This is a genomic window from Clostridium sp. OM05-9, assembly GCF_003481465.1.
Taxonomy (GTDB): domain Bacteria; phylum Bacillota; class Clostridia; order Lachnospirales; family Lachnospiraceae; genus Coprococcus; species Coprococcus ammoniilyticus.
This window is the reverse complement of sequence record NZ_QULF01000004.1, coordinates 230,687-346,029: the sequence shown is the minus strand read 5'-3', so window position 1 is coordinate 346,029 and position 115,343 is coordinate 230,687. Positions and strand designations below refer to the sequence as shown.

Annotated in this window: 81 protein-coding genes, 8 tRNA genes and 1 riboswitch (2 of these 90 running past the window's edge); of the genes, 68 read left to right on the top strand and 21 right to left on the bottom strand. The window is 42.5% G+C overall.

The genetic code is table 11. The features are described 5' to 3' along the window. Positions 1 to 628, top strand: the end of a protein-coding gene (locus DXB77_RS08740) for a cell wall hydrolase (protein ID WP_118484640.1). Its footprint begins 737 nt before the window's first position; the window shows 628 of its 1,365 coding nt (coding positions 738-1,365); the start codon falls outside the window, past its left edge; it ends in the stop codon at positions 626 to 628. A gap of 22 nt (positions 629 to 650) precedes the next feature. Continuing rightward, positions 651 to 3,290, top strand: a complete 2,640-nt coding sequence (locus DXB77_RS08735) for a YfhO family protein (protein WP_182439463.1) — start codon at positions 651 to 653, stop codon at positions 3,288 to 3,290. 45 nt (positions 3,291 to 3,335) lie between these two features. Here DXB77_RS08735 and DXB77_RS08730 read toward each other — a convergent pair whose 3' ends face one another. Together DXB77_RS08730 and DXB77_RS08725 are read right to left on the bottom strand one after the other, a co-directional pair. Next, positions 3,336 to 3,959: a response regulator transcription factor gene (locus DXB77_RS08730; RefSeq protein ID WP_117808759.1), complete on the bottom strand. Its 624-nt coding sequence runs from the start codon at positions 3,957 to 3,959 to the stop codon at positions 3,336 to 3,338. After that, positions 3,956 to 5,053 (bottom strand): histidine kinase, encoded by a 1,098-nt coding sequence (locus DXB77_RS08725; RefSeq protein WP_118663045.1) that lies wholly within the window; start codon positions 5,051 to 5,053, stop codon positions 3,956 to 3,958. The genes DXB77_RS08730 and DXB77_RS08725 overlap by 4 nt, the downstream gene beginning before the upstream one ends. Positions 5,054 to 5,357: 304 nt before the next feature. Here DXB77_RS08725 and DXB77_RS08720 point away from each other — a divergent pair, with 304 nt between their 5' ends. From DXB77_RS08720 to DXB77_RS08710, 3 genes are read left to right on the top strand one after another with little or no spacing between them, the layout of a single operon-like run. Further along, positions 5,358 to 6,296, top strand: a complete 939-nt coding sequence (locus DXB77_RS08720; RefSeq protein WP_243100164.1) for an ABC transporter ATP-binding protein — start codon at positions 5,358 to 5,360, stop codon at positions 6,294 to 6,296. Between the two features lie 11 nt (positions 6,297 to 6,307). Then, positions 6,308 to 7,441, top strand: a complete 1,134-nt coding sequence (locus DXB77_RS08715; protein ID WP_182439462.1) for an ABC transporter permease — start codon at positions 6,308 to 6,310, stop codon at positions 7,439 to 7,441. Beyond that, the gene (locus DXB77_RS08710) at positions 7,428 to 8,582 is read left to right on the top strand and encodes an ABC transporter permease (protein ID WP_117808755.1); all 1,155 of its coding nucleotides are present in this window, start codon (positions 7,428 to 7,430) and stop codon (positions 8,580 to 8,582) included. Before DXB77_RS08715 ends, DXB77_RS08710 begins: the two co-directional genes overlap by 14 nt. 278 nt (positions 8,583 to 8,860) lie before the next feature. On the opposite strand, the gene DXB77_RS08705 is transcribed toward DXB77_RS08710, so the two are convergent. Further along, on the bottom strand, positions 8,861 to 10,087 hold the full coding sequence (locus tag DXB77_RS08705) for an argininosuccinate synthase (protein ID WP_021944730.1): 1,227 nt from the start codon (positions 10,085 to 10,087) through the stop codon (positions 8,861 to 8,863). A 201-nt stretch (positions 10,088 to 10,288) separates the two neighbouring features. Between DXB77_RS08705 and DXB77_RS08695 the strand changes: the two genes are divergently transcribed. The 5 genes from DXB77_RS08695 (at position 10,289) to DXB77_RS08675 (ending at position 24,393) form a co-directional block, all read left to right on the top strand. Continuing rightward, complete coding sequence (locus tag DXB77_RS08695) at positions 10,289 to 12,115, top strand: LCP family protein (protein WP_182439461.1); 1,827 nt, start codon at positions 10,289 to 10,291, stop codon at positions 12,113 to 12,115. Positions 12,116 to 12,222: 107 nt separating this feature from the next. Then, on the top strand, positions 12,223 to 13,518 hold the full coding sequence (locus DXB77_RS08690; protein WP_182439460.1) for a glycoside hydrolase family 3 protein: 1,296 nt from the start codon (positions 12,223 to 12,225) through the stop codon (positions 13,516 to 13,518). A gap of 323 nt (positions 13,519 to 13,841) precedes the next feature. Next, complete coding sequence (gene gltB, locus DXB77_RS08685; protein WP_117785160.1) at positions 13,842 to 18,389, top strand: glutamate synthase large subunit; 4,548 nt, start codon at positions 13,842 to 13,844, stop codon at positions 18,387 to 18,389. Positions 18,390 to 18,391: 2 nt separating this feature from the next. Further along, the gene (locus DXB77_RS08680; protein ID WP_118663039.1) at positions 18,392 to 19,960 is read left to right on the top strand and encodes a glutamate synthase subunit beta; all 1,569 of its coding nucleotides are present in this window, start codon (positions 18,392 to 18,394) and stop codon (positions 19,958 to 19,960) included. Positions 19,961 to 20,190: 230 nt separating this feature from the next. Continuing rightward, positions 20,191 to 24,393 (top strand): Ig-like domain-containing protein, encoded by a 4,203-nt coding sequence (locus DXB77_RS08675; protein ID WP_118663038.1) that lies wholly within the window; start codon positions 20,191 to 20,193, stop codon positions 24,391 to 24,393. 486 nt (positions 24,394 to 24,879) lie between these two features. Here the strand turns inward: DXB77_RS08675 and DXB77_RS08670 are convergent, their stop codons facing one another. From DXB77_RS08670 to DXB77_RS08660, 3 genes are read right to left on the bottom strand one after another with little or no spacing between them, the layout of a single operon-like run. Then, positions 24,880 to 26,115: a 6-phosphofructokinase gene (locus tag DXB77_RS08670; RefSeq protein WP_021944724.1), complete on the bottom strand. Its 1,236-nt coding sequence runs from the start codon at positions 26,113 to 26,115 to the stop codon at positions 24,880 to 24,882. Positions 26,116 to 26,161: 46 nt separating this feature from the next. Then, positions 26,162 to 27,109: a phosphatidylglycerol lysyltransferase domain-containing protein gene (locus tag DXB77_RS08665; RefSeq protein WP_117808751.1), complete on the bottom strand. Its 948-nt coding sequence runs from the start codon at positions 27,107 to 27,109 to the stop codon at positions 26,162 to 26,164. 39 nt (positions 27,110 to 27,148) lie between these two features. Continuing rightward, positions 27,149 to 27,754 carry a hypothetical protein gene (locus DXB77_RS08660; protein WP_118663037.1) on the bottom strand — a complete coding sequence of 202 codons (606 nt, stop codon included), beginning with the start codon at positions 27,752 to 27,754 and terminating at the stop codon, positions 27,149 to 27,151. Between the two features lie 461 nt (positions 27,755 to 28,215). On the opposite strand from DXB77_RS08660, the gene DXB77_RS08655 reads away from it, so the two are divergent. The 6 genes from DXB77_RS08655 to DXB77_RS08625 all read left to right on the top strand — a co-directional run bounded on the left by DXB77_RS08655 (position 28,216) and on the right by DXB77_RS08625 (position 35,682). Then, positions 28,216 to 29,772 (top strand): SpoIID/LytB domain-containing protein, encoded by a 1,557-nt coding sequence (locus tag DXB77_RS08655; protein WP_118663036.1) that lies wholly within the window; start codon positions 28,216 to 28,218, stop codon positions 29,770 to 29,772. Beyond that, positions 29,762 to 30,679, top strand: coding sequence for a YihY/virulence factor BrkB family protein (locus tag DXB77_RS08650; protein ID WP_117808749.1), 918 nt, complete (start codon positions 29,762 to 29,764; stop codon positions 30,677 to 30,679). The genes DXB77_RS08655 and DXB77_RS08650 overlap by 11 nt, the downstream gene beginning before the upstream one ends. A gap of 98 nt (positions 30,680 to 30,777) precedes the next feature. Then, positions 30,778 to 31,329, top strand: a complete 552-nt coding sequence (locus DXB77_RS13320) for a type II secretion system protein (RefSeq protein ID WP_242996199.1) — start codon at positions 30,778 to 30,780, stop codon at positions 31,327 to 31,329. A gap of 429 nt (positions 31,330 to 31,758) precedes the next feature. Next, positions 31,759 to 32,778, top strand: coding sequence for a phenylalanine--tRNA ligase subunit alpha (pheS, locus tag DXB77_RS08635; protein WP_117808748.1), 1,020 nt, complete (start codon positions 31,759 to 31,761; stop codon positions 32,776 to 32,778). Positions 32,779 to 32,802: 24 nt separating this feature from the next. Continuing rightward, the gene (gene pheT, locus DXB77_RS08630) at positions 32,803 to 35,232 is read left to right on the top strand and encodes a phenylalanine--tRNA ligase subunit beta (RefSeq protein ID WP_118663034.1); all 2,430 of its coding nucleotides are present in this window, start codon (positions 32,803 to 32,805) and stop codon (positions 35,230 to 35,232) included. A 120-nt stretch (positions 35,233 to 35,352) separates the two neighbouring features. Then, the gene (locus tag DXB77_RS08625; protein WP_118663033.1) at positions 35,353 to 35,682 is read left to right on the top strand and encodes a hypothetical protein; all 330 of its coding nucleotides are present in this window, start codon (positions 35,353 to 35,355) and stop codon (positions 35,680 to 35,682) included. Between the two features lie 12 nt (positions 35,683 to 35,694). Here DXB77_RS08625 and DXB77_RS08620 read toward each other — a convergent pair whose 3' ends face one another. Next, a complete protein-coding gene (locus tag DXB77_RS08620; RefSeq protein ID WP_118663032.1) occupies positions 35,695 to 36,747 on the bottom strand; it encodes a PD-(D/E)XK nuclease family transposase in 1,053 nt (350 codons plus the stop codon). Positions 36,748 to 37,095: 348 nt separating this feature from the next. On the opposite strand from DXB77_RS08620, the gene DXB77_RS08615 reads away from it, so the two are divergent. The 3 genes from DXB77_RS08615 to queA all read left to right on the top strand — a co-directional run bounded on the left by DXB77_RS08615 (position 37,096) and on the right by queA (position 40,456). Beyond that, the gene (locus tag DXB77_RS08615) at positions 37,096 to 38,112 is read left to right on the top strand and encodes a leucine-rich repeat domain-containing protein (protein WP_118663031.1); all 1,017 of its coding nucleotides are present in this window, start codon (positions 37,096 to 37,098) and stop codon (positions 38,110 to 38,112) included. A 115-nt stretch (positions 38,113 to 38,227) separates the two neighbouring features. Beyond that, complete coding sequence (locus tag DXB77_RS08610; RefSeq protein WP_117823324.1) at positions 38,228 to 39,220, top strand: hypothetical protein; 993 nt, start codon at positions 38,228 to 38,230, stop codon at positions 39,218 to 39,220. 210 nt (positions 39,221 to 39,430) lie between these two features. Continuing rightward, the gene (queA, locus tag DXB77_RS08605; protein ID WP_117808785.1) at positions 39,431 to 40,456 is read left to right on the top strand and encodes a tRNA preQ1(34) S-adenosylmethionine ribosyltransferase-isomerase QueA; all 1,026 of its coding nucleotides are present in this window, start codon (positions 39,431 to 39,433) and stop codon (positions 40,454 to 40,456) included. Between the two features lie 623 nt (positions 40,457 to 41,079). Here the strand turns inward: queA and aroA are convergent. After that, positions 41,080 to 42,351 carry a 3-phosphoshikimate 1-carboxyvinyltransferase gene (gene aroA, locus DXB77_RS08600; protein ID WP_118663030.1) on the bottom strand — a complete coding sequence of 424 codons (1,272 nt, stop codon included), beginning with the start codon at positions 42,349 to 42,351 and terminating at the stop codon, positions 41,080 to 41,082. Between the two features lie 51 nt (positions 42,352 to 42,402). Further along, on the bottom strand, positions 42,403 to 43,497 hold the full coding sequence (locus DXB77_RS08595; RefSeq protein ID WP_118663029.1) for a prephenate dehydrogenase: 1,095 nt from the start codon (positions 43,495 to 43,497) through the stop codon (positions 42,403 to 42,405). Positions 43,498 to 43,631: 134 nt separating this feature from the next. Between DXB77_RS08595 and DXB77_RS08590 the strand changes: the two genes are divergently transcribed. The 14 genes from DXB77_RS08590 (at position 43,632) to DXB77_RS08525 (ending at position 61,154) form a co-directional block, all read left to right on the top strand. Beyond that, positions 43,632 to 45,011 carry a M18 family aminopeptidase gene (locus DXB77_RS08590; protein WP_118663028.1) on the top strand — a complete coding sequence of 460 codons (1,380 nt, stop codon included), beginning with the start codon at positions 43,632 to 43,634 and terminating at the stop codon, positions 45,009 to 45,011. A gap of 58 nt (positions 45,012 to 45,069) precedes the next feature. Then, a complete protein-coding gene (locus DXB77_RS08585; protein ID WP_118663027.1) occupies positions 45,070 to 46,155 on the top strand; it encodes an N-acetylmuramoyl-L-alanine amidase in 1,086 nt (361 codons plus the stop codon). A gap of 107 nt (positions 46,156 to 46,262) precedes the next feature. Continuing rightward, on the top strand, positions 46,263 to 46,805 hold the full coding sequence (locus DXB77_RS08580; RefSeq protein ID WP_008401292.1) for a nitroreductase family protein: 543 nt from the start codon (positions 46,263 to 46,265) through the stop codon (positions 46,803 to 46,805). A gap of 179 nt (positions 46,806 to 46,984) precedes the next feature. Further along, a complete protein-coding gene (locus tag DXB77_RS08575; protein ID WP_118663026.1) occupies positions 46,985 to 49,393 on the top strand; it encodes a PEP-utilizing enzyme in 2,409 nt (802 codons plus the stop codon). A gap of 4 nt (positions 49,394 to 49,397) precedes the next feature. Continuing rightward, complete coding sequence (locus tag DXB77_RS08570; RefSeq protein WP_117808791.1) at positions 49,398 to 50,078, top strand: gamma-glutamyl-gamma-aminobutyrate hydrolase family protein; 681 nt, start codon at positions 49,398 to 49,400, stop codon at positions 50,076 to 50,078. Positions 50,079 to 50,118: 40 nt separating this feature from the next. Next, entirely contained in the window at positions 50,119 to 51,081 is a 963-nt protein-coding gene (locus tag DXB77_RS08565; RefSeq protein WP_118484797.1) for a hypothetical protein, read from the top strand. 146 nt (positions 51,082 to 51,227) lie between these two features. Further along, positions 51,228 to 51,908, top strand: a complete 681-nt coding sequence (locus DXB77_RS08560) for a PspA/IM30 family protein (protein WP_118615760.1) — start codon at positions 51,228 to 51,230, stop codon at positions 51,906 to 51,908. Between the two features lie 10 nt (positions 51,909 to 51,918). Further along, positions 51,919 to 52,905, top strand: coding sequence for an SPFH domain-containing protein (locus DXB77_RS08555; protein WP_118663025.1), 987 nt, complete (start codon positions 51,919 to 51,921; stop codon positions 52,903 to 52,905). Between the two features lie 15 nt (positions 52,906 to 52,920). Further along, positions 52,921 to 55,266 carry a UvrD-helicase domain-containing protein gene (locus DXB77_RS08550; protein WP_118663024.1) on the top strand — a complete coding sequence of 782 codons (2,346 nt, stop codon included), beginning with the start codon at positions 52,921 to 52,923 and terminating at the stop codon, positions 55,264 to 55,266. A 96-nt stretch (positions 55,267 to 55,362) separates the two neighbouring features. Then, entirely contained in the window at positions 55,363 to 55,659 is a 297-nt protein-coding gene (locus tag DXB77_RS08545) for a hypothetical protein (RefSeq protein WP_118663023.1), read from the top strand. A gap of 529 nt (positions 55,660 to 56,188) precedes the next feature. Further along, positions 56,189 to 57,490: an L-aspartate oxidase gene (locus tag DXB77_RS08540; protein WP_118663022.1), complete on the top strand. Its 1,302-nt coding sequence runs from the start codon at positions 56,189 to 56,191 to the stop codon at positions 57,488 to 57,490. A gap of 22 nt (positions 57,491 to 57,512) precedes the next feature. Continuing rightward, positions 57,513 to 58,367 carry a carboxylating nicotinate-nucleotide diphosphorylase gene (gene nadC / locus DXB77_RS08535; RefSeq protein ID WP_021943998.1) on the top strand — a complete coding sequence of 285 codons (855 nt, stop codon included), beginning with the start codon at positions 57,513 to 57,515 and terminating at the stop codon, positions 58,365 to 58,367. 98 nt (positions 58,368 to 58,465) lie between these two features. Then, complete coding sequence (locus DXB77_RS08530; RefSeq protein ID WP_044945249.1) at positions 58,466 to 59,014, top strand: transcription repressor NadR; 549 nt, start codon at positions 58,466 to 58,468, stop codon at positions 59,012 to 59,014. Between the two features lie 151 nt (positions 59,015 to 59,165). Next, the gene (locus tag DXB77_RS08525; protein WP_118663021.1) at positions 59,166 to 61,154 is read left to right on the top strand and encodes a TIM-barrel domain-containing protein; all 1,989 of its coding nucleotides are present in this window, start codon (positions 59,166 to 59,168) and stop codon (positions 61,152 to 61,154) included. 54 nt (positions 61,155 to 61,208) lie between these two features. Here DXB77_RS08525 and DXB77_RS08520 read toward each other — a convergent pair. From DXB77_RS08520 to DXB77_RS08490, 7 genes are all read right to left on the bottom strand, one after another. Further along, a tRNA-Leu gene (locus DXB77_RS08520) sits at positions 61,209 to 61,290 on the bottom strand. An 85-nt stretch (positions 61,291 to 61,375) separates the two neighbouring features. Then, positions 61,376 to 61,448 (bottom strand) — tRNA-Lys (locus DXB77_RS08515). Between the two features lie 19 nt (positions 61,449 to 61,467). Then, a tRNA-Gln gene (locus DXB77_RS08510) sits at positions 61,468 to 61,539 on the bottom strand. Positions 61,540 to 61,570: 31 nt separating this feature from the next. Then, positions 61,571 to 61,644 (bottom strand) — tRNA-His (locus DXB77_RS08505). 58 nt (positions 61,645 to 61,702) lie between these two features. After that, positions 61,703 to 61,776, bottom strand: a tRNA-Arg gene (locus DXB77_RS08500). A 38-nt stretch (positions 61,777 to 61,814) separates the two neighbouring features. After that, positions 61,815 to 61,885, bottom strand: a tRNA-Gly gene (locus tag DXB77_RS08495). Between the two features lie 39 nt (positions 61,886 to 61,924). Then, a tRNA-Pro gene (locus tag DXB77_RS08490) sits at positions 61,925 to 61,999 on the bottom strand. Between the two features lie 351 nt (positions 62,000 to 62,350). Here DXB77_RS08490 and DXB77_RS08485 point away from each other — a divergent pair. From DXB77_RS08485 to DXB77_RS08425, 13 genes are all read left to right on the top strand, one after another. Then, positions 62,351 to 63,295, top strand: coding sequence for an AEC family transporter (locus DXB77_RS08485; RefSeq protein ID WP_118484791.1), 945 nt, complete (start codon positions 62,351 to 62,353; stop codon positions 63,293 to 63,295). A gap of 126 nt (positions 63,296 to 63,421) precedes the next feature. Beyond that, positions 63,422 to 63,934: a shikimate kinase gene (locus tag DXB77_RS08480; protein ID WP_021943667.1), complete on the top strand. Its 513-nt coding sequence runs from the start codon at positions 63,422 to 63,424 to the stop codon at positions 63,932 to 63,934. Positions 63,935 to 64,309: 375 nt separating this feature from the next. Beyond that, on the top strand, positions 64,310 to 65,851 hold the full coding sequence (locus tag DXB77_RS08475; RefSeq protein ID WP_118484789.1) for a sodium:solute symporter family protein: 1,542 nt from the start codon (positions 64,310 to 64,312) through the stop codon (positions 65,849 to 65,851). Between the two features lie 398 nt (positions 65,852 to 66,249). Beyond that, entirely contained in the window at positions 66,250 to 67,290 is a 1,041-nt protein-coding gene (gene argC, locus DXB77_RS08470) for an N-acetyl-gamma-glutamyl-phosphate reductase (protein WP_008401314.1), read from the top strand. A gap of 55 nt (positions 67,291 to 67,345) precedes the next feature. Further along, entirely contained in the window at positions 67,346 to 68,572 is a 1,227-nt protein-coding gene (gene argJ / locus DXB77_RS08465) for a bifunctional glutamate N-acetyltransferase/amino-acid acetyltransferase ArgJ (protein WP_118663020.1), read from the top strand. A 13-nt stretch (positions 68,573 to 68,585) separates the two neighbouring features. Further along, a complete protein-coding gene (argB, locus tag DXB77_RS08460; protein WP_117808801.1) occupies positions 68,586 to 69,476 on the top strand; it encodes an acetylglutamate kinase in 891 nt (296 codons plus the stop codon). Between the two features lie 182 nt (positions 69,477 to 69,658). After that, positions 69,659 to 70,321, top strand: a complete 663-nt coding sequence (locus DXB77_RS08455; protein ID WP_118663019.1) for a helix-hairpin-helix domain-containing protein — start codon at positions 69,659 to 69,661, stop codon at positions 70,319 to 70,321. Positions 70,322 to 70,355: 34 nt separating this feature from the next. Then, positions 70,356 to 71,042 carry a response regulator transcription factor gene (locus tag DXB77_RS08450; RefSeq protein WP_117808803.1) on the top strand — a complete coding sequence of 229 codons (687 nt, stop codon included), beginning with the start codon at positions 70,356 to 70,358 and terminating at the stop codon, positions 71,040 to 71,042. A gap of 49 nt (positions 71,043 to 71,091) precedes the next feature. Continuing rightward, positions 71,092 to 72,552, top strand: coding sequence for an ATP-binding protein (locus DXB77_RS08445; RefSeq protein ID WP_117823348.1), 1,461 nt, complete (start codon positions 71,092 to 71,094; stop codon positions 72,550 to 72,552). 11 nt (positions 72,553 to 72,563) lie between these two features. Further along, on the top strand, positions 72,564 to 73,505 hold the full coding sequence (locus tag DXB77_RS08440; RefSeq protein WP_117808805.1) for a GerMN domain-containing protein: 942 nt from the start codon (positions 72,564 to 72,566) through the stop codon (positions 73,503 to 73,505). 122 nt (positions 73,506 to 73,627) lie between these two features. Then, positions 73,628 to 76,174, top strand: a complete 2,547-nt coding sequence (locus DXB77_RS08435) for a DNA internalization-related competence protein ComEC/Rec2 (RefSeq protein ID WP_243100169.1) — start codon at positions 73,628 to 73,630, stop codon at positions 76,172 to 76,174. A gap of 529 nt (positions 76,175 to 76,703) precedes the next feature. Continuing rightward, positions 76,704 to 77,480, top strand: a complete 777-nt coding sequence (locus tag DXB77_RS08430) for an ATPase (protein WP_118663017.1) — start codon at positions 76,704 to 76,706, stop codon at positions 77,478 to 77,480. Positions 77,481 to 77,700: 220 nt separating this feature from the next. Then, positions 77,701 to 78,330, top strand: coding sequence for a helix-turn-helix domain-containing protein (locus tag DXB77_RS08425; RefSeq protein WP_242997358.1), 630 nt, complete (start codon positions 77,701 to 77,703; stop codon positions 78,328 to 78,330). Positions 78,331 to 78,445: 115 nt separating this feature from the next. Here the strand turns inward: DXB77_RS08425 and mgtE are convergent, their stop codons facing one another. Beyond that, positions 78,446 to 79,837 carry a magnesium transporter gene (mgtE, locus tag DXB77_RS08420; RefSeq protein ID WP_118663016.1) on the bottom strand — a complete coding sequence of 464 codons (1,392 nt, stop codon included), beginning with the start codon at positions 79,835 to 79,837 and terminating at the stop codon, positions 78,446 to 78,448. A 386-nt stretch (positions 79,838 to 80,223) separates the two neighbouring features. Here mgtE and DXB77_RS08415 point away from each other — a divergent pair, with 386 nt between their 5' ends. The 3 genes from DXB77_RS08415 (at position 80,224) to holA (ending at position 82,512) form a co-directional block, all read left to right on the top strand. Next, complete coding sequence (locus tag DXB77_RS08415) at positions 80,224 to 80,607, top strand: VOC family protein (RefSeq protein WP_118484777.1); 384 nt, start codon at positions 80,224 to 80,226, stop codon at positions 80,605 to 80,607. Positions 80,608 to 80,767: 160 nt separating this feature from the next. Then, on the top strand, positions 80,768 to 81,430 hold the full coding sequence (locus DXB77_RS08410) for a DUF6198 family protein (protein WP_117808810.1): 663 nt from the start codon (positions 80,768 to 80,770) through the stop codon (positions 81,428 to 81,430). A gap of 68 nt (positions 81,431 to 81,498) precedes the next feature. Continuing rightward, positions 81,499 to 82,512: a DNA polymerase III subunit delta gene (holA, locus tag DXB77_RS08405; protein WP_117823362.1), complete on the top strand. Its 1,014-nt coding sequence runs from the start codon at positions 81,499 to 81,501 to the stop codon at positions 82,510 to 82,512. 179 nt (positions 82,513 to 82,691) lie between these two features. Here holA and rpsT read toward each other — a convergent pair whose 3' ends face one another. After that, positions 82,692 to 82,955 (bottom strand): 30S ribosomal protein S20, encoded by a 264-nt coding sequence (gene rpsT / locus DXB77_RS08400; protein WP_021944824.1) that lies wholly within the window; start codon positions 82,953 to 82,955, stop codon positions 82,692 to 82,694. 287 nt (positions 82,956 to 83,242) lie between these two features. Here rpsT and glyA point away from each other — a divergent pair, with 287 nt between their 5' ends. The 3 genes from glyA to DXB77_RS08385 all read left to right on the top strand — a co-directional run bounded on the left by glyA (position 83,243) and on the right by DXB77_RS08385 (position 91,764). Then, the gene (gene glyA, locus DXB77_RS08395; protein WP_021944825.1) at positions 83,243 to 84,478 is read left to right on the top strand and encodes a serine hydroxymethyltransferase; all 1,236 of its coding nucleotides are present in this window, start codon (positions 83,243 to 83,245) and stop codon (positions 84,476 to 84,478) included. A 9-nt stretch (positions 84,479 to 84,487) separates the two neighbouring features. Then, the gene (locus DXB77_RS08390) at positions 84,488 to 86,053 is read left to right on the top strand and encodes an LCP family protein (RefSeq protein ID WP_118663015.1); all 1,566 of its coding nucleotides are present in this window, start codon (positions 84,488 to 84,490) and stop codon (positions 86,051 to 86,053) included. Positions 86,054 to 86,298: 245 nt separating this feature from the next. Continuing rightward, positions 86,299 to 91,764, top strand: coding sequence for a fibronectin type III domain-containing protein (locus DXB77_RS08385; RefSeq protein WP_118663014.1), 5,466 nt, complete (start codon positions 86,299 to 86,301; stop codon positions 91,762 to 91,764). 133 nt (positions 91,765 to 91,897) lie between these two features. Here DXB77_RS08385 and DXB77_RS08380 read toward each other — a convergent pair whose 3' ends face one another. Further along, complete coding sequence (locus DXB77_RS08380; protein WP_117808484.1) at positions 91,898 to 92,626, bottom strand: hypothetical protein; 729 nt, start codon at positions 92,624 to 92,626, stop codon at positions 91,898 to 91,900. Positions 92,627 to 92,778: 152 nt separating this feature from the next. On the opposite strand from DXB77_RS08380, the gene DXB77_RS08375 reads away from it, so the two are divergent. Both DXB77_RS08375 and ftsH read left to right on the top strand, forming a co-directional pair. After that, complete coding sequence (locus DXB77_RS08375) at positions 92,779 to 93,918, top strand: hypothetical protein (RefSeq protein WP_117808483.1); 1,140 nt, start codon at positions 92,779 to 92,781, stop codon at positions 93,916 to 93,918. Positions 93,919 to 94,055: 137 nt separating this feature from the next. Then, positions 94,056 to 95,930 (top strand): ATP-dependent zinc metalloprotease FtsH, encoded by a 1,875-nt coding sequence (ftsH, locus tag DXB77_RS08370; RefSeq protein WP_182439458.1) that lies wholly within the window; start codon positions 94,056 to 94,058, stop codon positions 95,928 to 95,930. Positions 95,931 to 96,341: 411 nt separating this feature from the next. On the opposite strand, the gene yfbR is transcribed toward ftsH, so the two are convergent. Both yfbR and uvrC read right to left on the bottom strand, forming a co-directional pair. Beyond that, complete coding sequence (gene yfbR / locus DXB77_RS08365; RefSeq protein ID WP_118663013.1) at positions 96,342 to 96,932, bottom strand: 5'-deoxynucleotidase; 591 nt, start codon at positions 96,930 to 96,932, stop codon at positions 96,342 to 96,344. Between the two features lie 358 nt (positions 96,933 to 97,290). Then, entirely contained in the window at positions 97,291 to 99,105 is a 1,815-nt protein-coding gene (gene uvrC / locus DXB77_RS08360; protein WP_117823370.1) for an excinuclease ABC subunit UvrC, read from the bottom strand. A gap of 188 nt (positions 99,106 to 99,293) precedes the next feature. Here uvrC and hprK point away from each other — a divergent pair, with 188 nt between their 5' ends. From hprK to dapA, 14 genes are all read left to right on the top strand, one after another. Then, positions 99,294 to 100,244, top strand: a complete 951-nt coding sequence (hprK, locus tag DXB77_RS08355; RefSeq protein ID WP_008401344.1) for an HPr(Ser) kinase/phosphatase — start codon at positions 99,294 to 99,296, stop codon at positions 100,242 to 100,244. Positions 100,245 to 100,248: 4 nt separating this feature from the next. Beyond that, positions 100,249 to 101,190 (top strand): ROK family glucokinase, encoded by a 942-nt coding sequence (locus tag DXB77_RS08350; RefSeq protein WP_021944834.1) that lies wholly within the window; start codon positions 100,249 to 100,251, stop codon positions 101,188 to 101,190. A gap of 243 nt (positions 101,191 to 101,433) precedes the next feature. Continuing rightward, complete coding sequence (gene murB, locus DXB77_RS08345) at positions 101,434 to 102,342, top strand: UDP-N-acetylmuramate dehydrogenase (protein ID WP_117808480.1); 909 nt, start codon at positions 101,434 to 101,436, stop codon at positions 102,340 to 102,342. Between the two features lies 1 nt (position 102,343). Beyond that, positions 102,344 to 103,222: an RNase adapter RapZ gene (gene rapZ / locus DXB77_RS08340; RefSeq protein ID WP_117808479.1), complete on the top strand. Its 879-nt coding sequence runs from the start codon at positions 102,344 to 102,346 to the stop codon at positions 103,220 to 103,222. Positions 103,223 to 103,238: 16 nt separating this feature from the next. Continuing rightward, complete coding sequence (gene whiA, locus DXB77_RS08335; RefSeq protein ID WP_021944837.1) at positions 103,239 to 104,210, top strand: DNA-binding protein WhiA; 972 nt, start codon at positions 103,239 to 103,241, stop codon at positions 104,208 to 104,210. Positions 104,211 to 104,219: 9 nt separating this feature from the next. Further along, positions 104,220 to 104,477, top strand: a complete 258-nt coding sequence (locus DXB77_RS08330; protein WP_021944838.1) for an HPr family phosphocarrier protein — start codon at positions 104,220 to 104,222, stop codon at positions 104,475 to 104,477. Between the two features lie 97 nt (positions 104,478 to 104,574). After that, a complete protein-coding gene (locus tag DXB77_RS08325; RefSeq protein WP_118663012.1) occupies positions 104,575 to 107,295 on the top strand; it encodes an SEL1-like repeat protein in 2,721 nt (906 codons plus the stop codon). Positions 107,296 to 107,415: 120 nt separating this feature from the next. After that, positions 107,416 to 108,696: a DUF4143 domain-containing protein gene (locus DXB77_RS08320; RefSeq protein ID WP_226801065.1), complete on the top strand. Its 1,281-nt coding sequence runs from the start codon at positions 107,416 to 107,418 to the stop codon at positions 108,694 to 108,696. Positions 108,697 to 108,701: 5 nt separating this feature from the next. Continuing rightward, positions 108,702 to 108,774, top strand: a tRNA-Thr gene (locus tag DXB77_RS08315). Positions 108,775 to 109,044: 270 nt separating this feature from the next. Next, on the top strand, positions 109,045 to 109,599 hold the full coding sequence (locus DXB77_RS08310) for a DUF5662 family protein (RefSeq protein WP_117785204.1): 555 nt from the start codon (positions 109,045 to 109,047) through the stop codon (positions 109,597 to 109,599). Between the two features lie 82 nt (positions 109,600 to 109,681). Continuing rightward, positions 109,682 to 113,233, top strand: a complete 3,552-nt coding sequence (locus tag DXB77_RS08305) for a DNA polymerase III subunit alpha (RefSeq protein WP_118663011.1) — start codon at positions 109,682 to 109,684, stop codon at positions 113,231 to 113,233. A 77-nt stretch (positions 113,234 to 113,310) separates the two neighbouring features. Next, positions 113,311 to 114,117: a 23S rRNA (guanosine(2251)-2'-O)-methyltransferase RlmB gene (rlmB, locus tag DXB77_RS08300; RefSeq protein WP_182427537.1), complete on the top strand. Its 807-nt coding sequence runs from the start codon at positions 113,311 to 113,313 to the stop codon at positions 114,115 to 114,117. A 107-nt stretch (positions 114,118 to 114,224) separates the two neighbouring features. Beyond that, on the top strand, positions 114,225 to 114,854 hold the full coding sequence (locus tag DXB77_RS08295; protein ID WP_226801066.1) for a single-stranded DNA-binding protein: 630 nt from the start codon (positions 114,225 to 114,227) through the stop codon (positions 114,852 to 114,854). Between the two features lie 107 nt (positions 114,855 to 114,961). Continuing rightward, a riboswitch (Lysine riboswitch) is annotated at positions 114,962 to 115,136 on the top strand. A 117-nt stretch (positions 115,137 to 115,253) separates the two neighbouring features. Next, a protein-coding gene (gene dapA / locus DXB77_RS08290) for a 4-hydroxy-tetrahydrodipicolinate synthase (RefSeq protein ID WP_021944845.1) crosses the window boundary here: on the top strand, positions 115,254 to 115,343 show its 5' portion. 795 nt of this gene lie beyond the right edge of the window; only the first 90 of its 885 coding nucleotides appear in the window; the start codon lies at positions 115,254 to 115,256; its stop codon lies beyond the right edge, outside the window.

The following is a 115,343-nucleotide window of genomic DNA, read 5'->3' as shown; positions in this document are numbered from 1 at the left end:
TTATGAGTACGCAATGACAATCGATGATTATACAGCAATGGTTGATGCAGAGACACAGAAAACAATAGAAGTTGCATCTGCAGAAGAAGAGGTTGCATCTGAAGAAGCATCAGAACCTGAGGTTATGTCAGTAGATGAGCCGACAACGGACGATACGACAGAAACACCGACGACAGAAGAGGTGACCACAGAGGCTCCGACAACGGAAGAACCTGTTACAGAAGCACCAACAACAGAGGAAGCGACGACAGAAGCATCTTCTGTAGATCCATCTCAGTATGATGATGCTTATCTGCTTGCCTGTCTGGTCAGCATGGAAGCTGGATATGAGCCATACGAAGGTCAGCTTGCAGTTGCAAATGTGGTTCTGAATCGTGTAAAGAGTGGTAGCTGGGGCAATTCAATCTCATCTGTAATTTATGCACCAAATCAGTTTCCGATGGCAACCGGAAGTGTGATGCAGGGATATCTGCAGAACGGACCGCTGTCTACTGCACAGCAGGCTGCAGATGATGCATTAGCAGGAAATAATAATATTGGATCTTTTATGAGTTTCTTGAATGTGAATTATATTGATACGGATTCCTTATCCGATTATACGGTTATTGGAAATCATTGTTTTTATTAATAAGTGAATGGATGTAAGAGATATGTTGAGGCAGATGAATGTAAAAGATAATTATAACGATGCTCAGACAACTCAGAAGAACAGAAGGTACATGCATGGTATGATGTACCTTCTGTTGTTTCTGTTTTGTCTGGGCTTTTATATTGTAAATATGATAATAAACGGACAGTATCCATTTGGAAGCCACAGCTTTCTGTATCAGGATGCATATGATCAGTATACAGGAATGCTGCAGACCTTTCTGGAATGGCTGCATTCCGGAGATAAAAGTACCTTTTTGTGGGATCATGGTCTGGGAATGGACATGCTTTTAAATATGTTTTATTACTGTATGAGCCCGTTTAATATCATAGCAGTAATATGCGGATCCGGACATGTGGAGCTGGCAATGGTTATTATGATCGTTGTCAAAGCTTCTCTGCTTGCTCCTTCGGGACTGTATTTTTTCAGACGTACAGAGTTGAAACGGTATGCAGATGAAGAAACTGGTCGTGGCTGGCAGACAGCAGTTGAAATTGTTTTGTCTCTGTCGTATGCACTGTGCGGATTTGTGCTGGTATATGAGCACAATGTAATCTGGCTGGATGGTCTGATCCTTGTACCGTTTCTTGCGATCGCAGTAGAACGGATGGCTGCCGGTAAGGGAAAGATTGCTTATACAGTGCTGCTTGCGGTTGGATTTATCGTGAATTTTTATTTTGCCTTTTATCTGTGCCTGTTTATCGTGCTGTATTTCCTGTTACAGGACTGGAAAACTCTTCGTGAATTTGGCAGGGGGATTCTACGGTTTCTGATCTGGTCCGTTATCGCAGGGATGATCGCAGGTGTGGTACTGGTTCCTGCTTTTTATGCAGTGTTGCATTTGTCCGGGGCAGGAAGTATGGATGATAAGCTGCCGTGGTATCAGCTTGGTAATATCGGTAATTTTATCAATTCATTTTACCCGTTGAATAAGGTGACGACAGGCAATCTGTTTAATCATAATAATTATTGTGGCACACTGATTGTATTGCTGGTGATCCTGTTGTTCTTTATGAAGAAGATAGAATGGACCTGGAAGCTCCGGTATCTGACAGTTCTGATATTTCTTGCATTTGCAATGAATCAGGCAGGACTGAATTATGTGCTTCATGGATTCGCAGTTACACACGGTATGGGAAATCGTTTTGCATTTATCTGGACGTTTTTGCTGCTTGGGGCAGCCTATGTATGTCTGTTGAATATAAAGAAGATCCGGATGTGGCAGGCAGGAGCAGCATTTGGAAGCTGCCTTGTATTGTTTCTGCTGGAGCTGTTCTTCAATCGCGATGAAACAAATCCAAATTCCTATGTAGCGGTACTCATATTTATCGTTGCTTATTTTGGTTTGTTTGTCTTTGTACTCCGGAAAAGCATCAAATGGAAGACCTTTTATATATGGGTGGTCAGCCTTTGGATCATAGAGCTGGTGTTAAATGGCAGCTATGTACTGAGTGCAAAGGGAAATAACAGAAGTCTTACAGATGATATAAAACAGACATCCAGGGAAACAGCATATGCAGAATGTGATCTGGAAGCCGGAGAACGTAAGACGGCATTGTATTCCTATGATAATCTGCAGTTATCAAATACAAACTGCTATTCCTCCATGGCAAATGGTTCTGCCATTGATTCCTTTGCTAGTCTTGGATTATCACATTATCAGAATATAGAGTATACCTACAGAAGAACGACTCCGGTTACAGCACTGATGTATAATGTCCGGTATATTATGACAAATGAATTAGGAGCAGCAGGTGGATATCATATGGTGGCAGCACCGGATGGAACATATGGATATCTGTATGAGGCGGATGCTCTTGCAGGGATGGGCTTCCTTCTGGATGAGGACATTCTGAACTGGAGTGGAGAGAAGAGTGCAGCCGAAAATCAGAATGAACTGGTAATGCTTGGAATGGATCAGCCGGAACTGGAAGATCTGTTTGAGAAGAAGACTCTTACAGATGATATGATCTCATTTACCGGCCTGGATGCAGCAAAGCAGGGCGATGGTGTCTATGCTTATACAGCTCAGGCGGATATTGCAACCTCCATGATAGTTTCCTATAAAGCAGAACAGGCAGAGGATCTGTATGTAGAGTGTTCGGACACAAGACTGCAGGGTGTTGATGTTTATGTGAATGATCAGCAGGTTGTGAGTTCGGTTTATCCGGAATCAGCAGGCATGATACATATTGGAAATGTAAATGCCGGAGATGAGGTTAAGCTGCGGTTTGCTACGGCTGCTGTTAGGAATGAGTCGGGCATAAAGACAGTTGCCTTGTATGCGATAAATGAGGAAACGGTTCAGGCATTTAAAGAGTATGTGTTAAAGAATACAATGGAATTTGATGGGTATGATGGCAATTGCTTAAATGGGCATATAACAGCGGACAAGGCTGGAATCCTGTATTTGGCGGTTCCGTACAATGAAGGCTTTACGGCTGCTGTAGATGGGAAAAAGGTAGCTCCTGTAAAGATTGGAACCGGCTTGATGGGCGTTTCGGTAGAAGCAGGGGAACATGTGATTACACTGACCTATCATACACCATATCTGATGGCGGGCATATGTCTGTCTGCGATTGGAATATTAATATTGGCAGGATATTTGATTATCCGTCGAAAAAAATCATCCGATAAATAATGGACATAAATTATTTGCTTATAAAATGCAGATTTTGAAAACAGATTATAATAAATTCTTATAATAAAAACAGGCAACCTGAGTGCGGTCGCGCAGGTCAAGCTTCATAAGGATATTACTGAGATAATTGCGGACGGTTCCTTCCGAGAGGAAGAGCTGCTCTGCAATTTCTTTGTTATTCAGACCATCGGCAATCAGCCGGATCAGTTCAAATTCCTTTTCCGTAAGATTGTAGGACGGATAATCAAAACGATCTTCAGCCTGTAACAGGGTAGGGATCTTGTTCATGATCTCATTTCCAAAAACAGTTTGTCCGTTGTGTACGGCGGTGATCGCAGATGCAACGGTCTCAAAATCCTGTTTTAAGATGTAACCCTTTGCGCCGGTCCGGATGGCTTTGATGATATAGTCATCATCGGCGAAGGTAGTAAGTAACAGAATCTTTGCGTCAGGGTGTCCGGTGATGATCTCTTTCGATGCGGTCAGACCATCCATGCCCTCCATACGGATATCCATTAACAGAACATCGGGGATGTAAGTATCGTACAGGGAGATGGCGTCGTGACCATTTGCTCCGGTCGCAAGTACGGTAATATCTGAGTAGGATTCTAAGATGATCTTTAATGATGCGCTGACAAATGCATCATCATCAACAATTATAATATTCATGCAGTTCTATCTCCTTTTTGTGTATGCTTTGGAATACTGACAAACAGGCGGAATCCGGAATTGGTTGTGATCTGTAAAGTACCGGATAAGGATTGGACTCGTTCCCGGATGTTGGTAAGTCCGATACCAGGGGTGTCTGTAAGGTGAATGTCTGTTCCGTTGTCATGAATCGTCAACTGATAGAACCCCGGATGTTCCCGGATCAGAATCGAGAGCTGATCGCCGTTACTGTGCTTTACTGCATTTGTGATCGCTTCTTTGGCAATACTGATAAGACAGTACTTGATATCCTTTGGAACAATGTTGCTCATATCATATTCAAATGAAGTATGAAAGCCTGTTATATCATTTAACATATCCTGAATGGCAGCTTTCGTATCAATGGATTCATCGTGAAGATCGTGGACACTTGATCGTATACTGTTCATGGCAGTATCCAGCGTAGTGCGGAGATCAGAAAGCGGATTTGTAAGGATTGGTTCTTTGTTGATCGTCTGGATTGCACCAACCTGGAGAATGGATCTGGTGAGCATGTGACCGACATTATCATGGATTTCTCTGGCGATACGATTTCTCTCTTTCAGGGTTGCAGTATAGATCCTGTTATCCTGTTCCTTCCGGATCATACGGATTCGTTCTTTTGCCAGAAGTTCATTTGTCTCCGATGTATCTGTAAGGTGCTTCATCTGTTGATGAAGGGTGGCAAGCTCTGTGGTCAGATATCCGTATAACATGCTGCACAGACAGAGAACACATATTAAAAGAAGTGTTTCTACAGAAAATTTTGTTGTAGCCAGAATGATAGCAAGGATCCCGATGGGAGCAGTATAACAGACCGGCCGTCTGCTCAGATAGAAGCAGAAAAGCGGAAGAAATACAACAAGTTCAGGAATCATACAGCACAGAATAAATATGCCTGCATGGATAAGAGTCAGAGCTGCAGGTGAGAGTCTGTCGGCAATCAGTATTGTGCCAAAGGCAAGGATGATCGCAAGCAGGATATATATTACGCTGTGCGTGGATATCGAAAAAGTGTGAATACACATAATACAGCATATTACAAATATAAGCAGTCGTGTCAGGATTTGCTTCATAACTTCCCCTTGTATATAGACAGGTCACGCGGATGTCAGGTAATTGCGTGAACCGGATCGGATTCATAAGTGACGATATTAGTATACCTGTTGAAAAATACAGCGTCAATTGACTAAAGATGAAAAACTCCGGATTTTAAAAGAATGTGACAAATGTCATATTACGGATGTGAAGATTGGCACTGAACAGAATTATCCTGGTATGATAGAATGACAGCATAACATGGAACATATGCGATGGGTTTCAGACGCGATGCCGGAAGAAACAATAGCATCCGAATAGAAAATGAATGAGGAGACAGTTATGGAATATGCGATTGAAGTAAAAGATCTGGTGAAACGATATAAAGATTTTGTAGCATTATCACACTTTGATCTGGAGGTGAAAGAGGGCGAGATCTTCGGCCTGCTTGGACCGAATGGGTCGGGCAAGACGACGACGATCAACTGTATCTTGTCGTTGCTTACATACGATCAGGGCGATGTCCGGGTATTTGGTAAGAAGATGACATCGACAAGCTACGATCTGAAACGGGAGATCGGTGTTGTAATGCAGAATGTGGCTGTATTTGATGAAATGACGGTATATGAGAATATCGATTATTTCTGTGGGCTGTATATCAGGGATAAAGAGACAAGAAAACAGTATGTAGAGGATGCCATTGCATTTGTCGAGCTTCAGGACTATAAGAAGTTCCTGCCGAAAAAGCTGTCAGGAGGACTTCTCAGACGATTAAATATTGCATGTGGAATTGCACACAAACCAAAGCTGATCTTTTTTGATGAACCGACGGTGGCGGTAGATCCGCAGAGCAGGAACAAGATCTTAGAGGGAATTGTCGAGCTTAATAAGAAAGGCGCAACGATCATTTACACTTCTCATTACATGGAAGAGGTAGAACAGATCTGTAGCCGTATATTGATCATGGATAAAGGCCAAAAGGTCGCTCTTGGCACGAAGGAAGAACTGAAAAAAATGATAAAGAAGACGGAGAGTATCTTCATAGAAGCTCCGGCACTGACAGATGAACAACTGCTGGAGCTGAAACAGCTTCCGCATGTGTATGACAGTTCATACCAGGATGGAATGTTGAAACTGATCTACTCCGGTGGAGATCACAATCTGATCCGGGTTATGGAATATATGAAGGAGCATGCGGTATTGTTTGGAAAAGTATATACTGAGCTTCCGAGTCTGAACGATGTGTTCCTTGAGATCACCGGAAAGACACTTCGGGATTAGGAGGGATGGATATGTTTTGGCATAATTTTAAATATGCAGGTAAGATGCTGATAAAAGGCAAAGATACACTGTTTTGGACGATACTGTTTCCGATCGCATTATTCACATTCATGTACATGGCATTTGGAAATATCATGGAAAAGGATGAAATGTTTAAAGATATCCCGGTCGCGGTTGTGAGGGATGGCGAGAACGATACGGCCCTTATGATGGTACTGTCTACGCTCTCCATGGACGGCGAAAATAAACGGATCGACATGGAGGTGCTTAGCGAGAAAGAAGCACTTCAGAAGTTAAAGGATGAAGAAGTGACCGGTGTGATCTATACATCGGATGCAAGCCTGACTGTGAGACAGAGTGACACCAAGGAGTCGATCCTGGAATCCATTCTGAATCAGTATAAGCAGATGGAACAGATGTATCTGAATCTGATGCAGAAGAATCCGGAGGCTGCACCGGAGATCATTCAGAAGGCAGTGCAGAGTGATGCGGTATATTATGAAGAGATTTCTACATCGGACGGATGCCAGAATGAGTATTATAATTATTTCTATGCAGTGCTTGCTATGAGCTGTCTGTTTTCTTCTTTTGCCGGAATCACAAGAATGCACAAGCTGCAGGCAAATGAAAGTGCGCTTGGAATGCGTCGTTGTCTGTCACCGAATCCTAAACTTGTGACTGTTCTGGCGGAGTATCTAGCATTACTGCTGGTTCAGTTTACCGCAGAGGTTATTACTGTGATCTATATGCGGCTGTTCGGTGTACAGTTTGGTACGAAATATCCGGCTATTTTACTGGTGCTTTTTATTGCATGTAATATCGGTATTGCCGGGGGAATGCTGCTTGGTTCCTGGTCAAAATGCTCATATGGAGGAAAGATTGGAATTGCGGTAGCGGCCAGCCTGACGTTCTCTTTTATGGCGGATCTGATGGTTCATGGAATTAAAAACAGTATTGAAGATAAACTTCCGATTCTGAACCGGATCAATCCGGCAGTGTTGGTAACGGACTGCCTTTATGCACTCAATGTATACGATAATTACGATCGTTATTTCAGAAATATCCTGATCTTAACCGGTATGGCTGTCTGTTTGCTTGGAGCGAGTATTCTGGTCTTAAGGAGGAACAAATATGCAAGTGTTTAAATCCTATTTTAAAATCTTAAATAAGAAAAAAGGCTCAATGCTGATGTATATTGGGATCTTTGCAGGCATTATATTTGGATTTATATTGCCAAATTCCGGTAAAACAGAAGATGAATATAAAAGCATGAAGTGTAAATTCGCCTGGTTTGATTATGACCAGACGGCAGAAAGTGAAGAACTGTTTTCGTATCTGGATCATGCACATAAACATGCTGAATTAAAAACAGATACAACGGAAGCGATGCAGGACAGTCTGTTTAACCGGAATACAGACTGTATCGTCCGCATTAAAAAGGGTTATGCGGATCATCTGGATAAGGAAGATCTGTCCGATTATATCGAGATCGTTGCAATTCCGAACCGGAGCAAGGTGGAACTGTTTGAATCGGACGTGAATAAATACATCTCTTATCTGAATGCATATTTTGCAGCCGGATATGACCGGGCGGAGGCAGCAGCTCAGGTAAATGAACTGTTTCAGATCAGAACGAATGTAACAATGACAACCGAAGACCATGGCGGAAAACATAGTACGAGATATACATTTTTCAGTTATCTGGGCTGGATATTTGTGGTCATGATGATCGAAGGTGTAAGTCCGGTATTGATCGTATATGACAAAAAAGAATTAAGAGAACGGATCGCAAGCTCGGCATATAAATATTCCAATATGACAAAAGAAATCCTTCTCGGTACGATTGTAACAGGATTTCTTGGATGTGCTGTATTTGCGGTTGGAGGATGCTTTGTATTCAGAAAAGAAATGTTTACGGCAGCAGGACTTGGGAATCTGCTCAATATGGTCTGCTACATGTTTGTAGCCATGGCGCTTGCCTTTCTTGCAAGTAAGATTGCTCGAAACGAGGAAGGTTTCAGTATGATCGGCAATATAGTGTCCCTTGGTATGGCGTTCCTGTCTGGCATCTTTGTTCCGGTGGAATTCCTTGGAGCAGGGGTCATTAAGCTGGCACATTTTCTTCCGGCTTACTGGTATGTCAAAGTCGTTGATCTTCTGGACTATGAGGCAAAGATACCATCGGAAGCATTCGTATATATGGGGATCGAGGTGCTCTTTGCAGCCGCCATCATCACAATCGCAATCGTGATCGACCGTGCCAGAAACCACCGCCTGGTGGCGTGAAAATATCTAAAAAAATGGAAGCGGTATTCCTGTTGTGAAGGAAACATATCTGGAAATCGATATATAAAACAAAATGGGAAATAGCATTACTATTATGAAGCAAGCCTTTTTTAACGCCGGTTCTTAGCGAGTCGCCATGGGCGAGGAGCTTAGTACCGTTGCGTTAAAATAGAGTGCGAACGACTTGCGGAATAATATGTAATGTATTTCCCATTTTATTTCAAAGATTTACGGAAGAAATTTCCTTTATAACAGGAATGCCGCTTCTATTTCAACTATTATTTGTCGTTGTTCTTGTTCTTCTCGTTCATCATTGCGCGGACTTTCATGGACAGGCCGAACAGGTTGATGAATCCGGTTGCATCCTTATGGTCATACAGCTCACCGGTAGTGAAGCTTGCAAGACTCTCAGAATACAGAGAATATGGAGAAGTTGTTCCGGCTTTGATGATATTTCCCTTGTACAGTCTCATCTTAACCTGACCGGTAACTGTCTCCTGTGTCTTTTCAACAAATGCCTGAAGTGATTCACGAAGAGGGCAGAACCACTTTCCTTCGTATACAAGATCGGCAAACTTGGTTGCTACGAGCTTCTTGTATGCAAGTGTTTCACGATCCAGAGTCAGCTCCTCTAACTGCTTGTGAGCTTCCATCAGAATTGTTCCGCCGGGAGTCTCATAAACACCACGGGACTTCATGCCGACAACACGGTTCTCAACGATATCGATAATACCGATACCATGCTTTCCGCCTAAACGATTTAATTCACGAATGATATCAGAAACTTTCATCTTTGTACCGTTAATAGCAGTTGGGATACCCTTTTCAAAATCAAGTGTCAGATATTCATCCTCATCCGGTGCCTTTTCAGGGGTAACACCGAGAACCAGAAGATCATCGTAGTTTGGTTCGTTTGCAGGATTCTCCAGTTCCAGACCTTCATGGCTGATGTGCCAGATATTACGGTCACGGCTGTAAGAATGAGCAGCATCAAATGGAAGATTAATACCATGTGCCTGACAGTATGCGATCTCCGCATCCCGGGAATCCAGCTTCCATTCCGGCTGTCTCCATACAGCGATAACCTTGATGTCAGGAGCAAGAGCCTTAATTGAAAGCTCAAATCTTAACTGATCATTTCCTTTTCCTGTTGCACCATGACAGATCGCAACAGCACCTTCCTTACGTGCAACCTCAACTAATTTCTTAGCGATCAGAGGTCTTGCAAAAGAAGTACCAAGTAAATATTTATTCTCATATACAGCATCTGCCTGAACGGTTGGCATGATGTATTCATCACACAATTCATCAACAACATCCAGAATGTATAACTTGGAAGCTCCTGAATATTTTGCTCTTTCGTCCAGCCCTTCCAGTTCACTTTCCTGTCCTACATCGATGCAGGCGCAGATAACATCGTAATCATAAGTTTCTTTTAACCAAGGGATGATAGCTGTTGTATCAAGACCACCTGAGTATGCAAGAACAACTTTGTCTTTTGCCATTTCTAAATCCTCCTTAAATTCATAAAGTTTTACCTGCAAATAAATATATAACGGTAATGAATATTATGCAAGTATTTTTGGAAAATGCTGGTCTGAAAATCGGACTTTGAAAGGAATATTGGTTGTAAATTGCACTTTTTTATTGTATCATGTAAATAATAATGTCGTAAAATAAGTTGCAGAGAGGATGTCTTTATTTATATGGATAAGAAGACTACACAATTCGATCAACGTCTATCCGAATATCGGGACAGACTGTTACAACGGAATAAGGAAATGACGACTGACGATGATGACCGGATCGATGCGATCATCAATGGAAGTGCAGATACAGAGGAAATGGAGGCTCCTGCGGGTATGAATGAGATACAGGAGCAGTCGGAGGCATCGGAGAAGGAAGATACACAGAGAGCGCCGGAACCGGTGTCGGAATCGTATAAAGAGTATGCGGACAAGCTGGAATCTGTATTACAGGAAGTCGGCGTATCAAAGAAACCGGAGAAAAAGGAAGAAAATAAAAAAGAAGAGAAGAAAATTGAAAAGAAAGCTGAAAAGAAAAATGATATTGAAGCTGCGGCAGAACGGGAACGGAAACGGCTGGCAAGAAAGAATGCAGGACTTGACCAAGAAGAGACTTTGGAACTGACAGAAGAGCCGGAACCGGAAGAACCTGATTATGATGATGACTCTTCGGATGATTTTATGGAAGAAGATGGCGGACGCACATCAGCAGCCAAGGAGAATCTTCAGAATATATTGTTTGGCGCCGGCCGGGCATTTCAGAATCTGAAAAAGGAACAGGAAGAGAAAGAGGATAAGGACAGGGAACGGAAACAATCTGGAACTGTATCTGTTGTTAATCGTTGGCTGATCGTCGGAGTTGTCCTTTTGATTGTCTTTATCGTGCTGACGATAAGTTATATTGGAGCAAACAAATCATACAAATATAACCAGATGGATATCCGTCCGATTGCAGAATCAGACCTGACAGTGAATGATGGCGTGGAAGATGCAACGAAAGGATATACAATGATCGCATTGTATGGTGTGGATTCCAGAGACGCCAATCTGAATACAGGAACCAACAGTGATACGATCCTTCTTGTCAGTATCAATAATGACACAAAGGAAGTAAAGTTGGTATCCGTGTACAGAGATACATTGTTTGAGATCCAGGGTGAGACACCGGTTACACAGAAGGTAAATTACGCATATCAGTTGGGCGGAGCATTAATGTCAATTAACACACTGAACACGAATCTGGATCTGAAGATCACAGATTATATAACGGTAGATTTTAATGCGATGTCAAGCATCATCAATGCACTTGGTGGTGTGGAGATAACGATCGAAGAGGAAGAAGTCAACAGCCTGAATAAGAATCTGGCAGAACAGATCGCAATATCAGGAGAATACTCCAATGGTGTTCATTCTGCGGGGAAACAGCTCCTGAATGGTCAGCAGGCAGTAGCCTATACCAGGATCCGGAGCAATGCAAAGGGTGATATTACCAGAACCGAACGACAGAGAATCGTTCTGTTAGGTCTGATCAGCAAGCTGGGAAATGCAGGAACCGATACGATCCGCAATCTGCTGGATGTATCCTTTAGCTGTATCTCTACCAGTCTTACAAAGACAGAGGCGGAGGAGCTTGCGAAGAATGTTGCTTCTTACAAGATCACAGGCAATACGGGCTTTCCATTTGCCTACAGCTTCGCATCCCTTGAGGATAAGGGCAGTGTGATCGTGCCTGCAGATATGGCGGCAAATGTAACAGCACTTCATGCATGGCTGTATGGAGACAGCGGATATTCGGTATCGACAACGGCGGCTGCGATCAGTAAAACGATTGCTGATGAAACCGGTGTGGCATCAGCAGGCAGCATTGATATCGAGCAGGCGGTCAGTGAAGTTACGACTGAGTCGACGGAGTCTGCTTCAGAAGCTGGAAACGGTACAGAAGAAGATGATTCATCGGATGTGAAGACGATCACAACACCTCCGGAGGGTATGATAGAAAATGAATAGTCGGCAGATGCCGGGTAAATAGATTCAGACAGAGAACCTGAGAACTGTATCCGATGCGGTTTTCAGGTTCTTTTTCACAAGAACAAAGAAAGGCAGGTGTCATGCATATGAGAAAACGATGGTGGATATCCGGTATCCTGACCGTTGTTCTGACAGCAGGATTTGGAGCCGGGAATGCCGGAAATGGTAATCAACAACTGAATAGGGTAGAGCAGGATGCAATCACCCATGTATGTGCGGAAGAGCTTCCGGATGAAGAAACAGAGATCGTTCCGTTTCGTGGAAGAGAAAGCTATATCCTGTCAGAGTGGGAGCTGGAAACAGAAGGTAAGCTGGAACAGGCAGCTATGGTAAAACAGTACATATCTACGATGACACTGCGGGAGAAGGTGTGCCAGATGATCATTGCCGATCCGGAGAATCTGGTCACAACACATGATGTCACAAAAGTGGATGTGGAAATGAAACAGGCACTTGCAGACTATCCGGTAGGCGGGATTATGCTGAAGTCCAGAAATATCGAAAGCAAAAAGCAATTAAAGAAGTTGATTAAAAATTTGCAGAAGCAATCGGAAATCGCATTATTCCTTGCGGTAGATGAAGAAGGTGGAAATGTCAGCCGGGTACTGTCGAACCTCGGAAACCGGGAAGGCGGGACGATCGATCCGATGTATGAATATAAGGATGATGGTACGGATACGGCATTTGAAAATGCGAGGGAGCTTGGGAGCAATCTGGCATATTATGGGTTTAATCTGGATTTCGCACCGGTGGCTGATGTGTGGTCGAATCCTAAGAATACCGTGATCGGAAAACGGGCATACAGTGATGATTATGAACAGGCGGCGGAGCTGATTCCGTATGCAGTGGAGGGCTTTCATGCCGGTGGCGTGATGTGTACCCTGAAGCATTTTCCGGGACACGGGGATACCGTTGAGGATTCCCATTATGGAACGGCGTATGTAAGGGCAACGCTGAAAGAACTGGAAACGCAGGAGTTTGTTCCGTTTCGGGCAGGAATCCGGGCAGGGGCCGATTGTGTTATGATCGGGCATCTGGTAGTACCTGACATATCAGATCAGCCGGCGGATCTTTCGGAAACACTGGTTACAGACTGTCTGCGAAACGAGCTGGCCTTTCATGGATTGATCATCACAGACTCCTTTCAGATGGAAGCGATCACGGATCATTATGAACCGGGAGAAGCTGCGGTGCGGGCAATCCAGGCAGGTGTGGATCTGATCCTTGAACCGGAAGACCTTGGGGAAACGGTTGAAGGGATTCTGACTGCATCAGACAAGGGAGAACTGACTGAGAAGCGGATCGATGAAAGCGTGGAACGGATACTGATGGCAAAACAGGTAAATGGAATCCAGATGGATCATAAAATTGAGAAACAATAGTAACACAATTCAAAAATATGATAGAAAACGATGAAAACATCAAAAAGAAAATTATGAGTAAAAATGCAATTCATGGGAATAAAACCACATGAATTGCATTTTTAAATATACAAATATAATAAATTGCAAATACAAAATACTTTATAAAATTAAGTTTGCAAACTATCTGACAATTTGACGAAAAAAGTTGTTTACAAACGGAAAAAAAGATAGTATGATTACAAATCATAAAAAGCACAGAGCTGTATTTGAGAAATACTATCAGATGATCGGGCAGTAGGATCTCAACAGGCACTGACAATAAGTTGGAAAGGAAAACGAGCATGGAAGATAACAGAAACGTAGCAAATCCAGGGTTATACCGTGAAGAATATGAACATGATAACTGTGGTATCGGTGCCGTTGTGAATATCAAGGGCATTAAGACACATGAGACCGTAAATAATGCGTTAAAGATTGTTGAAAATCTGGAACACAGAGCAGGAAAAGATGCAGAAGGAAAAACCGGTGACGGTGTAGGTATCCTTCTTCAGATCTCACACAAATTTTTCAGAAAAACCGTTGCAGAACTTGGATATGATCTGGGTAAGGAACGGGATTATGGTGTTGGTATGTTTTTCTTTCCACAGGATGAACTGTCAAGAAAACAGGCAATGAAGATGTTTGAGGTTATTGTTGAGAAAGAAGGACTGGAGTTCTTATGCTGGAGAATGGTTCCGACGACTCCGGGTATCCTCGGTAAGAAAGCTATTGATGTTATGCCATGTATCATGCAGGCGTTTATCAAGAGACCGGCAACCGTAAAAGCAGGACTTGATTTTGACCGGAAGCTGTATTTTGTCAGAAGAATATTTGAAGAAAGTAACGATGATACCTATGTGCCATCACTTTCCAGCAAGACGATCGTATATAAAGGTATGTTCTTAGTTGGAGAGCTTCGTAAGTTCTATAACGACCTTCAGGATCCGGATTATGAATCAGCAATCGGACTTGTACATTCAAGATTCTCAACGAATACAACGCCTAGCTGGCTTCGTGCACATCCATACCGTTATCTTTGTCACAATGGTGAGATCAATACGATCCGTGGAAATGAAGATAAGATGATCGCCAGAGAAGAGACAATGGAATCCACGATCATGCAGGATGAGATGTACAAGGTTATGCCTGTACTTGATCCAAATGGTTCCGATTCCGCCAGACTGGATAACTGTCTGGAGTTCCTGGTATTAAATGGCATTCCGCTTCCACTTGCCGTTATGATCACGATTCCGGAGCCTTGGGAGAATGACCGATTTATGAGTCAGGAGAAAAAGGACTTCTATCAGTATTATGCAACGATGATGGAACCTTGGGACGGACCTGCATCGATCCTGTTCACAGACGGAGATATCATGGGTGCAGTGCTCGACCGTAACGGACTCAGACCTTCCAGATATTATATAACAGATGATGATTACCTGATCCTTTCCTCAGAGGTTGGTGTATTAGAGGTCGATCCGTCAAAGATCGTAAAGAAGGATCGTTTAAGACCGGGACGTATGCTTTTAGTTGATACGGTAAACGGCCGTCTGATCTCTGATGATGAGATCAAAGAAAAATATGCAAAAGCAAAACCATATGGTGAATGGCTCGACAGTAATCTGGTCAAGTTAAATGACCTGAAGATCCCGAACATCCGTGTAGAGGAATATACCGATGAAGAACGGGCAAAGCTTCAGAAAGCATTTGGTTATACATTTGAGGACTTTAAGAATACGATCTATCCAATGGCTGAAAAAGGTGCAGAAGCGATCAGTGCAATGGGAACGGATACTCCGCTTGCTGTACTTTCAAACAGTGACAAGCCATTGTTTAACTATTTCAAACAGTTATTTGCTCAGGTAACGAATCCTCCGATTGATGCGATCCGTGAGGAGATCGTTACATCAACTTCCGTATATCTTGGAAAGGATGGCAACATTCTGGAAGAGAAGCCGGAAAACTGTCATGTATTAAAGATCCATAATCCAATCCTTACAAATACTGATATTTTAAAGATCAAGAACATGAAGGTAGAAGGATTGAAGGTCGGCGTTCTTCCAATCCTTTACTATAAGAATACATCACTGGAAAAAGCGTTAGACCGGTTGTTCGTAGAAGCAGACAAGCTGTACCGTGATGGTGTAAATATCCTGATCCTGTCAGACCGTGGTGTCGATGAAACACATGTTGCGATTCCTTCCTTATTAGCAGTTTCGGCTATGCAGAAGCATCTGGTAAGGACCAAGAAGAGAACTTCGGTTGCAATCATTCTGGAGAGTGCCGATCCTAGAAATGTGCATCATTTTGCAACCCTGCTTGGTTACGGTGCCTGTGCTGTCAACCCATATCTGGCAATTGAGACGATCAAACAGATGGTAGACAGTCATCTGTTAAATAAGGATTTCAATGCGGCTGTTGATGATTACAATGCAGCGATCATGCATGGCATCGTAAAGATCGCATCCAAGATGGGCGTATCAACGATCCAGTCTTACATGGGATCCCAGATCTTTGAATGTATCGGACTTTCCAAAGAGGTCGTTGATAAATATTTCACAAATACAGTAAGCTGCGTAGGCGGTTCCGGTATCAAGGAGATCGAGAAGACAGTGGATGCCCTTCATTCATCTGCATTTGATCCGCTTGGCCTGGATACTAATCTTGCACTGACAAGCATCGGTGCACATAAGTTCAGAAGCGGTAAGGAAGAGCATCTGTATAATCCACAGACGATCTACCTGCTGCAGCAGGCGACCAGAAGAGGAGATTACAGCCTGTTCAAGCAATATACCGCATGTCTGGAAGATGAGACAAAACCATTCCATTTGAGAGGACTGATGGAATTCAAATATGCTGAGAATCCAATTCCGCTGGAAGAGGTAGAACCGGTAGAATCCATTGTAAAACGTTTCAAGACCGGAGCAATGAGTTATGGTTCCATTTCACAGGAAGCACATGAATGTATGGCGATCGCAATGAATACGATCGGTGGTAAATCCAATTCCGGTGAAGGTGGAGAGTCGATCGACCGATTAACAATAGGAAAAGACGGTAAGAACCGTTGCTCCGCGATCAAGCAGGTAGCATCTGGACGATTCGGTGTTACATCCAGATATCTGGTCAGCGCAAAAGAGATCCAGATCAAGATGGCACAGGGCGCAAAGCCGGGTGAAGGTGGACATCTTCCTGGTGGAAAGGTATATCCATGGATCGCAAAGACTCGGTTATCTACTCCGGGTGTCAGCCTGATCTCACCACCACCACATCATGATATTTATTCGATCGAGGATCTGGCACAGTTGATCTACGATTGCAAGAATGCAAACCGTGATGCAAGAATCTCTGTAAAACTGGTATCAGAAGCCGGTGTTGGTACAGTTGCAGCCGGTGTTGCAAAGGCAGGAGCACAGGTTATCCTCATCTCCGGTTACGATGGTGGTACCGGTGCAGCACCAAATAACTCCATTCATTATGCAGGACTTCCTTGGGAGCTTGGTCTGGCAGAGACACACCAGACATTGATCAAGAATGATCTTCGTAACAAGGTTATCCTTGAAACCGATGGTAAGCTGATGACCGGACGTGATGTTGCAATCGCAGCCATGCTTGGTGCAGAGGAATTCGGATTTGCAACAGCTCCGCTGGTAACCATGGGCTGTGTAATGATGCGGGTATGTAATCTGGATACCTGTCCGGTTGGTATCGCTACACAGAATCCGGAGCTTCGTAAGAGATTCAAAGGCAAACCGGAATATGTCATCAACTTTATGAAATTTATTGCAGAGGAGCTTCGTGAATATATGTCGAAGCTTGGTGTCAGAACGGTGGATGAACTGGTAGGACGTTCCGATTTGTTATATGCAGGAAAGGGAGCAGAGGACAGAAATGTTGATCTGTCACTGATCATCAATAATCCATATATTGACGCACCTCAGAATAAGATCAAATATAACGAGAAGCATCCATATGACTTCCAGCTTGAAAAGACGATCGATATGCGTGTTCTGTTAAAGAAACTTGGACCTGCTCTTGAAAAGGGACAGAAGAAGAGTATCGAGATCGATGTTGTGAATACCGATCGTTCCGTTGGTACGATCTTCGGATCAGAGATCACAAAGCGCTATGGAGATACCTTGGAGGATGATTCTTACCTTGTAAAATGTAATGGTGCAGGTGGACAGAGCTTTGGTGCATTTGTACCAAAGGGACTTACCTTAGAGCTTGTCGGAGACAGCAATGACTACTTCGGAAAAGGACTTTCCGGTGGTAAGCTGATCGTATATCCGCCACGTTCCGCAAAATTTGTCCATGAAGACAATATTATTATCGGTAATGTAGCACTTTACGGAGCAACCAGTGGCAAGGCATATATCAACGGCGTTGCCGGTGAGCGATTTGCAGTTCGTAACTCCGGAGCAACCGCAGTTGTTGAAGGTGTCGGCGATCATGGTTGTGAATATATGACAGGTGGTAAGGTGGTAGTCCTTGGACGCACCGGAAAGAACTTTGCAGCCGGCATGAGTGGTGGTATCGCATATGTTCTTGATATGGAGAATGACCTGTATAAGCGTCTGAATAAGGAAATGATCCATGTGGAAGCAGTATCCGACAAATATGAGATCGGTGAACTGAAGCAGATGATCATGGATCATGTAAATTATACAAATTCAGAGATTGGAAAACGAATCCTGGATAAGTTTAATGAGTATCTTCCAAAATTCAAGAAGATCATTCCAAAGGATTATGAGAAGATGATGAACACCATTGTTGCGATGGAAGAAAAGGGTTTGACCAGTGAACAGGCAACGATCGAAGCATTCTACAAGATTAAAAATGGAGGTAAATAGATATGGGAAAGCCAACGGGATTTTTAGAATATGAAAGAGAAACCAGTATAGAGATCGCTCCGGAAGAAAGAATTAAGAATTTCAATGAATTCCATATACCATTAAGTCTTGAAGAACAGAAGATCCAGGCTGCCAGATGTATGGACTGTGGTGTTCCATTCTGTCAGGCAGGTATGATGATCGGCGGTATGGCATCCGGTTGTCCGTTAAATAATCTGATCCCTGAATGGAACGATATGATCTATAATGACAACTGGGAACATGCTTATGCCAGACTGAGCAAGACCAATAATTTTCCTGAATTTACCAGCCGTGTATGTCCGGCTCTCTGTGAGAAGGCGTGTACCTGTAATATTAACGGTGATCCGGTATCCGTAAGAGAAAATGAACGTGCGATCATTGAATATGCCTATGCAAATGGTCTGGTAAATGATCAGCCTCCAAAAGGAAAAACTGACAAAAAAGTTGCCGTGATTGGTTCCGGTCCATCTGGACTTGCTGTAGCGGATATGTTAAACAGCCGTGGACATGACGTCACTGTATATGAGAGAAGTGACAGACCGGGCGGACTTCTGATGTATGGTATTCCAAATATGAAACTGGAAAAAGAAGTCATCGACCGTAAGATCGCATATATGGAAAAGCGAGGCATCCGTTTTATATTAAATACAGAAGTGGCAACCGGAAAGTCCACAGCAAAGTCACCGTATCCAAAGGATGACCAGATCACAGGATATCTGAAGAATCCAAATCAGAAGTATGTAAAGGCAGAAGATCTGTTAAAGGAATATGATGCAGTTGTACTTGCCTGCGGCGCATCCAATCCAAGAGATATCAAGGCAGCAGGCAGAGATGCGAAGGGAATCTATTTTGCGGTTGATTTCTTAAAGACAACGACAAAGAGTCTTGTAAATTCAAAGTTTGCAGATAAGCAGTTCGTGAACTGCAAGGGTAAAAATGTTCTGGTTATCGGCGGCGGTGATACCGGTAATGACTGTGTGGGAACTGCCGTCAGAGAAGGAGCAAAGAGTGTTACCCAGCTTGAGATGATGCCGAAGCTTCCGGATCAGAGAGCAGAGAATAACCCATGGCCGGAGTGGCCGAGAGTCTGCAAGACCGATTATGGTCAGCAGGAAGCAATTGCAGTATACGGACACGATCCTCGTATCTATGAGACGACCGTTAAGGAGTTCTTAAAGGATAAGGATGGTAATGTGAAGGGGGCCAAGTGCGTAAAACTTGACTGGCAGAAGGATCCAAAGACCGGCCGTATGAATATGACAGAGGTACCGGACAGTGAGTATGTGATCGACTGTGAAGTCGTTCTGATCGCAGCCGGATTTCTTGGCAGCCAGAAGTATGTAGCAGACAGCTTTGGTATAGAATTGAATGAACGCACCAATGTAAAGACTGCATGCCCGAAGTCCTATGCAACGAATGTGCCAAAGGTATTTGTTGCAGGTGATATGCACAGAGGTCAGTCGCTGGTCGTATGGGCGATCCATGAAGGTAGAGAAGCTGCTGTTGCAGTAGATTCGATGTTGGTTGGATATACAAACCTGAACAGCTAAATATATTTATAGAAGAAACTGTTATGCAGATGTCCGGAGTAAGGATGTCTGCATGGCAGTTTTTTCTGTTAAATATGTGCAAATTTTCTAATTTTTTGGGTTTTCTTTTATACTTATTGACAGAAAAACCGGGGGCGTTTAAAATAGAAGTTATCTAGGTGAACTCTGCCCGGAACGATGTTTTAACAGAACAAAATCAGGCAGATGAGTAAAAAGAAGGAGAGTAAACTATGAGAAAAGGTAAGAAATTTATCTCAGCGGCACTAGGGTTTGCGCTGGTATTCCAGTCGTTTGCCGGAATTGGTCCGGTAGCTGTCGCTGCAACGGGAGATGTAGATATCAATTCGACATTTACCGACGCGAACTTTCGGTCATATGTATCATCGAATTTTGATACAAATAAAGATGGCACGTTGTCAGAAAAAGAAATTGATGCGGTAACATCACTGAATGTAAGTATCAGTACATATTCAAAGAAGATATCAAGTCTTGCAGGTGTGGATGTATTTACATCACTGGAATATCTGAACTGTTCTGGTCAGGCAATTGGAAGTCTGGATGTAGCGGATCTGGAGAATCTGAAATCTATTAATGCATCGAGCGACCAGTTGACGACATTTACATTACCAAAGAAAGCAGAACAGCTTGCTTCTGTTAATCTTTCCCATAATCAGATCACAGATATCACATTCCAGACGACTTATGCAGCTCTGAAAGAATTAAATGTATATGGAAACCAGTTGACTTCGATCGATCTGTCAAAGCTTCCGGCACTTGTGCGGCTGAATGTTGGTTACAACGTATTGTCGGCACTGGATCTGAGCAAGAACACGAATCTGGAATTCCTGCACTGTCAGAGTATGACAAAGCTTCATACGTTAGATATATCAAGCAACAGTGTGGATCATACAAAATTAGCCTATGTTGATTGTTCCTACATGCTGTCAGGTGGAGAAGGTGGAATCAATGAGCTGGATATTACAGGTGATACCGGTCTTAAGACACTGATCGCAGATGATAATGCCATATCTGTATTAAATATGGATGGAGCAACGTCACTCCAGATACTGAGTGTAGCAGGAAATAAGATCAAGTCGATCGATGTGTCCAAAGAATCCAGTCTGGAAACATTGAACCTGTCCAATAACAGTATCCAGTCTGTGGATGTCAGCAAGAATGCGGTTCTGAAATATCTGAATCTTGGAGCTATGCTGTTAAGCACGATCGATGTTACGAAGAATCCGTTACTGGAGAAGCTGGATCTGAATTCCAACCAGCTCATGGATATCGATGTGAGCAAAAACACAGCACTGACAGAGCTGGATCTTTCGAATAACCGGTTACAGAGAATTGACGTTAAGAATAATACAGGTTTAACTACATTGAAGCTGGATAATAATGCTTTGGTTGCAATCGATGTATCTTCCTGTCCTGGACTGTTGGAGGGTGAGTTCTCCTGTACAAATAACAGCAGACATATTTCTCTGTCAGAGCCAAACTACATCTTTAATATGGCGGATTTGGTAGCCGATGGATATCAGTCAGAGTATTCCGGTGTAGACCGTAAGGATGATACGATCGGATATGCATGTATCCGTACGACGGATCAGAATGGTAATAATCTGATCAAGAATGCAACACTTCAGGGATACACCTTATATACAGACGTTACCAATGAAAAGACACAGAATGTTGAATATAGTTACTATATCGGACTTGGAAAACAGACAGCAAAGTTTAAATTAATTGTTGATAATCCATTATCCTTAATTGTATGGTATACCTCAAATGGCAGCATTGTGAATAGCGGAAATGCAGAGTTAAGCCTTCGTGTCGGTGATACCACAACATTAGTTGCAAAGGATAAGAAGGAGAACGAATATTCCAAGGATATCATTTCCTGGAGCTCCAGTGATCCAAAGGTATTCAAGGTAGATAATGATGGCACGCTTACCTGTGTTGGCGCAGGAACAGCAACCCTTTATGTAAATATCAATAACAAAGCAAGAGCTTATATGACGATCAGCTGTCATAAGCCGGTAACAAAGGTTGTATTAAAAGACAAACAGAATGTTGAATATAATGATGGTGATACGATCGACCTGGTAGCAGGAAGCTGGGTTGGCGATGACCTGAAAACAAAAACACTTACAGCAACCTGCTATACAGATGAAGGCGTAGCAGACAAAGAGTATTCAGGCGTTACTTATAAGGTTACAACAACAGCAGATAAAGACAGCGCATCAAATTATAAAGTTGCAACTTGTACCAATGCAGGCGTGTTGACAGCAAAGGGAGCAGGTACAGTATACTTACATTGTATTTCAAAGGATTCAGGTGTAGATACAGTGTTAAAGGTAAATGTTTCCCAGATGGGCGAAGGTGTAACACTGTCAGAACAGAAGACAACGATGTTCACAGGTGTATCTAAGACATTCACAGCAACAGTAACACCGGATACCGCAACAAACAAAGAACTTGTATGGTCATCCAGTGATGAAACCGTAGCGCAGGTTGACCAGAATGGTAAGGTAACAGCAATTTCTGAAGGAACTGCTACTATATTCTGTAAGCTGAAGGCAAATCAGGGAATATATGCAAGAGCAGAGATCACAGTATATACAAGTGCAAATGGTGTAACCTTAAATCACACAGAATATACCCTGATCAAGGGAGCAACTGCAGAGGAAAGAAGAGTAACACTTGTTGCAAAGATCCAGGCAGAAGATACATCTTTATTTAAACCGAAATACAGCAGCAGTAATCCGGAGATAGCAACCGTAGGAACAACCACGGGTATTGTAAGTGCAGTAGCACCGGGAGAAGCCATTATTACCTGTACGATTGCAGATGGTATATCAACCGAGTGCAAGATCACAGTTATACAGAGAGTAACCGGAATCCAGATTGTAAGAGAAGGAACTGTTATGAATTCCGGAGAGAAGATGAAAGTAACAGCAAATGTTATGCCTGCAGATGCAAGTAATCCGGATGTAGAGTGGTCATCTTCGGATGAGAACATTGCAGCAATTGCTGCTGATGGAACGATCACTGCATTAAAGCAGGGTAAAGTAATCATTTACTGCAAGGCTCTTGATGGAAGCGGTAAACAGTCACAGTTTAATCTTACAATTAATGAACTTGCAAAAGATATTACCGTTGATCAGACAAATGTAGTCGCATATATTGATAAAGATACGGTTGTAAAAGCAAAGGTAACACCGGATACAGCAACCAAAAAGACACTGTCCTGGTCATCGGATGATACATCCATTGCAACCGTTTCGGGTGGAACAATGACAGTAGATGGAATCTCATATACGATCGGAAGAATCCGTGGTGTTGCACCGGGAACAACAACGATAAGATGTACAACACAGGATGGAAGTAATATTGAAAAAGAAATTAAAGTCACAGTTGTACAGCAGATCACAAATATCACACTGGATAAGACAGCAGTTGAGATCAATGCAGGCGAAAAAGCTTCGATCGCAGCATCTGTATTACCGGCAAATGCAGGTAATAAGAAGGTTGTATGGTCATCTTCCGATGAGAAGATCGCAAAAGTAGATCAGAAGGGTATGATCACAGCGGTTGGAAGAGGTACAGCCGTAATCACATGTAGTGCTGCAGACGGAATGGGTGCTAAGACAACCTGCCGTGTAACGGTTAAGCAGAGAGTTACATCAATCAAGTTAGATGCAACGACAATGAAATTATTTGTGGGCAATAAACAGTCCTTAACACAGACGGTATTACCGGAAAATGCGAATATGGCTACTGTAGAGTGGAGCTCCTCAAATGCAAAGGTTGCACAGGTAACATCTTATGGTCAGGTTACTGCAATGGCAGCAGGAAAGGCAGTTATTACATGTAAAGCAAAGGATGGAAGCGGCGTATTCGCAACCTGTAGTGTTACGGTTGTAAATCCGGTACAGTCCATCAAACTGAATCAGACGCAGAGAACAATCTTAAAGGGTAAGAAATATACCTTAAAAGCAAAGGTTGGACCAAAGAATGCAACCAGCAAGGCTGTAACCTGGAAGTCTTCAGACAAAAAGATTGCAACAGTAAGCTCAAAGGGTGTTGTAACTGCTAAGAAAGCAGGTCGTGTAACGATTACATGTACTGCGAAGGATGGAAGCAATGTTTACGCAACCTGTTCTGTAACCGTTGCAAATCCGGTTAAGACGATCAAACTGAATAAGAAAAAGGTTACGATCAAGAAGAAGGGAACATATCTGTTAAAGGCAACAGTAGGACCAAAGTCAGCAACCAATAAGGCTGTAACCTGGAAATCTTCAAACAACAAAGTTGCTACGGTATCTGCAAGTGGTTTTGTAACAGCTAAGAAGAAGGGCAAAGTAACAATTACTGTGAAGGCAAAGGATGGCAGCAAGAAAACTGCAAAATGTATTGTAACAGTAAAATAAATATAAGGATTTGGTGAACATGACCGGTATTTCCGGAGCATGGGAACAGTAAAAAGCAGGATATCCAATACCTCCGATAAGGAGTGAGGATATCCTGCTTTTGTTATCTTAGGCTTTTGAATCTATTGGGCATATTGTGCATGAGATCCTTGAGGCGAAATAAATATTCGTGAAAGAAAGGACAGAGCTATAGAAAATATGCGCAGTCCGTATAAATTAAATAAGCCCTTCTCAAAAGAAAAGGGCTTATCTAATATCTTCAACAACAAAGAAAAAAATTATGAATTAAGAACTGTCTATATAATAACGATAAATTATGAACAAATTATGACCATAAAAACAACGATTTGCAAATTAAAAGTAAGTTTTTTTTGACATATTTTCATACGTTGTGCGTTTTATACAAAAAAATCCATGCGCATTGTTTATCTTGATGAATTCACCGGACGCATGGATTTTTGATTGTATTTTTTGATGTACAGGCAATTAATGTAATAAGTGATCGACCGGAAGATATACAGGAAGTCCATCTTTATACTGTAATGAAACCTCACCGATGATCAGAGGACGAAGATAGTCGATCATTTCGTCTGTGACATCATTTCCTGCTTCATTGATCCATTCAACCGGAACGGATTTTGCTTCGTTTGCAATATCAGCAACATCGGCGGATTTGATCACCCACTGATACGGATCGTTTGAGATTCGTTCGATCGCAGCCATGATACCGGTCTTGCCTTCAGCAGCATATTTGACTGCTGCCTGGCCAAGAGAAAAAGATTCTGTAATATCGGTTCTGGATGCAATATGACCGGCACAACGCTGTAATACATTCAGCTCGATGGAACGTACTTTAACACCGATTTCATCACGAACCAGATATTCCAGAGCCTTGCCGGCACCGCTTAACTGTGCATGACCGAATTTGTCTGCAACAGCAGAATCTGAGCTGATGTAGTTGCCGTCAGCATCGTGAATACCCTCCGAAACAGCAACAATAACCGTTTTCTGTTTTGTAAGTTTATCTTTAACATCGGCTAAGAACTGTTCTTTTGAAAATGCAACCTCCGGAAGATAGATCAGATCCGGAGCCTGACTGTAGGTTGTTCTGGCCAGAGCGGAAGATGCAGTCAGCCAGCCGGCATCCCGACCCATAATTTCGATGATGATAACTGCCGGAATCTTATAGATATAAGCATCATGTGCAATCTCTAATACGGTGGAAGCCACATATTTGGCAGCAGAGCCAAAGCCCGGTGTATGGTCGGTTGCAAACAGATCGTTGTCGATCGTCTTTGGTACTCCGATGATCTTAACATCTGACTGGATGGATTTGGCATAGTTGCTGAGCTTTAAAACGGTATCCATGGAGTCATTTCCACCGATATAGAAGAATGCACTGATTCCGTATTCTTCAAAACGTTCAAATATCTGCTTATATGGAGCGGGATCCTCGGTATAATCCGGGAGCTTGTAACGACAGGAGCCAAGATACATGGCTGGTGTAAGCTCCAGTGTATTCAACATAGGAAAATGGGAGAGTGCCATCAGTGACATATCCATCATATTATTTTCCAGAACGCCGGTAATACCATGCAAAGAACCATAGATTCTTGTAAAACTACCGGATTTTCGAACTCCATCGATCACACCGGCTAAAGAAGCGTTGATTGCAGCGGTAGGACCGCCGGATTGAGCTACGATACAATTTTCTTTTTTCATTTTTGTCTCTCCATTCTTTTGTTCTATCAATTACTCAGTAGTGCTGTCAGATTTCAGCTAACTGAATGATTCCTTTTTTATAGAGGATATCCGGAACGTAGGACATCTTAGACTTACGAAGTCCGGGAAGTCCGAGATCCTCTTCGCGGTTTACATAGGTATAAGCCTGAAGCTCATGCGTGACAAATGACTGATTGATCATAGGATAGATGCCGTCAATACTGTCATCTGCTTTCTCAAAATGTACGTCAAAGGTATCTGCGGTCAGCGGTTCCCCTAAGGTAAATGCAGACGGGATGTGATTGACGTAGATGATTCCTCCGGTCATCTGAAGTTTTTTCCTGTTTGCAAGAGCTTTCCGGATGATATTATATTCATAAGCATGTTCTTCTGCAAGATCCGGCTGCAGGACATCGTGTTTTTCCACCCAGTATCTGGCGACTGCAAGACAGGCATCGATGTGCTCATCTGTGATTGTATAGTATTCATAATCCGGGTAATTACGCAGAAAGCTGTTGATATGATTCCGTTTGCCATGCAGCTTCTTTCCATGCAGACCGGTCAGCTTTTCTACTGTGTAGATATAGTCAAAATCACCTGGATCCAGAGTATAAGAGAAGTTTTTGCCGTACCAGCCGGAGATGATTTCATACATTTCCAGTGTCGCACAGTGGACACTGGGGGTTACACCCTTTGACTGAAACCAGGCACAGATTTCTTCAAATACGGCTTTTGCATTCTGAAGATAGACAGGATCCTGAAGATCTTTCACAAAATCTTTGCCTTTGCCGAGCGGAAACGTAAAAGAAGAAGGTTTTCCGCCTTCTTCTGATATAAATACAAGCATACCAGAGAGGATTGTATAGGATACATGGTATTCCTCTGCCCATAAGATGGCATTTCCAGGACAGAAACCACAGTCTCTGATACTGGTACCTCTCAGATACGGAGTTAAAATGTCAAGTTGCGATAAAGTTGGTTTTATAAGTTCCATGTATATGTCTTTCTAATTCTTAATTCTTCTACTATATTTTTATTCAGGACTATAGAGCAGGGTTAACAGATTCTTACGACCGTAGGTCATAAGGCCGTCAATGATCGCTTTTTTATTGTCCTCTGAAGTCCTGATCTCAACAAGCTGCAGCAATGCATTTACATAGCTGGTCCAGCGTTCATAGATCTTGCGCTGTGCATCTGTCGATACCGGAGGAAGCGAGGTGACTGGAGCATCGTCATCATCCGAGGATATGCCTGTTATATGGAATACAGGAGAGTCCGGTGTCAGGGCTTCAATTCCGTATGCGATCATATAGAGCTCTTCGGTTCGCACCAGACCGCAGTCATACATTTCCACAACCAGATCATTGATACATTCTTCCAGTTTGTTGAAATGATGTTCGCAGCGGAGACGGGTGATCGCATCGCCATCTTCCATATCCTCTTTGTTATACCAGTAACCCATATCGGCCTCTGTGTCACCTTCCAGTGCCTCTTCATATTTCTTTTTCACAGCAGTTGTCCGGCGGCTTCGTTTGTTTGCCATTTTTTCCTTTGATACCTGGATAGACCAGACGATCAGAGCGATAAATGCAAGAAGAAGTAATATGCCAAAAACAACTGTCAGAATCGATTTGATCATAGTTCATTACCTGCCATATTATTGATTGGATCTGCATAAAATGCAATAAAAAAAAATCATACCTACAACATATTATACTACAGAGTGCCATTCCTTTTCAATTCTTCTATTTGAAAAAATGAAGGCAATAACCAAATTTTAGGGCTTGCATGAGTAGTATGCCTATAGTATAATTACGTTAAAGCTGAGATGTACTAAGCTTCTTGCGATTTTGAACCTACATTTGAATAAAAGGGATTCCTATATTGCTGTTTGCGATGTCAGGCCTCTTCAAACGTGGAAGGCAGAGATTCAGTTGCGGTTGCCCACCTAGCATTGGCTAGGACTCAAAATGCAGGAACGCATTTCAGTTTTCAACAAATGATAAAGAGAGCAGCATCTATGATGCTGCTTTTTCTTTCGATATACATGTGCAGCAGAGCACATGTATAAATAAATTATGTCACAGGAACTGGAATTTTATGAAAAATTTTTTAAAATTTTTAACCTTTTGTGTGATGATCTTGTTGGTCGTTTTGATCATTTATGCAGGAAAATATGCTGTAAAAGAAAAAGAAGAAATACCGGAAGAATATAAGCAGACCGATATTTCCATATTATCAAATCTTCGGGATTCAGCAGGCGCCGGTGTTGTAAAAGAGTCGGACAGTCAGGCAGATAAACAGGCACGGGAAGCCATGCAGACCGATCATACAGCGGAGCTTCCTGTTTTGTCGGAGCAGAACATGCCAGATACGATCCGCGTTCTGTTGTCCGATGACGGAAGCTACTGGCAGTCAGAAGTCCGGGTGAGCAGTGATTCGGACCTTCGTGTTATCTGCGGGCAAACAGAAACAAGCTATAAGAAAGGAACGGAGATTGATCTGGCAGAGCTTACCGGGGACGCAGATCCGGTTTCCTTAACGATCATTCCGGAGCAATATGGAAAACTGACAATAGAGAGCTTTCATAAATCAGAAGGAGCACCGTCCTATCGGGGAAAGCTGCAGATAAAAAAACAGGGGAATAAATACTGTATTGTAAACGAACTGGCGTTTGAGGAATATCTGTATGCGGTTGTTTCCAGTGAGATGCCTTCCTCATATGAGAAAGAGGCGCTGAAGGCACAGGCGGTATGTGCAAGAAGCTATGCAGTTAGAAGGATCCAGGATGGTGCATTTGAAGAATATGGGGCGGATCTGGATGACACAACTGCCAGTCAGGTATATAACAATGTATTTGAAACAGAGGAAACGATTCATGCAGTACAGGAAACTGAGGGACAGATCCTGACCAATGACGGGGATGTGGTAAATGCATATTTCTTTTCAACTTCCTGTGGAACGACATGCCGGAATGATGACGTCTGGGGTGGAGAGAAGTTAGATTATCTGAATGATCAGTTGGAGATTTATACAGAGGCGGATCGGAAACGGTTAGGAGATGCAACTGTTATGCTCGATCATGGATATTTTCAGATAGGGGATGGCAGATTGTCAACGGAAGAGGTATTCCGTGCATTTATCGATCAGACGGTCTATGTGAACAGTATTGAGAAAGAAGAACCATTTTACCGCTGGCAGGTTACGCTGACGGCAGATCAGATACAGACACTTGCGGGTGCAGATATCACAGATCAGACCGGAGAGATTGAGAAAGTCCGGGTCACGAAAAGAGGAAATAGCGGAATTGCCCGGAATATGGTATTATACGGGAAACAGAGTTCTGTTACGATTGAAGGGCAGATGGAGATCCGTGAACTTCTGTGTTCACCGGATGTTGTGATCCGGAAACAGGATGGAAGTGAAACATCAGGTTTTGATCTGCTGCCAAGTGCGTATTTTTATATTACGCAGGATAAAGAGGGAAATTATCAATTGCATGGTGGCGGCTTTGGTCACGGAGTCGGCATGAGCCAGAATGGGGCAAATGATCTGGCAGAAGCAGGATATGGATATGAGGAGATCCTGTCTCATTATTATAATGGAACAGAACTTGAGAAATTGAGAGAAACGGGAAATAAAACAAATGAAGAATAAAGTAAACCGGGTGAAAGAGAAAATCGAATGGATCCAGAATCTTACAGTTGTACGGATGGTTCAGGGAGCAATGAGGATCAACAAGGATAATCAGTTGTCTGCGTTTGCGGCACAGGCGGCTTTCTTTCTGTTGCTTTCTTTTTTTCCATTTGCAATGATGCTCCTGATCGGCATTCGTTTTCTTCCGGTAACACAGGCGGAGTTTATAGAGCTGGTAGCGGAGATGATACCGGGAAAGATGGCAGAGACACTCAGCTTTATGGTCGATGAAATCTACAGTACGCAGGTTGGAACGACGATGATCGTGTCAGCAGTCGTAGCAGTCTGGTCGGCGGCAAAAGGAACGATGGCGATCGAACGAGGACTCAATTTTATGGATCGGACGAAGGATACCAAGAATTATATATTACGAAGACTGACAAATGCATTATATACGCTGATATTCTGCGTGATGCTGATCGCACTGGTCGGTGTATACGTTCTTGGCAATACAATCATGGAAGATATTCTTGCAAAGACAAACTGGGTGGATTATTCCGAGAAGATTTTCTTTTATTCCAGACTGTTAACTGCGCCGGTACTGGTATTTGCAGTTATTTTACTAATCTATTGTCGTCTGCCGGATAATCATCTGCGTTTGAAGACAGCAATACCGGGGGCGGTATTCACAACTGTCTGCTGGGTATTGTTATCAGCGGCATTTTCATCCTATCTTACTTATTTTGGAATCAATACTTATATGTACGGCAATCTTGGAGGCATGGTCATCGCAATGCTTTGGCTGTATATCTGTATGTATATCCTGCTTTTGGGAGCAGAGCTGAATCTGTTCTTCCGTGATGAGATCCGGTCTGTATTCCGGAAAATCCACACAGACCTTCATAAAAAAAGAACTAAAAAAGATTAAAGTTTTATAAAAAATAGTTGAAAAAACGACAGGAGAGAAATATACTAAGCGTATATGAGACGAGGGGAAATCGTTCAATAAATGGAGGAAAGTTTAATATGAAAAGAAGAACATGGAAGAATTCAGGTTTTTCACTTGTAGAGCTGATCATTGTGATCGCGATCATGGCAATTCTTGCAGGTGCACTCGCACCGGCACTTATCAAATATGTAAAAAAATCCAGACTGCAGGTATATCTTGATACGGCATCAGAGATTGAGAAATCCGTTGTAAATATGGTTGTGGATGCGGAAGAAGATGGCTATGCGATCCGTGCAGTGACTTATAAAGGTTCAACGGATGGTGGTTCAGGATCAGGAAAGTTGATTTGTGCAACTGCTTCCGGTTACGCAGACATGGCGAATTCTTCAGATAAATCAAAGTATTTTTCTGAAATGTTTCAAGCAATGGGAATGGGCAGTATTACCCTGTATATGAATGGTGGAATTCCGCTTCAGATTGCATTGTCAGAAAATGGAAAAGTCGTTGCCTCAGATCCGGCAACAGGTGTGAGTTCTGAGATCCTGTTATCTGACCGGCATGGGAATCTGAAGGCAAAACTTGTCTATTCAACAGAAAAATCTGAATGGGTGATCGCAGAAAGTTATTGACACATATTAAAAATGTGCTATATTTAAGTATAGTTTTAACCATCCTGACTATAAGCGGATGGAAGAGAAGACGTTGAAGATGCAAAAGATGGGATATGTCTGACAGAGAGATCGGGTCATCGGCTGGAAGCCTGATCGAGCACCATATTTCATTTAATTTCACATCCGAGTTTTATCTCTGAGAATTCTTTAAACGGAAGCGTAGGAGATAACGGGTTATGACCGTTATAACATAGAATGAGTGCTGACAGCGCCGGGAAGACCGGATGTCAGAATCAGGGTGGTATCGCGGTTGCTCCGTCCCTTTGTGGACTGGGGCTTTTTTTGTGTACATCATCGGGCCGGGAGGCAGGAGGGTGTATCCCAAGCAGGAATATTCCGCATGTTTATTCACAAATATTGAGAAAATATAAATAAGGAGAATGAAAGATGAAAGACAGATTAGAGGCAATCAAAGCAGCAGCACTTGCCAAGATCAATGAAGCAGATGTGCTGACATCCTTAAATGATGTAAAGGTATCTGTACTCGGAAAAAAAGGTGAACTGACCCAGGTATTAAAGGGTATGAAAGATGTAGCACCTGAAGACAGACCAAAGGTTGGACAGATGGTAAATGAGGCACGACAGGCAATTGAGACAGCCTTAGAGGAAAAGTCAAAGAAGATCAATCAGTCACTTCGTGCAGAGAAGATGAAGCGCGAAACGATCGACGTTACCCTTCCGGGAATCAAGAAGATCGATGGACACAGACATCCGAATCAGATCGCTCTTGAAGATCTGGAACGTGTATTCATCGGTATGGGCTATGAGATCGTAGAAGGCCCTGAAGTTGAATATGATAAATATAATTTCGAATTATTAAATATCCCTGCAAATCATCCTGCAAAGGATGAACAGGATACCTTCTATATTACAAAGGATATCCTGCTCCGTACACAGACATCTCCGGTACAGGCAAGAATCATGGAGAAGGGCAACCTTCCGATCCGTATTCTTTCACCGGGACGAGTATTCAGAGCTGATGAAGTAGATGCAACACATTCACCATCCTTCCATCAGGTAGAAGGTCTGGTTATCGATAAGAACATTACGATGGCTGACTTAAAGGGAACCTTACAGCAGTGGGCAAAGGAATTCTTCGGTGAAAACACAAAGGTTAAGTTCCGTCCACATCATTTCCCATTCACAGAGCCATCAGCAGAGATGGATGTAACCTGTTTCAAATGTGGCGGAAAGGGCTGTCGTGTATGTAAGGGAAGCGGCTGGATCGAGATCCTTGGCTGTGGTATGGTTCATCCAAAGGTACTTCATGACTGTGGCATTGATCCGGAGGAATATTCAGGATTTGCATTTGGTATCGGTCTGGAGCGTGTAGCACTGTTAAAATACGAAATCGACGATATGCGTCTTCTTTACGAAAACGATGTACGTTTCTTACAGCAGTTCTAAAAAACAGGAAAAGGAGATAGAAAAATGAATACACCACTTTCATGGATAAAAGTATATGTGCCTGATCTTGACGTAGAGGCACAGGAATTTGTCGATGCAATGACACTTTCCGGTTCACATGTAGAAGGTTTTGAGAAGAAAGACAAGAATCTTGAAAAGATCGTAGTTGGTAAGATCGTTAAGATAGAAAAGCACCCGGATGCTGACAAACTGGTTGTATGTCAGGTCGATATCGGAGCAGATGAGCTGCTTCAGATCGTAACCGGAGCACCAAATGTAAAAGAAGGAGATCTGGTTCCTACCGTACTTGACGGTGGTAAAGTAGCAGGCGGACACGATGGCGGAGAGCTTCCTGCTGATGGAATCAAGATCAAGAAAGGAAAACTTCGTGGCGTGCCATCTTATGGTATGATGTGTGCGATTGAGGAGCTTGGATCATCCAGAGAACTGTATCCGGAAGCACCGGAAAACGGTGTCTATGTATTCCCTGCGGAAGCAGATGTAAAGCCGGGTGATGATGCGGTAAAGGCACTGGGACTGGATGATGTTGTTGTAGAATATGAGATTACATCAAACCGTGTAGACTGCTTTTCCATGATCGGTATGGCAAGAGAGGCTGCTGTTACATTTGACAAGCCATTCTACCCACCGGTGATCAAGAAAACAGGAAATGATGAAGATGTAAATAACTATGTATCTGTAGACGTTCAGGACACAGATCTGTGTAAGCGTTACTGCGCAAGAGTTGTAAAGAACTTAAAGATCGGCCCATCACCAAAATGGATGAGAGAGAGACTTGCTTCACAGGGAATCCGTTCGATCAACAATCTGGTTGATATCACAAACTATGTAATGGAAGAATATGGACAACCAATGCATGCGTATGATCTGTCCACAATTGCAGGAAATAAGATCGTTGTCAGACGCGCAAAGGATGGCGATACATTTGTGACGCTTGACGGTCAGGAAAGAAAGCTGGATAAGGATGTTCTGATGATCTGTGACGGAGAAAAAGAAGTTGGTATCGCAGGTATCATGGGTGGTGAGAACTCCATGGTAACGGATGATATCCAGACCTTATTATTTGAAGCAGCCTGTTTCGATGGAACCAATATCCGTCTGTCATCCAGAAGACTCGGACTTGCAACAGATGCTGCATTCAAGTTTACAAAGGGACTTGATCCAAATCTTGCAGAAGAAGCAATCAACCGTGCATGCCAGCTGATCGAAGAAATGGGTGCAGGTGAAGTTGTTGGCGGTATGGTTGATGTATATCCGGATCCTGTACAGCCTAAGGTGCTTCCGTTTGAGCCTGAAAAGATCAACAAGCTTCTTGGTACCGATATTGATGAAAAGACCATGCTTGATATATTTGGTAAGCTGGAATTAACATATGATGAAGCAGCAAAGACACTTACTGTTCCAACCTTCCGTCAGGATTTAAACTGCATGGCAGATCTGGCAGAAGAAGTTGCCCGTTTCTATGGATATGATAAGATTCCGATGTCACTTCCAAAGGGTGAAGCTACCGTAGGTAAGAAGCCATACAGCCATAGAATCTATGACATTGCAAGAAACATTCTGGAAGGAAACGGATTCTCCGGTGGTATGTGCTATTCATTTGAAAGCCCGAAGGTATTTGACAAATTACTGCTTCCTGCTGATTCCATTTACAGAAAGGCGATTACGATCGCAAATCCGCTGGGTGAGGATTTCAGTATCATGAGAACGGTATCCTTAAATGGTATGCTGACTTCTCTTGCAACGAACTTCAATCGTAAGAATAAGGTTGCACGTCTGTACGAGTTCGGAAATGTATATCTTCCAAAGCAGCTCCCACTGACAGAGCTTCCGGAAGAACGTATGAAGCTCACAATCGGTATGTACGGCGAGGGTGATTTCTTCAACTTAAAGGGTGTGATCGAGGAGTTATTCGATAACCTTGGTATGAAGAATATCTGTACCTATGTTCCTACAACAGAGCATCCGTTCTTGCATCCGGGTCGTCAGGCAAATATCGTAAAGGACGATACCGTTGTTGGTTATCTCGGTCAGCTTCATCCGGAAACCTGTGATAACTATAATTTAAAGGGTGAGATATATGTAGCAGTTCTTGATATGCCAAATGTCGTAGCACTGTCGTCCTTCGATATCAAGTATGAAGGTATCGCAAAGTTCCCTGGAAGTACCAGAGACTTAAGTATGGTTATGGACAAGGGAATCTTTGTTGGACAGGTAGAAGAACTGATAAAGAAATGCGGCGGCAAGCTGCTTGAAAGCTATAAGCTCTTTGATGTATATGAAGGCGAGCAGATCGCAGCCGGTAAGAAGTCTGTTGCTTACACGATGACATTCCGTGCAAAAGACAGAACCTTAGAGGCTGGTGAAGTCGATAAGATCATTGAGAAGCTTGTAAAAGAATTAGGAAAGCTGGGCATCGAACTCAGAGCCTAATTTACAGGTTGGAATAATTCTGGTATTATGAATCGGAGAATATTTGTTATACAAGTATTCTCCGGTTTGTTATATCAGACAGTTAGATTTTTTTTGTTACAGGGAGAAGAAGGAGAGAAGATGGGAAAAAGAAGGTTACGAATGATGGCGGTAGCTATGGCTTTGGTCGTGGCAGCAGGACAGTCCGGAGCAGGCTTTGTCAGTGGTATGGGATCTGTGACGAAGGTCTGTGCAGAGACGGAAGATACAACGGAGCAGGAATATATAACAGCAGATGGCTGTTATACATTATGGATGGTGGTAAAGCAGACGGAGCGTTCAGACAAGCTGGTAATCGCAAATCATGTATTACTGGATGGAAGAGCATGCAAAGGGAAAACCCCTGTCCATTTCCAAATCTATTCCATCATAGATTCGGAAATGGACAGGGGTTTTTGTTATATTCTATGAGAGTAAGAGCTACTATTTATTTAACGATGCCAGCTGAGTCTTTAACGCCGCAATCTCTGCATCCTTTTCAGACAGAGCTGCATCTTTCTCAGATAAAGCAGTAATCGCTTCATCCCGTTCTTTTTTCAATTCATCGATCATGTAATTGACGGTATTTTCATCCAATTTTCGTAATGCTTCAGAAAACATGGTAACAACCTCCTCCGGGTGATACAGATATTCTGACATATCCATGCAGATGGCTTCCATCCACGGATAGTCGGATATCAGTGCTACAAGGTCATCCAGGGTAGTTGCCGTTAACAGGGATAACCATGCGTTAAGTTCGTTGATATCTTTAGAATACTTACTTTTTTGGAAGACGTCAAGTGCAACAACATAGTATTCCTGCAGAAGATGGAAGTCGATCCCGGTATCAAATGCAGCCTTTCCATGATGCAGATAGATATCGGATAATTCGGGATCTTTACATTCTTTTGGACTGTTTTCAAACATCACGATCGTATAAACGGTTTTCAGATCCTGATAGGTGAATATACTTCCTCTTTCCCCTTTTACTCTGGTGTACTGGCGAAGTAGAAGATCAGCAGAGTAGCAGGACATCCGCTCACTCGGAAAGGTGTATGGGATCTTCTGGATCTCCACATTTGCGATCGAACCATCTTCTAACTGAACAATGATATCCAGAAGCAGGAGAGAGGTTGATGGCAGCATGCTGTCCTCATTTGACAGGATACATTTTACGGTTACTTTTGTGCCGATGATACTGCTGATCAGTCGTGATAACCGTTCCGGGTATACATCCGGGTTGAACAGTTTCTTGAAAAATGGATCATAGGTCAATGGCAGACTTTTCTTGCCTTCCATGAATTCCAGAAAACGGTTTTTCCATTTGTCAGGCCAGTTCAGATATGTCCGGTAAACGGATGGATTCTTCTTTAATTCTAATAGACATTCATCTTTGGTCCGGGATGGGAAAAGCTGATGGATGTTTAATGCGGCAGACTGTATAGCGTTACCTTTCTGTGAGACAGTAACGTTTCTTTTTTCATTTTCATTGTACATAAATTTAATTCCTCGTAATATCCGGCGCCTGTTTTGTCGACAACATAACCATACCAGAAAAAGGAATGAAAAAACGGTTGATGTAACAAACAGCATGTCTGGATGTAATAACTTGCATATTTGCAGAATATTTTTATTAATTTCCCCTGGCATATTGACGACTCTTTTTTTTTTTATAATATTTATGCCGTTTTTTCAGCCTGTACCGGTTAGAAAAAATAGAGCAGGGATATTGATGAATAAATATGAAGCGCAATGAGAGGTGAGAGGTAAAAGGACGGGTCGACCGATAATAAGTAAAGATACTGTAGAAATTTGCAAGGAATGAGCAAGGAGGATGAAAGAAAAATGATACAAAAGAAGATAAAAAGCCTGATCTATGCAGGCTTGGGACTGGTTCTGTGTGTATTGCTGTGTGGAGGAATCGGTATGACATCGCAAGCAGAATCATATGGCAATCTAACATATGAAGAAAATGAAAGTGGAATTACTATTACCAGGTATACAGGGAATAAGACAAAGCTTGTGATTCCGGGAAAGATTGGAGGCAAGAAGGTAACAAGTATAGGATGGAATGCATTTTCAGGTTGTAGAGGCTTAAAAAGTATAATGCTCCCGAAAGGAGTGACCAGTATAGAGGCGTATGCATTTATGGGTTGTAGTGGTTTAACAAGTATAACAATCCCAGACAGTGTGACCAGTATAGGATTGGGTGCATTTGGGGACTGTAGCGGTTTAAAGAGTATAACGATTCCAAAAAGTGTAACAAGCATAGACTATGATGTGTTTCATGGCTGCGATAGTCTTGCAATCTCCTGTTATAAGAATTCCGCAGTGCATAAATATGCCATAGAGAATAATATACCAGTCAAATTAATTGGAAAAAACGCAACACCCGCGTCTGGAACTCCGGCGAAGAAAGGCACAACTCTTACCATTTCATCTAAGAAGCTCCAGGTAAAGGTAACTTCATCTTCGAAGAAGAATCCGACTGTTACAATTACGAAGTTTACTGATAAGAAAGCCAAGAAGCTGACCATTCCTGCAACGGTAAAAGTGAAAGGTGTTACTTATAAAGTAACTGCGGTTTCCGATAAAGCATTCAAGGGTAACAAGAAGCTGACAACGGTCACGATCGGAAGTAATGTAACGAAGATCGGTAAAGAAGCATTCTCCGGTTGTAAGAATCTGAAGAAGATCACAGTTACAGCAGGAAAGCTTAAGACCATCAGTAAGAATGCGTTCAAGGGCATTAATAAGAAAGCAACCATTACTGTGAAAGGCACAAAGAAAGCAAAGACAGCTTTAAAGAAACAGTTGAAAAAGAAATCCATCGGATATGTAAAGACATGGAAGATTAAATAATTATAAACTTGTTTTCCTTTCTAATATCCGTTACAATCAAACTTGGAGAGACGGAGGCAATATACAAAGCTAAAATATGCATGTTATTCTGTTCTATCGGGAAAGGAGAGGGAACATGAATAACGAAATTGTATATTCCTCCAAGGCTACTGATCAGAAAGCACAGTATGATGCTAGTGCCAAGCGGCTGCTTGGACAGAAGATCATACTGGCGCATATACTGATCAGGGTAGTAGATGAATTTAAAGGTATGGATGCAGATACGGTTGCATCATTGATCGAAGGGGAACCGTATATCAGCCAGATTCCGGTTGAACCCGGATTAACGAACAAAGATACGGTGGATGCCAGAACCGGTGAACGAATTGTCGGGTTGAATACTGAGAATTCTGAGATTGATGAAGGAAAGATATATTTTGATATTATCTTCTATGTACGGATGCGGGATGGACTGGCAAAAATGATCATCAATCTGGAGGCCCAGAAAAATGAACCGACAAAATATCATATCTTAAATCGGGCAATCTTTTACACTGCAAGACTGGTGTCATCCCAGAAAGAGCGGGAATTTACGGGTTCTGATTATAACGAGATCAAACAGGTGTATTCCATCTGGATCTGTATGAATATGAAAGAGAACAGTCTGAGTCATATTCATATGGTAAAGGATGATTTACTTGGCGAACAGGACTGGAAAGGCAATCTGGATATCCCTAACATTGTGATGATCGGGCTGGCAAAGGAGATTCCGCCAAAGGAAGAACAATATGAATTGCATCGATTGCTTGGAACGCTATTGTCACAGACAATGACGGCAGAACAAAAATTAAAGCTTATGAAACAGGAGTATAACATACCGGTAGACAGAAATGGTATAAAGGAAGAGGTGAGCGTTATGTGTAATCTGAGTGAAGGCGTAGAAGAGATGGGATATGCCAAGGGCGAAGCCGCTGGAATAGTCAAGGGTGAAGCACAAGGCAAGGTCATTGGAAGAACGGAAGAAAGAGCCGATATTATCCTGAAAATGCATAAGAAAGGCTACTCCTTAGAGCAGATCATGGATGTAACCGATATGAGCGAAGCTGAAATTAAGGCAATTATAGGATAAAGACATAGGCAGAACAGGTAATATGTATATTTTAGTAGAAGGATAATGCTGCATTTGAAAAGATGGGTGTCAGGTATAAATAGAATTTTGTTTATTTGTACCTGGCACTTGTTTTGTTATCTGCTGCCTGCTTTATTCTTTGTTTTTCTTCCTTGCATTTAGACATAAAACGTGGCATTATCATAGTTGAGTTTTAAGGAGGATAAGAAAATGCAGTTATCAGATTTTTACTATGATCTGCCTCAGGAGTTGATCGCACAGGACCCACTCTTAAAGCGTGATAATTCGAGATTAATGGTTTTAAACAGAGAAGAAGGAACCATCGAACATAAACATTTTTATGATGTAATATCATATCTGAAAGAAGGCGACTGTCTGGTTATTAATGATACAAAGGTTATTCCTGCCAGACTGATCGGCGAGAAAGAAGGAACCGGGGCAGCTATCGAGGTACTGTTATTGAAGCGCTTGGATGACTGTACCTGGGAGACACTTGTAAAACCGGGAAAGAAAGCCAGAGTTGGTGCAAGGATCATCTTTGGTGGCGGTAAACTGGTTGGTGAAGTCATTGATATTGTGGAAGAAGGAAATCGTATCGTTCGGTTTGAATATGAGGGAATCTTTGAGGAGATTTTGGATGAACTTGGACAAATGCCGCTTCCGCCATATATCACACATAAACTGGAAGACAAGAACCGTTATCAGACGGTCTATGCAGAGCATGAAGGTTCTGCGGCAGCACCGACAGCCGGACTTCATTTTACAAAGGAGCTTCTAGAGGAGATCAAGACCAAAGGCATCAAGATCGCACATGTGACGCTTCATGTCGGACTTGGAACATTCCGTCCGGTAAAAGAGGATAACATTCTGGATCATCATATGCATTCGGAATTCTATGTGATAGATGAGAAAGCAGCAGAGACGATCAATGAGACAAAGAAAAATGGCGGTCGAATCATTGCAGTTGGAACGACCAGTACGAGAACGCTGGAAACAGTAGCCGATGAGAATGGTATGCTTCGTGCCTGTAGCGGTTGGACAGATATCTTCATTTATCCGGGTTATAAGTTCAAAGCCATCGATGGATTGATCACGAACTTCCATCTGCCGGAATCCACGTTGTTGATGCTGGTATCAGCACTTTACAGCCGTGAGAAGATTCTTGAAGCCTACAAGGTAGCAGTGGAAGAACGCTATCGTTTCTTCTCCTTCGGCGATGCCATGTTGATTCTGTAAAATACCTTGCGTTCATCTGGTTGATATTTAGTTATGACCTGAGCTGCACATAAATACTGCCGGGATTGTTATATACAAAGACAAGTATATTTTCTATTCGGTTTGCACGCTGATTTGTCAGCAGTCGCCCAAACTCACCCTTATGGGTTCAGACATGGGCTAGATGCTGACAGCTAGTGCAAACCTCATAACGAAAATACAACTAATGTCTTGTGTATATAACAACCCGGCAATATTTTTATGCACAGCTTCAGGTCAAAATTAATTCGCCAATCAGATGAGTCACAATGTATTTTACAGAACTTCTGTATTGCAGCGATTTGAAACCGTCGGACGCTGGGATGAGTTAAATTGATATTTTATATAAGGGAATTACATTAAAAATCCTGCTGCCCTGCTATGTACAAAAGACATAAGCGAAATTTTCGTTATGAGGTTTGCACGAATTGTCAGCACCAAGCCCATGTTTGAACCCGGAAGGGTGAGTTTTGGCGACTGCTGACTAATAAATGTGCGAACCGAATAGAAAACTTGCTTGTCTTTTGACATAGCAGGGCAGCAGGATTTTTTTGTAATTCCCTATCAGAAATGTTGATACATTCATCCCAGCGTCCGAGGCTTATTTATCTCAGCCCGGCGAGATCCTGATAGAAGGTCGGGTAGGAGATGTTTACGCAGTCGCTGCCAAGAATCTCTGTGTCGCCGTCGGCGTTAAGTCCGGCAATGGCAAAGCTCATGGCGATGCGGTGGTCGAGGTGGCTGTCGATGACAGCGCCGTGAAGCGGCTTGTCGCCATGGATGATCATGCCATCATCGGTAGCGCTAATATCTGCGCCCATAGCGGAAAGGTTCTTCACCATAACATCGATCCGGTTTGATTCCTTCACCTTCAGTTCCTGTGCATCTTTGATAACGGTTTGTCCCTTTGCAAAGCATGCCATGATGGCGATGATCGGAATCTCGTCGATCAGCTTCGGAATCAGGGAGCCTTCGATCACACAGCCTTTTAAATCTGAGGTCTGTACTGTGATGTCTGCAGCGGGTTCGCCCGGCTGATCCAGTCGGTCGTAGGTGATCGTACCGCCCATCATTTTTACAACTTCTAATATTCCATCACGGGTATTGTTGATACCCACATTCTTGATCGTGATACAGGAATCCGGTGTGATAAGTCCGGCTGCGATAAAGTAAGCCGCCGAGGAGATGTCCCCCGGGATCATGATCTTCTGACCGTATAATTTATCCGCAGGTTTTACAATTGCGGTTGTGCCGGAGGTCTTGATATCGACACCGAAAGCATCAAACATCAGCTCTGTATGATTTCTGGATACATATGGTTCGGTTACACTGGTTTCGCCGTCGGCATACAGACCGGCAAGAAGAATACAAGATTTGACTTGTGCCGAAGCAACCGGTGAATCGTAGTGGATGCCATGTAATGGCTTTCCGGTGATCAGAAGCGGCGCACAGTCATTTTCATTTTCACTGACGATATCAGCGCCCATCAGAGAGAGCGGGGTCATGATTCGTTTCATTGGGCGGCGGCAGATCGATGCATCACCGATCACGCGGCTCTTGAAATTCTGTGCCGCAAGAATTCCGGACATCAGTCTGGTAGTTGTTCCGCTGTTGCCAACATCGAGTGTTTCTTTCGGAGCCTGCAAACCATGAAGCCCTTTACCGTGAATGATAACGGTATCCCCATTGTGGTCGATCGTTACACCCATTTCGCGGAAGCAGTTCATAGAAGAAATGCAGTCTGCACCGTTTAAGAATCCATGTACTTCGGTTATACCATCTGCCAGTGATCCAAGCATGATCGAACGGTGGGAGATGGATTTATCTCCGGGGATCGTAAGGACCCCTTTTAATCCTGTTCTTCTGGAAAATATCATAATGTATTACCTGTCTGGACGCAATATCGTCCATTTCCTTTTTATGTTGTCTTATCTGTTATATAAGCGGTATCCGGCATCGGCAAGAAGTTCAAATGCTTTCCGGCATGCATCCGTATCGTAGAAGGATAAACGTAGAACGCCTTCCTCGTCTTCACGATTATGGGAGATACCGAAGTTCTTCAGATTGATGCCTGCATCAGCAAGCAGTACCGTAACCTTTGCCAGAGCACCCGGTTCATCCGGGATATCGACAAAGAGTTCATATTGCATACGGATAACACCGCTTGTATTGTTCGGGATGGAATCCCGGTATTCTCTGGATGACTCAAAGAAAGCATTGATGTCCTTTGCGTCATTTCTTTCAATATCATAAATCATTTTATTTAGAAGCTCAATATATTCCTTCAATCCATTCACGATGTTCTTCGGATTGCTGAGGAGAATGTGCTCCCAAACCACCGGATTTGAGGATGCGATTCGTGTGATATCTTTAAAACCTCCGGCTGCCAGAGATTTAAAGATTCCGTCCGGAGAATCGGCATGCCGTACCAGATTGACCAGAGACGCTGCGATCACATGCGGTACATGGCTGATATAGGAAGTGATCTTATCATGCTCGTCCGGGGAATACCGGATCGGGATAGCACCCAGATCGCCGATAAATGTCATAAATTCCTCCACGCGGTCTGCCGGAGCATCCGGAGATGGAGTAATGAAATAATATGCATTCTCAATCAGACGGTCGGTTGCTGCATCGTAGCCGGAGCGTTCCGATCCGACCATTGGATGACCACCGATGAAATGAGAACCAAGTCCCAGTTCCTTTACAGCATCGTAGATGTCGGATTTGACACTGCCAACATCAGATAGGATACAGGAATCAGAGATCAGTGGTTTTAAAGTTTTCAGATATTCAATATTATAATGAACCGGTGCACACAGAAAGATATAATCACAGTCTGCGATGTCGCTGATATTTGTTGTATAATGACCTAAGGTGCCATCCTCCTGCGCTTCTTTTAAGGTCGCAGTGTTGACATCATAGCCGATGATCGTATAGTTTGGGAAAATACGGTGAATAGATTTTGCCACCGATCCACCGATCAGACCAAGACCGATAAAACCAATTTTAAATGCATTCATAGCTGTTTCTCCTTTTTGAGATTTAACGCGTTAAAGCGTGTAACAACATTATATACACATAAAAACAAAATAGCAAGAAAAACTAAAAAGGTGTACAATGGAAAACAGAGTAAAAAGACAGGAGAACAGAGCATATGGAAAAAAGAAAAACAGAAGTTGATCGTACATCAGGAAAACCGGAACAGGAAGGTTTATTAAAATATATGTTAGAAAACGGAATGACCCAGTTCCATGTTGTAAAGCACGGAGAAGAATATCTGAAAGAACACGGATTTTCCGAGCTTAAGTTAGAGGATAAATGGAAGCTTCAGGCAGGAGCAGATTATTACGTCAGACCATACAGTTCTGTAATGATCGCATTTCATCTGCCAGAGCAGCTGCAGCATATCCGGATAGCAACCAGCCATACGGATTTTCCGATGCTGAAGTTAAAGCCGTCAGCCGATATGGAAAAAGGCGGATATCATATGTTGAATATAGAGACCTATGGCGGACTGTTAATGAAGACATGGTTTGACCGTCCACTGGGACTTGCCGGCAAGGTAGTGGTAAAAGGCAGTGATGCATTTCATCCGGAGGTACGATTATATGATTCGGAGAAGCCGGTTGCGATCATACCGAGTCTTGCACCGCATCTGAAACGAGGAGATTCAGAGACAAAATTAGATCCTCAGAAAGAACTGATCCCGGTATTTGGGCTTTGGAAGAAGGATGAGCCGCATAGCTTTTTAGATGAGGTTGCAGAAAAACTTCAGATCGATAAGGCGGATATATTAGACTATGATCTGTATTTATATAATTGTGATTCCTGCCAAATGATCGGAGACAGTGGCTTATTTACATCACCGAGAATTGATAATGTATCTTCCGTTAGTGCTATTCTGGAATCTCTTACACAGACCGGCAATAAGTGGCAAGAAGAAAAAGGTAAGGGAACAGAAGCTGCATCGCCAGATGAAAGAATTTCGGAAGCAGATGGATCTGATACGAATCTCAGCATTGGAGTATTCTTCGATAACGAGGAGATCGGAAGTCTGTCCAAACAGGGAGCAGATTCCGGACTGCTTCGGATGATAACGGAATGTATCTTAAAAGACAGCGGAGAGAGACGCACCATACAGGAGCTGCTTCCGGAGATATTTTTGATCTCTCTTGATGTGGCACATGGAACACATCCGAATTATCAGGAAAAATCCGATCCGGTCAACCAGGTACTGCTTGGAAATGGGGTTGTCTTAAAGAGCAGCGCATCTCAGCGATATGTGACAGATAGCGAGGCTGCTGCAGTAATTCAGGTGCTCTGTGAGGATGGAGGGATTCCGTTTCAGCGTACGGTCAATAAGACAGGAATGCCGGGTGGAACAACGCTCGGTCCGATCGTTTCATCCTATCTTCCGGCAAAGGCAGTCGATATGGGAATGCCGGTACTTGCTATGCATTCCGCATGTGAAATGGCACATTTGTCAGACTATGAGTCCATGAAGCGTCTGCTTGTCGCTTTTTGGTTGAAATAGAGCTGTATTTATGCGATAATAAACAGTAAGTATATAGAAATATGGACGGAGGTTACTTATGAAGAAGGTTTACAGAACACTACTTGTATGTATGATGATCATTCTTTCAGTATTTGTACTTGCAGCCTGTGGGAAAAAGGATGCAGGAAAAAAGACGACCACCGAGAGTTCAACAGAAGCTTCTGAAGATGTAGCATCCACAGAGGATACAACAGAAGCGACGACGGAAGCACAGGTGGATGAAGAAGGATTTACGATCGTAAATGACAAGGTGACAACGACTGATTATGTAAATGTCAGAACAGCACCATCCACGGATGGAGATCCTGCAATGCAGCTTGCAGATGGTGTAGAACTTGACCGGATCGGGTATAACGATGAATGGAGCAAGGTATCCATTACAGGTGAAACCTATTATGTTTATTCGGAATTTGTAAAGGCAGAAGGAGCAGCATCCGGTGGTGATGACAGCAGCACAGAAGAATCAACACAGGAGACAAGCAATGTTGGCGAAGGCAAGCTGATCTGTATTGATGCAGGTCATCAGGCAACGCCGAATACGGATACAGAGCCGGTAGGTCCCGGTGCGGAAGATAAGAAAGCAAAAGTCTCAGCCGGTAATACAGGTGTTACAACCGGTACAGAGGAATATGAACTGAATCTTGAGGTAGCGTTAAAGCTTCAGAGTGCATTAGAGGCAAGAGGCTATACTGTGAAGATGATCCGTACATCCAATGATGTCGATATCAGTAATGCGGCAAGAGCCGAACTTGCAAATAGTGACAATGCAGATGCATTTATAAGGATCCATGCCAATGGTTCCACAGATACAAATGCAAGTGGTGTCATGACGGTATGCCAGACAAAGGACAATCCATACAATGCAGATATCTATGATTCCTGTAAACGGTTGTCTGCCGATGTATTAAGCGGAATGGCAGCAGCAACAGGGGCAAACAGCGAGGGTGTCTGGGAGACAGATTCCATGAGTGGAATTAACTGGTGTAAGGTTCCGGTTACGATCGTTGAGATTGGTTATATGACGAATTCAGAAGAAGACCAGAAGCTTGTAACATCAGATTATCAGAACCTGCTTGCAAAGGGAATTGCAGATGGTATAGATGCATATTTTGCAGGTAAGTGATCTGTAACAGATAATGAGATGATTTATCGAATACATTGAGTGAGTTATACTTGCGATATATGTAAGAAGATACAAAAGATATTTATAAAAATACAGGAGGATATAACATGGAAGCATTAGAATGTATTAAGACAAGAAGGTCGGTAAGAAAATTCAAAGAGGATATCATTCCGGATGAAGTGATCCGTGAGTTGGTAGAACTCGCATCCTATTCACCATCCTGGAAGAATACACAGACGATCCGTTACATCAGTGTTTCTGATCCGGAGAAGATCAAGAAGATCGCAGAAGAAGGCGTGATGGGATTTGCATTAAATGAGAAGACAGTTTCCAGAGCACATCAGTTGATGGTTGTGACACAGAAGAACGGTATTTGTGGATATGAGAGAGATGGAAGCTTCAGTACAAGCAAAGGTGCCGGATGGGAGATGTTCGATGCCGGTATCGCAGCCCAGACATTCTGTCTTGCAGCACATGAGAAGGGAATCGGAACGGTTATCCTTGGAGTATTTGATGATAAGAAGGTTGGAGAGATCGTAGGTGTGCCGGAAGGACAGACAGTTGCCACTGTTATCGCAATGGGATATCCGGTATTTGCACCGGAGATGCCGCCAAGAAAATCAGTTGATGATCTATTAACGATCCAGTAAGAGCTATTTTATTCATTATATAATGAATACTGACAGAAGATAGATTTGGAAGAAACAAAAGTCTGTCGGAATAGCCAACAAAACGAATAGTGTCTCGAAAGAGAAAAAATATACTGCACTTTAGTATAGATGATATGGTCTGCTAAGGTGCAGTTTTGTTGTAGAAGGTGATTTTTTTCATGGTTTTGACAAAAGCAGATACATTAGATTATTTGAAAAACAGAATAACAAAATCGAGAATAGAAGACCTTATGATCGTAACCGGGAAAATGTATGGTGAGAACCGGAAACAGATCCTTGCCGATATTCAATCACAGTTTAAAGGACAGACGATTGTTGTTCGAAGCTCCTGTTCCAATGAAGATTCCTCCGAGACATCAAATGCGGGTCATTATGACAGTATATTGGATGTCGACGCTGATGATCGCGATGCTGTATGTCATGCGGTTGAGACAGTATTTGATTCCTATAAAAAAGATCTGCCAGATATCAGGAATGAACAGGTGTTGATCCAGACGCAGACGAAATCTATCATCAGCAGCGGAGTTATCTTCTCCAGAGAGATCAAATCAGGAAGACTGTATTATGCAATCTCATATGATGAAGATTCGACCGATGCGGTAACCAGTGGAAGCGGAGGAAAGACGATCTATATTGCAAGGACAGCAGAGAGTTCATCTCTCCCGGAGCGCTGGGGTGTTCTGGTCACAGCCATGAGGGAATTAGAAGACATCTTTCCGGAGTATCCACTCGATGTGGAATTTGCAGTTGGAGCAGATCTGACAGTTACGATCTTTCAGGTGCGTCCGCTTGCGGCCTGTATTAAGAAGCTGGAAAATCCATCTGACTACAAAGAAGACAGAGCAAAGAATGATCGTATATTTGGAGAATTGATAAACGAGACAAAACAGCAGTATCAAAAACTCAGTGATCTGTTGTATGAGAAACAGGCAATCTTATCCGATATGGCATTCTGGAATCCGGCAGAGATCATAGGGGTAAATCCGCATCCGCTTGATTTCTCCCTTTACAGAGAGATCATAACGAAGGCTGCATGGAATCAAGGACTTACCACTATAGGATATCGTGTGGTGGACGGTGATCTGATGTACAGGGTCGGAAATAAACCATATATATCCTTGCGGAAGTCATTTCTGTGTCTGATGCCTGCGGATTTAGATGAGGACATGGTGAAAAAACTTTTGGCATTTTACGACCGGAAGATTTTATCGGATATAACAGCACATGATAAGATTGAATTTGAGGTAGTATTTTCCAATTATGATTTTACAACGGAGGATCGGTTACAGGAATTATTAGAGTATGGATTTACGAAGGGAGAGATTCAGGATCTGTCGGGCAGTCTGTTTCGTCTGACGGATCATGTAATCTGTAATTTCAGGCAGAATCGGATGCAGGATATCCGTTCATTAAATGGGCTGAAGGTGCATCGGGAGAATATCAGGAATAACTGGCTGATGGCAGCAAAAGATGTGAATACTTCCATCCGTTATTTTATAGAATTGATCGAGAGTATCAAACAGTACGGAACACCGAAATTTGCAAGACAGGCAAGACTTGCATTTATCTCAAAGGCTCTTTGCAGGTCGCTTAGTGCAAAGGGATATTTTACGAGCCGTGAGATTGATGACTTTATGATGTCAATCTACACAGTAGCATCGGAGTACGATTCGGATTTTCAGGATTTTGCAGAAGGACGGATTACCAGGGCAGCCTTTGATGAGAAATACGGGCATCTTCGTTCCGGCACTTACGATATCACCTGTGAGACGTATGCGGAACAGGATTTTGACAGCTCCAAGGCAAGTGAGACAGCAAAGAAGCAGAGACAGAGGATTGAGCGGTTAAAGCATACACCGCTTGATCCGGAAAAGGTAGAACAGGCACTTTCCGATATCGGCTTTGGTGTTGATGCAAAGAAATTTGTGGAATTCTTAAAGGATTCCATGGAAGAACGGGAATATTTTAAATTTGAATTTACAAAATCCTTAAGTCTGGCGATCGATATTCTGATCAATATTGGAGAAATGTTGAATTTTTCAAAAGAAGATATGGCATATCTCACAGTAGATGATATAATTGCAGTGTATCATAAACCAGAAACGGAGATCCGAAGGATATGGGAACAGGTGATCACAGAGAACCGGAAAGCATATACAGATGCTTCTGACCTGATCCTGCCGGATGTGATCTGTAATAAGCAGCAGTTGGAATATATCGAGATGGTAGAGGCGAGACCGAATTTTATCACCTCGGAGATCGTGACCGGAGCAGTTGTCGTATTGGAGGATGAGGAATCGAAGCGTGATGATGCCGGAGCGGTTGATGTTGCAGATAAGATCGTAGTGATCCCGAAAGCAGATCCCGGCTATGACTGGATCTTTGCAAAAGGAATCCGGGGCTTTATTACGAAGTATGGTGGTGTTGCATCCCATATGGCGATCCGATGCGCGGAATTCAATATTCCGGCGGCTATTGGATGTGGCGACGTTATTTATAATTATGTAACAGGACTTGACAAACTGACACTTGATTGTAAAAATGGAAAGATACTGAAGGAGGAATAGGCGTATGCTTCACGCACTGATAACACAACGCGAAGGTCAGAATATGTATGGAAAATCCACGGATGTTCTGGAAGCTGCCTATACGGAATTTTATGAAAGCATGGGAATAAGACTTCATCCGGTGTCGAATTTCACCAGAGATTTTGAAGCCTTATTTGAAGATCCGATTGACGTACTGATTGTAACGGGTGGCGGTACGCTTCACCCGAAATATTATGTAGAACCGCATAAGGCAGAGCTGCAGCCGCATCGGGATGCGATGGAGGAACGGCTCATTATGTACTGTGTGGAGAATGAGATACCGATTATCGGGGTATGCAGAGGCATGCAGCATCTGAATGCATTATTTGGAGGAAAGATCTCATATTCTGCACCGTTTGTAGTGCCAAGACCGCGAGGTGTTGACCATATGGCAAAAATCTGTAAATCGGATCGATATATAAAGATAAATAATTTTCACAGTGATTGTGTATATCTGGAAAACCTTTCAACAATGTTTTACCCGTTGGTTGTAGATGAAGAAAATGGATCGGTTGAGGCATTTGTGTCACCAACCATGAGTATTCTTGCGTTTCAGTGGCACCCGGAGCGGTATTTTGAAAGTGAAGAAGGAAGGCTTTTCAGCAGACATCTGATCCAGGATTTCTTAGGTATTCCAAGAGATGATAAGAAACCGGATCTGTAAATAAAATCCTATAAAGCCATAGTTGGAGGAAGTAATAGACATGGAAAAAGGAAAAGCAAAACAACTGCTTGATAAGATGCAGGTATTGATTGAGGACGGACAGAATGTTCCATTTGCAGCAGGGAAGGTTCTTGTAAATAAAGAAGAAATGCTGGAAATGATAGAAGATTTGAAAAAGACGATAGATATAGAATTAAAAGCGTATCATGAGATCACGGATAAGCGTGGCAAGATCATAAAGGATGCGAATAAAGAAGCCGAGGACATCATCGTGGAGGCAGAAGAATCTGCAAGCCGGATCCGTATGAGCAAGCCGAATCCACTCTATGTCCAGAGGCAGGTAAAGGATCTGAACAAGAAAGATAAGATGGCACTTCGGACAGCAAATGAGATCTATGCGGCATCGATCATTTATACGAATGAGATGCTTATGGAGATCAATGAATCGGTACGTCAGGCATATAATATGATTAGTGAAGAAACTGACCGTGTATTGGATTCGCTCAGACAGAAATCCGATGTCATTGAGCAGAATAAACGCGAGCTGATGGATGGACTTCTGGATATGAAGAAGCAGGAACGGTATGCTGATATTTTAGAGATCAGCCAGCTCCTTGCAAATGAACTGTACTATGAGAAGAATCGGTTTGAAGAAGAAGAACAGAAGGCGAAGAAGCAGGCAGAAGAAAATGAGATGGTTCAGTGGGAATTTGATTTCGAGGATAAGAAGGAAGACCCGATCAAGGTAAAACCATCCAGACAGCCGGTGAAGCTTCATGATGATATTTTGCATGATGAGGTTGTGGATTCAGCATTTGAGATTGCGGATGAATTAAAGGAAGAAAAGAAAAAGTCATTATTTGAGGATCGGACACCTGTGCCGTTAGAGGAATCAATTACGGATGCAGGGGTTGCAGGAAAGGCAGCAGAAGGATCTTCTAAGAAGATTCCGGAGTTCCGGATCGGTGGAAACATCCATAAGAGCCTTGACGATGAACTTTAAAGCCACCTAAGAACAGAAGCGTGATACTTTACATTTAATTCATGATTCAGGCGTTGCGGAGCGTACGCCTGTTATGATATTATGGGTTTGTGAGCTCGAAAAACAAGAAACCATAAAGTGTAAATATATACAGGAGGTAATTATTTATGGGGATTTTAAAAAGATTTAAAGACATTATGTCAGCAAACATCAACGCTATGCTTGATAAGGCAGAGGATCCGGAGAAGATGATCGACCAGTATCTCAGAGACTTACAGGAAGATCTTAGAAACGTAAAATCAGAGACAGCAACCGTTATGGCAGATGAGACCAGATGCAAACGTGCACTCGATGACTGTGATGCAGATATCGCAAAGATGCAGAGCTATGCAGAGAAGGCACTCCTTGCAGGAAATGAAGCAGATGCCATGAAGTTCTTAGAGAAGAAGAACCAGTTAGCATCCAAGAGAACGTCTTTACAGCAGTCATATGATATGGCAGCCGGAAATGCAGCAAAGATGAAAGAGATGCATGATAAGCTGACAAAGGATATCATGGATCTGAACAACAGAAAGGACGCCATCAAGGCGAAGGTTCAGGTTGCAAAGACGCAGGAGAAGATGAATAAGATGATGGGAAGCGTAACGGATACAGCCGGAACGATCTCAGCATTTGACAGAATGGAAGCAAAGGCTGATGCGATGCTTGACAAGGCAAATGCAATGGCAGAATTAAATGCCAGCGGCAAGGATGAGACAGATGATCTGATGAGCAAATACGATGCAGAACCATCATCAGCAGTTTCAGACGAACTTGCAGCATTAAAGGCAAAGATGGGACTTTCATAGGAGGAAACAGATGGGATTATTTTCAAATCAGTTTGTCAATGTAGTTGAGTGGGAAGAATACAGAGATGACCTGCTCTTCTGGAAATGGACAAATCGAGAGATAAAGAAAGATTCCAGACTTATCATTAAACCGGGACAGGATGCGATTTTCCTGTATAACGGTGCGGTAGAAGGTATCTTCACAGAATCAGGAAGTTATACGATTGATTCGGATATCATTCCATTCCTTTCTACATTAAAGGGATTTAAGTTTGGTTTCAACTCAGGACTTCGTGCAGAGGTTCTGTTCATCAATACGAAAGAGTTTACCTGTAACTGGGGAACCAGTTCACCGATCCGTTTACAGGCACCGGGACTTCCGGGCGGACTTCCTGTACGGTCAAATGGTAAGTTTTCATTTAAGATTGATGATTACAATGTGTTGATCGAGAGAATCGCTGGGGTAAAGGCAATCTTTACAGTGGATGATGTCAGAGACCGTATTAAGGGAATCTTAGATGGACTGTTGATCAAATGGATCACAAAGGTCGGCGGTGACGTATTCAATCTGATGGCAAATGCAACGGATATTGCAAAGGGTATTTTAGAAGATCTGGATATGGAACTGATCAAGATCGGTCTGACCATGACAGATTTCAGAATCAGCGAATTTACATATCCTGAGAATATATCAAAACGTGCAGATCAGGCTGCTGAGTATACGATGCTTGGTGACATGGGACGGTTCCAGCAGGTGAAGATGGTAGATGCACTTGCAAATTCCAACGGAAAAGGTGGAACCAATATGGCAGATGTTGCCAGCGGTATGATGGGAATGCAGATGGGTATGATGATGGCAAATCAGATGACCGGTAATCTGCAGAACAACATGAACGGACAGATGAATCAGCAGGCAGCTCCAACCGGAAATGGTACGGCTCCTAAGTTCTGTCCGAACTGCGGAACCCCTACAAATGGAGCAAAGTTCTGTGGTAATTGCGGAACAAAGCTGATATAAAGGAGTACAAAAGCGATGGCTGGATTAAATGACATGCAGGATCTGGCATGCAGACATGTCGATGGACCGCTTCTGATATTGGCAGGTGCCGGATCAGGAAAGACCAGAGTAATCACCCACCGGGTAGCGTATCTGATGGATGAGATCGGAGTGAATCCATATAATATCCTTGCGATAACATTTACAAATAAAGCCGCAGCCGAAATGAGAGACAGAGTAAATAACATTGTTGGAGAGGGTGCTGAACGAGTATGGGTCAGCACCTTTCATTCGTTATGTGTACGGATTCTGCGACGGTTTTCAGACAGGCTCGGTTATGCAACAAATTTTAATATCTATGATTCGGATGACCAGAAATCTGCGGTCAAGAATATTCTGAAGGAATTGAAGATCGATCCGAAGAAGTATCCGGAGAAGATGTTCCTGGCAGAGATATCAAATGCAAAGGAACGGTATATTTCACCGGATCAGTATGCGAAGATGAATGCGACAGATTTTGTGAAGACACAGACGGCAACCGTATATTCCGAGTATATGAAGCGACTCCGTAAATTCAATGCATTTGATTTTGATGATCTGATCTACAAGGTGGTTGAGCTGTTTGAACATAATCCGGATGTACTGGAATTATATCAGGACAGATTTCGTTATATTATGGTGGATGAGTATCAGGATACAAACCACATACAGTTTCTGATGGTGAAGCAGCTTGCTTCCAAATACAGAAACCTTTGTGTCGTTGGTGATGATGACCAGTCAATCTACAAATTCCGTGGTGCCAATATTACGAATATTTTGAATTTTGAAAAGGAATATCCGGATGCGAAGGTCGTGAAGCTGGAACAGAATTATCGTTCCTGTGGAAATATTCTGGCGGCTGCAAATGCGGTGATCAAGCATAACGAAGGAAGAAAGGATAAAGCCCTCTGGACAGATCAGGGAGATGGCGAGAAGCTTGTATTTAATCAGAGTGAGGATGAATACATGGAGGCGGATCGTGTCGTAAATGAGATCATCCGTCTGACAGCAAATGGTGCACAGTATAAAGACATTGCTTTACTATATCGTACGAATGCACAGTCTCGTATCCTTGGTGAGAAGCTAGTTATGCGAGGAATACCACATCGGGTCTACGGTGGTCAGAATTTCTATGAACGAAAAGAAATTAAAGATATAATGGCATATCTGAAGGTTGTAAATAACTCTACAGACGATACCTATCTCAGACGAATCATCAATGTACCAAAGCGTGGAATCGGTGATGCTACCGTTGATAAGGTGGCCGCATTTGCTGCTGCAAATGATATGACACTGATGGAAGCCATGCAGATCATAGAGCAAGTTCCGGGATTACAGCGTTCGGTTGCAAAAATTTCCGGCTTTGTGGAATTGATCGATGGATTTCGGGGGATAATAGAGGAGCAGGAACCACTCAGTACATTATTTGACCGTATTCTGGAGGATACCGGATATGAAGATGAACTGATAGCGGAGCACACGGATGAATCGATGGCGAGACTTGAGAATATCGATGAGTTAAGAAACCGTGTGGTTCAGTTTGAAACCGATTATGAGGAAGCGACACTGGCAGATTTTCTGGAGGATATCGCGCTGGTTTCGGAGACCGATAAAATGTCCGATGATGATAATATGGTTAAATTAATGACGATCCATGGTTCAAAGGGACTGGAGTTCCCATATGTATTCTTATGTGGCATGGAAGAGCGAATCTTCCCAAGTGCGATGGCGATCAATTCGGATGATGAAGATGCGCTGGAAGAAGAACGCAGACTTTGCTATGTAGGAATTACAAGAGCGATGAAGAAGCTATATCTGTCCTGTGCAAGAAACCGTATGCTGCATGGAAGTAGAAACTGCAATGACATCTCCAGATTTATTAAAGAGATTCCGCCGCTGCTGTTCCAGGATTCCGGTGATATTACAAGGCATGTAAAACGGATGGAAGAACGGCAGTTTGCAGATACCGGATATACCGGAAATAGGTATAGTAGCAGCGGGCAGTCAGGATATGGAAAAGGCTCATATCATGGAAGATCGTCGCAAACGGGTTCCGGATATTCTTCATCGAATCCATACAGTAGCTACAGTAAGGCAAAGAAAGAGCCGATCAGTATAACACCATCGACCAAACCATCATTTGGCAAAGAATTTACCGTGAACCGGGAGCTGGTTCTCGACTATGGAGAAGGTGATCGGGTGCGTCATATGAAATTTGGAAATGGAACTGTAACGCAGCTTGTAAAGGGCGGCAGAGATTATGAGGTGACGGTAGATTTTGATCGTGGCGGTACAAGAAAAATGTTTGCTTCCTTTGCAAAATTAAAACGTCTGGAAGAATAAAGAAATTATAATAATTCCAAGATAATATAGAAATAGAAAAAAGAGTATGCTATAATGACGGCATACAGAAACTAAATGAAAGGGTGGTAGTTTATAATGAAAAATAATGATGTAATCTTAGTAAAAAGCGAACCAACAGAAGAAAAGGCAAAAGGTGTTGTATTTGTGATCCTTGCGATTATCGGTGCAGTAGCAGCGATCGCAGGTATTGCATATGCAGTATATTCATACCTGACACCTGATTTTCTTGATGATTTTGATGATGATTTTGATGATGATTTTGATGATGACTTCTTCGATGATGACGATGATGACGAGGAAGAAGCACCGGCAGAGCAGCCTGCCGAGACAGCAGAAGCACCGGTAGCAGAGCCTGTAGCAGACGCTGAATAATCAAAAATTTGAGCTGAATCAAAGTGAGTAAAATAACCGGATTAGTTTTTTGAATTATAAAGAGCTAATTCGGTTATTTTTATCTAAAAAGATATATGAAAAGTATTCATTTATAGTTAGTGGAAATTTTGTGGAAAAGGGAGAAATAATAGATCAAGATATCAATGTTTAGATCAAAAATGGGAAGTGAGATTTGGCATTGGAGTATATGTGCTTTATGAAGCAAGCCATTTCCGGATATTGGTGTTTGGATAAAAATGGAAGACAGCATTATTATTATGAAGTAAGCCTTTTTAACGCCGGTTCTTAGTGAGTCGCCATAGGCGAGGAGCTTAGCACCGTTGCGTTAAAATAGAGTGCGAACGTCTTACGGAATAATAAGTAATGCTGTCTTTCATTTTATCTACTGACAAGACACCTGTAAAGTGGTGTAAAATACTATATTGTCATGTACAACAGAACGTGGTATACTAAGGCAACGCTTTTTTATACAAGAAGAAAAACGAATAAATATAGTTGGAGAAACAATATGAAGACAGATATTTTAATTGTGGGAAGTGGATGCGCAGGTTTATATGCTGCATTGAATCTCCCCAGTGATAAACAGATAACGATCATAACAAAGGATATCGTAGAACACAGTGATTCCTTCCTGGCACAGGGTGGCATGTGTATGTTGAAATCAGAAGATGACTATGACAGTTATTTTGAAGACACCATGAAGGCGGGACATTATGAGAATAATCCAAAGAGTGTAGAAGTTATGATACGTTCATCGGTCGATGTTGTAAATGATCTTGTAAAGTATGGAGCGGATTTCCATCGGGAGCCGGATGGCAGTCTTAGCTATACAAAGGAAGGAGCACATAGCCATCACCGTATCATTTTTCATGAGGATGTAACAGGAAAAGAGATCACAAGTACCCTGCTCCGCAATGTAGAGAAGCTTTCGAATGTGACGATCTACGAACATGTAACCATGGTGGATATCCTGTGTAAGGATAATTGCTGTTACGGTGTGGTGGCAAGGGATGCGGAGAATAAGATTTTCCCGATCATGGCAAACTATACCATGCTTGCTTGTGGGGGAATTGGTGGTATTTACAGACATTCGACTAATTTCAGACACCTGACCGGAGATGCCGTTGCGATCGCATTAAAGCATGGGATTGAGACAGAGCATGTGAACTATGTCCAGATTCATCCGACAACCTTATATAGCAAAGAGCCGGAAGACAGGAGTTTTCTGATCTCGGAATCGGTTCGTGGCGAGGGGGCGCTGCTCTATAACAAGAATCATGAGCGGTTTGTAAATGAACTTCTTCCGAGGGATCTGCTGACAATCGAGATTCGCAAACAGATGGAGAAGGACGGGACAGATTATGTCTGGGAAGATATGACTGTGATTGATAGAAAAGAATTAGAAGAACATTTCCCGAATATCGTTGAGCATTGCAAAGAAATGGGATATGATGTGTATACAGAATGCATACCGGTTGTGCCGGCACAGCATTATTTCATGGGCGGTATCAAGGTGGATTTGTCCAGTAAGACATCGATGGATCAGTTGTATGCGATCGGAGAGACTGCATGTAACGGAGTTCATGGCAAGAATCGACTGGCAAGTAATTCGCTTCTTGAGAGCTTGGTATTTGCCAAGCGGGCCGCAAAGGAAATGACTGAGCAGTTCGACCGGACAAAGATAGAAGAAATCTCTTACAGAGAAGACGATTATACAGACAAGAAGAAGCTGGCAACAGAATATAAAGCACTGCTTAAGGCTGAGATTGCAAGGGAAAACGAAGAAGACCTGCACAGACAGGAAGCATAGAAAAATCATTCAGGAGGATATTATGTACGATCAGATTACTTTAAAATTAAATGTAGATCCATTTATTCTTGGAGCATTAAAAGAAGATATTACAAGTGAGGATGTATCAACAAATTCCGTTATGCCGGAGGCATGCATGGGAAAGGTAGAGTTAATCTGCAAGCAGGATGGAATCATCTGTGGTTTACAGGTGTTTAAGAGAGTATTTGAATTATTAGATGATACAACCGTGACAGAACTCTACTGCAAGGATGGCGATGAGGTAAAGGCAGGACAGTTGATGGGAGTTGTAACCGGGGATATCCGTGTATTGTTATCGGGAGAACGGACAGCACTGAATTATCTGCAGAGGATGAGCGGTATTGCTACGTACACATATAAGGTTGCAGGACTTCTTGCAGGAAGCAAGATCCAGTTGCTTGATACCAGAAAGACAACCCCGAATAATCGTATTTTTGAAAAATATGCAGTTCGTGTCGGCGGTGGGCATAATCACAGATATAATCTTTCGGACGGAGTCCTTCTGAAGGATAACCATATAGGCGCAGCAGGCGGAGTGAAAGAGGCAATCCGTATGGCAAAGGAATATGCACCGTTTGTCAGAAAGATCGAAGTCGAGGTTGAGAATCTGGATATGGTAAAGGAGGCTGTTGAAGCCGGAGCGGATATTATCATGCTGGATAATATGTCAGATGAAATGTTAAAAGAAGCGATCGGCATCATTGATGGCAAGGCAGAGATCGAGGTATCAGGTAATGTAACAGCAGAAAATATCGAGCGCTTGAAGAACCTTGGTGTTGATTATATATCAAGTGGAGCACTGACACATTCCGCTCCGATCATGGATATTTCTCTGAAAAATCTTCATAGAATCTAACTGAATATTGTAACAAAATTTCTGGTGCCTTTGGGTGCAGGGAAGGTTTACATGAGAAATAGAATGGGCTAATGGATGATAAGATTGGGAGGAAGAACATGACAGGAGTTGAAAGACGGGAAAAACTGTTGTCGATGCTTGCGAAGAGTAAAGAGCCGATTGCGGGGGCGGAGATGGCAAAGAGGCTCAGTGTGAGTAGGCAGGTGATCGTACAGGATATTGCCCTGCTTCGTGCGGCTGACAATAATATTGTTTCAACAAACCGGGGATATGTGTTATTAAAGCCAGGAAAATGTGAACGAATATTCAAGGTGCGTCATACTGCGGAAGAGATAGAGAAAGAATTACAGATCATCGTAGATAATGGCGGCAGGATTCTGGATGTATTTGTATATCATAAGATTTATGGAGTTGTAAAAGCTCCGATGAACATAAAAACCAGAAAAGATATTTATGAATATGTAAAGACCTTGAGCAGTGGAAAATCATCGCCGCTTCTTAAGATAACCGACAATTACCATTATCACACGGTACAGGCAGATTCAGAAGATATCCTGGATAATATTCAGAAGGATCTGGAGGAATGTGGTTTTCTTGCGAAACTGCTGGATTTCGAACCGGTTGATTTTTGGGAAAAAAGTGAATGACATAGGATGACGAGGGGAAGAAATTAATAAGTCAATATTGTGCAACAAATTTATAAAAATAATGTAAGAAAAACGAATGGAAAGATAATATAATAACATTATCAGGTATAATAAATTATATACCAAATAAAAAGAAAAAGAGGAAATGAGAATGATAAAAAAATACACATATGGTAATCCGTTTTTTACAGAATCGGTTGTTGCGTCATTTGAGGCATCGGAAGGTATGCCTGAAGTTGGAACAGTAAATCTGGATGATGGCTTTTCATTTCTTTATGATATGAAAGCAGAGGATGCAGTATATGGACTTGGTGAAGCAAATCGTGGAATCAACAAAAGAGGATATAAATATATAAGCAATAATACAGATATTCCGAATCATCATGAGGATGTTTATTCTTTATATGCATCTCATAATTTTGTTATTATATCCGGAGAGAGAACATTTGGATTGTACATAGATTATCCGTCTTCGCTGGTATTTGATATCGGATATACTAAGATGGATGAACTTCATATTTTCTGCGATAAAGCAGATTTGGATCTCTATGTGATCACAGGCGAAAGTATATATGATATTGTAAAACAATTCAGACAAATGATAGGAAAAAGTTATATTGCCCCAAAGTTTGCTTTTGGTTTTGGACAGAGCCGTTGGGGTTATAAGACACCGGAAGATTTTGCTTATGTTGTGAAGAAATACAGAGAAAATCATATACCGATCGATATGGTATACATGGATATCGATTATATGGATCATTATAAAGACTTTACGATAAATGAAGCATTTGGTGATTTTTCTGAATATGTAGAAGAGTTGAAAAAAGAAAATATACGCTTGATCCCGATTATTGATGCGGGAGTGAAGATTGAAGAAGGATATGATGTGTATGAAGAAGGCGTAGCAAACAATTATTTCTGTAAAAGAGAGGACGGAAGTGATTTTGTTGCAGCTGTATGGCCGGGATACACACATTTTCCGGATGTATTGAATCCGGAAGCAAGAAAATGGTTTGGCGGAAAATATAAGCTTCTTATAGATGCAGGAATTGAAGGCTTCTGGAATGATATGAATGAACCGGCAATTTTTTATACACCGGAAGGCGTTTGTGATGTGAAAGAGGCAATGCGGGAATTTATCGATAAAGAAGAATCCGTGGATGATGTCTGGGGAATTCGGGATATGGTAGCAGATCTGGCTAATAATGCCAAAGACTATGCTTCGATGTATCATAATATGAATGGAAAGATGGTGCGTCATGATCAGGTACATAACCTTTTCGGTTATAATATGACGCGGGCAGCAGGTGAAGCACTTCGGGAAATCTGTCCGGAGAAAAGATGCCTGTTGTTTTCCAGATCATCTTATATCGGAATGCATCGTTATGGTGGTATCTGGACCGGAGATAATAAATCCTGGTGGTCCCATATCCTATTGAATCTAAAAATGCTTCCATCATTAAATATGTGTGGTTTCTTATATACAGGAGCAGATCTGGGCGGATTTGGCTGTAATACGACCAGAGATCTTTTGCTCAGATGGCTCGCACTTGGTGTATTTACACCGCTGATGCGTAATCATGCATGCCTTGGCACAAGAGAGCAGGAGTGCTATCAGTTTGAGCAGATTGAAGATTTCAGACATATCATAGGTGTTCGTTATCGGTTGCTTCCATATATTTACAGTGAATATATGAAGGCTGCTTTAAATGATGAAATGATGTTCAAACCGCTTGCATTTGAATATCCGGAAGATCGTATGGCGGTAAATGTAGAAGACCAGCTTATGCTTGGTAATGAGATCATGATCGCACCGGTATATACACAGAATGCAATCGGAAGATATGTTTATCTGCCGGAGGATATGATGCTTGTCCGTTTCAAGGCTGAGGGTGATATTGAACAGACCGAGATGAAAAAAGGACATCATTTTGTAGAAGTGCCGTTGAATGAAGTGATTTTATTTATTCGGAAAGGAAAATGCATTCCTCTTGCTGACTTTGCCGAGTGCGTTGCGGATATTGATACGAAGAAGCTACAGTTACTTGGGTATGCGGGAAGCAGTTATCAGTTGTATGATGATGATGGATTTACAAGAGAGTATAATATGGAGATGTCCTGTGTAATTTTGAATAATTAGTAACAGAATATCAGATAAAAGAAAAAGGCAATCGATTATGATTGCCTTTTTTGATGCGGATAACAGGAGTTGAACCTGCACGTCTGTTGACACTAGAACCTAAATCTAGCGCGTCTGCCAATTCCGCCATATCCGCAGAGTTTCTTCTATATATAATAGAATAAAAGAATAGAAGAGTAGATATAAAAAAATCAGATATAAAATTATATCTGAAATTTTAATGAGCCATCGGGGACTCGAACCCCGGACAACTTGATTAAAAGTCAAGTGCTCTACCGCCTGAGCTAATGGCCCATATAAATTAAGTTTTTGACTGGGCTAGCTGGATTCGAACCAGCGAATGCAGGAGTCAAAGTCCTGTGCCTTACCGCTTGGCGATAACCCAAAAGCATCGCTTAATATGCGATAAAGAAAAGGGTGGATAGAGGGACTCGAACCCTCGGCCTCCAGAGCCACAATCTGGCGCGCTAGCCAACTGCGCCATACCCACCATATAAGTGAAACATCCATATGGAACAGCAGTAGTGCCACAGAATGAAACAAATAAATGTGCCCGAAGGGATTCGAACCCCCGACCCACGGCTTAGAAGGCCGTTGCTCTATCCAGCTGAGCTACGGACACATTTTAAATTCCCGCTATAAATATTAGCGAAAATAAAGAGCGGGTGATGGGAATCGAACCCACGTATCTAGCTTGGAAGGCTAGTGTTCTACCATTGAACTACACCCGCATGATTGCTTAACAGTGTTTAGATTTATGATTATCTAAGTCGGGGTGACAGGATTCGAACCTGCGACCTCTTGATCCCAAATCAAGCGCTCTAGCCAAGCTGAGCCACACCCCGGAACAAAGTGTTTGTCGTTTTTTTATGTTCGTCATATCTCTGACGCAAGACATATTATACATAAACACCCCTTTGATGTCAACAATAAATTTTATTTTTTTTTGCATTTTTTTTGGCAAAGCGGATTTCCTTAGGTTTTAAGCCACTTTCCAGTATTTATTTTTTTGAATATTATATATGGACTGATGATAATCTCATACATTTTAGCATTAATTTAAAGTTTTCGAGATCTGGCAGGTATGTATCTGTTGCATATAGATCTTTTAAAAAAATCGGATAAAAATTGAATCGGGTAACAAGCTGTGCTATAGTAAGGGCTGCGACAGTTTAATTAAGAAAAGAGAGAATGGAATGAGTGATTTTTTATTTAGTATAAATGCGACAGTGCCGATCTTTCTGGTGATTCTGTTGGGGTGGTTTCTGAAACGGATTGGGCTGATCAATGATGAATTTGCAAATATAGCAAATAAATATGTGTTTAAGGTATCCCTTCCGGTGCTTTTGTTTCGGGATATCGCAACAACCTCGGTATTAAAAGACGTAAATATGAAATTTGTGGCGTTTTGTTTCTTCGGAACTTTTATTATGTTTGCATGTGCATGGTGCTTTGCAAAGATATATTGCCGGGATAAGACGATGGTCGGAGCGTTTGCGCAGGCATCGGCAAGAGGAAGCGCGGCGGTGCTTGGAATTGCCTTTGTAGAAAATATCTGTGGAAGCTCAGGGATGGCTCCGCTTATGATCGTTGCGGCGGTACCATTGTTCAATATCCTGTCCGTTATTATGCTGACCTTTGGGGGCAGAGATAATATCCATGGTGCAGACGGAATCAAAACGGCATGCATTAATATTTTAAAGAATCCGATCATAATCGGCATCGTGCTCGGAGTTCCGTTTTCATTATTGAATATTCCGATTCCTGCGATACCGATGAAGACGATCAATTATATCGCACAGACGGCGACTCCGATCGCATTGATCGCCATAGGAGCAGGTTTTAATACAAAAGCAGCACTGGAGAAAATGAAGCCTGCGGTTACAGCAGCTCTTATGAAGCTAGTCGTATTTCCTTTGATCTATATGCCGATTGCGGTTAAGCTTGGGTTTGCACCGAGTGAATTGGCAGCAATCCTGATCATGACAGGCTCACCGTCCACGGTAACCTGTTATATCATGGCTAAGAATATGAATAATGATGAAGTCCTGTCATCAAATACGATCGTGCTGACAACCCTGTTTTCATCGGTCACGATAACGGTATGGGTATATGTCCTTCGCGTTATGGGATGTATATGACACAAGTAATAATAAAAATCCTTGAATAAACAGAAATGGGATTAAATTAGAAGTAATGAATACAGAGAACAAATGAAAAGATTAGGATAATATAGAAAATTAAAATACAGAGAATGGAGAAAGAAGATGAAAAATATAGTTTTGATCGGAATGCCTGGTTGTGGAAAGAGTACGATCGGTGTGGTACTTGCCAAGGTTCTTGGATTTGATTTTGTAGATGCAGATGTGTTGATCCAGAAGAAGCATGGTAAGCTGCTTCGTGAGCTGATCGCAGAATATGGAGATGATGGGTTCCTTCAGATAGAAAATGATGTAAACAAAGAAATTGACTTAAAGAATACGGTTATTGCAACCGGAGGAAGTGTCGTATACTGTGATGAAGCCATGCAGCATTATGTAAAAAATGATATTGTAGTATATATCGAGCTCCCATATGGAGTGATCGCTTCCAGACTGGAAAATGTAAAACGGCGTGGCGTAGTGTTGAAGGATGGTCAGACTTTAAAGGATCTTTATAACGAGAGAATCTTATTGTATGAAAAATATGCACAGATCACGGTAAAAGCCGAGGGACTTTCCGTAGAAGAACTCATGGATACGATTGCAGAAAAAGTGTTGGCATATGAGAAGACACATTAATGTGAAGATCGAGCGCAAACAGCATAGATCCAAAGTAATGATATGAATTTGGATCTATGCAGCGGGTTTATGAAGTGCTAAAAACAGATTGGAAAAACGACTTCTGAACAGCAGAATGAAATATTTGGCGAAAGCTGAAAAAATATCTGCAAGGAAGTCGTTTTTTATATTGACGAAAATGGATGTATCCAATATAATCTATTTTGTGGTTTAAAACGTAGAACTTTAAAGTCACTTGACTTCAACGCAATAAAGCAAAATTAGCCGGATTATGTCAGAATTCGAAAATCAGAAATTATAAGATGCGCTATTGTTGGTGGAAAGTTGACTGTAAAATTCTGCGAATACAAAAATGAGAAGTGACGGGAGGTCGACATGGTTATTAAAGTGATTATGCTTGTTGTATTCTTTGGCATAATGATCGGTGTAGGATTTTATGCAAGAAAACAGGCCACAGATGTGAACGGATTTGTACTGGGAGGAAGAAGCGTAGGCCCATGGCTTACAGCATTTGCATATGGTACGTCCTACTTTTCGGCAGTTATTTTTATTGGATATGCAGGACAGTTTGGATGGAAATACGGAATTGCATCCACATGGATCGGAATTGGAAATGCAATCCTTGGGTCTCTGCTTGCATGGGTAGTGCTTGGCAGAAGAACCAGACTGATCACGCAGAAGCTGGATTCCAGAACAATGCCGGAATTCTTTGAGAGAAGATATAACAGCAAATCCATGAAGATCATTTCTTCCTGGATCATATTCATATTCTTGATCCCATATACGGCTTCATTGTATAACGGTCTTTCCAGATTGTTTGGAATGGCGTTCGACATTGATTACAAGATCTGTGTTGTTGCTATGGCAGTTCTTACCGGTATCTATGTAATTGTTGGCGGGTATATGGCGACAGCGATCAATGACTTTATTCAGGGACTGATCATGCTGGTTGGTATAGTAGCAGTTATCTATGCAGTATTAAACGAGAGAGGCGGACTTACAGGTGCGTTAGACAAGCTGGCTCGTGTAAATGATCCGGCGGTTTCGGATACACCGGGTGTATTTGCATCCTTCCTTGGACCGGATATCTTCAATCTGGTATGTGTTGTCATATTAACCTCACTTGGAACATGGGGCCTTCCTCAGATGATCCAAAAATTTTATGCGATCAAAGATGAGAAATCAATCAAGACTGGAACGATCGTATCTACTTTATTTGCAACGATCGTAGCCGGAGGATGTTATTTCCTTGGTGGTTTTGGACGTCTGACCGAGACGGATGTAGCAACAGAAGGATTTGATGCGATCATTCCACACCTGCTTGAGAATCTTCCGGAAGTATTGATGGGACTGGTGGTTATCCTTGTATTATCTGCTTCGATGTCTACCTTATCTTCATTGGTTCTGACCTCAAGCTCCACACTTACGATCGACTTTATCAAAGCATCGATCGCACCGAAAATGTCAGAGAAGAAGCAGGTCCTTACAATGCGGATCATGCTGGTAGTATTTATCGCATTATCGGCGGTCATTGCAGTCATTCAGTATTCCAGCAAGGTGGCATTTATCGCACAGCTTATGGGTATTTCATGGGGTGCGATCGCAGGTGCCTGTCTGGCTCCGTTTTTATATGGTCTGTACTGGAAACGCACGACAGTGGCAGCCTGCCTTGTTAGTTTTATCTGGGGCGTAGGCATCATGACACTGAACTTTATCAGTAATACATGGCAGTTATTTAGTTTTCCACAGGCATTACAGTCACCTGTAAACTGTGGTGCAGCAGCGATGATCGGTGGATTGATCCTTGTTCCGATCGTCAGTCTGATCACAAAGAAACCGGATCAGGAGCGCGTAGAGGAGATCTTCTCCTGCTATGAAGCGACAGTAACCGTACCTCAGAAGGAAGCATTGGATTAATATTATACATAAAATATACATAATATGCATAAAGCCGGCAGACAGAAAAACATTCTGTCCTGCCGGCTTTAACATTTGTGTGAAATGCGTAAAAATGTGTTTGTACAAGAGTTTTTTGAATGTAAAATCAGTTTTCAAAACAGAAAGAAAGTATACGGACATATTAAAAATGGAATAAAAAAATAAATATCAAAATAATTTTTTGTATATTTATTAATTAATGCTTGAATATTATGCATAATAACTGTATAATCATGGAAGATTATACGAACTGTATTTTCCTATGAAAGCGGTTGACGGAAGAAAATGCAGAGAGTAAGATAGGTGAATGTGTAGAAATACAAATAGGACGATGGCTGTAACGGAAAATGACCGGTTGCAGCAGATTGGAGTAAGATATGATAAAGGCAGGAATTATTGGTTCAACCGGATATGCCGGTCAGGAAATAGTAAGAATTCTTCTTGGACATAAGGATGTGGAAATTGTCTGGTATGGTTCCAGAAGTTTTATAGATAAGAAATATTACGAAGTATTTGGAAATATGTTTCAGATCGTGGATGCAACCTGTCTGGGCGAGAATATGGATGAGCTGGCTGAGAAGGTAGATGTTATTTTCACGGCAACTCCACAGGGCTTATGTTCTTCTCTTGTAAATGAGGATATTTTATCAAAGGTTAAGATCATTGATCTGAGTGCGGATTTCAGAATTAAGGATGTTGCTACTTACGAGAAGTGGTACAAGATCGAGCATAAGAGTCCGGAATTTATCGACGAGGCCGTATATGGTCTGTGTGAGATCAACAGAGATAAGGTAAAGGGATGCAGACTTCTGGCAAATCCGGGCTGTTATACAACCTGCTCCATTCTTTCTTTATATCCGCTTGTAAAAGAGAAGCTGATCGATCCGAATACGATCATTGTAGATGCTAAGTCCGGTACATCAGGAGCAGGACGAGGAGCAAAGATCCCGAACCTGTTCTGTGAGGTAAATGAAAGCATTAAGGCATATGGAGTAACGACTCATCGCCATACACCGGAGATCGAAGAACAGCTGGGATATGCATACGGCAGTCCAATCATGATTAATTTCACACCACATCTGGTTCCGATGAATCGTGGTATTCTGGTTACGGCATATGCTTCATTAAAAGAAAAGGTAGATTACGATACTGTTCGTGCTGCATATGACAAATATTATGCAAACGAGAGATTTGTCCGTGTTCTTGACAAGGATGTATGTCCGGAGACACGTTGGGTAGAGGGCAGCAATTATGTAGATGTCAACTTTAAGATTGATGAAAGAACCGGACGTATCATTGCAATGGGAGCACTTGATAATCTGGTAAAGGGAGCAGCCGGTCAGGCAGTTCAGAATATGAATATTATGTTTGGACTTCCGGAAGAAGAAGGACTGCTGATGGCTCCGGTATTCCCATAAAGAGTAACGGCATCGGATATCGTGGAAGAACAGATGATATAAGGCGGTGATCGGTATGGAGATCATTTCCGGCGGAGTGACAGCTCCAATCGGATTTCTGGCAGCAGGTATGCACGCCGGAGTAAGAAAAAATAAAAAGAAAAAAGACATGGCATTACTAGTCAGCAAGTGTCCGGCGAAGACAGCTGGAGTATTTACACAGAATGTAGTCAAGGCTGCACCTGTTATGTGGGACAAAGCATTATGTGACGATATCGGCTTATGTCAGGCACTGGTTGTAAACAGTGGAGTGGCAAATGCATGTACCGGAGAAGCAGGAGATGTTGATGTGGTGCATATGGCAGAGCTTGCGGCAGCAGAACTTCAGGTACCGGCTGATCAGGTTGCGGTTGCTTCGACCGGAGTAATAGGTATAAGGCTTCCGATGGAGACGATCGCACATGGAATCCGCGAACTTTCAGGGATGCTTTCCGATGATTTGGAAAGTGGAAGTCATGCAGCGGAAGCCATTATGACGACTGATGTATATAAGAAAGAGATCGCGGTAAAGCTGCAGATCAAAGGGAAGACAATTACCGTCGGAGGTATGTGCAAAGGTTCCGGTATGATCAATCCGAATCTTGGAACGGTGCTTGGATTCCTGACAACGGATCTGAATATCAGTCAGGAGTTATTGCAGAAAACACTGAGAAATGATGTCATAGACACTTATAATATGTTATCTGTCGATGGGGATACTTCAACGAATGACACCGTTATGATATTTGCAAATGGCATGGCAGGAAATGATGAGCTGCTTGAAACGGATGCGGATTATCCGGCATTTGTGGAGGCGCTTCGATATATCAACACCTACTTCGTGAAGCTGATCGCGGCGGATGGAGAGGGAACGACGAGGATGTTTCAGGTACAGGTAGCAGGGGCGGAATCCAAGGAGGGCGCAAGAAAGCTTGCAAAATCCGTGGTGACCTCAAACCTTGTAAAATGCGCCGTATACGGCTCGGATGCGAACTGGGGACGTCTGGTGTGCGCGATGGGACAGAGCGGGATCGCATTTGATCCATATAAGGTAGATATCATAATATCCAGCGAAGCCGGTTCCTTAAAAATAGTTGAAAATGGGGTTTGTACCGATTATGATGAAGAAAGAGCGACGGAGATCCTGTCGCCGGATCAGGTATGTTTTTATGCGGATATGCATGCAGGTACAGAGACAGCTTCTGCGTGGGGCTGTGACCTTACATATGAATATATCAAGATAAATGCAGAGTATAGAAAGTGAGGAAGTAAATAAGATGGTAAAGGGAGATTATACAGTAGATCAGGTAATATCAAAAGCACAGACACTGATCGAGGCTTTGCCTTATATTAAGAAATTTCAGGGGAAAACAATTGTTGTAAAATATGGCGGAAGTGCTATGTTGGATGAGAATCTGAAATACAATGTGATCGAAGATGTTGCATTATTAAAGCTGGTTGGACTGAAACCGGTTATCGTGCATGGTGGCGGTAAGGAGATCAGCAAATGGGTAGAGAAGATTGGAAAAGAGCCTGAATTTATCAATGGACTTCGTGTAACAGACGGTGAGACAATGGAGCTTGCTGAGATGGTATTATCCAAGGTAAATAAGAGTCTTGTCAGCATGATGCAGAAGGTTGGTTTAAAGGCTGTGGGTATCAGTGGAAAGGATGGTGGACTGTTTACCGTTAAGAAGCGTCTGCCGGGTGGAAAAGATATTGGTTATGTAGGCGAGATCACAAAGGTTGATACAGAGGTGATCGATGCACTGGTCGATCAGGATTTTATACCTGTTATTGCTCCTATCGGTGTCAGTGAAGAATATGAGGATTATAATATTAATGCTGATGATGCTGCATGTGCTGTTGCAACAGCATTAAAGGCGGAAAAACTGGTATTCTTAACAGATATTGAAGGTGTATTTATCGATCCGACAGATAAGTCTACCCTGATCTCAGAAATGGATATCCATGAGGCAAAGGATATCATTGAGAAAGGTGTTGTCGGCGGTGGTATGCTTCCAAAACTTAATAACTGTATCACAGCCATGGAAAATGGTGTATCAAGAGTCCATATTTTGGATGGCCGCCTGAAGCATTGCCTGCTTCTTGAGTTCTTTACTCAGAAGGGTATTGGTACTGCAATCTTAAAAGAGCCATTATTCTAAGAAGCACATTCAATGAAAAGTTAAAAGTAAAACAGAAAAAGACCGGAGCTGTGCACCGATAACGAGAAAAATCGGATGCCGCAGGACTGGTCTTTTTCTATTTTGCTATTGTAAAAGGAATCGAAGTTCGTTAAAATGGGGGTGTGCATGAGTGTACCGGCATATCAAGGAGGTATGCAGGTATGATAATAAAGAAAAAACTGTTATATGTAGGACTTGCCGGATGGATGTTGTTGTCCGGGATTATTCTGGTCGGATGCCGGAAAAATGGCATGATACTTGAGACAACAGAGCAGAATACCAGTTCACAGAGTGATACGGCATATGCCGAAGACGCCGTGGTAGGTTCTGTTACAGAAAGGGATCAGGAAGACACAGAAGCTATAAAAGACACAGGAATCTGTGTATTTGTCTGTGGGGCAGTAAAACAAGAAGGAGTATATGAACTCCCAATAGGTGCAAGGATCAATGATGCACTTCTTGCAGCAGGCGGATTTGCAGAGAATGCTGCGGAGCAGGTGGTAAATCTTGCAGACTTTATCGAGGATGGACAGAGGATTTATTTTCCGACGGAGGAAGAGGTGCAGGAGCAGCCGGAACGCTGGCAGGATCCGGAAACAGAAACGAATGGACAGACAATGGAAGCGGGAGTAGTGAATATCAATACTGCCGGGAAAGAGGAACTGATGTCATTGTCCGGGATTGGTGAGGCAAAGGCGGAGAATATCATAACTTACAGAGAGACACAGGGCGCATTTGAAAAAATAGAAGATATTATGAATGTGAATGGTATCGGAGAGAATTTATTTCAGAAGATAAAAAACGATATTTGCGTGGGTCGGTAGAGATATAGAAACAAAGGAAAGGTGGAAATCTGGTATGAAAAAGGTATTGGTCGTAGATGATGAGAAACTGATCGTGAAAGGTCTGAAATTCAGTCTGGAACAGGATGATATGGAAGTAGACGTGGCATATGATGGCGGAGAGGCGTTTGAGAAGATCAAAAACAATGATTATGATATCGTTCTGTTAGACATCATGATCCCGGTTTATACCGGAATTGAAGTATGTCAGATGGTGCGTGAATTTTCCAATGTTCCGATCATTATGCTGACGGCCAAGGGTGAGGATATGGATAAGATCATGGGTCTTGAATATGGTGCAGATGATTATATCACCAAACCATTTAACATACTGGAGGTAAAGGCAAGGATCAAAGCTATCTTAAGAAGAAGCGGAAAAAAGGCAGAGCCTGTAAAACCGGTAAATATTTTAGAAATCAATGGCATGAAGGTAGAATTGGATAGCCGCCGTGTATTTGTTCATGGAAAGGAACTGAATCTGACAGCAAAAGAATTTGATTTGCTGGAGCTTCTGATGGCGCATCCGAATAAGGTTTATTCCAGAAATGAACTGTTAGATACGATCTGGGGCAGTACATATCCGGGAGATGCCAGAACTGTGGATGTTCATGTAAGAAGACTTCGTGAGAAGATTGAGGAGAATCCGGGTGAGCCGGTGTATATTCATACAAAATGGGGCGTTGGCTACTATTTTAAAGGATGATGAGACAGGGAATGCGTAGAGCATTCCTATCTTACTGGATTTTTTTGGAATGGAAAAAAGTAAAGATGAAAATGTAGAAAATAAGAATAAAAATATCTGGAAAAACAGCAGGCGGAGGATCAGTCTTCAGGTTGTTATCTTTGTAATGATCATGGCAGGTTTTTATCTGATCTCAATCAGTATGAAAACGGTTCTGCTGCAGTTGATGTTGAATCAGAGATATAGTGATTGTGAAACACTGTTGCAGGAAAACGCAAAAAATCTGGAATATCTGATCAATGATATTAATTCGGAAACAGAAGGTACAAGCAAGACTTTTCATGGTATGAACACTCTGGCGTACAGCCTGTCTGCCAGAGTTATGATCGTAGATACTGATTACAGGGTAGCCTATGACAGCTTTCGTCTGTTGAAGGATACCTATATCATGAATAATGATATCTATGAGATCATGAAGGGAGACAGAGACGAACGGCTGGTACGGGAACAGTCCTACATTGAGTATATGTTTCCTGTGGTGAACCGGGAAGGTTATATTGATGATGTAGCTGTGATCGCAGTCAGTCTGGAAAGCATGGAAAACGAAAGAGGATATTTGTCATACCGTGCCAATATCTTGATCTGTATTTTTATGGTGATCGGGGTGCTGACAGCATTTTTCATTTCTTATATGGCGGTTCGTGATACCAGAAAGATCAAGAGTCAACTTGTAAATATGAAGGATGGATTTCTGGGACAGATTTCATCGGATGGTTTATGGCGAGAAGCTGGGAGCGTTGTTGACAATATGAATGGGATATTTGCCAAATCGCAGTTGTTGGAGGAATCCCGGCAGGAATTTGTATCAAATGTATCACATGAGCTGAAAACACCGATTACTTCAATGAAGGTTTTATCAGAATCGATCTTGATGCAGGATAATGTTCCGGTTGAGATGTACCGGGAATTCATGAACGATATTGTTTTAGAGATTGACCGTGAAGCGCAGATCATCAGTGATCTGCTGACGCTGGTCAAGACAGATAAGGGATCAGACAGCCTGAATATCGAGCGGGTGGATATCAATGAGCTGATGGAGGTTATTCTGAAACGGTTGACGCCTCTGGCAGAAAAGAGAAGCATTGAGATCACATTTGAAAGCTTCCGGGAAGTGGAAGCTGATATTGATAAGGTGAAGTTTACGCTGGCAATCTCCAATCTGATCGAAAATGGAATCAAATATAATGTGGATGGCGGATGGATCCGCGTATCCCTGAATGCCGATCATAAGAATCTGTATATTAAGGTTGCCGATTCCGGTGTTGGTATTCCGGAGGATTGTGTAGAGCATATATTCGAACGTTTCTACAGAGTAGATAAGGCGAGAAGCAGGGATACCGGAGGGACCGGTCTTGGACTTGCAATCTCAAAGAATATTATCGTTATGCATAAGGGTATTATAAATGTGTACAGTGAGCCTGGAAAGGGAACCACATTTACAGTACGTGTTCCGATGAACTATGTGAAATAAAGGAGCAGAAGATGGAGAAACGGATCATGCATATTATAAGCGGGATGCTGTTAGTTGTAGCTCTGCTGTCTATGACCGGATGTGGGAAAAGTGGACATGCGGAGAGTCAGAGAACAGATACCGGTACGGATGCCGGGATGCAGACATATTCCGTATATTATATGAATCAGAAATGGACAGAGTTTTCTGTCTATGATACGAAGATCGATCAGTTGGAATCAACGGAAAATGTGATAGATAAGCTGATGAATCTGTTGATATCAACAGAAGACGAGCAGCTTTATAAGATTCCGGTTGCAGATGGAATGACCTATCAGCGATATTCTTATGATGGAAAAGGACTGGTAACGATCATGTTCAATCTGGATTATGATACCGCAGAGAATTATCAGATCCTGTTGTGTAAAATGGCATTTACAAAAACCCTGTGTCAGGTAAATGGTATTTCAGGGGTTTCATTTGAATTGTCGGATCTGATTGGAGAGAAGAAGGTAGATACAAGTGTTTACAATGCGGAATCATTTTCAACGATCGGTGATAATTTTATGGAGGCTTCTTATTCTGTGACGATCTATACGCCGGATAATACCGGAAAACGGCTGGATAAGCAGACGACGGAGATTGATGCGTTGTCTTACAAAGCACCGGAGGAACAGATCATGGAAGCACTTCGAAATTCCCAGGAATGGAAGAGTCCGATCGATAAGGATGTAGATATTCTTGATATCTATGTGTTGGATCGGGTGTGTTATGTTAATTTCAGCAAGACCTTTTTGGATCATGTCGGTGATTATGATGACAAAGTGATCATTTATTCGCTGGTTGATTCTCTGACAGAGCTGTCAGATGTGGATGGTGTTGTATTTGAGGTAGAAGGCAGTCAGGATCTTGTATATGGAGAGAATTTGGATTTCTCAGAGACATACACAGCGAATTATTCAATGTGTAATTAGACAGGTACTGACAGATAGCGGAGGAAAAGAAAATAAAAAGACCACTATTTTGGGCCGCATGTGCATTTATGCTTGGAGAGGCGGAGGCGATTGCTGGCAGCAGGTGGTTTACTTTGGCTGCAATGATAGTTGCAGCCTTTTTTCTGTTTACGGGAGAAAAAGGGCAAAAACAGGGAAAAAGGCAAAAACAGAAAGAAGAGTCCGGCTGGGATGAAAAAATACGGATGTCGGACAGGCGAAGACAGACAAAGCGGAGTGTGGATGTAAAACGAACAGTAAGAGTAACTGTCGGAATTCTCATATATGTGCTGTTTGCCGGAATGGGGTATATGAATATCAACATATTGCATGAGCAGGAACAATATGCTTCCCGGCTGAACGGTTGTTCCGGAACAATTTCCGGAACGATATACGAGATAAAGGAAACGGAAAACAGGCAGCAGGTCTTTATTAAGATCGTGGATGCAAGAGGAATGTCCGGTGAAGAATGGACTGGGTTTCATGAAAATATGAAGCTGCTTGTATATGTGGAGAAAGGGATAACCTTGTATCCGGGACAGGAGGCAGTATTTGCCGGCAGATTTGAACAGCCGGAACATGCGGGAAATCCGGGAGCCTTTGATGCATATCGATACTACAGGAGCCAGGGGATCTTTCTTATACTTTCAGATGCAGAGCTGCAGAAAACAGGAAAACAGTACTCGTATATACGGGCGGGGCTCCGGAAGCTCCGAAAACGGATATCAGATGTAATTGGTAACTTATACGGAGAGGAGGATGCATCTGTGATCCGGGCGATGCTTTTGGGTGAACGACAGGGGATGGATGGTGACGTGAAACGGATGTATCAGTTGAATGGTATTGCACATATTCTTGCAATATCGGCATTACATATTGCGATCATTGGTATGACCTTGTATCGGCGTATGCGAAAATGGGGAGTTTCCTACTGGAGTGCGGGAATTGGATGCAGTATTCTGGTTATTCTGTATGGACAGATGACCGGACTTGCAGGATCAACGATGCGGGCGATCATTATGATGGGGCTCCTGTTATTGGGGAAAGCCATTGGGCGTTCGGTGGATCTTCTGACCTCAACAGGAATTGCCGGGGTATGGATGTCGGTGATAAATCCTTATGTTGTATTAGATGCCGGATTTCAGCTTTCATTTGCAGCGATAATCGGGATAGCTGTGATCGTGCCGGTGTTACAACGGGTATTTAGCAAAAGGGGAAGTGCCGACCTAATCAATAAGCTTGGTGCAGGGACGGTGTTACAACACATATTTGGTGTAGGGGAGAAAATCCGGCAATCGTTTGCTGTCAGTATGGCAACCTTTCTGGCGACTCTGCCGGTGATCGTCTACTATTATTACCAGTTTCCATTGTATGGCATTTTATTAAATCTGATCGTCGTACCGTGTGTATCGGTCATCCTGACCGGTGGGATCGGAACGGTTATCTGTGGCTGCATATCACTTCAGGTGGCGGGCTGGCTTACGATTCCGGTGAAGGGGATTTTGTGGTTATATGAAAAGTTGTGTCAGGGAATGGAACAGCTTCCCGGAGCCTGTATCAATATTGGACATATCCCGGTGAAGCTGGTGGTGGGTTATTATATTGCATTACTGGTATCTTTATATTTTATGACCAGGATGAGAGCAGATAGAGGAAATAGAACGGAAGGAAAACAGACTCAAAAAATCGTAAAAAAGTCAAAATGGCAGGTCCGTAGGAATCAGGCAGTGGAAGAAAAGTGTGATCAGCAGACGATAAAGGAACGGAAACACAGAAAAATCCGGTATGGGATCGCAGAGATTTTTGTCGTGCTGATATTCTGTATATATGCAGGAAGCGTGCTCGATCGTCCGTTTACGGTTACCTTTCTGGATGTCGGGCAGGGGGATGGCATACTGATCCGGACGGAACAGGGAACCAATATTATGATCGATGGCGGATCTTCGGATAATGAAAAGGTGGGAGAATATGTTCTGCTTCCGGCTCTCCGGTATTACGGGATGGTGGATCTGGATTATGTCTTTGTAACACATGGGGATCAGGATCATATATCCGGACTTCTGGATCTATATGAACTTGAGCATACCGGAATCCGGATCCGAAACCTTGTTGTGGCGAAGTATGGTGACCGAGAAGGACTGCAGGAACTGATCGAGCTGGCAGCACAACATGGAACGGAGGTTATATATATGGATGCGGGTAGCATATTTTCTGAACCGGAAGCCGGAGCTTCCGGGATGTTTCGGATCGCATGCATATATCCGGGAGAATCGGATGTTCACACAGATGCAAATGAAGCTTCTCTTGTGCTGCAGGCAAGTGTCGGTTCTTTTCATCTTTTGTTTACAGGCGATGCAGGGGAAACAGCAGAACAGCAGATGACAGAGACTGGAAGATTGGATGCGGTTAATGTTTTAAAAACAGGGCATCATGGCTCCAGATATGCAACCTCGGAGTCATTTCTTCAATATATAAAGCCGCAGTATGCGGTGATCAGTTGTGGAAAAAAGAACCGGTATGGCCACCCACATAAAGAAACGCTGGAGAGACTGCAGGCTGCTGGTGCGGAGGTTTACCGCACCGACAGCAGCGGCGCTGTAATTTTACAGATACGGGCAGGAAAAATTATGCTTCATGGGTACGGAGGATAAAATTAAGCATTGATACCAAGCCCCAAATGAAATAATGGGTATATGAGAGAAAAGATTTGGATAATACCATCGATGAAAGAAGAATTTTGGGTATTATTCAAGAAAATGGACTGTTATACCAAGGCTAATGGCGGTGCAAGGGGTATGGAAGAAAGCAAGCTAATATAATACCCGCTACAATAGATTGGCGAGGGTATGGAAGAAAGCAAGCTAATATAATACCCGCTACAATAGATTGGCGAGGGTATGGAAGAAAGCAAGCTAATATAATACCCGCTACAATAGATTGGCGAGGGTATGGAAGAAAGCAAGCTAATATAATACCCGCTACAGCGGATTGAACAAGGGTATGGATAAAGAAAATTAGACAATATACCACAAACAGGATGAGCAGAAGGGTATGCAAAGTGGGGAAATAGCCTGATACCATGGGAGAAGTGTTTTCAGGGGGTATTAACAAATAAAAATGGAAATTATACCAATAAAAATATTGCAGAAAAAGAACATAAAAGAAACGAGGAGAATGCGTATGATTAAAGATATAATAATAAAGAGAATCGTCAAATTGAAAAAAGAAATACAGAAGATAGAGATATTAGAGAAAACATTTCCGAAAGAAGAATTAATATGTGCCAAAAATGGAAAAGGATATAAGTGGTATTTGAAGAGTGCAGGAAAGCCGATATATCTGCCAAAGAAAGAGAGACTCTTGGCTGAAAAACTTGCTATGAAAAAGTATTATATGTTAAGAAAACGGGATTTAATGTGCGAGCTTGAAGCATGTAATGCATATATAAGAAAAGTGCAAAAGGAAAATAATGCATCTGATATGTTATTGGAAAATGATGGTTACATTGAATTGCTGGGAAAGGCATTTGGACCGCATTCAGAAAATTTAGAAGCATGGATGACAGAAGAATATGAAACAAATAAGAAATATCCGGAGAATTTGAATATAAAAGGGACGCAGGGTAAGTATCTTCGTTCTAAATCAGAAGCAATGATCGATAATGTTTTATTTCGGGAAAGAATACCATTTCGATATGAAAATCAGTTGGTGCTGGATGGGATAGTAATGTATCCGGATTTTACGATTCGACATCCAAAAACAGGAGAGTATTATTATTGGGAACATTTCGGTATGATGGACAATCCAGAATATGCGAGTCATGCCTGCAGGAAAATAAAAACATATTGTGATAATGGAATAATACCATCTATTAATTTAATTATGACATATGAAACCAGTGCTTGTCCTATTGGAATGGAAAGAATAGAGCAAGTGGCAGAATATTATTTCGGATAAATGACACATTTGATATAATGAAAGCAAAATTATTTGCTCGCAAGGATGCTGATTTTGCGGAATGCATAGAATGTGCGAAGCACATGATATAATTAGTATAAAGAAACGGCAAACTATACTCTACAGTGCGTAGAATCCGCAGAAATTCACCATTTTCTACGCTTTATGGGTATGATGCCGGATGCAGGTATGTAATAATCTGGTCAGAAAGGAGGCAGATATGGATCAGATCAGTATAGGCAGGTTTATTGCAGCAGAAAGAAAAAGAAAAGGTTGTACACAGAAGCAGCTTGCAGAAAAACTGAATATCAGTGATAAAACAGTTTCTAAATGGGAATGTGGAAAGGGATTCCCGGAAGTGTCTCTGTTATTACCTTTATGTAAGGAACTGGACATTACGGTAAATGAACTGTTGTCCGGTGCAAGAGTGTCTGAGGAAGAATATCAAAAGAAAGCGGAGGAAAATATGGTGAATATGATTAAAGAAAGAGAAGAAAACAAGAAGAAATTAATTCCTACAATTATAACGGGTTTAATTGCAACGATATCATTTATTACATTGATCATGGTTGTTGCAGTGTATACAGAGGTGATCGCAGTACCGGTTAAGATATTACTGATAGTGATCGCATGTGTTATATTTGGTTGTGGACTTATGGTTGCGATGGAAGGCGAGCGCACCATCGGTTATTACAAATGCCGTCATTGCAATGAGCTGTTTGTTCCGACCTTTGGTGCATATACAATGGGAATGCATATGATTTCAACAAGATATTTGAAATGTCCAAAATGTGGAACAAAAACCTGGTGTAAAAAAGTTCTGGCAAAAGGAAATAGAAACATGATGTAAAAAAGTTCCGGTAAAAGAAAACAGAAACACGATGTAAAAAAGTTCTTGCAAAAGAGAAGTGATTTCTGTTATAGAAAACAACCTGTCTTTTGCCGGAACGATGAAGATTCAAAACCTAAATATGAAAAATATTGATCAAAAATACCATTGCCAGTCCGTAGTAGGTGATCACGGCAACCAGATCATTGACCGTTGTAATGAGTGGACCGGAAGCAACCGCAGGATCAATATGGATCTTGTGGAAGAACATAGGAATGATAGTTCCGACAAAGCTTGAGATCACCATTGCAACGATCAGCGAGATGCCGACACAGCCAGAGATCAGGAATGCAGATGCCCATATATATTTCTTAAAATAGTGGATATAGATTCCTAAAAACAGGAGTGCCATGATTCCAAGGCTTGCACCATTTAAGAAGCCGATCTTCATTTCTTTGATAAGAAGGGAAAGCTTCTTTTTAGTACTCAGGTCTTCGTCCATAAGTACACGGATCGTAACAGCGAGGGACTGTGTGCCGACATTTCCAGCCATATCAAGGACAAGAGACTGGAAGCAGATCACGATCGGAAGTACCGCAACAACGGATTCAAACATTCCGACCACAGAGGATACCGCTATGCCAAGGAACAGAAGGATGATGAGCCATGGCAGACGTTTTTTCATGCTGGTAAAGGTAGGCTCGTTCAGATCTTCTTCAGATGTAAGACCGGCGAGCTTGGCATAGTCATCACCCATGGCATTATCAACCAGTTCTACGATGTCATTTGCAGTCAGGATACCGGCGATGGTTCCATTTTCGGATAAAACAGGGATGGAATCTTCTTCATAATCGGTAAGATCTTCGATACAGTCAGCAATCTTCACATGCTCATAGACAGATGGATAGGAGCGGCTGATAATATTTGACAAATGGTCATTTTCTCGTGCGATGATCAGATCTTTCAGATCGATAGCACCGGAAAACTGACCAGCCCGGTCGGTGGTATAGATCGTCGAGATATTATCATGTTCTCCTGCCTGCCGAACCAGTGCGCTCATAGCTTCACGGATAGACAGCGTGTCAGGAATACAGATATAATTGTTCGTCATACAGCTTCCGATCTCGTCATCCTCATAAGAAAGCAGTTTCTTTACATCTCTCCGGGAGTCGTCGTCCAGCCGGGCAACCATTTCCTGCTGTTGTTCGTCAGAGAATTCATCCAGAATATCCAGAGCATCATCTGCATCCATATCAGATATGACTCTTGCGGCTTTATCGAGTGACAGTTCATCCAGATATGGCTTGGCATCATCCAGATAGGAGAAAATTTCTGCAAGCCGTGGGGTGCCGATCATAGTATACAGGCGGATTCGTTCTGTTTCGTTTAGCCGTGTGATTGCTTCTGCGACATCTTTGTCGTGATAGTTTGCCAAATGCTTCTGCAATACCTGTGCGTTCTTTGCATTACGAATGATTTTTACGAGTTCTGTTACATAATCTTTTTTAAATACTGTGATTTTTGTCATTGTGACCTCCTTCCTGCCTGTTTTTAGGCATAAAAATACATCGTCTCAGTGTGAAGACCGGATGGTCAGGATCGTCTGATGCGATGTATGAAAAGGCACACAACAATATAAGATGGGGTTATCGGAGCTTCATAGACAGCCACATCCATTTATGCTTCCTTATCCTAACATCGCATATTTTACTTCGTCCAATACGATCGCAACTATCCATGAAAATTCACCTCCATTTGAAAATTGAATTTTAGATTTTTGTATTTGATATTCTCAAAAACCTCTGCTACTATAACAGAAAAGAGTTGAATTGACAACCTGGATAATCCGGGTTGGATAAATTTTATATTTCGGTTATTTTTTTGAAACACATAGAAAACAGGAGAATATCAGATATGCAGATAGAACATGTGGCAATGTATGTAGAAGATCTGGAAAAGACAAAAGATTTTTTTATAAAATATTTTGGGGCAAACGCGGGCGAGCGGTATTATAATCCGAAAACGGAGCTTCAGTCGTATTTCTTAAGCTTTGACGATGGAGCAAGACTGGAGATCATGCAGAAACCACGAGTATCCAATGTGAGAAAAGAGCTGGCACGAACAGGGTATATTCATATCGCGTTTTCGGTTGGAAGCAGAGAGAAAGTAGATGAGCTTACCAGGAGACTTCAGGAGGACGGATATAAAGTTGTCAGCGGACCACGGGTGACAGGTGATGGATATTATGAGAGCTGTGTTCTATGTATCGAGGATAATCAGATCGAAATCACGGTCTGAATTTCGGTCTGGATTTGGTAATATCTCACAAACTATACGCAAAGCCGCTTGACTTCGCCAGTGCCATTTCTTACAATAGATCAGTAGATAAAAGTCTGGTAGATGTATGATACCAGATTTTTTTTGTGGTTTAAAGTCAGAAAGAGAAAGGTGAGAGAAAATGAAGTGGAAAGATCGATTGGGAATCCGGCTGGTGGCATATCTGGGAGGCTTATTTATCATGACGGCAGGAATAGCCGTATCGGTAAAATCAAACCTTGGGGTATCGCCGGTAAGCTCGATCCCATATACGATTACCTGTGTATTTGGTATGGAGATGGGAAACGCAACTATCCTGTTTCATGTTGTGCTGGTTTTGCTGCAGATCCTGTTATTACGGAAAAATTTTAAATGGATCAATCTGTGTCAGATTGTAGTTGGAATTATATTTGGAAAATTTACAACTTTATGTAATTCACTTGTGGCGTTGCTGCCATCTACCGATAATATGTTGATACGACTGGGAATGATGCTGATCAGTGTTGTTCTGATCGCTGTCGGAATCTTCTTCTATCTGCCGGCAAATATTATGCCGCTTGCAGGAGAGGGAGCGATGCAGGCAGTATCAGCGATCACCGGTATTGCATTTCCAAAGGTTAAGATCGGATTTGACTGCAGTATGGTTATCATATCGTTAGTTACATGTTTGATCGCAATACATAGTGTTGGCAGTGTGGGAATCGGAACAGTCATGGCAGCGGTTCTGGTAGGCTTTGCACTGGGACTGGTAACAAAAGCATTTGGAACATGGCGTGACCATCTGTATTACGGAAGAATATCATAGACAGGTGTTGAAAATCAAATCGGTATTTGGCATAATGGATTGGAACAGGAAAGAAAGGAGACATAGCTATGGCAGCAGGAAAAAAACAGAGCGGTAAGGATGCAATGGCGGTTATCAACGAGCATATAAAGAATGAAAGCTATGCTCCGGTATATCTGTTATACGGAGATGAAACATATCTTGTGAACCAGTACAGAGACAAATTGCTTTCGGCGGTAACAGACCGTGAGGACAATATGAACTTTGCAAAGTTTGCAGGAGAGAAGATCGACCCGATGGAGATCATAGGCTTCTGTGAGACAATGCCATTCTTCGCTGACCGGCGTGTGGTGCTGGCAGAAGGAACCGGATTGTTTAAAAAGAGCTGTGAGGAATTTGCGGAGCGGATCAAAGAGCTGCCGGATACTTCGCTGATCCTGTTTGTTGAGTCAGAAGTTGATAAGAGAAATAAATTATATAAGACCGTTGATAAACTGGGAGAAGCCCTGTGCTTTGAAACACCAAATGAGAAGACGCTTGCTGTATGGGTTAAGGGAATGTTCAAGGGAGAAGGAAAACGGATAACCGATGATGCGATCCGTTCCCTGATCGAGCATACCGGATCAGATATGAATTCGATCAAGAATGAGATTGATAAGCTGATAAGCTATACGGTAGACAGGGAGGATGTAACTGTATCCGATGTGGAAGCTCTCTGCGTTGGCAATTCGGAGGGACATATATTTGAGATGATCGATGCCATATCCAGAAAGCAGCAGGATCGTGCACTTCACCTGTATCATGAGCTGCTTGAAAACAGGGAGCCTGCGATGCGAATTCTGTTTTTGATCGCCAGACAGTATGATCTGTTATTAAAAACAAAGATGTGTCTTGCCGAGAATAAAAATTATGCAGATACGGCATCGGTGCTAGGCATTCCGTCATGGTCGGTGAAGAAATATGCGGAACAGTGCCAGAATTATTCGGAACAGGAGCTGAAGAAGATCATGGAAGCCTGTCAGGATACCGATTACAAATTAAAGACCAGTCAGGCATCGGATGTAGTGGCAGTGGAAGTGTTGTTAATATCATTGAGTCGGTAGCTGGTATGTGACGCGCAGGAATGCAGTGAGTCAAAACATACCGTAGGTATTGCGATTTGGATGCCGGAATTATTACACAAAAAAACAGAACCTCAATGGGTTCTGTTTTTTTGACGGTTTTGATTATATATGTGCAGCCTTACATATGTAATCAATTATAAAAATATATATGAGTCAGATTAAGCCATCTTGTTGACAGCGGCTGTAAGACGTGATACTTTACGAGAAGCATTGTTCTTGTGGTAAACGCCCTTTGAAGCAGCCTTGTTAATCTCTGAGATAGCAACCAGAAGATTTGCCTGAGCAGCTTCTTTGTCACCAGCAGCGATAGCAGCTTCTACCTTTTTGATAACTGTCTTAACCTTAGACTTGATCATCTTGTTTCTTAAAGTCTTCTTGTCAATTACTTCAATTCTTTTCTTTGCAGATTTGATGTTAGCCAAAATTCTCTACCTCCATTTGAATTATAGATTATAATAAGGTTTTTACATTAAAACCGGACACGGACAATTCAATGTAAACATACTCATCAATATTAGTATAGAGAAATTTATTTGTCAAGGGGCGAAGTGAAAATATTTCCATTTCTGAAAAATAAGATCTGATCTTATTCCCATCAATTTTATTTCTATCCTATTTCTATTACTTGTTGGCTTGTATGGAAAGGGAGGACATGGTATACTGTTTCTATTAATGCGTTATATATTATTACATACCAGGAGGTAAGAAAATGTTTGGATTTGATGAAATTACAAAAGTAGATCCTGAAGTTGCGGCAGCAATGACGGATGAATTGAACAGACAGAATAACAATCTGGAGCTGATCGCATCAGAGAATATCGTATCAAAGGCAGTTATGGCAGCCATGGGAAGCCATCTGACTAACAAATACGCAGAAGGTTATCCTGGAAAGAGATATTATGGCGGATGCCAGTATGTAGACGTAGTGGAAGATCTTGCCAGAGAGCGTGCAAAAGAATTATTTGGATGTGAATATGTAAATGTTCAGCCACATTCCGGAGCACAGGCCAATATGGCAGTATTTTTTGCTATTTTAAATCCTGGCGATACGTTTATGGGAATGAATCTGGATCATGGCGGACATCTGACACATGGATCACCTGTAAATATGTCCGGTAAATATTTTCACTGTGTACCTTATGGTGTAAATGATGATGGCTTTATAGATTATGACAAGGTTCTTGAGATCGCAAAGGAATGCAAGCCAAAGTTGATCGTAGCGGGTGCATCTGCATATGCAAGAGCAATCGATTTCAAGAGATTCCGTGAGATTGCAGATGAGGTTGGTGCATATCTGATGGTAGATATGGCACATATCGCAGGTCTTGTAGCAGCAGGCCTTCATATGAGCCCGATTCCATATGCACATGTTACAACAACTACTACTCATAAGACACTTCGTGGACCTAGAGGTGGTATGATCATGTGCAGCAACGAGATCAATGAGAAGTTCAACTTCAATAAGGCAGTATTCCCTGGTATCCAGGGCGGACCTCTGATGCATGTCATCGCAGGTAAGGCAGTATGTTTAAAGGAAGCATTACAGCCGGAATATAAGGAGTATCAGGCACAGGTTGTAAAGAATGCAGCAGCACTTGCATCTGCATTAATGGCAAGAGGCTTCAATATCGTATCAGGTGGTACAGATAACCACCTTATGCTGGTGGATCTTCAGAATCTGGACCGTACCGGTAAGGAAGTAGAGAAGCTTTTAGATGAGGTTCATATCACTGTAAATAAGAACACAGTACCAAATGATCCAAAATCTCCGTTTGTAACAAGCGGTATCCGTATCGGAACACCGGCGGTTACAACAAGAGGTGCAAATGAAGCTGATATGGAGACAATTGCTGAGGCAATCAAGGCAGCAGTGATTGATGATGACAAGGCAAAAGCAGAAGCACTTGTTAAGAGTATTGTAGAGAAGTATCCACTGTATGCATAAGGTTGTTATATGGAAGATTTATTTGACGAGAAGCTGTTAGAAGCGATTCGGCTTGCAGAAGCATTGCAGGATGGACGGTCAGAAGAAAAAGAGTCAGAAGAAAAAAAGACAGAAGTAAAACAGGAAACCGAAAACAGCCGTCCGGTCAGCCGGACGGAAGAACCGGTTGCTGCTCCGGTTCCGCAGACTGGTGAGGAAGCAGTCGATCAGCTTATAAAAGAGATCGTGCAGGAAACACAGGAAGAGATCGCTGCCGAAGGTATCCAGACAGAGGATATCAGAAAAGAATTTTTTCAGAAGAAGGCAGAGAAAGCGAAACGGGAAAAGAAGAAGCTGGATCCGGAACTGGAATCCAGACCGGTATATGCACCCAAAAAGCTGAAAGATCCATGGAGTCTCAGGAAAAAGGTCTGTGTGATCCTGCTTGTTGTTGTACTGGTTGTGACCGGGATCCCTGCCGGTATATTTGCCAGAATGTATATGAATGGAAAGAACCGGCTGGCAGAAAATGCGCAGGGAGAAAAGGTGAGTTTTCATACAGACGGATCTTCTTCAACGGCTATCACATATAAAGGAAAGAACTACGTTTATAATACAGATACCGTATCGATTCTGGTATTTGGTGTTGATAATTCCGAATATGTGCCGAAGGAATCGGAAAAGAACGAAGAACCGAAGACAACAGAGGCGGCAACGGAGAAAACAAAGCCCAAAAAGTCAAAGAAGTCAAAGAAAACCTCAGAGGATACAGAAGCTACGACGGAAGCAGATCTCAGAGACAGAGATGATGCCCTGATCTATTCGGATGCAAATGGATCTGAATATGTCCGGTATGGCGGAAGGATCGATCTGTGCTTCCTGGTGGTATTTGATCTTCGAAATGATAAGCTTCACGTTATTAATATAAATCGTGACAGTATGACAGATGTGGATATTAAAACCATAGAAGGAAAAACAGCACTTACAGATCGGATGCAGATCGGACTGGCGTATGGTTATGGGGATGGAGAAATCGTCAGTTGTGAGAATTTTACACATGCGGTATCCGGACTGATGTATAATCTTCCGATTAACGGTTATGTGGCCTTTGACATGGATGCAATGGCAGATATCAATGACGTCCTGAGCGGGGTAACATTGACAGCCAGAGATACGATCAGTGAGAATGTCTTTGAGAAGGACGTAGTCACCTTACAGGGCAATGACGCATACCGGTATCTGGAAAAGATGGATACGGTAACGGATGCAGTCGGTGAACACGGCAGGCGGATGGAACGTCAGAGTCAGTATCTGGCAGGCTGGCTGGAGCGGTTTGAACAGTGCTATTCCGATGATAAGGGAATCATAAAGAAGGTATACGAGGCAGCAAGTCCATATCTGCAGACGAATCTGGACAGAGATGCCTGCCTGTATCTGTTCAGCAGAATGCGTGGAATGGATATAGCAGTTGCAGAGAAGGATATACAGGAGCTTCCGGGAACGTATGAACGCCCTGCTCATTTTGATGAGTATCAGGTGGATACGGGAAGTCTGGTAGAAGAGATGCTGGATATCTTCTATATTCCAACCAGTTAGTGTGACATATTATAAAATAAAAATAAAAAATATCCCAAATGCGGATTGAAGCGGCATGCAAAAAATGGTAAAATTCACTTAAATTTTGTTCGCGCGGAACTGCATTTGGGGTATTTTTTTATGTAATATCATAGGAGACAGGATGAAATGAAAAATATGCACAGAGGGGCAGTACAAATGTAGAGGCATCTTGTATAAAGTGTATAATACAGCGGGCATAACAGCAAGGAGGGCATTTTAGAAGCATGAGAGAACATGGAAAAAGAGTGGCAGCATGGTTCCTTACCGTTGTCATGGTCATCACGATGATCATGCCGTATGGCGGGGCAGGAATTCCATTTGCAGATTGGGTGAAGGCAGCGGATCTGATCGATCTGTCCGGAAAGGATGGAGCACATAAGGTTACTGTTGTAGCAACGACGGAAACCGGTCTTGGTAATTATTATACCGGAGAGGCGATCGAAGCACCGGTTACGGTAAAGGTAGATGGGGAGGAAGTACCGTCGGACTGTTATGATGTGGTATACACAAATAACGTGAACGTGTCAACTGCAACCGAGCTTGCCGTGGCAACGATAACCGGTAAACCGGAAAAGGGTTATACAGGAAGCAATACGGCAAAATTCAAAATTCGTGTCACACCGATCAATAAAGCAAAGGTCAAATTTGCATCCGATATGACGCTTGTATCCGGCAAGTATTATGTTCCGTATGTAAAGAATCTGGCAAATTCTCCGACAGTCGAATCGGTTACCTGGAATGGAAAGGTTCTGGTAGCGGAGAAAGATTATTATGAGAATGTTACTCTTTCAGAGAATTATCTGGAGATTGGTTCTAAGGGAACAACAGTGATTAAGGGAATGAATAATTTCAGTGGTTCCAAAACCTATACCTGGTATCTGAGGGCTGCCAATATCCAGGATCAGATCATCACACTAAGCAATTCCAATTACAGCTATGACGGAAAGGAAAAGAAGCCATCGGTTACGATTGCCGATGTGAACTCCTGGCTGGATGAGAATAATGATTATCAGTATCTGGAAGAAGACGTGGATTATACACTTTCTTACAGCAACAATATAAATCCGGGAACCGCAACCGTGACGATCACAGGTAAGGATTGTTACACCGGAAGCACATCCCTGAACTATACGATCAGCAGTGGAAGTGCAGCCTTAAAGGATATATCACAGACGACCGTGAATGTAGCATCATGTACATATAATGGACAGGCACAGACACCGGCTGTCGCGGTAAAGGATGGAAGCACGACATTAAAGCATGGAACGGATTATACGGTATCCTATTCTGCAAATACAAATGCAGGAAATGGAACGGTTCTGATCAGTGGATGCGGCAAATATACAAATACAAAGTCCCTCACTTTTAAGATCAATCCAAGAGATATTTCAAAGGCGACTTTGACGGCAGAGCCTGCAACATATAAATATGGAGCAGAAGTATTTTCACCAAAGATCAGTGTTTATGACAGCAAACTGGGAACAACATTGACGAATAAAACCGATTATACAGTTGCAAGCTATGTAGCAAAGACAGCCGGTACGGTTTCAATCAGTGCGACAGGAAAAGGCAATTATACAGGAACCGTTACCGGTACATTGACCGTCAATCCTTTGGATGTGACGAATACAGCAAGGGTAACACTGAACCAGACATCCTTTGATCAGACCGGTGCAGAGATCAGACCGACAGTAACGTCGGTCACTTCAGATGGATATACACTGACCGAAGGAACGGATTATACGGTATCTTATAAAGATAATGTAGCAGCCGGCAATCTGGCAAAGGTAATTGTTACGTTCAAGGGAAACTATACAGGTTCCAAAACCGTGTACTTTACGATCACTTCTTCCCTGCCGGATCTGTCAGGGGCAGTGTGCAGTACAATTGCAGATCAGACCTATACCGGAGCACAGATCAAACCGGAGGTTACAGTGACCTATGATGGCAAAACACTGACGAAGGACAGCGATTACACCGTTTCATATGGCACAAATGTCAACTGTGGTACAGGTACGGTTACGATCACCGGAAAGAACGGATACAGTGGAACGAAATCTGTAAATTTCAAGATCAGTGCAAGAGCGCTGGCAGATTGCTCGCTCAGTTATGATGAGAGCGTAAAATGGACAGGAAGTGCCGTAACTCCGAATATCCGTATCACATATGGTCAGAAGCTCTTAATAGAGGGTACGGATTATACCGTTGCTTATTCCAATAATATAAATGAGACAAGGGCAGCGACTGCTACAGTGACAGGAAAAGGTAATTTTACAGGAAGAAAAGTACTGACATATAAGATCACCAGAGATCGTACGGACGTCAATGCTTCAACGATTACAGTCGATGCGATCGCAGACCAGGAATACAATGCAGGACAGGGACTCCGACCTGCTGTTACAGTCAGAAATGGTGGTACGATCCTTACTCTGAATACAGATTATACGGTTACTTATACCAATAACTATACTGCAGGATCTACAGCAATAGTAACTATTACGGGAATCAATGATTATACAGGAACAAGAACAGTAACCTTTAATGTTGTTGCACTTGATCTGACAAATGCAAAGGTTGTTTTGGAAGCAGACAGTTATGAATATACAGGCATGCCACAGACTCCGGGTGTTACATCCTTTACAACTGTATCCGGAAAGACCTACACCAGTATGACGAATTTCACTGTGAATTATTCGAATAATACAAACTGCGGAACGGCAACGGTAACTATAAAAGGAAAAAATGCAAACTTTACAGGATATGCAGTGGGAACATTTACTGTTACAAAGAAATCGATCAACGGAGCGGTTTTCAGTAATATTACAGCATGTACATTTACAGGAAGTGAACAGAAGCCGACAGCAACCGTAAAGATTGGAACTACGACTTTAGCTGCCAATGCAGATTATGAATTATCCTATAAAAATAATATCAATGCCGGTACAGGAACGATTACAGCAACAGGAAAAGGTAACTATAGCGGAAGTTCAAAGACGACCTTCACGATCGCAGCCAGAGCTATTTCAAGCTGTAAGGCAGAATACAGCAAAGAGATGGTATATACCGGATCCGAGGTAAAGCCTTCTGTAAAACTGACCTATGGTTCCTATGAACTGAAGGCAGGAACGGATTACACTGTTTCCTATAGCAATAATATAAATGAAACAGACAGTGCATCGATCCGGATCACAGGAAATGGAAATTTCAGCGGTACACAGGCCTGTACATTTAAGATCACAAAGATTGTAACAAACATCAATGACAGTTCAATCAGCATAGCATCGATCGGAGATCAGGAGTATCAGGGAGGAGAAGCCATTATTCCGAAGCTCAGGATCACACGGGATGGAGTTACTCTGGTAGAAGGTGAGAGTTATACTGTAACAGTAACCAACAATAAGACGGTCGGTTCCACTGCAACCATTACGATCCAGGGCATCGGAGCATATACAGGTACAAGAACCCTGACATTTAAGATCGTGGCAGCAGATATTACAGGTGCAGAAGTAGCACTTGTACAGCGGTCATATGAATATACAGGTGCGGCATTTACACCGGCAGTTGTAAGCCTTACAACCACAGGTGGAAAGCGGATCACAAATCTGTCAGAATTCAGTGTTTCATATTCCGGCAATACCAATGTCGGAACGGCAACCGTTACTGTGACCGGAACCGGCAGTAATTATAAGGGAACCACAACCGGAACTTTTGCGATCACGCGGAAATCGCTGAATGATTCACTGGTAATGAATGTGGGTACAGTGACTTATACAGGATCAGCGTTAAGTCCGGATATTACAGTAACCTTTAACGGCAAAACGCTTACAAAGGGCAAGGATTATGCAGCTGCATTTACAAATAACATCAATGCCGGAACTGCAAAAGCAAAGATTACAGGTCTTGGCAATTATGATGGAACAGTTGAAAAGACCTTTACCATTCAGCCTTTTGATATAAATAATGGCGGTTTTATCATGGTTACAGGTTCTCCATATACCTATACAGGAGGAGAACTGAAACCGGGATGCACTGTTCTGATAAGTGGAAGATCACTGGCGGCTGCAAACTATGATGTGACATATTCCAACAATATCAATGTCGGAACTGCAACGATCACAGTTACAGGCAAAGGCAATTATAAGGGAACGATAACTGAAAAATTTACGATCCAGGCGAAGCCTCTGAAAGACACTTCTGTGACTTACGCAAATCTGATGGCATATACAGGAAAGCAGGTTTGTCCGGAAGTAAAGGTAATGGATGGAGCAGTTGAGCTGAAGAAAAATGTGGATTATGATGTCAGCTATCAGAACAATACAGAAGTGACAACATCTGCACGGATCCGGATCACAGGAAAAGAAAATTATACAGGAACAATAGACCGGTATTTCTCAATCCAGAAACAGGAGATCAATCTCAAGGAGGCAGAGATAACGGCCGAGAACCAGACTTATAACGGCAGGGAACAGAAGCCGGCTGTTACAGTAAAGGTATCCGGTAGAGTGATCGATCCATCCGAATACAGTGTGCTCTATTCTGAAAATATCAATGCCGGAACTGCAAGGATCACGGTAAATGGTCTTTCGGATTCCTTTAAAAATACAGGATATGGAACCTTTACGATCCTTCCAAAACAGATAGAGAAATGTACAGTGTCCTATACAAAGAGCGTATCCTATACAGGAAAGGCTGTCACACCTTCCGTTATTGTCAAGGATACAGCAAGAAATGCAGTGCTGAGCGCCGGTGCATCTGCAGACTATACGGTATCGTATCAGTCTAATATAGAGCCGACAACTAAGGCTGTGATACAGATTATAGGAAATGGAAATTACACCGGTACATTGACACAGTATTTTGCAATTGTAAAACAGACGACACCGGTTACAAAGACAGATCTGTCTGCGGCAGTTATAACGGTGGCAGATCAGACTTACACCGGAAAAGCGTTAACACCTGCAGTTACTGTTACATTAAAGGGTAAGGTGCTGAAGCTGAATACAGATTACACGGCAGCATATTCCAACAATACAAATGTTGGTACAGCGAAGGTTGTGATAACCGGAAAAGGCAATTATACAGGAAGTGCGTCAAAGACATTTGCAATTAAGGCAAAGACCACACCAAATGTGAAGAAGCCTGGTGTAACGAAAAAGATTACAGTAAGCAAGATCAAGACAACTTCTGCAAAGATCACATGGAAGAAGGTATCTGATGCAGATGGATATATGATCTACCAGAAGCAGGGCTCCGGCAAGAAGAAACTTATAAAAACGGTGGGTAAGAATGCATCTTCTTACAATGCGAAGAAGCTGAAAGCAGGAACCAAATACACTTATAGTGTATATGCTTATAAGAAGTCAGGAAACTCTAAGATAAAGGGCAAAGAGAAGAGTAAGGCCTTTGTAACGAAGCCGTCAAAGGTAAAATCAGTAAAGACGACAGCGAAATCAAAGGCATGTAAGATAAGCTGGAAGAAGGTAGCCGGTGCCAGTGGATATCAGGTATATATGGCAACCTCAAAGAAAGGCAAGTATAAGAAGATCGGCGATACAAAGAAGCTGAATCTGACAAAGAAGAGCCTGAAAAAAGGAAAGACATATTATTTCAAGGTCAGAGCATACAAGACTCTGAATAAGAAAAAAACATATGGTGCTTATTCCGTTAAAGTAAAAGCGAAGATCAAATAAGCCGAAAATAAAAAAACAGCCATTGATGAAAAGGAAGCCGGATCCATATACGGATCCGTTTCCGATGCATCGATGGCTGTTTGTTATGGGTGAAATTATAAATATTATTTTGGCTGCTGATATGGAAGACAGGTTAAATGAATTCTGTAAAAAATGTATCTGCCATATGTTCCAGAAATTCAATGACTGCATCATATGGAAAAATCTCAGCACGGGTGACGGAAGCTTCCGGGGCAGGTGACGGATTCTGAATAATGTACGTCTGCAGAGCTTTTGTGATCTGTGACGGATCCTCCGGCCGGCATTCTGTAATATGTACAAGCTCCGGCTGATAAGTGATTTGTTCCGGTATATATGGATGAAAGTCCTTTAGCAGACGTGGATTGATCCTATCATATTCTCCATAAAAGTACCGGTCAGAGAAAAATTCTGCCAGAGGAATCTTTTTTTCCGGTTGTGAGGAAATGTGAACATACAAAGGTTGTCTTGTATCAAAACAGGTATTCCCTGCGGTATTTTCTATAGTAAAATAGTCCGGCCAGAAATCAGTCACATAGTGGGTATCCAGATGCAGATGTGCCAGGATGCCATAGTCAGCCGGTGACAATATCGCATCATCCGGGTAGAGAGCACGGATATAATCAAGATCCGGATATTTAGTGATCAGATTCTTCTGCCATGCCGGACGGAAATGCGTTCTTTCTTTATTATCCGTGATATCCGGCAGGATACAGCCGAGGAGAAACTGTTCCGGGTCGGCCTTTATTGCCAACAGACGGGAATCGGCTGCGGAAGTTACACCTGTATTTATTTTATTGATTATCATTTCACCCTCGATCAGATGCATCAGAAAACCGGGCATGTGACATAAACCTCCTGTAGATCATAAGTTAAAAAAATAATAGTGAGTTTCCATGGGGATGTCAAGCCGGAGAAAAGAATATTGACGGATGCCGAAAAAGAATATAAAGTTAGCGTTAGAAATAAAGTATCGAAAAGAAAGAGGAGGTACTTATGGGAACAAAGATCTGTCCGATATGTGATGGAAAAGTAAACAGTATTAATTTTTGTAAAACCTGTAAACGGTTTGTAACACCGATAGAAACCAGCCACAGCTTTTATCTGAACGAAAGACGAGAGCCTGAAGATTATCAGAGAGAGTATCAATATAGTGGGGATGTATCGGACTACAGTGCGGATAAACCTGAAGTTGAGGATGAAGTAACGGATTGCCATGATGAGTTTGAAACCGAGCTTCCGAAATGGGCGAATCGGACTCCGACATCGGCAAACCCTATGCCGAATCTGGATACGACCTATACGACAAAGAAAAAGAAATCGAAGAAAGCAGAGAGTGTGATCTCTGGCCTGCTTTTTCTGGCTGCGATTGGAGTATGCTTCCGGATGAGCAGCTTGTGGGATGCATGGCAGCAGTACCGGGATAAGCAGAAGATGCAGGAATCTCTGGATGAATTACATGAGATGCTGGATGAACAGGATGAGAAAAACTATGTAGATGAGAACGGATACAGCTACCGCTATATCTATCAGCCGGGAGAAACCACGGATTATGGCACAGACAGTCTGGTTGGCTTATCAGCCGATGAAGTGTATGACCGGGGAGAAGCCTGTGATGGTGTGGCTCATTATGAGGGCGTCACCAGTGATGAGCTGGAGGCTGCTTTTTTACAGAATGCAGAGGAAGATGACATTTTATTTGAAGATACAAGTACAGGGACTGCCGGGAATCTGAGTTTGTATGAATACTCGTATCAAAACGGAGATACATTTACATACTATAATAAAGAAAAGTATATTTCAGATGACGAATATGGCATTGATGTGAGCATAAACAGTGATCTGAATACACAGGCGATCCACTCTGTCCGAATATGGCAGTATCCGCCGGATGTCGATGATGGTTTCTGTCTGGATCAGATCTATGAAGATCTGGTAATGGCACTTGAGGATGAAACGCTTCAGGGCGACAGTCTGGAACGGACAACAGAGATGATCCGCTCCTATCAGGAAAAGGAGTATTCTGCGGATGATTCCAGTGCAAATTATACAGACCTTCAGATCGGAAAATGGAGCCTGACGATCAGCAGAGGAGAAACCTCTCTTGGTATTGCGATGGACTATCTGGGTGAATAGAAAGGTTAAATCTTCATGAACAAAAGCAGTACCATCTTGAAAGCCGGGAAAAACGTGGTTATAATGGATGCGGAATTGCCGGAAATATATACAAAAGAAGAATACAGCAGGCAGGCTGTATAAAAAGGAGGTTCTGATTGGACAACAATTTACCTGATAACAGTAATAACAACAATAATAACAATAATAACAATAATAATGGAAATAAGGGAAGAAACAATCGCTCGATCATGGTGATCCTGGTTATTTCCATTTTACTGACATTTTTATTCTGGCGCGTATTTGACCGGGTGTCATCCGGCAGGGAAGAGGAAGTCACATATGGTCAGTTTATCGAGATGTTAGATAAGGGCGAGGTTGGTTCCGTAAAGATCTATGGAAGCAAGATCGTATTTGAAAATAATGCCGATGATAAGGTGATCAGTAAGACAAAATATACTGCAACCAGAATATCGGATGACAGTCTGGCAGAGAAGCTTCGTCAGGCAAAGACGAAATATGGAACAGAATATGAAGGCATTGATGAGAGCGGAAGTGCCATGGTTGGCACGATCATTTCTTACATTGTAATGATCGTTGCATTCTATCTGTTGTTGTCGATGATCATGAAGCGAAGCGGCGGTGTAGGTAGAGCAAATGCGAAGATTTACGTTGAGAAGAAAACAGGTGTTACCTTTGCGGATGTTGCCGGAGAGGAAGAGGCTAAGGAATCTCTGACAGAGATGGTCGATTTCCTTCATAATCCAAAGAAATATCTGGATATCGGTGCGAAGCTGCCAAAGGGTGCGCTGCTTGTCGGCCCTCCGGGAACCGGTAAAACCCTGCTTGCAAAAGCTGTGGCAGGTGAGGCAAATGTACCATTTTTCTCCATGTCCGGATCCAGCTTTGTAGAGATGTATGTCGGTGTGGGGGCTTCCCGTGTCAGAGATCTGTTCAAACAGGCGACACAGATGGCACCATGTATTATATTTATTGATGAGATCGACGCAATTGGAAGAAGCAGAGATTCCAGACATGGTGGAGATTCCGAACGGGAGCAGACCCTGAATCAGCTTCTTGCGGAGATGGATGGCTTTGATACATCAAAGGGTATTGTGATCCTTGCGGCAACGAACCGCCCGGAGGTACTGGATAAGGCACTTCTTCGTCCGGGACGATTTGACCGCAGAGTTATCGTAGAGAAGCCGGATCTGAAGGGAAGAATCGATACACTGAAGGTTCATTCCAAGAATGTCAAGATGGATGAAACGGTTGATCTTCATGAACTGGCACTTGCAACTTCAGGTGCGGTTGGTGCGGATCTTGCAAATATCATAAATGAGGGAGCGCTGGCAGCCGTCAGAGATGGCAGAAGTCTGGTTTCCCAACAGGATCTGATCGGTGCGGTAGAGGTTGTATTTGCCGGCAAAGAGAAAAAGGATCGTCTGCTCAGCAAAGAAGAAAAACAGATCGTTGCTTATCATGAAGTCGGACATGCATTACTCGCTGCAATTCAGAAACACACGGAGCCAATCCAGAGGATTACGATCGTTCCAAGAACCATGGGTTCTCTGGGCTACGTATGGCAGGTTCCGGAAGAAGAAAAATATCTGGAATCCAAGAAAGAGCTGGAAGCAGAGCTTATAACCCTGCTTGGCGGACGTGCAGCGGAAGAATTGAAATTTGACTCTGTAACGACAGGAGCATCAAATGATATTGAGAAGGCGACCAAGACCGCCAGGGCTATGATAACCATGTATGGTATGTCAGATAAATTCGGTATGGTGCAGCTTGAATCAATAGAAGGACAGTATCTGGACAGAAATCTTGCCCTTCAGTGTTCCGATGAGACTGCAACCAAGATCGATAAGGAGATCCGTGATATGCTGCGAGATTCCTACAACAAGGCAAAAAAGCTTTTGTCTGCCCATATGGTAGCCCTGGATGCTATCGCCAGCTTCCTTATAGAACATGAAACGATCACCGGCAAAGAATTCATGTCAATTCTTGCTCAGGTGGAACCACAGAGATAGGTGCAATACCGCACATGGACGGTTATATCATACAACTATTATTCCGCAAGACGCTTGCGCTCTATTTCCACGCAGCGGTGCTAAGTTCTCCGCCTGTGGCGGTTCACTAAGAACCGGCGTGGAAAAAGGCTTGCTACATAACAGTGTGTAATATAACCATCCATGTGCGGTATTTTTGATATCCCATAAAAACATATACCACCGCATAGTTGCAATATTTTGTGGTAGTTTTAAAAATGCCGTTTTTGGCGTGGCATGTAATACACTGTTATGAGGCAAGCATTTCCGAGCGTCGGTACTTAAGTTGCGTATTTTGCAACTTTATGTACCGTTACGTCGAGGAATAGAGCGCAAGCGTCTTGCGGAATAATAGTTGTATTACATGCCACGCCAAAAACGGCATTACTAAAATTAAAATTGAAGCTGGTCGAGGTTTTTGCCGTAGGCCGGGAGGAAGTCAGACAGAAAGCGTTCAACCTCCGGAAGGTCGGCAGCCAGCTTGTCGACAGAAGCCTTTGTGGATTCGTAGGCGCTGGAGAATTCCGGATTGCCGACAGAGGTTTCTTCCATACATTTGATAAGAGCAGATAGTTTATCTGCCGCTTTTACAAGCTTCCAGATATATTCATCTCCGGACTGGCGGAAGAAGAGTGGTTCATACTGTGGTTTCATTTCATCCGGCAGTTTGTTTAACAGCTTGTAGCAGGCTGTTTTCTCGATCATTTTAAAGGATTCCTTGATAGCATCGTTATAATACTTGACCGGTGTCGGCATATCACCGGTTATGATCTCTGAAGCGTCATGGTATAGTCCGATCAGAGCAGCCCGCTCCGCATTCAGATCCTTTTCATAATAGGTATTGCCGATCACGGCAAGTGCATGAGCGATAATGCTGACTTCCAGACTGTGCTCACACAGATTTTCTTCTCTGGTATTCCGCATCAACGCCCAGCGGTCGATGTATTTCATTCTCGAAATCATAGCAAAAAAATTATATTCCATCTTTATCTCCTTATTAAATAATTGTGAATATATCTGCAAAAAAATAAGAAAGTAAATTATATTTGGACAGTTTGACTTACCAAAACAGGGGCATTTGAGTCCGCCGGTACTCACATTTCGTACTTAGTGAGTGCTTGCACGAGCTTAGAACGAAAGCGCACCCCTGTGGTGTGATGGTGCATTAGCAGCATCTTAGTACCGCTGCAGGAGTAACTGAGACCTTAGCGAGGCTTAGCCGAGGTTAGTTCGAAGTTACACAGAGTGGAAACGAGTGGGAACGTCCCCTGGTTGGTAAGGTCAAAAGTGTCCAAATATATTATGCCATTTCCATCTTTTGCAGATATATTCACAGGTTAGCTCACTCCTTGTGGAAAAATCCGTACACCGCTTCGGCGGCATTCCGGTTCATGGATGGCGCCTGCATCAGTTCTTCGATGGATGCCTCCCGGATCCTTGAAATATCCTTGAAGTACCCCATCAGATCCTTTCGTCTGGCAGGACCGATGCCCGGTATATCCTCAAGGATAGAATGTACCTGAGATTTGCTTCTGAGGCTTCTGTGATATTCGATGGCAAAACGGTGGGCTTCGTCCTGCAAACGGGTAACCATGTCAAATGCCTGTGTATTCTTTGGAAATTCCACTTCTTTATTGTTATAATACAGTCCTCTGGTCCGGTGGTAGTCATCCTTTACCATACCGCAGACCGGAATATTCAGATGCAGTTCGTCAAGAACCTCCAGGGCAATGTTGACCTGTCCCTTACCACCATCCATCATAAGGATGTCAGGATAGACCTTAAAACGTTCATCGGTAAATCGTCTTGTCAGAACCTCGCGCATACTGGCGTAGTCATCCGGTCCGTCGATCGTTCTTAATTTGAATTTGCGGTATTCATTGGGTCTGGCTTTTCCATTTTCAAAGACCACCATCGAAGCAACCGAATGGTAGCCGCTGATGTGCGAGATATCGAAGGCTTCCAGCCGTTTGGCAGATGGGACACCGATCAGTTCTGCCAGTTCCTTTGCAGCACCTTCTGTTCGAGCCTGCTCCCGTTTCAGCTTTTCAGTATCCTGTGTCAGAACAAGAAAAGCATTGTCACGCGCAAGCTTTAACAGCTTAGCTTTGTCACCTTTTTGAGGTGTGAGGATGTGTACCAGATTTCCCCGTCGTTCGCTTAAGTATTGTTCGATCAGCTCCTGCTCATTTACTTCATGCTCCAGAATGATCTCCTTAGGGAGAAATGGAGTAGAAGCGTAATACTGTTTTAAAAATGCAGCCATAATATCTCCATAAGATTCCGACTGCACACCGGTCATATGAAAATGTTCTCTGCCGATCATCTTGCCGTTTCGGATGAAAAAGACCGAGATAACGCCTTCGTTCATGTTGTTGGTAGCCATCGCGATCACGTCACGGTCATCGGTTGTTGTGTTGTCAACACGCTGCTTTGATGCGATGTGCTTGATGCTTTCGATCAGATCACGAACCTCTGCCGCCTGTTCAAATTCCATATCGGCTGCCAACTGTTTCATCTTTTCTTCCAGTTCTTTTACCGTCTGCTGGTGATGCCCGGTCAGAAAATGGATTGCCTGTCCCACCTGTCTGCTGTAGTCCTCTTTTGAGATGTAACCCTGACAGGGAGCCTTGCACTGTCCGATGTGGTAATACAGACATGGACGATCCAGCCCTGTTTCCTGTGGCAGCTTTTTGTTGCAGCTTCGCAGATGATATAGTTTTTTTAACAGATCAATGGTATCCTTGACAGCACCTGCATTAGTATAAGGACCAAAATATCTGGCGTGATCCCGGTGCATCTGATGCGAGAACAGAATACGAGGGAAATCCTCGTTGACTGTGATCTTGATGTATGGATAGCTTTTGTCATCCGTAAGCATTGTATTGTAGTGCGGACGGTGTTCTTTGATCAGATTACATTCCAGCACCAGTGCTTCAATTTCAGATTCGCAGATGATATATTCAAACCACGCGATGTGGCTGACCATTTTTTCGATTTTAGGTGAGCGTTTATATCCTGACTGAAAATACTGGTGTACCCGGTTATACAGATCAATGGCTTTGCCGACATAGATGATTTCATCGGTCTTGTTATGCATCAGATAGACACCCGGTGTATGAGGCAGTTTTTTTAATTCTTCTTCAAAATTAAACATACTTTGAATTCATATCCTTTCCGCTGCGTATTCTAAAAACAGCAGATTCACACATAAAAATCAGTATAACATAAGATTCAGAAAACAGGTGGCTTTTTTCCTGAAAAAATAAATTGATGAATTGACGATAAATAGGTTGTAGAATATAATGAAACAAGAACTGAAACTAGGGAAAACAGGAGGAGAAGATGGTTTATAGTATAACAGTATCCAAACTCATAGAGAAAATGAATCTGAAGAATTATACACCGGAGATCGATACCGATAAGGTTCTGATCCAGGATCCGGGTATGAACCGCCCGGCGGTACAGTTTGGAGGATTCTTTGAACATTTTGATGCAGGACGTATCCAGATATGCGGAAATGTAGAACATGCCTATATTGCAGCGATGCATACAGAGGAAGAAAATATCAAGATCATAAATGAATTTTTCTCATATAAGCCGCCGTGTCTGATATTCTGCAGAGATCTGGAACCATATGAATTTATTATAGAAGCAGGAAAGAAGCACGGAGTGCCTGTCCTCACATCAAGTGCCGTTACATCTGCATTTGTACATGAGGTAGATCGTTGGCTCCATGTAGAACTGGCACCAAGAATATCCGTACATGCTGTACTGGTCGATGTATACGGCGAAGGTGTTCTGATCATGGGTGAGAGTGGTATCGGTAAATCGGAGGCTGCTCTGGAGCTGATCAAGAGAGGCCACCGTCTGGTTGCAGATGATGTGGTTGAGATCAAGAAGGTCAGTGATGCGACGCTGGTTGGACGAGCACCGGATATTACCAGACATTTTATCGAGCTGCGTGGTATTGGAATCATTGACGTAAAATCACTGTTTGGTGTAGAATGTGTAAAGCTGGATCAGAACATCGATCTGGTTATCAATCTGGAAGAGTGGAGCAAGGATACGGAGTATGACCGTCTGGGACTGGAAGACCAGTATACGGAATTCCTTGGAAATAAAGTCGTAAGTCATAATATTCCGATCCGTCCGGGCAGAAATATCGCGATCATTGTTGAATCTGCAGCGGTTAACCATAGACAGAAGAAGATGGGATATAATGCGGCACAGGAATTATATAACAGAGTGACGCAGAATATTATGAAGGGCAATGCAAATAAGGAGGAGCAGTAGAAAAATGGCAAACTATGTATTTGGAGTAGATATTGGAGGAACAACCGTAAAAATCGGTCTGTTTACAACACAGGGTGAGATGGTTGAGAAATGGGAGATCACAACAAGAACAGATGAAGGCGGAAAATATATCTTAAGCGATATCGCAGCATCTGTTGAAGATAAACTGGCAGAGAAAAGGATCGAGAAGTCTGATGTAGCAGGTGTTGGAATGGGTGTTCCGGGTCCTGTAAAGGCAGACGGCACGGTTATCAAATGTGTAAACCTTGGATGGGGAATCTTCAATGTAGAAGAAGAACTCAGCAAATTATTAGACCTTCCTGTAAAAGCCGGAAATGATGCAAACATGGCAGCGCTCGGTGAGATGTGGCAGGGCGGCGGAAAAGGCCATAAGGATATCGTAATGGTAACACTTGGAACCGGTGTCGGCGGCGGTATTATTTTAAATGGAAAGATGCTCGCGGGAACCAACGGTGCAGGCGGTGAGATCGGACATATTTGCGTAAATGACGACGAGACAGAAGTATGCGGATGTGGTAACAAGGGCTGTCTGGAACAGTATACATCAGCAACCGGTATCGTTCGTATGGCAAAGATCATTTTAAATACAACAGACAAGCCATCCAAGCTTCGTCAGATCCAGTACATTTCAGCAAAAGAGATCTTTGATGCAGCAAAAGAAGGTGATGAGCTTGCAGCAACACTGGTAGAAAATCATGGAAAGGTTCTTGGAAAAGCACTTGCCCAGATCGCATGTGTAGTAGATCCTGAAATCTTCGTAATCGGTGGTGGCGTATCCAGAGCAGGAGATATCCTGATCGATACAACTGCAAAATATTTTGCACAATATGCATTTCATGCATGCAGACAGACCAAGTTTGCACTTGCTACACTTGGTAACGATGCGGGTATGTATGGTGGTGCGTGCAGTATACTGAATCAGTAAAAGTATTAAGTAAACTATGTGTAAATTACATAAATCGGGTTGAAACGCCCTGAAAATTCTATACATTTTTAATATTGAATTCTAAAAGCCTTTAATGTATGATATTGTGTGGTAGTGTTTGAGATTTTGAGAAATCAACTGGAACAGCATGCAAAACCTTATGTTAAAGGCTTTGTTTTGTCTATCAGGTTTATAAGATTCTTGAGAATCCGGAATAAAAACAGGTCAGGAGTTTAAAATTATATGACATCGTTTTATGAGAGCGCAGCAGCGATCACAGGAGAAAACAGAATAAAAACAAAAGAACCTTTGAACCGATATACAACCTTCCGGATCGGTGGAAAAGCAGATTTTATTGCTGAACCGGAGAAACCGGAGCAGATCGCAGAGCTTGCAGACCTCTGTAAAAAGGAAAAAGTTCCGTTTTTTATTATGGGAAATGGAAGCAACTTACTGGTATCAGATGATGGCTATCATGGAATGATCATTCATATAGCAGATGGAATGTCTAGGATCACGGTGGAAGGAACAAGGATCACTGCGCAGGCAGGTGCATCCCTGATTAAAACTGCGGTAACAGCAAAACAGCACGGACTGACCGGAATGGAATTTGCATCTGGTATACCGGGTAGCGTTGGTGGTGCTGTTTATATGAATGCAGGAGCATATGGCGGAGAGATGAAGCATATTATCACATCTGTAAAGGTGCTGGATCAGGATGGACAGATCTATGAGATCGCGGGTGCAGATATGGAATTCGGCTACCGCCACAGTAAGGCAGAACAGGATGGCTTGGTTGTGCTGGAAGCTGTAATTGAACTTCAGACCGGAGATATGGATAAGATAGATGAAGAGATGAAACGACTGGCAGAAGCGAGAATCTCAAAGCAGCCACTGGAATATCCGTCGGCAGGATCGACTTTTAAACGACCGGAGGGATATTTTGCAGGAAAACTGATCATGGATGCGGGACTTCGCGGTTATACTGTAGGAGGAGCTCAGGTATCAGAGAAGCATTGTGGTTTTGTGGTGAACAAAGGCGGCGCAACGGCGGCTGATGTTATGCAGTTGGTAGACGATGTAAAGAAAAAAGTAAAAGACAGTTCCGGTGTGGATCTGGAGCTTGAGATAAAGACACTGGGGGCATTCTAGGATGAGATTTGTAATTGTGACAGGAATGAGCGGCGCAGGAAAGACAACAGCGATGAAAACGCTGGAGGATGCAGGATACTTCTGTGTGGATAATCTTCCAATCCAGCTTATTAAGCGTTTTGCGGAAATTGCATATGATGAACAGATTCAAGTTGATAACGTGGCGATCAGTGTCGATATCCGGAGTGGAAGAGCGTTAAGCCAGTTGAATGCCTGCTTAAATGACATGAAAGAAAATGGATACCAGTATGAGATCCTGTTTATGGAATGTTCAGATGAGAAACTGGTAAAACGGTTCAAGGAAACAAGAAGGAATCATCCATTATCTGCAAAGAACGGAAGGATCATAGATGGTATCAAAAAAGAAAGAGAACTGATTGGCTTTATCAAGGATGAAGCCGATTATATCATAGATACAACGAATTTGTTGGTTCGGGAGTTTAAATCTGAACTGGATAAGATCTTTGTGCAGAATATGGAATATGGGAATTTTATCATTACCATTATGTCATTTGGCTTCAAATATGGAATCCCAAGAGATTCGGATATTGTGCAGGATGTAAGATTCCTGCCAAATCCTTATTATGATGAAGAATTGAGACCACTGACCGGAAATGATAAGGTGATTCAGGATTATGTCATGAACTGTAAGGAAGGACCGGAATTTCTGGATAAATTTATAGATCTGGTACAGTTCCTGATTCCGAATTATATTAAAGAAGGCAAGAACCAGCTTGTTATCTCGATCGGCTGTACCGGTGGCAAACACCGTTCTGTAACGATCGCGAATGAAGTATATAGTCGTCTGCAGAAATCCACATACACTGTGAGAATATATCACCGTGATATCGGAAAAGATGCAGTCGTAAAGAAATTGTAGAACAGGAGTGAGACATATGTCCTTTTCCTCGGAAGTAAAAGCAGAACTTGCGAAGAATATCAGCAGTGCCAGACACTGCAGGATCGCAGAGCTTTCAGGAATGATGTCGATGGTGGCAGATGTATGGTACAGGAATGGTTCACTCTTTAAACTCTGTATAACGACAGAACGCAGTATTATAGCAAAGACGATGGCAGCTTTGATCAAGGTATTATTTGATATCCGTATGGAATGTTCCGTAAAAAGAACCGGGAGCAACAGCCGAATCTACCGGATGGTGTTAGATCAGCAACAGGAGATCGAACGGATGATGCAGACACTGAAGCTCTCGCCTGATTTTGGGATATCTCAGAATGGCGTAGCAAAGGTAAGCTGTCAGGATATGACAGTCAACCGGATGGTTGTGCAGCAGCAATGCTGCAAACGGGCATTTATCAAAGGTGTATTTATGACATCCGGATCGGTCAGTGATCCGAAGAAAGGATATCATCTGGAGATCGTCTGTAATAATGAGGATCGTGCCGGAATGATCGGGAAGATCATGGCGGAGCTTGATATCGAAAGCCGTGTCATTGCCAGAAAAAAGTATAGTGTCTGTTATATAAAGGATGGAACCATGATCGTTGATATGTTGAACATCATGGGCGCTCACATATCTTTAATGAATATGGAAAATGTGAGAATATTAAAAGATATAAGTAATAATGTAAACCGCAGGGTAAATTGCGAAGCAGCGAATCTGAATAAAACAGTCAGTGCGGCTGTCCGACAGATCCAGGATATCAATTATGTGATAGAAACAAGAGGTATCACATATCTTCCGGATAATCTGCGGAGTCTTGCAGAACTCCGGCTGGAAGAACCGGATGCGTCGTTGAAAGAATTAGGCGAGATGATGAATCCTCCCATTGGAAAATCGGGAGTCAATCATAGATTAAGAAAAATAAGTGAAATAGCAGAAGACCTAAGACAAAAGTCGTATGTGTAGGAGGAAAAAATGTTAGAAAGAACAGTTAAGGTAGCCATGACCGAAGGAACCGAAGAAAGACCAGTGGCAGTGCTTGTACAGATCGCAAGTCAGTATGAGAGCCAGATTCATCTTGTATCAGATGACAAAAAAATCAATGCCAAGAGCATTATGGGCATGATGAGTATGGGATTTACAGAAGGACAGGAGATTACGGTCATTGCAGATGGAAAAGATGAAGCAGCAGCAGTAAAGGAGATCTCAGAATATCTGACAGCGAATGCATAAAATCTTCTGTTAATTAATTGGTGTTTTTATTGCACGCTTTGGTTGAATGTGATAAAATCAGATTATTAATGGATATGTGTCATCGGAGGAAGCAGATATGGGATTTTTTGATGGAATTTTTAAGAAAATACCTTTCGTGTCCAGATTCTCGAAAAAGAAAGCGCCGGTTAATAATGTAGAGTTACAGTATAACAAGGCTATGAATCTTATGGATAATGGTGATTCTGAAGAATCTGTTAAGATACTGGAACAGGTTGCAGATATCGGTATTATGGATACCCAGTACAAATCATATGGAGATGATGCCCTTCTCGCACTTGCTGAGTTTTATGAAAAGGGTGTTTACCGCAACGCAAAAATAAATGTAGATATGAACAAGTCTACAAAATACTACGAGAAGTATGTGAATCAGAACCGTGATGGTGATGTGATATACAAGCTTGCTAAGATGATGCTGGAAATCCAGAATTTTTCAAAGGCAATCAAGTACTTCGAGATGGCAGCAACGGATTATGGTATCAAGGCAGCATACATGAGCCTTGGTTCTATTTATGAAAGTGGTCTGAACCGGATTGATGAATATGGAAATAAGAGTGATTTCGTCGTTCCTGTTGATCTGGAAAAGGCAATGCAGTGGTATAAGAAGCTTGCTGATGCCGGTGACGCAAAGGCAAGGGCATCTTATGAGCGCGTGTTATATGCAAGCACACATGAAGATAGTCTGGAATTTGAGGAAAAAGATAAGCTGTATACGGAGATTTCCCAGAGAAGAAAAGAAAAGGGAAAAGAGCCACGATATAAGGTGATCGAGGCATCCAGGTTACAGTATCAGTATTCCTATGTACACAATCAGGTGGAAGGATATATCCACAAACTTCCAAAAGACTGGGTAAAGACGATTAATGAGTCAACCGGTGAAGAATATTACGCACCAAGCCTTACATATAAAGACTTTGCAATCTATGTTTATTATGACAGTATACCAAAGGATTCTAAGAAGACGTTGGAAAACTATCTGAGATATTGTAATGATGCATTTGACGAAGATTTACAGTTGAAAGCATATATTACAGAGTATGCAGATGGTATCTGCACGACATACTACCATAAGGATATGGAAAAGGGTATTGTTTCATTTGCGTTCTATCAGGGAAGACGACTGGCATGTATGCGTTTCGTATGTGCAACGATGGAGATCATTGAACAGTACGAGGAGATTATCTTCGAGGTAGCAAACTCATTTGCATTTATTGATCCGACACTGGTCAGTGAAGAAAGTGCAAACCGGAGAGATATGCAGTATTACAATGAAGCAATCTACTGTTACTATCTGGAAGATTATGAAGGTGCTATGAAGGCTGCAAAGCAGGCACTGAAGTTTGGAAGCATCAAAGCAAGTTATCTGCTTGTAGAGTTATACTATGATGAGGACAGCCCATACCGTGATCTGGAAAAGACGATCAGTTATGCAAAGCAGTTGTTTGAAGCGACGAAGGATCCGGAACTTGCGTTCCTGATTGGTAATGTATACGATCAGCAGATGAAAGATTACATGAAAGCTTTGAACTGGTACGAGAATGCAGAACGGCTGGGACATAAGCGAGTTGCATTCTATCTGGGACGTATTTATTATTATGGATTACTCCGTACCAAGAGAGATGGAAGAAAGGCTCTGGAATATTTCAAGAAGGCAAGAGGGAACGGTATACCGGAAGCAGAAGGTTATATCAAGGATCTTGAGGAACTGAAGGGTGAAGATCTCCAGACGGCCGTTGAGAAATGGGAAAGAGCGGTTCAGGCAGGAAGTGAATCTGCAGCAATTAAGATCGCAATGATGAAACAACAGCAGATTTTCTATATAGCAACGCCGTACGAGATTGAGAAAGCATATCTGGAAGCACTTGGACTTGGAAGTGCCAGAGCAGGATATGAACTTGGACGTATCTATCAGCTTCAGGAGAAACAGGAAAACTATAAGGGCGAGATCAAGAGTATCAAGTATTTTGAGAAAGCCTTTAATGCGAACTTTGATGACTGGGATAAGGAAAATCTGTTCAGAGTTATTAATTACAAGGTTGAAAAGGGACTCGATAACGAAGAGGCTATCAAGCTCTATATCGAAAATGCAAGTATGGGTTACGTTCCGGCTATCGAAAAGCTGTTTGAACTGGTTCCGTTTACAACACAGCAGATCTGGAGTTTGTATGATGCACTGATCGAGCTAGCAGAGACTGGTGATGAGACTGCTATCGTAGCGATGAACAAACTGGAAATGCATTATGTAGATCTGATTATCCGTGAACCGGGTAAGGGACAGAAGATTGTGGAGAACAAGTTTTTCCGCTTATGTGTTCCAAAAGAATGTTCAGCAACGATCAATGATGAAGGCGGTACGATTAAGCTCGCCGATTCTGTTGTTGAATTTGCGGTGGCTGAGATGCCTGTCAATGCGACAGCAGAGCAGGATTATCTGAAGATTTATAAACTGATCGTATCAGAATATCTGCCAGATGAGAATGCAGAGGTTATTATTGCGAACTCCAGAATGATCGGTTCCGCGATCAGAAGTTCGAAGGATAACATCCATACATACAGTATTCTTTTGATCAGCTCAAAGAATCAGTATATCTTTAAGCTTAGTTCGAAGGACAGACGGGAGATGATGCAGTTCAAAGATGTATTGAACACGATTGCAAAATCTCTGGTTGAGACTGGTGAGATCTACAAAGCAACAGGTGAAAACAGAAAGAACATTGGTCTTGCATTCCTTCTTAAGGCAAATGAGAATGGATTCCTTTCGATAGGAAAAGATGCTTAATAGAATTTAGAACAATATGTTTTAAAGCAGTATCTTGCCCGGAGAATAATTCTTCGGGCAAGTGTCTGTTGAAGCAGCATGTAGAAATGACAAATGTGTTTGTCGTAGAGGTGAGTACAAATGTTTAGAAATATCATGAACAATCTGGCAACATGGTATGAGATTGGAGAAAATAAAGCAGCACTCATTAGAGGAGGAAAGTTTGTAGGAAAGACATGGGCAGCCCTTGATTTTGCTACAGGTTTTTTTGATGAACACATTCTTATCGATCTGGAGCAGTATCCGGATTTTTGTCAGTATATTTCAAAGGAGAGAAAGCCGGAGAAACTACATGCGAAATTAACAACTTCATTGGATAAATATGACTTTCAGGGAAAGTTATTGATTTTTGATAATGTACAGCTTAGTACAATGGCGGTTCCGAATCTGGTAGAATATGCCAGAGTAAGCAGCGGCGTACGAATCTGTATGCTTGCAACAGTGAATGGAATGTTGCCGGGTGAAGCAGAATGCCAGGATGATCTCTTTGTGTATGAGTTAACGCCGATGACCTTTGATGAGTTTTTAAAGGCAGGAAAAGGCAGAAAGCTCTGGAAGTACATTGAGAACCAGAGACTGGAAGGATTGCCGGAGGAGGTACGGGCAAGCGTAGATACGATGCTGGATGCATTTTTAGTGACCGGGGGAATGCCGGAAGCGGTAAATGCATATTACAAAAATGAAAATTTTGAAGAAGTTGACGGTATTTTGCAAAAAACACTTGACAAGATGACCGAATATATAGTAAAAGTAACACCGAAGAAACTTTTAACAAAGGTGATGCTGATCTGGAACAGTATTCCTGTTCAGCTTACCAAAGAGAATAAAAAGTTTATGTACGGATACGTAGATCCAAAGGCGAGAGCCAGAGAGTATGAGTCGTCAGTTGACCATCTTGTACGGATCGGAGTTGTCCGTCAGGTGTACCGTGTAAAACATGGTATATTGCCACTTGCAGAGCAGGTGGATGAAAAGTCCTTTGAGATCTATCATTTGGATCATGGCCTTTTAAGGATTATGGCAGGCATTCATTATTATGATATAGATCAGACCAATATCGTTGATACGATGGATGGCATGATAGCCGAGCAGTATGCGATGGAAGAATTATATGCGAATAAGAATATTGGCAGGTTGTTCTTCTGGATATCATCTGCAACAGCGAAGGTTGATTTTGTGTATGAAGGTGATGGTGAGGTTGTACCGGTTGATGTACAGACAGAGCCACATACGAAAGCACAGAGTTCCAAGGTGTTCAAGCAGAGATATAACAATGCAACGTCTATCAGAATTTCAACAGATGACATGTATATGAATAACGGACTTTTAAATGTTCCGCTATACGGCATCTGGAACTTTTAACAAACGCCGAAATAGCTCAGTTGGTAGAGCAACGCATTCGTAATGCGTGGGTCGAGGGTTCGAGTCCCTTTTTCGGCTTTGAACCTTATACCCCGAAACCTAAGAGAAAGCAAGGGATTCGGGGTATTTTTATGTCTTAAAATGGTTTTAGGGGCAGTTTAGGGGTAGAATTATGAAATTAAATTATAATAAAGCGGAGGTATTATCCTTTTTTAATGGATGATAAAAATAATCGCAATTTTTCTCAGGTAACTGCTTCCTTGGGTGTTGGCAAAAAGGAAAAAATGAAATACAATAAAAAGATGGATAATATTTAGAATAAAATCGGAGATGAAACGTTTCATGAACATGAACTGGTATAAACATTTGAAAACGATCAACCATCATAAGTGGCTGGTTATGAAAAACTGCTTCCGGGTAGGCTTATATAAACAGGGACTGCTGCATGATCTGTCCAAATATTCTTGGACGGAGTTCTCAGTGGGGGTGAAGTATTATCAGGGAGACCGAAGCCCGAATGATGCGGAACGAGAGGATAAAGGCTATACAAGTGCCTGGCTGCATCATAAAGGAAGGAATAAGCATCATCTGGAATATTGGGTAGATTATAGCACAGATCATTCCGGTGCGTTAGCGGGCTGTAAAATGCCGGAAAAATATGTAGTTGAGATGTTCTGTGACCGGATTGCAGCAAGTAAGAATTATAATAAAGAGAAGTATAACGATTCTTTCCCATTGGAATATTTCAGAAAAGGTAAGGCTAGAAAGAATCATCTGCTCCATCCGGAAACGGATGCATTGCTTGAGAGTTTGCTGGTGATGCTGGCAGAAAAAGGGGAGGATTATACCTTTGACTATATACGGCGGGAAGTACTGCATAATAAAAGACCGAAGAAAAAATAGAAATAAGATCGTTATTGACAGTAACGTCAGACTGGAGAAAGTAAACAAACGGAAGAGAGGCTGAAAAGCCGGAGGGATAAATATGGATTTTACACATTTACATGTGCATACAGAATATAGCTTGCTGGATGGCTCGGCGAAGATCAAGAGTCTGGTAAAGCGTGCGAAGGAACTGGGGTATGATTCACTTGCGATCACCGATCATGGCGTTATGTATGGAGTTATTGATTTTTATGAGGCAGCAAGGGCAGAGGGGATCAAGCCGATCATAGGCTGCGAGATCTATGTCAGTCCGGGGTCACGATTTGACCGTGAGAATACCAGAGGTGAGGAACGATATTATCATCTGGTGCTGCTCGCAGAAAACAATCAGGGATATAAGAACCTGTCTAAGATTGTATCCAGAGGTTTTACAGAGGGCTTTTATTATAAGCCGAGAGTAGATATGGAAGTGCTGGAACAATACCATGAGGGCATTATCGCGCTTTCGGCCTGTCTGGCGGGTGAGGTTGCCGTCAATTTAAGAAAGAACAACTATGAAGGAGCGAAAGAGGCAGCACTCCGTCATTTGAAGATATTTGGAGAAAACAATTATTTCCTTGAGATGCAGGATCATGGGCTGGCAGAGCAGGCGACGGTAAATGCAGGTGTTATGCGGTTGTCCAAAGAACTGGGTATCCCGATGGTCGTAACGAATGATTCTCACTATATCCTTGCAGAGGACTGGGAGGCACACGATATCCTTCTGTGTATCCAGACAAACCGGAAGGTACATGAAGAAGATCGTATGCGCTATACAGGTGGACAGTATTATCTGAAATCCAAAGAAGAAATGTATGAGCTTTTCCCTTATGCGAAGGAGGCTCTTGCAAATACGCAGAAGATTGCAGACCGTTGTAATGTAGAGATCGTATTTGGCGAGCAGAAGGTGCCGGAATTTGATGTGCCGGATGGACTGACGGCCGAGGAGTATCTGGAAAAGCTCTGTATGGAGGGAATCAGGAAGCGTTATAACCCGGTAACACCGGAGTTGATGGAGCGTCTGACCTATGAGATCAATACGATCAAGAAAATGGGATATGTAGATTATTTTCTGATCGTATCGGACTTTATAAGATATGCAAAGGATCATGGGATTGCTGTCGGACCCGGCCGTGGATCTGCGGCAGGCAGTATCGTAGCGTATTGCCTTGAGATCACAAATATTGACCCAATCCGTTATAACTTACTGTTTGAACGATTTCTGAACCCGGAGCGTGTATCCATGCCTGATATCGATGTGGATTTTTGTTACGAGAGAAGGCAGGAAGTTATCGATTATGTTGTCCGTAAATATGGAAAAGAAAAGGTCGTACAGATCGTAACCTTCCAGACGATGGCGGCACGAAATGTTATCCGTGATGTTGGTCGCGCACTGGATCTCCCATATGCACTTTGTGATGCGGTAGCAAAGACGATCCCGATGGAGATCGGCATGAATATTGACACAGCTCTGAAGGTCAGCAAGGATCTGAAAGAGATGTATGAGGAAAATGCAGATGTCAAACAGTTGATCGATATGGCAAGAAAGTTAGAGGGACTTCCAAGAAATACCGGTATGCATGCGGCCGGTGTCGTGATCGGCAGAGATTCTATCGATGAATATGTACCGCTTGCAAGAGGCGGTGATGATTCGATCATCACCCAGTTTACAATGACAACAATCGAGCGATTAGGACTTCTGAAAATGGACTTTCTTGGACTTCGTACTCTGACCGTTATTCAGGATGCAGTAAAGTTTATAAAGCAGGAGACCGGAGTTGATATTGATATCGATCATATCGATTATGATGATAAAAAGGTATTCGAGTTGATTACGTCAGGTAAGACAGAGGGTATCTTCCAGCTTGAAAGTTCCGGTATGAAGAACTTCATGAAGGAGTTAAAGCCTCAGAGTCTGGAAGATGTCATAGCCGGAATCTCTCTGTACCGCCCGGGACCTATGGATTTTATTCCAAACTATATCAATGGTAAGGAACATCCGGAGAAGATTGCCTATGACGTGCCGGAGCTTCAGGAGATCCTGGAACCAACCTATGGCTGTATTGTATATCAGGAGCAGGTTATGCAGATCGTTATGAAGCTTGCCGGATATACACTAGGACGAAGCGATCTGGTGCGCCGTGCCATGTCAAAGAAGAAAGCAGATGTCATGGCGAAGGAACGCCAGTATTTCGTATATGGAAATGAAGAATTAGGAGTGCCGGGCTGTATCGCCAGAGGCATCCCGGAAGCAACTGCAAATAAAATCTTCGATGATATGACGGATTTTGCAAAATATGCATTTAACAAATCTCATGCAGCAGCATATGCGGTTGTTGCCTATCAGACAGCATTTTTAAAATGCTATTATCCGGTTGAATTTATGGCGGCGCTGATGTCATCAGTAAAGGATAACAGTTCCAAGGTGGCGGGTTATATTCAGTCCTGCCGCCAGATGGGAATCCAGATCCTGCCGCCGGATATCAATGAAGGCTACAGCGGCTTCTCAGCAGCCAAGGGTGCGATACGATATGGCATGTCAGGGATCAAGAGTGTCGGAAGTGCAGTAGTAGACCGGATTGTAGAAGAACGGGAGGCAAATGGACCGTATAAAGACATGAAGGACTTTCTGGTTCGTATGACACCGAAGGAGACCAATAAGAAGACGGTTGAAGCATTGATCCTTGGAGGTGCATTTGACAGCTTTGGTGTGAAGAGACGCCAGATGATGATGGCATATCCGATGATGATCGATGAAGTCTATAAAGAGCGGAAAAATTCATCTGCAGGACAGATGTCATTTGCAGAATTTTTTGGCGGTGAGTTTGCAGAAGCGGCAAAGACGAAATTCCCGGATGTAGAGGAATATGACGAGCAGGAGAAGCTGGCACTTGAGAAATCTGTGCTTGGTATCTATATATCCGGCCACCCGCTTCTTGATTATGAGAAACTGATGAGTGAGAAAACGGCATTTTCATCGGTGGATTTCATGATCGATGAGGAAGAAGGACGGGCAAGAGTTCCGGATCAGAGTATCTGTATTCTTGGCGGCATGGTAGCAGGTGTTACGGTGAAGCTGACAAAGAACAATCAGAACATGGCATTTGTTACGTTGGAGGACATGGTCGGACAGACGGAGATCATTGTATTTCCAAAGAAATATGAAGATTATCGGGAGAAACTGACGGCAGATAATAAGATCTTTGTAAAGGGTCGGGCGACGGTTTCAGAGGAGGACGCGAAGCTGATCGCGGAAGAGATCCTGACCTTTGATGAAGTGGCGGCAGGAAATGATTTCAGCCGTTATAATAACAGTGGCAGGATGAAGCCTCGCAGAGAAAATACAGGAAAACCGGAATTTACAGAGGGTGATCTGCAGGTCTGGGTATGCTTTGATGATAGAAAAGAATATGATGAGCTGGAGAAAGAGTTCCTGTCAATCCTGGAAGAATATAAAGGAAACTGTCCGGTATATATATTCATCAAACAGGAAAAGCAATACAAGAATATGGGAAGGGGCTTTATGGTAGACGGAGCTTCCGGTATCGTAGACCGGCTGAAGCTGGAATATGGTGTCAGCCGTGTAACCGTTCGTCCGAATAAGAAGAAATAGCAGCGTTCTTGTCTGGATTGCTTACATGGCAGATTCTGAAGGATTGCTGGAAAAGAAAATGACAGGAGGATGCAGGTATGGAGATCATTACTGCAAATTCAAATCCTAAGATAAAGAATATCAACAAGTTAAATAAAAATGCGGCATTCCGCAAAGAAGAACAGGTATTTATAGTAGAAGGAAGCCGTATGTTTCGGGAACTTCCGGTTGACCGGGTAAAGCAGGTGTTTGTATCGGAAACGGCATATAGAAAATATGAAGCGGAGCTTTCTGTAAAAGGGATCACAGAACAGGACGGACGACTGGTTGTTGTATCAGACAGTGTGTTTCAGTCGATGTCACAGACGAAAACCCCGCAGGGACTTCTTGCTGTCGTGGATAGATATCACTACACGATGGATGATTTGATTTCTGTGATGACTAAACATGAGGGGGGAAACACTTTTTTGGTGCTGGAATCCATACAGGATCCCGGTAATCTAGGTACGATCGTGCGGACAGCAGAGGCTGCTGACGTTACAGGTATTATCATTGGAGGGGATTCCTGTGATATATACAATCCTAAGGTGGTACGATCTACAATGGGAACGATCTTCCGGGTGCCATTTGTCTATGTGGATGATCTCATGGGTACGGTTGACAGGTTAAAGGAACATGGAATTGTTGTCTATGGGGCGCATCTGGACGGACAGGATCTGTACGCGGGAAAACTTGAAAAGAACAATGCATTCCTGATCGGAAATGAAGGAAACGGTCTGACCTATGAACTTTCTGCAAAGGCTGACCGCCTGATCCGTATTCCGATGGCAGGTCAGGTGGAATCCTTAAATGCTGCAATTTCAGCGACACTTCTTGCATATGAAGCATACAGGCAGCGAAAATGATCGGATAATAGACAAAACAAGACAAAAAAAGGCAGCATATCTTCTGGTATATAAGAATATATTTTATGGTATACATTCGAAGGGATATACCAGAAGGGAGAAAAAGCATGGAAAAAACATTAAACAATAACCAGGTGATCGTAGCGGGGGAGATCGCGTCAGACTTTACGTTCAGTCATGAGATCTTCGGAGAGGGATTTTATATGGTGGATCTTGTTGTTGCCAGACTGAGTGATACCTATGACGTAATACCACTTATGGTATCTGACCGGTTATTTGATGTAGAAAATTCCCATATTGGGGAAAAGGTGGTTGCAAGAGGACAGTTCCGTTCTTATAACAAACATGAGGAGACGAGAAACCGTCTGATCTTATCGGTATTTGTCAGGGAGATATCGGTACTGGATGATGAGGAGGACGAAGCGGGAAACAAACCAAATCAGATTTATCTGGATGGTTATATCTGCAAGGAGCCGGTGTACCGTATGACACCACTTGGAAGAGAGATTGCAGATATTCTGCTTGCAGTTAACCGGGCATATGGCAAGAGTGACTATATTCCATGTATCTGCTGGGGCAGAAATGCAAGATTTGCAGGGAAGCTGAAGGTAGGGGAGCATGTTGCGGTCTGGGGCAGGATCCAGAGCCGGGAATATCAGAAACGGATCGGGAATGACCAGATCATCAGCAAGACGGCTTATGAGGTATCTGTCAGCAAAATGGAATGTCTGGAGTAGCACGGCAAAGGGACGGTAAAGCAATGAACAGGCAGGGAAAAGAAGTTGTTACATATTGACAGAAACAGACAGGAATGATATAGTAATTTTATCTAATGGAAAAAAGAAAATTCAGTAGAGGCGCGGTATTTATCAGTAAATATATGGATATATATGGAGGTAGATGATATGTGTTGAAAGGGGATACCGCCGAAGGAAGCAGTTATCCATAGGGCTGTAACCTGGTTGTGCAGCGAATAACTGTATGACTGTCATCGTCACAGATGGAGGGCTACTTTTTCAGAAAGTATATTATTTCTAAAGGTCGGCGCTCGCGTGCCGGCCTTTTATACTGTATAGAAGAAGTAAAATTGATTCCACGAGGATTTACAGGTTTTAGATTTTAAGGAGGAAAAATTTATGTCAATTTTTGAAGGTTCAGGTGTAGCGTTAGTAACACCATTTAAGGAGAATGGCGAGGTTGATTTCGATAAGATGAAGGAGCTTGTT

What these genes read in the sequence shown, in the direction of transcription:
- DXB77_RS08735 (WP_182439463.1), top strand. Translation starts at nt 651, where the DNA reads ATGTTGAGGCAGATGAATGTAAAAGATAATTATAACGATGCTCAGACA.
- DXB77_RS08730 (WP_117808759.1), bottom strand. Translation starts at nt 3,959, where the DNA reads ATGAATATTATAATTGTTGATGATGATGCATTTGTCAGCGCATCATTA.
- DXB77_RS08725 (WP_118663045.1), bottom strand. Translation starts at nt 5,053, where the DNA reads ATGAAGCAAATCCTGACACGACTGCTTATATTTGTAATATGCTGTATT.
- DXB77_RS08720 (WP_243100164.1), top strand. Translation starts at nt 5,358, where the DNA reads ATGGAATATGCGATTGAAGTAAAAGATCTGGTGAAACGATATAAAGAT.
- DXB77_RS08715 (WP_182439462.1), top strand. Translation starts at nt 6,308, where the DNA reads ATGTTTTGGCATAATTTTAAATATGCAGGTAAGATGCTGATAAAAGGC.
- DXB77_RS08710 (WP_117808755.1), top strand. Translation starts at nt 7,428, where the DNA reads ATGCAAGTGTTTAAATCCTATTTTAAAATCTTAAATAAGAAAAAAGGC.
- DXB77_RS08705 (WP_021944730.1), bottom strand. Translation starts at nt 10,087, where the DNA reads ATGGCAAAAGACAAAGTTGTTCTTGCATACTCAGGTGGTCTTGATACA.
- DXB77_RS08695 (WP_182439461.1), top strand. Translation starts at nt 10,289, where the DNA reads ATGGATAAGAAGACTACACAATTCGATCAACGTCTATCCGAATATCGG.
- DXB77_RS08690 (WP_182439460.1), top strand. Translation starts at nt 12,223, where the DNA reads ATGAGAAAACGATGGTGGATATCCGGTATCCTGACCGTTGTTCTGACA.
- gltB (WP_117785160.1), top strand. Translation starts at nt 13,842, where the DNA reads ATGGAAGATAACAGAAACGTAGCAAATCCAGGGTTATACCGTGAAGAA.
- DXB77_RS08680 (WP_118663039.1), top strand. Translation starts at nt 18,392, where the DNA reads ATGGGAAAGCCAACGGGATTTTTAGAATATGAAAGAGAAACCAGTATA.
- DXB77_RS08675 (WP_118663038.1), top strand. Translation starts at nt 20,191, where the DNA reads ATGAGAAAAGGTAAGAAATTTATCTCAGCGGCACTAGGGTTTGCGCTG.
- DXB77_RS08670 (WP_021944724.1), bottom strand. Translation starts at nt 26,115, where the DNA reads ATGAAAAAAGAAAATTGTATCGTAGCTCAATCCGGCGGTCCTACCGCT.
- DXB77_RS08665 (WP_117808751.1), bottom strand. Translation starts at nt 27,109, where the DNA reads ATGGAACTTATAAAACCAACTTTATCGCAACTTGACATTTTAACTCCG.
- DXB77_RS08660 (WP_118663037.1), bottom strand. Translation starts at nt 27,754, where the DNA reads ATGATCAAATCGATTCTGACAGTTGTTTTTGGCATATTACTTCTTCTT.
- DXB77_RS08655 (WP_118663036.1), top strand. Translation starts at nt 28,216, where the DNA reads ATGAAAAATTTTTTAAAATTTTTAACCTTTTGTGTGATGATCTTGTTG.
- DXB77_RS08650 (WP_117808749.1), top strand. Translation starts at nt 29,762, where the DNA reads ATGAAGAATAAAGTAAACCGGGTGAAAGAGAAAATCGAATGGATCCAG.
- DXB77_RS13320 (WP_242996199.1), top strand. Translation starts at nt 30,778, where the DNA reads ATGAAAAGAAGAACATGGAAGAATTCAGGTTTTTCACTTGTAGAGCTG.
- pheS (WP_117808748.1), top strand. Translation starts at nt 31,759, where the DNA reads ATGAAAGACAGATTAGAGGCAATCAAAGCAGCAGCACTTGCCAAGATC.
- pheT (WP_118663034.1), top strand. Translation starts at nt 32,803, where the DNA reads ATGAATACACCACTTTCATGGATAAAAGTATATGTGCCTGATCTTGAC.
- DXB77_RS08625 (WP_118663033.1), top strand. Translation starts at nt 35,353, where the DNA reads ATGGGAAAAAGAAGGTTACGAATGATGGCGGTAGCTATGGCTTTGGTC.
- DXB77_RS08620 (WP_118663032.1), bottom strand. Translation starts at nt 36,747, where the DNA reads ATGTACAATGAAAATGAAAAAAGAAACGTTACTGTCTCACAGAAAGGT.
- DXB77_RS08615 (WP_118663031.1), top strand. Translation starts at nt 37,096, where the DNA reads ATGATACAAAAGAAGATAAAAAGCCTGATCTATGCAGGCTTGGGACTG.
- DXB77_RS08610 (WP_117823324.1), top strand. Translation starts at nt 38,228, where the DNA reads ATGAATAACGAAATTGTATATTCCTCCAAGGCTACTGATCAGAAAGCA.
- queA (WP_117808785.1), top strand. Translation starts at nt 39,431, where the DNA reads ATGCAGTTATCAGATTTTTACTATGATCTGCCTCAGGAGTTGATCGCA.
- aroA (WP_118663030.1), bottom strand. Translation starts at nt 42,351, where the DNA reads ATGATATTTTCCAGAAGAACAGGATTAAAAGGGGTCCTTACGATCCCC.
- DXB77_RS08595 (WP_118663029.1), bottom strand. Translation starts at nt 43,497, where the DNA reads ATGAATGCATTTAAAATTGGTTTTATCGGTCTTGGTCTGATCGGTGGA.
- DXB77_RS08590 (WP_118663028.1), top strand. Translation starts at nt 43,632, where the DNA reads ATGGAAAAAAGAAAAACAGAAGTTGATCGTACATCAGGAAAACCGGAA.
- DXB77_RS08585 (WP_118663027.1), top strand. Translation starts at nt 45,070, where the DNA reads ATGAAGAAGGTTTACAGAACACTACTTGTATGTATGATGATCATTCTT.
- DXB77_RS08580 (WP_008401292.1), top strand. Translation starts at nt 46,263, where the DNA reads ATGGAAGCATTAGAATGTATTAAGACAAGAAGGTCGGTAAGAAAATTC.
- DXB77_RS08575 (WP_118663026.1), top strand. Translation starts at nt 46,985, where the DNA reads ATGGTTTTGACAAAAGCAGATACATTAGATTATTTGAAAAACAGAATA.
- DXB77_RS08570 (WP_117808791.1), top strand. Translation starts at nt 49,398, where the DNA reads ATGCTTCACGCACTGATAACACAACGCGAAGGTCAGAATATGTATGGA.
- DXB77_RS08565 (WP_118484797.1), top strand. Translation starts at nt 50,119, where the DNA reads ATGGAAAAAGGAAAAGCAAAACAACTGCTTGATAAGATGCAGGTATTG.
- DXB77_RS08560 (WP_118615760.1), top strand. Translation starts at nt 51,228, where the DNA reads ATGGGGATTTTAAAAAGATTTAAAGACATTATGTCAGCAAACATCAAC.
- DXB77_RS08555 (WP_118663025.1), top strand. Translation starts at nt 51,919, where the DNA reads ATGGGATTATTTTCAAATCAGTTTGTCAATGTAGTTGAGTGGGAAGAA.
- DXB77_RS08550 (WP_118663024.1), top strand. Translation starts at nt 52,921, where the DNA reads ATGGCTGGATTAAATGACATGCAGGATCTGGCATGCAGACATGTCGAT.
- DXB77_RS08545 (WP_118663023.1), top strand. Translation starts at nt 55,363, where the DNA reads ATGAAAAATAATGATGTAATCTTAGTAAAAAGCGAACCAACAGAAGAA.
- DXB77_RS08540 (WP_118663022.1), top strand. Translation starts at nt 56,189, where the DNA reads ATGAAGACAGATATTTTAATTGTGGGAAGTGGATGCGCAGGTTTATAT.
- nadC (WP_021943998.1), top strand. Translation starts at nt 57,513, where the DNA reads ATGTACGATCAGATTACTTTAAAATTAAATGTAGATCCATTTATTCTT.
- DXB77_RS08530 (WP_044945249.1), top strand. Translation starts at nt 58,466, where the DNA reads ATGACAGGAGTTGAAAGACGGGAAAAACTGTTGTCGATGCTTGCGAAG.
- DXB77_RS08525 (WP_118663021.1), top strand. Translation starts at nt 59,166, where the DNA reads ATGATAAAAAAATACACATATGGTAATCCGTTTTTTACAGAATCGGTT.
- DXB77_RS08485 (WP_118484791.1), top strand. Translation starts at nt 62,351, where the DNA reads ATGAGTGATTTTTTATTTAGTATAAATGCGACAGTGCCGATCTTTCTG.
- DXB77_RS08480 (WP_021943667.1), top strand. Translation starts at nt 63,422, where the DNA reads ATGAAAAATATAGTTTTGATCGGAATGCCTGGTTGTGGAAAGAGTACG.
- DXB77_RS08475 (WP_118484789.1), top strand. Translation starts at nt 64,310, where the DNA reads ATGGTTATTAAAGTGATTATGCTTGTTGTATTCTTTGGCATAATGATC.
- argC (WP_008401314.1), top strand. Translation starts at nt 66,250, where the DNA reads ATGATAAAGGCAGGAATTATTGGTTCAACCGGATATGCCGGTCAGGAA.
- argJ (WP_118663020.1), top strand. Translation starts at nt 67,346, where the DNA reads ATGGAGATCATTTCCGGCGGAGTGACAGCTCCAATCGGATTTCTGGCA.
- argB (WP_117808801.1), top strand. Translation starts at nt 68,586, where the DNA reads ATGGTAAAGGGAGATTATACAGTAGATCAGGTAATATCAAAAGCACAG.
- DXB77_RS08455 (WP_118663019.1), top strand. Translation starts at nt 69,659, where the DNA reads ATGATAATAAAGAAAAAACTGTTATATGTAGGACTTGCCGGATGGATG.
- DXB77_RS08450 (WP_117808803.1), top strand. Translation starts at nt 70,356, where the DNA reads ATGAAAAAGGTATTGGTCGTAGATGATGAGAAACTGATCGTGAAAGGT.
- DXB77_RS08445 (WP_117823348.1), top strand. Translation starts at nt 71,092, where the DNA reads ATGGAAAAAAGTAAAGATGAAAATGTAGAAAATAAGAATAAAAATATC.
- DXB77_RS08440 (WP_117808805.1), top strand. Translation starts at nt 72,564, where the DNA reads ATGGAGAAACGGATCATGCATATTATAAGCGGGATGCTGTTAGTTGTA.
- DXB77_RS08435 (WP_243100169.1), top strand. Translation starts at nt 73,628, where the DNA reads ATGATAGTTGCAGCCTTTTTTCTGTTTACGGGAGAAAAAGGGCAAAAA.
- DXB77_RS08430 (WP_118663017.1), top strand. Translation starts at nt 76,704, where the DNA reads ATGATTAAAGATATAATAATAAAGAGAATCGTCAAATTGAAAAAAGAA.
- DXB77_RS08425 (WP_242997358.1), top strand. Translation starts at nt 77,701, where the DNA reads ATGGATCAGATCAGTATAGGCAGGTTTATTGCAGCAGAAAGAAAAAGA.
- mgtE (WP_118663016.1), bottom strand. Translation starts at nt 79,837, where the DNA reads ATGACAAAAATCACAGTATTTAAAAAAGATTATGTAACAGAACTCGTA.
- DXB77_RS08415 (WP_118484777.1), top strand. Translation starts at nt 80,224, where the DNA reads ATGCAGATAGAACATGTGGCAATGTATGTAGAAGATCTGGAAAAGACA.
- DXB77_RS08410 (WP_117808810.1), top strand. Translation starts at nt 80,768, where the DNA reads ATGAAGTGGAAAGATCGATTGGGAATCCGGCTGGTGGCATATCTGGGA.
- holA (WP_117823362.1), top strand. Translation starts at nt 81,499, where the DNA reads ATGGCAGCAGGAAAAAAACAGAGCGGTAAGGATGCAATGGCGGTTATC.
- glyA (WP_021944825.1), top strand. Translation starts at nt 83,243, where the DNA reads ATGTTTGGATTTGATGAAATTACAAAAGTAGATCCTGAAGTTGCGGCA.
- DXB77_RS08390 (WP_118663015.1), top strand. Translation starts at nt 84,488, where the DNA reads ATGGAAGATTTATTTGACGAGAAGCTGTTAGAAGCGATTCGGCTTGCA.
- DXB77_RS08385 (WP_118663014.1), top strand. Translation starts at nt 86,299, where the DNA reads ATGAGAGAACATGGAAAAAGAGTGGCAGCATGGTTCCTTACCGTTGTC.
- DXB77_RS08380 (WP_117808484.1), bottom strand. Translation starts at nt 92,626, where the DNA reads ATGCCCGGTTTTCTGATGCATCTGATCGAGGGTGAAATGATAATCAAT.
- DXB77_RS08375 (WP_117808483.1), top strand. Translation starts at nt 92,779, where the DNA reads ATGGGAACAAAGATCTGTCCGATATGTGATGGAAAAGTAAACAGTATT.
- yfbR (WP_118663013.1), bottom strand. Translation starts at nt 96,932, where the DNA reads ATGGAATATAATTTTTTTGCTATGATTTCGAGAATGAAATACATCGAC.
- uvrC (WP_117823370.1), bottom strand. Translation starts at nt 99,105, where the DNA reads ATGTTTAATTTTGAAGAAGAATTAAAAAAACTGCCTCATACACCGGGT.
- hprK (WP_008401344.1), top strand. Translation starts at nt 99,294, where the DNA reads ATGGTTTATAGTATAACAGTATCCAAACTCATAGAGAAAATGAATCTG.
- DXB77_RS08350 (WP_021944834.1), top strand. Translation starts at nt 100,249, where the DNA reads ATGGCAAACTATGTATTTGGAGTAGATATTGGAGGAACAACCGTAAAA.
- murB (WP_117808480.1), top strand. Translation starts at nt 101,434, where the DNA reads ATGACATCGTTTTATGAGAGCGCAGCAGCGATCACAGGAGAAAACAGA.
- rapZ (WP_117808479.1), top strand. Translation starts at nt 102,344, where the DNA reads ATGAGATTTGTAATTGTGACAGGAATGAGCGGCGCAGGAAAGACAACA.
- whiA (WP_021944837.1), top strand. Translation starts at nt 103,239, where the DNA reads ATGTCCTTTTCCTCGGAAGTAAAAGCAGAACTTGCGAAGAATATCAGC.
- DXB77_RS08330 (WP_021944838.1), top strand. Translation starts at nt 104,220, where the DNA reads ATGTTAGAAAGAACAGTTAAGGTAGCCATGACCGAAGGAACCGAAGAA.
- DXB77_RS08325 (WP_118663012.1), top strand. Translation starts at nt 104,575, where the DNA reads ATGGGATTTTTTGATGGAATTTTTAAGAAAATACCTTTCGTGTCCAGA.
- DXB77_RS08320 (WP_226801065.1), top strand. Translation starts at nt 107,416, where the DNA reads ATGTTTAGAAATATCATGAACAATCTGGCAACATGGTATGAGATTGGA.
- DXB77_RS08310 (WP_117785204.1), top strand. Translation starts at nt 109,045, where the DNA reads ATGAACTGGTATAAACATTTGAAAACGATCAACCATCATAAGTGGCTG.
- DXB77_RS08305 (WP_118663011.1), top strand. Translation starts at nt 109,682, where the DNA reads ATGGATTTTACACATTTACATGTGCATACAGAATATAGCTTGCTGGAT.
- rlmB (WP_182427537.1), top strand. Translation starts at nt 113,311, where the DNA reads ATGGAGATCATTACTGCAAATTCAAATCCTAAGATAAAGAATATCAAC.
- DXB77_RS08295 (WP_226801066.1), top strand. Translation starts at nt 114,225, where the DNA reads ATGGAAAAAACATTAAACAATAACCAGGTGATCGTAGCGGGGGAGATC.